We start from the raw sequence: 113,605 nt of genomic DNA on the forward strand, positions 1-113,605 counted from the left end.
TCCACACGGTGATCCGCCCGGTGGCCGGTGCCGTGATCGGTGCGCTGCTGGCCGGGCAGAGTGGCTCGCTCTCCGACATCACCGCCGCCGCGGTCGGCGGCTCCACGGCTCTGGCCAGCCATTTCGTCAAGGCCGGCACCCGAATGGCGATCAATACGTCGCCCGAGCCGTTCACGAACGTGGGGATGAGCATCGCCGAGGACCTCGGCGTGGCCGGTCTCGTCACCTTCGCGATGTTCAACCCGGAGGCCGCGGCGATCATCGCGGCCGTGCTGCTGGCCGTCGGACTCGCGATACTGATCTTCCTCTGGAGCCGGATCCGCCGCTTCCTCCGCCGCCGCGCCCAGCGCCGCGAGGAGAAGCGGCTGGCCGCCGAGGCGCGCGAGACCACCGGGGCCCCACCCCACTGACCACAGGGCCACCACCTGGGTCGATAGGCTCGGCCGCATGGCACGAATTGCGGTGATCGGCGCCGGCATGGGCGCGATGGCGACGGCGGCCCGGCTGGCCGTGGCGGGGCACCTGGTGACGGTGTACGAACGCGGGACGACCTACGGCGGAGCCGTGGGCCGGTACGAGCGCGACGGCTTCGCCTTCGACACCGGCCCCGGACTGCTGCACCTGCCGGCCGTCTACCGCGACCTGTTCGTGAAGACCGGCAAGCGGCCGCTGGAGACGTGCGTCGACATGGTCCAGGTGGACCCGGCCGTCCGGCACGTGCTCCCCCACCACGGAATCGACGTCACCCTCCCCGGGGCCTCGCACGGCGGTGTCGCCGCCGCCCTGGAATCCGCCTTCGGCCCGGGCGCGGGCGAGCGCTGGAACGCCGTCCTGGGACGCGCCCGCGACGCCTGGGACGCCACCCGGCGCCCGCTCCTGGAGGAACCGCTGCGGCCCGGCGCCCGGCAGACCCTCGGCGGCGACCCGTATCCGGCCCTGCGCAGGAGCGGCCTGCTGCGCCGCCGCCCGCCCACCCTCGCCGAGATGGCCGACCGGGAGCTGGGCGGCACCCTCGCCGACGTGCTGACCGGCGTGGTGCGCGGGTACGGGATCGACCCCGCCACCGCACCCGCCTCGGCGGCCGTGCTCCCGTACATGGAGCAGACCTTCGGCAGCTGGTACGTGCGCGGCGGGATGCGGGCCCTGGCCACCGCCGTGTACGAGCGCTGCCTGGAGCGCAAGGTCGCCTTCGTCTTCGGGGCGGAGGTCCGGGAGGTCCTGGTGCAGGGCGGCCGGGCGGCCGGTGTGCTGCTGGCCGACGGCAGCGAGGCGGCCGCCGACTCCGTCGTGTGCGCGATCGACCCGCGGCAGCTGCCGGCCGGTTCGCTGCCGTGGCCGCCGGAGGCGGTTCCCGCCCGCGGGGACGGCGTACCCTCCCGGCTCACGCTCCTGCTGGCGCTGCGCGGCGCACGCCCCGCCGCGGCGGTGCACCGGACCCTGGTCCACTCCCCGGGGGCGCAGGTCACCGTCCTGCGCCCGGACGATCCGGCCACCCGGCCCGACGGGGAGCACGAGGCGGTCACCGTGAGCGCCGTGCACGGGCCCGGGACCTCGGAGCCCGCGGAGCTGCTGAACCTCGCGGAGAAGGCCGTACAGGGCCTGCGGGAGCGGTTGTTGTGGCACGAGGTGCGCACCCCGGCCGACATCGGGGCGGCGACGGGTGCGCTCGGCGGCGCGGTGCCCCCGCCCGCCCTCGCGGGGGCCGGGGGCCGGCTGCTCCATCCGGCCAACTCCACGGCCGTGCCCGGGCTGTACCTGGCGGGCGGCTGGGCCCACCCCGGCGGCGGGCTGCCGCACGCCGGGATGACCGGGGCCCTGGTGGCCGGACTGATCGTGGAGGGCGCGGACTTCCGCGGCTCCCAGTGACCGGCGGCGGAGGCCGTCAGTAGCGGTACTGCTCGTACCCGCCCTGCTGGGGGTACGGGTACTGCTGCGGCTGCTCGCCCTGGTCCTCCATCGGGTAGGCCTGGCCGGCCCCGTCGGTGGACCGCTGCTGCGGGACCCAGACCCCGCCGGGCGGGGTGTCCGTGGAGTACTGCTGCTGCCCGTAGTCGGCGTACGGGGTGTAGTCGTACTGCTGGGGCGGGGCGACGCCACCGCCGGTGCCGATGTACGGGTCCGAGTAGGCGGCGTAGACCTGCTGCTGGTCGCCCGTCCCGTAGCCGCCCGAGTAGTCGTAGCCGCCCTGGTTCGACTGGTCGTAGTACGCCGCGTACTGGTGGGCGTCCTGCTCGGCGGTGGTGAACGGCGAGGCGAAGGCCGCCGTCCGGTCGGCCTCGGGGGCCGACGCGAAACTCTGTATCCCGTAGGACCCGATGTCCTCCGGCACCGGCTCCGGGCTGTAGACCTCTTCGGCCCGGTCCCGGAGCGGGCGCTCCTGCGCGGCCCCGTCACCGTCCTCGTACTCCAGCGCGGTGACCTGGAGCGCCGGCTCCTGCTTCGGCGCGCCACCGGCCCGGCGGCGTCCCGTCTGCCGTACGGGCTCCCCGCCACGGCGCAGCGCCCAGCCGGCGACGAAGCCCTTGCGGAAGGAGAGCGTCACCAGGGTCTGGCCCACGGCGAACGCCAGCGCGCCGGCACCGATGACCGGCACCGACGGCAGGATCACCCCGGCGACCACGCCGAGGAAGCCGGCGAAGGCGAGCAGGCGCCAGCGGAGCCGGGCCTTGTACTGCATCAGGACCTCGGCAAGCAGCCACAGCGCGACGAAACCGAACGCGATGTAGAGGACCGTCATTCCCATGCATGGGCCCCTCTCGGTACGGCCGCCGGCGCGGGAACGGGGGACGGCCGATCAGGCCCGCTGGTGCAGGCCCAGGTTCTCGTAGATTTCGAGAGTCGCCGTGGAATTGTTGAGCGTGATGAAGTGCAGACCCGGGACACCCTCGGACAGCAGTCGCGCGCAGAACTCCGTGGCGAACTCGATGCCAATGGAGCGTACAGCGGCCGGGTCGTCCTTGACGGCGAGCATGCGCTCTTTCACGTCCGCGGGGAAGACCGCGGTGCTGAGCTGGGGCAGTCGGTCGAGCTGCTTGATACCCACAACAGGCATGACCTCGGGGATGATCGGGGTCTCGCAGCCCGCCTTCTCGACGCTGTCGCGCAGCCGCAGATAATTCTCGGGATCGAAGAACATCTGGGTGATCGCATAGTCCGCGCCCGCACGGCACTTGTCCACGAAGTGCCGGATGTCCGTATCCCAGTCGCTCGATCGCGGGTGCATCTCGGGGAAGGCCGCGACGCCGACGCAGAAGTCTCCGGACTCCTTGAGCAGCCGCACCAGATCGGCCGCGTAGTGCACGCCCTCGGGGTGCGCCACCCAGTCGGCCATCGGGTCGCCCGGCGGGTCGCCGCGCAGGGCGAGCATGTTGCGGATCCCGGCGTCGGCGAACTGGCCGATGACGTGGCGCAGCTCGGCGATGGAGTGGTCCACGGCGGTGAGGTGCGCGACCGGGGTCAGCGTGGTGTCCGCCGCGATCTCCTGGGTGGCCTTGACGGTGCCGCCGCGGGTGGAGCCTCCGGCTCCGTAGGTCACGGAGACGAAGCTCGGGGATACCGCCTCGACCCGGCGCAGGGCGTTCCAGAGGTTGCGTTCGCCCTTCTCGGTCTTCGGAGCCCAGAACTCGAACGAGTAGGAGCGCCCGGACGCGAGGAGGTCGCGGACCGTGTGTGCACGATCCGACCAGGTGGAAGCGGTACCAGAAGCCATGGGGGCAGGTTAGACGCGGCCCGGCGGACACCGAAGCCCTGTCCATGCTTTGGACACGTTTTTGGACACCCGGGGGCCAGCTCTGGCCGAAAAGCAGCCCGCGAGGGGCGGTGGGCCGGGCTCAGGCGAGCCGGTCGCGGACCCGCTTGGCGAGCTCGGCGGCGGCCGCGCCGGGGTCGGTGGCCTCGGTGAGTGCGCGGACGACCACGATGCGGGTGGCGCCGGCGTCCAGCACCTCGTCCAGGTTCGAGCCGTCGATGCCGCCGATGGCGAACCAGGGGCGGTCCTGCTCCAGGGAGGCCGCGTACCGGACCAGGTCGAGGCCGGGGGCGTGGCGGCCGGGCTTGGTGGGGGTGGGCCAGCAGGGGCCGGTGCAGAAGTAGTCCACGCCGGCTTCGGCGACGGCCGCGTCGACCTCGTCCTCGGCGTGGCAGGACCGGCCGATCAGCACCCGGTCGCCGAGGACGGCGCGGGCGGCGGGGACGGGGATGTCGCCCTGGCCGAGGTGCAGGACGTCGGAGCCGATGGCGTGGGCGACGTCGGCCCGGTCGTTCACGGCGAGGAGCCTGCCGTGGCGGCGGGCGGCCTCGGCGAAGACCTGGAGGTGTTCGAGCTCCTCGCCCGCCTCCATGCCCTTGTCGCGGAGCTGGACGATGTCCACGCCCGAGGACAGGACGGCGTCGAGGAACTCGGGAAGGTCACCCTGGCGCTTGCGGGCGTCCGTGCAGAGGTAGAGCCGGGCGTCGGACAGCTGCATGGGTGTACCCCCCGTGATGGAGGCGGTGTACGGGCCGGGCCGCGGCCGTGGGCCCGTACACCGCTGTGGAGCGAAGACGATCAGGTCAGAGGGCGAGCGCCTGAGCGCGGCGCTTCACCTCCGTGCCGCGATTCTCGCTCAGCGCCTGCACGGGGGTGCCGGGCAGGGTCGGATCCTCGGTGAAGAGCCACTCCAGGATCTCCTCCTCGGTGAAACGGTCGTCGCGCAGCACGGTCAGCAGACCGACGAGGCCCTTGACGACCTTGTCGCCGTCGATGAAGGGGGCCGGCACCTGCAGGGAGCGGTTCTCGCCCCGGCGGACGGCGATGAGCTGCCCTTCCTTGACCATCTGGCGGACCCGGGTCACCTCGATGTTCAGCATCTCCGCGATGTCGGGGAGGTACAGCCATGAGGGGACAAGGGCATCGATCTTTGCGTCAATCTCGGTCACAGGCACAAGCCTGCCATCTCGGCTCCGCCGCCGGTACCTGAGCGGCCCCGTCCGGGTCGCGGCCCGTGGCGGGGCGGAGCCCGGACGGCGGTCAGGCCACTGCGGACTTCAGCGGGACCGAGGGGTCGCCGGCCTTGGCCGGGTCGAGAGGGACGGCCGTCTCGATGAGCTTGCGGCCCTGCGCCAAGTCGCGGGGGCGTCCCACGGCCAGGACGGCGACCAGGACTCCGTCCCGGAGCCAGCACACCGACCAGGAGGGGCCGGCCGGGTCGCCACGCAGGAGCAGGGTGTCGGCCTCACCGTGGTGTCCGGCGTACTGCACGAAGCGCCCGAACTGCTCCGACCAGAAGTACGGCACCGGGTCGTAGACCTGGGCCTGCTCCCCGGCCAGGATGTTCGCCGCGACCGTCCGCGGCCCCTGGAGCGCGTTGTCCCAGTGGTGCACGAGCAGCCGCTTCCCGTACCGCCCGGACGGGAAGGAGGCGCAGTCGCCGACCGCGTACACCCCGGGCAGGGAGGTACGCAGGTACGCGTCCGTGGTGATCGAGCCGTCGGGTCCGCGCTCCACCGCGGTCCCGGCGAGCCAGCCGGTGGCGGGACGCGCGCCGATGCCCACCACCACCGCGCCGGCGGGCAGGACGCGCCCGTCCGCCAGCAGGACCCGGCCCTCCTCGATCCCGGAGACCTTCGCCCCGGTGATCAGCTCGGCGCCGGCCTCCTCGTACCAGCGCGCCATCGGCCCGGCGACCTCGGCGGGCATCGCCCCCGCCAGCACCCGGTCCGCCGCCTCGACCACGGTGACCTCACAGCCGGCCTCGCGGGCGGCGGTGGCGAACTCGGCGCCGATCCAGCCGGCCCCGACGACCACGGTCCGGGGCGCCGTCGCCAGCACCGGGCGCAGCCGGGCCGCGTCGTCCAGCGTGCGCAGCAGGTGGACGCCCGGGACGCCCTCGGTCCCGGGCAGGGTCAGGGGCTGCGCGCCGGTCGCCAGGACAAGCACGCCGTACGGGACCGGTCCCGCCTCGGTGTCCAGCTCGTGGTCGGCGGCGCGCAGTCCGGTGACCTCGGTGCCGAGCCTGAGGTCGATGTCGAGCCCTTCGAAGTCCACGTCGAAGGCGGAGTCCTCGGCCTTGCCGAGGAGGACCGCCTTGGACAGCGGGGGCCGGTCGTAGGGCTGGTGGGGTTCGGCTCCCAGCAGGGTCACCGGGCCGGTGAAGCCCTGTTCGCGCAGGGCGACCGCGGTCTGCACCCCGGCCATTCCGGCGCCGACGATCACGACGCCGCGCTGATTCTGTTCCGTCTGCTCGCTCACCCGGCCACCCTAATCATCTGACGCTCCGTCAGGAATAGGTGCCGCCTTACCCGCCCTCCACGGCCGGGTTAGTCTGGCCACCGTACCTATCGCGGGAGTCCGGCGCACCGGGCTGAGAGGGAGGCTGGCCGGCCTCCGACCGTACGAACCTGATCCGGGTCATGCCGGCGAAGGGAGGGGCTGGACGCCCATGCACTCATCCCGAACATCCCGAACATCCCGAAACGGATCCGACGTCCTCGTCGTCGGGGGCGGAATCATCGGCCTGGTCACCGCCTGGCGGGCCGCCGCGCGCGGACTGCGCACCGTACTCGCCGACCCCGCGCCCGGCGGCGGCGCCGCCCAGGTCGCGGCCGGCATGCTCGCCCCCGTCACCGAACTGCACTACGGCGAGGAGGCCCTGCTCGGCCTCGGCCTCGCCTCCGCCGCACGCTATCCGCAGTTCGCCGCCGAGCTCGCGGAAGCGAGCGGCGGCATGGACATCGGCTACCGCGCCTGCGGCACCCTCGCCGTCGCCCTCGACGCCGACGACCGCCTCCACCTGCGCGAACTGCACGCACTGCAGCGCCGCTGCGGCCTGGAGTCCGAGTGGCTCACCGGCCGCGAATGCCGCCGCCTGGAGCCCATGCTCGCCCCGGGCGTACGCGGCGGCCTGCGCGTCGACGGCGACCACCAGGTCGACCCCCGCCGGCTCGCGGCCGCCCTGCTGGCCGCCTGCGAACGCTCCGGCGTGACCATCCACCGCGCGGCCGCGGAGCGGCTGCTCACCACCGGCGACCGAGCGACGGGCGCCCTCCTCGACGACGGCACCGAGCTGCTCGCCGACCAGGTGGTCCTGGCCGCGGGCTCGCTCACCGGTCGGCTGGCCGGAGTACCGCCGGAGGTCGTGGCCCCCGTACGGCCGGTCAAGGGCCAGGTCCTGCGGCTCACGGTGCCGGCCGCCTACGCGCCGTTCCTGTCCCGGACCGTACGGGCCGTCGTGCGCGGCAGCCACGTCTACCTCGTGCCGCGCGAGAACGGTGAACTCGTCGTCGGCGCCACCAGCGAGGAACTCGGCTGGGACACCACCGTCACCGCGGGCGGGGTCTACGAACTCCTGCGCGACGCCCACGAACTGGTCCCCGGCATCACCGAACTCCCGCTCACCGAGACCCGGGCGGGACTGCGCCCCGGATCCCCCGACAACGCCCCGCTGCTCGGCCCGACCGACCTGCCGGGCCTGCACCTGGCCACCGGGCACTACCGCAACGGGGTACTGCTGACCCCGCTCACCGGCGAGGTCCTCGCCGAGCTGCTGGCCACCGGCGAACTGCCGGAGATCGCGCGCCCCTTCACCCCCCGCCGGTTCTCCGCCGCACGTCAGGAGTCGTACGCATGACCATCTCCGTCAACGGCGAGCCGCGCGAGGTCGCGGCCGGAGCCACCCTCGACACGGTGGTCGCCGCCCTGACCACGGCCCCCTCCGGGGTCGCCGCCGCGCTCAACGAGACCGTGGTCCCGCGCGGTCAGTGGCCGGCCACCGTCGTGGGCGAGGGCGACCGGATCGAAATCCTGACCGCCGTACAGGGAGGCTGACCGGCATGGCGGACGACCTCTTCACCCTCGGCGGACGGACCTTCTCCTCCCGCCTGATCATGGGCACGGGCGGCGCCCCGAGCCTGGACGTCCTGGAACGCGCACTGGTCGCGTCCGGCACCGAGCTCACCACGGTCGCGATGCGGCGGCTGGACCCCACGGTCCAGGGCTCCGTCCTGTCCGTGCTGACCAAGCTGGGCATCTCGGTCCTCCCCAACACGGCGGGCTGCTTCACGGCGGGCGAGGCCGTCCTCACGGCCCGGCTGGCCCGGGAGGCGCTCGGCACGGACTGGATCAAGCTGGAGGTGGTCGCGGACGAACGGACCCTCCTGCCCGACGGCGTCGAACTGCTCGACGCCGCCGAGATCCTGGTGGACGAGGGCTTCACGGTCCTCCCGTACACCAACGACGACCCGGTGCTCGCCCGGAAGCTGGAGGACGTGGGCTGCGCGGCCATCATGCCGCTCGGGTCCCCCATCGGATCCGGCATGGGCATCCGCAACCCGCACAACTTCGAGCTGATCACGGAGCGCGCGTCGGTCCCGGTCATCCTGGACGCGGGCGCGGGCACGGCGTCCGACGCCGCGCTGGCGATGGAACTGGGCTGCGCGGCGGTGATGCTGGCCTCGGCGGTGACCCGCGCGCAGGAGCCGGTCCTCATGGCGTCGGCCATGCGGGACGCCGTCTCGGCGGGCCGCCTCGCCTTCCGTGCGGGCCGCATCCCCCAACGCCGCTTCGCGGAGGCCTCGTCCCCCACGGAGGGCCGCGCGACCCTGGACCCGGAGCGCCCGGCGTTCTGAGGGGGCGGGGCGAAGGGGAAGGGCGGGGCGGGAGAGCGGGGTCGGTCGGTGGGGCGGGCTTCGGGGGCGGCGGGAGCCGCTGGGGCGGTGGTCTGGGATGTGTATGGGGGTTTCCCGTCAGTCTCATCGTCTCTCCGGTTCGGGCCGGCCCCTCAAGGGCGCTCCTCCTTCGTCGTCGCGTCGCTACGCGATGTCGCTGCGCTCCACCCTTGACCGCCCGTCCCGCCCCGGACATACGAAGACTGCCGGGAAACCCCCAAAGGAACGGGCCGGGGGACAAGAGACAGGAACGGGACGGCCGGAGAAGCCCTGCCCGGTCGGGGGAAGGCACATCCCAGAGGCGGGGCCCATCCCGCACACCGGCCGGGACGGGGGTAGCGCAGCAAATCGCTACGCGCTCCTCATCCTTTAGCGTCTCCAGCCCGTCTTGGGCCGTACATAGGCCGCCCACGGACCTCGGTCCGTCTCACGAGATGCGTCCGACGACCGTCCGGGGCCGTTGAACGGGATTGACGGCTGATTCCCCGGCTATTTCGTCGTGGATCCGGGTCAGGGCAAAAGTGACATCGCGCACCCATCATCAAACAGGGGCAATTGGGGCAAACCACCAGCCTTTTGGGTCGCCGACGCACGCTGACCCGACTCCACCACGGAATGGCCGCTGTCAGGCGTCTTTCCACCCCGGACAGCCCTCGGACGCCCTCCATGAGGAGCATCGGTGCCTCTTGGGCGGCCTATGACCAGCTCCAGACGGTCGTCGGACGCATCTCGTGAGACGAACCGAGGGCGTGGGCCGCCTATGTCCAGCCCCGGACGGTCGTCGGACGCTGAGAGATGAGGAGCGCGTAGCGATGGGAGGCGCTACCCCCGACCCGGCCGGTAGCGCGCATGGGCCCCGCCTCGGGGAAGTGCCCCTTCCTCCGACCGGGCAGGGCATCTCCGACCGCCCCGTCCCTGTCTTGATGGCCCGGCCCGTTCCTTTGGGGGTTTCCCGGCAGTCTTCGTATGTCCGGGGCGGGACGGTCGGTCAAGGGTGGAGCGCAGCGACATCGCGAAGCGACGCGACCGTAGGGAGCGCCCTTGAGGGGCCGGCCCGACACGGAGAGACGATGGGACTGACGGGAAACCCCCATACGCATCTCCGATGCCGGTCGATGAGATCCCGCACACAGAAGCCGCCCCGCCCCTGTCCGGCCCCGCCCTCCGCCACCCCCGCCGCCGAAGCCGCCCCGCGTCCGTCCGGCCCCGGCCCACCAGGGCCCGCCTTCCAGAACCACCCCTCGCCCGGCACCCCGCCCCCACGTCACAGCTGCGCTGCAAGCCGCCCCGCCCAGGACGGCGCCTGCGGCGCGGCTCGTAGAATCGGCGGGTGGATACGACCCTGGATGACCCCCTCGTCGGGCGCGTGCTCGACGGCCGCTACCGCATCGACGCCCGCATCGCGGCCGGCGGCATGGCCACGGTCTACCGGGCCGTCGACACGCGCCTCGACCGGGTGCTCGCCCTGAAGGTGATGCACCCTGCCCTCGCCGCCGATGGCGCCTTCGTCGACCGGTTCATCCGGGAGGCGAAGTCCGTGGCCCGGCTCGCGCACCCCAATGTGGTCGCCGTCTTCGACCAGGGCACGGACGGGCCTTACGTCTACCTCGCCATGGAGTACGTCTCGGGCTGCACCCTGCGCGACGTGCTCCGCGAGCGCGGCGCGCTCCAGCCCCGCGCGGCCCTCGACATCCTCGAACCGGTCCTCGCCGCCCTCGGCGGCGCCCACCGGGCCGGCTTCGTCCACCGCGACATGAAGCCCGAGAACGTCCTGATCGGGGACGACGGCCGGGTGAAGGTCGCCGACTTCGGGCTGGTCCGGTCGGTCGACTCGGTCACCAACACCACGGGCTCCGTCCTCGGCACCGTCTCCTACCTGGCCCCCGAGCAGATCGAGAACGGCACCACCGACACCCGCGTGGACGTCTACGCCTGCGGTGTCGTGCTCTACGAGATGCTCACCGGCTCCAAGCCCCACCTCGGCGGCACCGCCGCGCAGGTGCTCTACCAGCACCTGAACGAGGACGTGCCGCCCCCGTCCGCGGTGGTCCCCGGGCTCCCGGTCGGGCTCGACGAGCTCGTCGCGCACGCCACGGCCCGCAATCCCGAGCTGCGCCCCTACGACGCGGCCGCCCTGCTGGGTCTGGCCCGTGAGGCCCGTGCGCTGCTCAGCGACGCCGAGCTGGACGCCGTACCGCCGCAGGCGCGCGCCGAGGAGCGGTCCTCCGCCGAGGACCGGACCGGTGTGATCCCGCGTCCGGTGGCCGCCGCGCAGCAGCCGGTGCAGCACACTTCCCGCCTGGAGATGCCGCCCGCCCCGCCCGCGCCCCCCGCCCACCGGTCGGCCGCCGCCGCGCGGCGGCCCCGCCGCGGGGTGCTGCTCGTCGTCGCGGGCGTGCTGCTCGCGCTCGGGCTCGGTGTGGGCGTCTGGTACATCAACTCCGGCCAGTTCACCAAGGTCCCGAACCTGCTCGGCAAGACCGAGGAGCAGGCCCGTTCGCAGCTGTCGGCGGCCGGGCTCGGTGTGAAGGGGGTGGACCGGAAGTTCAGCGAGTCATTCGACCGCGGGACGGTGATGAACACCGATCCCCCGGGCGGCCGGCGGATCCGCGGCAACGGCGCGGTGACCATCACCATCTCCCGCGGCCCCGAGGTCGTGGCCGTGCCCAACCTGAAGGGCCGGCCCCTGGAGGAGGCCAATGCCGAGCTGACCCGGTCCGGGCTGGCGCCCGGCATGGTCACGCAGGCCTTCAGCCAGGACATCGCCCAGGGTTCGGTGATCAGCACCAATCCGGCGGGCGGCGAGAAGCGGGCGCCCGACACGGCCGTCTCGCTCGTCGTCAGCAAGGGCCGCCCGGTGCCGGTGCCGAGCGTGACCGGGCTCCCCGTCGACCAGGCGAAGGCCGCCCTGGAGGCTCTGGGCCTCAAGGTCGCGACGGCCCCCGAGCAGGTCAACGCCCCCACCGCCGCCGGTACGGTCGCCAACCAGTCGGTCGGCGCCGGCACCCAGGCCGCGGCCGGGGACACGGTCACGCTGACCGTGTCCAAGGGCCCCCGCCAGCTTCCGGTCCCGAACGTGACCGGTCAGGACGTGGACGCGGCCCGCAAGGCGCTGGAGGCCGCCGGCTTCAAGGTGAAGGTCGACCGGCCGCTGATCTCCTTCAGCAACACGGTGGACACCCAGTCGGTGCCGGCCGGACAGAGCGCCCCCGAGGGCAGCACGATCACCATCAAGACCAAGGGGCTGTAACTCGTGGTGCTGCGCAATCCAGTGGGCGGGCACGTCCCCGTGGCCGGTGGGCTCGCCTCGGTCGGGCTGCCCTACGCCCGGGAGATGGGCGCGGAGGCCGTCCAGGTCTTCGTCGCCAATCCGCGCGGCTGGGCCACCCCGGTCGGCAGTCCCGCGCAGGACGAACGGTTCCGGGCGGAGTGCGCGGCCGAGTCGATCCCGGCGTACGTGCACGCCCCGTACCTGATCAACTTCGGCTCGCACACCGAGGCGACCGTGGAGAAGTCGGTGGAGTCCCTGCGCCACTCGCTGCGCCGCGGCCGTGAGATCGGTGCGCTCGGGGTGGTCGTGCACACCGGGTCGGCGACTGGGGGCCGGCCGCGGGAGGTGGCGTACGCGCAGATCAGGGAGCACCTGCTGCCGCTGCTGGACGAGCTGACGCACGACGACGACCCGTTCCTGCTGCTGGAGTCGACGGCCGGGCAGGGCTCCTCGCTGTGCTCGCTCGCCGAGGACTTCGGCCCGTACTTCGACGCGCTCGACCGCCATCCGAAGCTGGGCATCTGCCTGGACACCTGCCACATCTTCGCGGCGGGTCACGACCTGGCGGAGCCGGGCGGGACGAAGCTGATGCTGGACCTGCTGGTGGACACGGTGGGCGAGGGCCGGCTGAAGCTGGTCCACGCGAACGACTCCAAGGAGGGCGTCGGCGCCCACAAGGACCGGCACGCGAACATCGGCCAGGGGCACATCGGCAGGGACGCCTTCGCCGAGCTGATCACGCATCCCGCGATGGACGGCGTACCGCTGATCATCGAGACGCCGGGGGGCAAGGAAGGGCATGCGGCGGACGTGGCGCTGCTGAAGGAGCTGCGCAGCTCGCAGTGATCCACTGACTCCTTGAGGAATACCCCAGGGGGGTATACGGTTCGGTCATAACGACGGACCGCTACCCGGCGTTCCCACGAGGGGGTTGTCATGGAGCAGAAGCACGAGGGCCACGAAGGTCACGAGGGCCACCAGCACCACGGGCACGAGCAGCACGGGCACGAGCAGCACCAGGGACACGGCCACGCACACGGCGCCGGCGGACCGGTCAGCTGGGGCATGGCCGCCCGGGCCACCCTCCACTGCCTCACCGGATGCGCCATCGGCGAGGTGCTCGGCATGGTCATCGGTACCGCGCTGGGCTGGGGGAACGTCCAGACGATGATCCTGGCGATCATCCTCGCGTTCTTCTTCGGCTACGCGCTCACCCTGCGGGGGGTCCTCGCCGCAGGTGTTGACCTGCGTACGGCCATCCGGGTGGCCCTGGCCGCCGACACCCTCTCGATCGCCGTCATGGAGCTGATCGACAACGGGGTGATCGCCCTGTGGCCCGGCGCGATGGACGCACACCTGTCGGATCCGCTGTTCTGGATCGTCCTGGCGATCGCGCTCGCGGCCGCCTTCGTGATCACGACCCCGGTCAACAAGTGGATGATCGGCCGCGGCAAGGGGCACGCGGTCGTGCACCAGTACCACCACTGAGCGGCCACCACTGAGCGGCAACCACCGGGCGGCCGTCGGGTGAGCGCCGGGGCGCCCCCTACAGTTCGGGGCCCTCCCCGGGCTCCTCCTGGTACGAGTAGCGCTGCTCGCGCCACGGGTCGCCGATGTTGTGGTAGCCGCGCTCCTCCCAGAAGCCCCGGCGGTCGGCGGTCATGTACTCGATGCCGCGGACCCACTTGGGGCCCTTCCAGGCGTACAGGTGCGGAACCACCAGCCGCACCGGGAAACCGTGTTCGGCGGTGAGCAGTTCACCGCCCTCATGGGTGGCGAAAACGGTCCGCTCGGAGGCGAAGTCGGCCAGCCGGAGGTTGGAGCTGAAGCCGTACTCGGCCCACACCATCACGTGCGTGACCTGCGGTGCGGGCGGCGCCAGGGCGAGGACCTCACGGGCGAGCACACCGCCCCATTCGGCGCCCTGCATGCTGAACTTCGTGACGCAGTGCAGATCTGCCACGACGGAGTCGAACGGCAGGGCCGTGAACTCCTCGTGGTTCCAGCAGTGCTTGTCCCCGTCGGCCGTCGCGCCGAAGACGCGGAACTCCCAGCGGTCCGGCTTGAACTTGGGTACGGGCCCGTAATGGGTGACCGGCCAGCCCCTCTGCAACCGCTGCCCCGGTGGAAGCTCCAGCTGCTCTGCTCCCGGAGATTCCCGGCTTTCCGGCTGACCCATGAGTCCATGGTGACAGACTGGGCAGGGTGGTCATGACCAGGTCTGGGCCGATTCGGGCAAGTCACGGCAACTCCCACTAAGGAGGCACTTACTGGACGGCCCTCAGTGGCGGTGCAAGGATGCGCGCATATCCCCCAGTTACGGCTGGGAGGTGCCCCCAGCCCCGTCATTGATGACATTGCCTGGAAGGAGCCTCTGCGATGCAGGGCGACCCCGAGGTCCTTGAGTTTCTGAACGAGCAGCTGACCGGCGAGCTGACGGCCATCAACCAGTACTGGCTGCACTACCGCATCCAGGACAACAAGGGCTGGACCAAGCTCGCCAAGTACACGCGTGAAGAGTCCATCGATGAGATGAAGCACGCGGACAAGATCACCGAGCGCATCCTGATGCTCGACGGCCTTCCGAACTACCAGCGCCTCTTCCACGTGCGCGTCGGGCAGACGCTCACGGAGATGTTCCAGGCGGACCGCCAGGTCGAGGTCGAGGCCATCGACCGGCTCAAGCGGGGCATCGAGGTCATGCGCGGCAAGGGCGACATCACCTCGGCCCGGCTCTTCGAGGAGATCCTGGAGGACGAGGAGCACCACATCGACTACCTCGACACCCAGCTGGAGCTCATTGAGTCCATGGGCGAGCCGCTCTACATCTCGCAGCTGATCGAGCAGCCGAGCTGACCGCTCAGGGCTTCCGGGCCTCGGAACCTCTAGGCCGCTTCCGCCAGCTCCGCCGAACGGCTCGAACCCGGGTCCGCGGCGAGCACGGAGGCCGCCTCGCCCTTCTCCAGCAGCTCCCGGCGCGGGCACGCCCCACGGCCGAGGATGCCCTGGATGGTGCGTACGCAGGAACCGCAGTCGGTGCCGGCCTTCGTGGCCGAGGCGATCTGGCGCGGGGTGCAGGCCCCGGCAGCCGCGTGCTCCTTGACCTGCTTGTCGGTGATCCCGAAGCAAGAGCAGACGTACACGCGGTTCACCTCCCAGGGCGGAATGGTTCTGCGGTTCGGCGAGCCATCCCCATTTCGGTGAGGCTTACCTAACCGTACCCAAAGTTAGGGTGACCTAAAAGCCCTGGATACGACAGTGGGGCGCGGATCACATCGATCCGCGCCCCACTGTCGTACGAAGGTACTGACTGATCCCTACTGGTCGCGGTACATCTCGGCGACCAGGAACGCCAGGTCCAGGGACTGGCTGCGGTTGAGCCGCGGGTCGCAGGCCGTCTCGTAGCGCTGGTGCAGGTCGTCGACGAAGATCTCGTCGCCGCCGCCCACGCACTCGGTGACGTCGTCACCGGTGAGCTCGACGTGGATGCCGCCCGGGTGGGTGCCCAGCGCCTTGTGGACCTCGAAGAAGCCCTTGACCTCGTCGAGCACGTCGTCGAAACGGCGCGTCTTGTGGCCGGAGGCCGCCTCGAAGGTGTTGCCGTGCATCGGGTCGGTGACCCAGGCGACGGTCGCACCGGACGCGGTGACCTTCTCGACCAGCTCGGGGAGCTTGTCGCGGACCTTGTCGGCGCCCATGCGGACGACGAAGGTCAGCCGGCCCGGCTCGCGCTCGGGGTCCAGGCGGTCGATGTAGGTCAGCGCCTCGTCCACCGAGGTGGTGGGGCCGAGCTTGATGCCGATCGGGTTGGCGATCTGCGAGCAGAACTCGATGTGCGCGTGGTCCAGCTGACGGGTGCGCTCACCGACCCAGACCATGTGGCCGGAGGTGTCGTACAGCTTGCCGGTACGCGAGTCGGTGCGGGTCAGTGCGCCTTCGTAGTCGAGCAGCAGCGCCTCGTGGGAGGCGTAGAACTCGACGGCCTTGAACTCGGCCGGGTCGGTGCCGCACGCCTTCATGAAGTTCAGGGCGTTGTCGATCTCCCGGGCGAGCTGCTCGTAGCGCTGGCCGGAGGGGCTCGACTTCACGAAGTCCTGGTTCCAGGCGTGCACCTGGCGCAGGTCGGCGTAACCACCGGTGGTGAAGGCGCGCACCAGGTTGAGGGTCGAGGCGGACGCGTTGTACATCCGCTTCAGCCGCTCGGGGTCCGGGATCCGGGCCTCTTCGGTGAAGGCGAAGCCGTTGACGGAGTCGCCGCGGTAGGTCGGCAGGGTGACGCCGTCGCGGGTCTCGGTGTCCTTGGAGCGCGGCTTGGAGTACTGGCCCGCGATACGGCCGACCTTGACGACGGGCACGGAGGCGGCGTAGGTCAGGACGGCGCTCATCTGGAGCAGCGTCTTCAGCTTGGCGCGGATGTGGTCGGCGGAGACGCCGTCGAAGGCCTCGGCACAGTCGCCGCCCTGAAGGAGGAACGCCTCGCCCTTGGCGACGGCTCCCAGACGGGCGCGCAGCTGGTCGCATTCACCCGCGAAAACGAGCGGGGGATACGACTCGAGGTCCGCGACGACAGCGCGCAGGGCCTCGGCATCGGGGTACGAAGGCTGCTGCGCCGCGGGAAGGTCTCGCCAGGTCGCCTTGGCGGCGGGGGCTTGGGTTTCAGCGTTCACGGTCACCTCGTACACATTACGGCGTCACAGGCCGCGTTCGGCCCCCCGCCCACAACGTGAGACGAACCGGCTCAAAGGTTCCGGGCGCCCAGCGGAACGGAATCCATGGTTCAGCCCACGCCGTGAGACGGATCCTGCGCCGCGGGACCGCCCTGGGCTAAGGTGGCGGCCATGTACGCGCTCTCGCACCAGAACTGGTGGTGGCCCGCTCCCGGCGGTCCACTTCTCGCGCGTACCTGAAGACACGCACGACGCGAAGGCCGCCCCGAGGGGCGGCCTTCCGCGTTTCCGACTGCGATGTCGGATCCCGGGCGGCGGCTCCTCCCCCCGGAAGGACGCTCCGCCCATGGCAACCAGCCCGCTCAGCCCTCTGAGCCGACTGCTCGACCCCTCCTGCCCGCCGTTCGCCCTGCTGCGCCGGCGGACCCCCGGCCGCGACCACGACACCGTCGAGGTGCTGATCGGGCAGGTCGGCGAGGTCGAGCGGCTCGCCGACCTGCCCGTCGGCGAGCTGCCCACCCTCGCCCTCGTCCCCTTCCGGCAGATCCGCGAGCGCGGCTTCGACGTGCGCGACGACGGGACGCCGCTGAGCGTGCTGGCCGCCGAGGAGGCGTACGAGATCCCGCTCGCCGAGGCGCTGGCCGCGCTGCCGCGGCACCCCGTGCGGGTCGACGGCGGGGGCTTCGACGTCCCCGACGAGGAGTACGCGGCCACCGTCCGCCGGGTGATCGAGGACGAGATCGGCCGCGGCGAGGGCGCGAACTTCGTCATCCGGCGCACCTACGAGGGCCGCATCGACGGCTTCGGCCGGGCGGACGCACTCGCGCTGTTCCGGCGTCTGCTGGAGGGCGAGCGGGGGGCGTACTGGACGTACGTCGTGCACACCGGGGAGCGGACGCTGGTCGGGGCCAGCCCCGAGGTGCACGTACGGATGTCCGGCGGGACGGTCGTGATGAACCCGATCAGCGGCACGTACCGCTATCCCGCCGGGGGGCCGACGGCCGAGTCCCTCCTCGATTTCCTCGGCGACCGCAAGGAGACCGAGGAACTGTCGATGGTCGTCGACGAGGAACTGAAGATGATGTGCACGGTCGGCGACATGGGCGGGGTCGTCGTCGGACCGCGGCTGAAGGAGATGTCCCACCTCGCGCACACCGAGTACGAGCTGCGCGGCCGGTCCTCGCTGGACGTGCGGGAGGTGCTGCGCGAAACCATGTTCGCGGCGACGGTGACCGGGTCGCCGGTGCAGAACGCCTGCCGGGTGATCGAGCGGTACGAGACGGGCGGGCGCGGCTACTACGCGGGTGCGCTGGCCCTGCTGGGCCTGGACTCCGCCGGGGCGCAGACCCTCGACTCCCCCATCCTGATCCGTACCGCCGACATCGCGGCGGACGGCGCGCTGCGGGTGCCGGTGGGCGCCACGCTGGTGCGCCACTCCGACCCGGCGGGCGAGGTGGCGGAGACCCACGCGAAGGCGGCGGGGGTGCTGGCGGCGCTCGGGGCACGGCCGGCCGCGCCGCGCCCGGCGTTCGAGGGTGCCGCCCTGGCGGACGACCCCCGGGTCCGGGCGGCCCTGGCGGCGCGCCGCCAGGACCTGGCGCCGTTCTGGCTCCGGATGCAGGAGCGGCCGCCGTCGGTGACCGGGCGCGCGCTGGTGGTGGACGGTGAGGACACCTTCACGGCCATGCTGTCCCACGTCCTGCGGGTCGCCGGGCTGGAGGTGACCGTACGCCGCTACGACGATCCGGGGCTGCGGGCCGCGGCCCTGGCCTGGGAGGGCCCGGTCGTCCTGGGCCCCGGCCCGGGCAATCCGGCCGATGCGGCGGACCCCAGGATGCGGATGCTGCGCGCGCTGGCGGCCGACCTGCTGGCCGGGCACCGCCACGGTCTGGTCGGGGTCTGCCTGGGCCACGAGCTGCTGGCGGCCGAACTGGGCCTGCCGCTGATCCGCAAGGCGGAACCGGCGCAGGGGGCGCAGACCCGGATCGATCTGTTCGGGGCCGAGGAGGTGGCCGGCTTCTACAACACGTACACCGCGCACTGCGACGACGCCCGTGCCGCCCGGCTGGCCGCGGAGGGGGTGGAGGTCGCGCGGGACCCCGCCACGGGCGAGGTCCACGCGCTGCGCTCCCCGGTCCGGGGCTTCGCGGGGGTCCAGTTCCACCCCGAGTCGGTGCTCACCCTGCGGGGCGCGGACCTGCTGCGCGAGCTGCTGACCGGCATCCGGGCGGTGGCCCCGGCCTGAGGCGTGGCGTGCCGGGCGGGCGGGCCGGGCCCCTGGGGTGGTCAGCTCGTCCGGCGCTCGATGCCTTGGGACCCGCCGGAGCGGAGGTGGCGCGCCAGCTGCCAGGTCAGGACCGGCCCCAGCACGGCCAGCCCGCACAGGAGGGCGGTGACGTTGCCGGTCGCCATCGCCACCGACACCGCGGCGCCGACCAGGTGATCGGCGAAGGTCAGCCACGGGTCCACCCGCCGGCCCGGCTCGGCGCGGAGGGCGGGCCGCAGGGCCCGGACGGCGTAAACGAGCTGGATGGCGGCGAAGGCCGGCATGATCCAGCGGAACACGGTAGGGACGTCCACGTGGCCGAATCTAAGCCCCGCCCCGGCCCGCCGGTAATGACCGTATGCCGAAGTCCGGGTGAACTCGCGGATCCGGGAGCCTATGCGGACGGGACGAGGGTGTTCCCGGAGCGGCGGCCGGCGAGGTAGTCCGCCACGTTGGCGACGGTGGTGTCGATGATCTGGCCCACCGCGTCCGTCGTGTAGTAGGCCTGGTGGGAGGTCACGACGACGTTCGGGAAGGTGACCAGCCGGGCCAGGGTGTCGTCCCCGACCGCCTCCAGGGACTTGTCCTGGAAGAAGACGCCGGCCTCCGCCTCGTACACGTCCAGGCCGACGCCCGTGAAGCGGCCCTCCCGGAGCTCGTCGACCAGCGCCTCGGTGTCGATCAGCCCGCCGCGGCTGGTGTTCACCAGGATCGCGTCGTCCCGCATGCGCCGCAGCGCCGCCGCGTCGATGATGCGCCGGGTGGACTCGAGCAGCGGCACGTGCAGGCTGACCAGGTCGCTGGAGGCGAGCAGCTCGTCCATGTCCACGTACGTCATGCCGAGCTCCACGCAGGCCGGGTTCTGCACCGCGTCCCAGCCCAGCAGGCGCATGCCGAATCCGTGCGCGATCCGGGTGAACGCCTCCCCGATCTTGCCGGTGCCCAGTACGCCGGCCGTGCGGCCGTGGAAGTCCCGGCCCATCAGCCCGTTCAGCCGGAAGTCGAAGTCCCGGGTGCGGTTCGACGCCCGGACGATCCGCCGGTTCACTGTCATCGCGAGGGCCCAGGCGAACTCGGCGACCGAGTAGGGCGAGTAGTACGCGACCCGGCTGATCGTCATGCCGAGGCGCCGGGCCTCGTCCAGGTCGATGTTGTTGAAGCCGGTGGAGCGCTGGGCGATCAGTTTCGTGCCGCCCGCCGCCAGGACCCGCAGCACGCGGCCGTTCAGATCGGCGTTCACGCTGGAGGAGACGATCTCGTACCCGGCGGCGATCGGTGCGGTGTCCTCGCCCAGGAAGACGTCCAGGCAGCGGACCTCGTGCTGCCCCGCGAAGGCCCGCTCCAGGAGCGGCTTCTCGTCGGCGGTCACACCGAACGCAAGGATCTCCACGCTTGCTCCCGCACCTCGAACCATGGGCCGTTTGTCACCATACGGCCCATGGTGTCGGGTCGCCGCTCAGCCGAAGAAGACCCCGGCCTCCGTGTAGAGCGCGGGATCGACCGTCTTCAGCTTCGACGTGGCCTCCGCGATCGGCACCCGGACGATGTCCGTCCCCTTGAGCGCGACCATCTTCCCGAAGTCCCCGTCGCGCACCGCGTCGATCGCGTGCAGCCCGAACCGGGTCGCCAGCCACCGGTCGAAGGCGCTCGGCGTGCCGCCCCGCTGGATGTGGCCGAGGACCGTCGTGCGGGCCTCCTTGCCGGTCCGCGCCTCGATCTCCTTGGCCAGCCACTCGCCCACGCCGGAGAGCCGGACGTGACCGAAGGAGTCGAGGGTGCCGTCCTTCAGCACCATCTCCCCGTCCTTGGGCATCGCGCCCTCCGCGACCACCACGATCGGCGCGTAGCTCGCCCGGAACCGGGAGGTCACCCAGGCGCAGACCTCGTCCACGTCGAAGCGCTGCTCCGGGATGAGGATGACGTTGGCGCCGCCGGCGAGTCCCGAGTGCAGGGCGATCCAGCCGGCGTGCCGGCCCATGACCTCGACGACCAGGACCCGCATGTGGGACTCGGCGGTGGTGTGCAGCCGGTCGATGGCCTCGGTCGCGATGCCGACCGCCGTGTCGAAGCCGAAGGTGTAGTCGGTGGCGGACAGGTCGTTGTCGATGGTCTTCGGCACGCCGACGCAGGGGATGCCGTACTCCTCGAACAGCCGGGCCGCGACCCCGAGGGTGTCCTCGCCGCCGATCGCGATGAGCGCGTCCACCTCGTACTTCGCGAGGTTGTCCTTGATGTCCCGCACGCCGTTCTCCGTCTTGAACGGATTGGTGCGCGAGGAGCCGAGGATGGTGCCGCCGCGGGGCAGGATGCCGCGGACGGCGGGGATGTCGAGGGGGACGGTCCGTCCCTCGATCGCACCCCGCCAGCCGTCCTTGAACCCGACGAACCCGCAGCCGTACTCCTGCTCGCCCTTGCGGACGACCGCCCTGATCACCGCGTTGAGCCCGGGGCAGTCGCCGCCGCCGGTCAGCACTCCGACCTTCATGGAATCTCCAATCGCCATGACGGTCACGCTAGTGGTGACCCACGTCACATCAAGGGTGCTGGAGAGGGCAATTCCGGTGGAATCGTGAGGCGTTGCGTACGCCCGTTCACTCGTACGAGGACGTAAGTACGATCGTCGGGCGGTGCGGACCCCCGAACAGGGCTGCGCGTCGGCTAGGTCGTCTCTTTCGGATCTTGCCGGGCCCGCGTCGACCGGCACCGCACCTCGCCGCGTTGTCGGAGCACCGCAGTACATCCAGTACAACGGCGCTCCTCCGCCTTGCGATGCACGGCACCGGACGACGCGGGCCCGACCGACAAGATCCGAAAGAGACGACCTAGGCGTCGTCGAGGCCGCGCTCTATGGCGTACCGGACGAGCTCCACCCGGTTGTGCAACTGCAGCTTGCCCAGGGTGTTCTGGACATGGTTCTGCACGGTGCGGTGGGAGATGACGAGCCGCTCGGCGATCTGCTTGTACGACAGCCCCTTGGCCACCAGCCGCAGCACCTCGGTCTCGCGGTCGGTGAGTTGGGGCGCCTTCGGCTCGTCGGAGGTGGCCGGCAGGGGGTCGGTGGCCAGGCGCCGGTACTCGCCGAGCACCAGCCCGGCCAGGCCCGGGGTGAAGACCGGGTCGCCGGCCGCGGTGCGGCGCACGGCGTCGATCAGCTCCTGGGCTCCGGCGGACTTCAACAGGTAGCCGGTCGCACCGGACTTCACCGCTTCCAGGACGTCCGCGTGCTCACCGCTGGCCGACAGGACCAGGACCCGCAGGGCCGGGTTGGCGCCGACCAGCTCCTTGCAGACCTGCACGCCCGGCATCCCGGGGAGGTTGAGGTCGAGGACCAGCACGTCGGGCGTGACGGCGTGGGCCCGGCGGACCGCCTCGGGGCCGTCGCCGGCGGTGGCGACGACGTCGAAGCCGGCAGCGGCCAGGTCGCGGGCGACCGCGTCCCGCCACATCGGGTGGTCGTCGACGACCATCACCCTGATCTCGTGCAGCTCGTTCGGCCTGTTCGGGTCGTTCACGTCGGTGCGCTCGCTCATCTCTTGTCCGTCCTCCCCCTGGGTACCTTCAGTTCCACTTCGGTGCCCTGCCCGGGAACGGACACCAGATCGGCACTGCCGCCGAGATCGCGCAGCCGGCCGCGGATGGACAGGGCCACCCCCATCCGGCCCTCGCCCGCCGCCTGGTCGAGCCGGCCCGCGGGGATGCCGGGGCCGTCGTCGCGAACCGTCACGATCACTTCGTCGCCCCAGTCCTCGACCAGGATCCAGGCCCGTGCCCCGTCCCCGGCGTGCTTGCGCACGTTGTCCAGGGCGGCGCCGACCGCCGCGGCCAGTTCCTTCGCGGCGGGCGCGGGCAGCGGCACCGGGGTGCCCGGCTCGGCGAAGCTCACGCGGGACCCGGCGTGCGGGGCGAGGAGCGTGCGCAGATCCAGCTCGGCGTCGTCGCCGCCCGGCTCCTCCACCTCGTACGTGTCCACCAGCGCGCCCCGCGATTCGTCGCGGGAGACCCGGGAGGGCTGTGTCAGCCCGCTGGACACCAGCGTGCGCAGCGCCACCTCCTGCTCCCCCGCCATCCGGCCGAGCTCCTCGGCCTCGCCGCCCAGCTCGCTGCCGCGCCGCTGGACCATGGCGAGGACCTGGAGGACCCCGTCGTGGATGTCGCGGGCGAGGCGCTCGCGTTCGCGGGTGGCGGCCTCGATCTCCAGGGCGCGGGCGAGGGTGTTCTCACTGGCCCGGGCGACCTCGACCACGTAGCCGATGGCGACCGAGGCGACCCAGACGAGCAGGACGTTGTGCAGGGTGTCCCGGGTGGGCTGGCCGGTGTGGATGGCCAGGTTGGCGGCCGCGACGAAGGTGGAGGCGAAGCAGGCCCAGCGCCAGCCGCCCTTGATGGCGAAGGCGAGGACCGCCCCCGCCGTCCAGATGGTGGGGAGGGTGCTGCCGCCCTCGGTGATCCGCTCCTGGGTGTCGGCGACCGGCGTGAGCACGATGCCCACGATCGCGACGGTGAGGTCGGCGACGAGGAAGCCCTTGGTGCAGCTGGCGGCGTTCGCCACCTTGCGCGAGGTCGCGAAGGTCCAGATCGCCAGGAAGGCGAGGTAGCCGACCGCGACCCCGGGGTGGGGGAACTCCTTGTACGCGGCGGCGAACAGCAGCACCGCGTAGACCATGGTCAGCAGCCGGTACGCCGTCAGGGCACGCCAGAGCGGCTGCTCGACCGACATGCGTACGACGCGTTCGCGTTTCGCCATCTCCCCCACCCCTCGCGGGCCGTGCCGCCCGCGCCCGGCTAGACCGACGTACCGTCGGCCTTCCCGGTGTTGTCCGGCTTCTCCGCCTTCTCGGCCTTTTCCGCCTTCTCGGCCTTGGCGGCCTTCTCGGCGTCGGCGATCTGGCGCTTGGCCGCCGTCGCGTAGATGTCGACGTACTCCTGGCCGGAGAGCTTCATGATCTCGTACATGACCTCGTCGGTCACCGAGCGGAGGATGAAGCGGTCGTTGTCCATGCCGTGGTAGCGGCTGAAGTCGAGCGGCTTGCCGATCCGGATGCCCGGGCGCATCAGCTTGGGGACCACCTTGCCGGGCGGCTGGATCTTCTCCGTGTCGATCATCGCGACGGGGATCACGGGCGCACCGGTGGCCAGGGCCACGCGGGCCAGGCCTCCCGGCTTGCCGCGGTAGAGGCGTCCGTCGGGTGAACGCGTGCCCTCAGGGTAAATACCGAACAGCTCCCCGCGTTCGATGACGTCGATGCCGCTCTGGATCGCGGCCTCGCCGGCCCCGCGGGCGCCGGAGCGGTCCACCGGGAGCTGGCCGACGCCCTTGAAGAAGGCGGCGGTCAGCTTGCCCTTGACCCCCGGGGAGGTGAAGTACTCCGCCTTCGCGATGAAGGTGACCTTCCGGTCCAGCACCGCCGGCAGGAAGAAGGAGTCGGAGAAGGACAGGTGGTTGCTCGCGAGGATCGCCGGCCCCTCCGCGGGAATGTTCTCGAGGCCCTCCACCCACGGCCTGAAAGCGAGCTTCAGTGAACCGCCGATCGAGAACTTCATTGCGCCGTAGATCAACTCGAAAGCCTTCCTGTGTCTGTCGAACAGACCATATCCCGTGCCTACACCGGCAGCGGCCCGACGACCCTGGCCGGTGCCACCCCGGTCGCGTACGGTGAAGTCACACAGAGCAACGCACCCACCCGACGTACATCATGATCAAGGAGACCCTGGTGCCCGTCCTCCCTGGAGCCGAGCCGTTCCGCCACGAGGGCGGAGAGGTCGGCGTCCTCCTCTGCCACGGCTTCACCGGTTCCCCGCAGTCGCTGCGCCCCTGGGCCGAGTATCTCGCCGGGCGGGGCCTCACGGTGTCGCTCCCGCTGCTGCCCGGACACGGCACGCGCTGGCAGGACATGCAGCTCACGGGCTGGCAGGACTGGTACGCCGAGGTCGACCGCGCCCTGCGGGAGCTGCTGGACCGGTGCGAGCAGGTGTTCGTCTTCGGGCTGTCCATGGGCGGGGCGCTGACCCTGCGGCTGGCGGCCAAGCACGGCGACGCCATCAGCGGCATCGTGCTCGTCAACCCGGCCAACAAGGTGCACGACCCGCTGGCCGTGACCCTGCCGGTGACCAAGCACTTCATCCGGTCCACCCCGGGCATCGCCAGCGACATCGCGAAGCCGGGCTCGGAGGAGGTCGGCTACGACCGGGTCCCGACCCGTGCCGCGCACTCGCTGAAGAAGTTCCTGCAGCTCGTGGACGCCGAGCTGCCGCAGGTGACGCAGCCGTTGCTGCTGCTGCACAGCCCGCAGGACCATGTCGTGCCGCCTGTCGACTCCGCACGGGTACTGGCCCGGGTCTCCTCGACGGATGTCACCGAGACCCTGCTGGAACAGAGCTACCACGTCGCGACGTTGGACCATGACGCGGAGCGGATCTTCGCGGACAGCTATGCGTTCGTCGGCCGCCTGGCGGAGAGCGTGGGCAGGGAGGGGGCGGAGGCCGGTGGCTGAGCACGAGGAGCAGTCGGGCGGGGTGCCGCCGCTGGACGAGGAAGCGGCGTGGGCGGCAATCGTCGCCGGGTACGGGCAGGAGCCGCCGGACCCGCCGGGGGCCCGGCCGTTCAAGCCGATCGAGAACCTGCTCCTGCCGGAGGAGGACGTCAAGCCGCTGCCCGCGGAATCCGGACCGGAGCAGAAGCCGGGCGCGGAGCCCGGCCCGAAGCCGGACGGAAAGTCCGACGCGAAGCCGGACGCGAAGCCCGGGCCGGACGCGGACCCGGAGCCTCCGGCGGCGCTGGGCAGCTCCGTGGTCTTCGCCCCGGGCGTGGGCATGGCGGGCCCCCGGGACCACTCGCTGTCGGAGCCGAAGGACGACGACCTGACTCCGGCGGAGGAGGGTCACTTCGTTCCTCCGGAGCCGGAGCTCCCGGAGGCGGACACGACGTCGAAGTTCGCGTGGCTGGCGGTGGTCGGCGGCCCGGTGCTGCTGCTGCTGGCGGTGCTCCTGCAATGGGAGATGACCTGGTGGCTGACGACGCTGGGCATCGGCGGCTTCCTCGGCGGCTTCGCGACGCTGGTGGCGCGCATGGCGCACGGCGACGAGGACGATGACGACGATCCGGGCCGCGGCGCGGTCGTCTGACCCCGCCGCCTCCCGGGCAGTCGGCGGCGGCGCCGGTTTCGGCTGATACCGGTCGCCCTGCTCCTCGCAGCCCCGCCGGCGATCGAGGTGCGAAGGTCCGGGGGCAGCGCCCCCGGCCACGTCGCCGCACCCGGACCCCTGGACCGCCGGTCTACGGCGCAGCCGCGAGGCGCAGGACCGCCAGCACCGGCAGGTGGTCCGTCGCCGCCCGGAGGTCCCCGGACGAGACGCCCGGCAGGCCCTCCGGGACCCCGCAGGCCAGTACCTCCACCCCCTTCGTGGCGAAGACGGCGTCGATCCGGCGGTCCGGCGCCTCCGCCGGGAAGGTCGCTCCGCCGCCCCACGGGGCCACCGCCCGGCAGTCCTGCAGCTCGGCGGCCAGCCGCCCGTACGCCGGCCCGTCCGGGCCCTCGTTCAGGTCGCCCCCGACGATCGTGTACGGCACGTCCAGCCCGGCGAGGCGCTCCAGCAGCCTCTCCGCGTGGTCCCTGCGCTCCTCGGGCTGGAGCGACAGGTGTACGGAGGCCAGGCCCACCCGGACGCCCCCGACCCGGATCACCGCCGTGGCGAAGCCCCTGCGGTGCAGTCCCGGCGAGCGCGGCAGCAGGACGTCCTCCGTCCGCTCCACGAAGACCCGGAGCGAGCACAGCAGCAGCGGCCCGGCCGCCGTCGCGCCCCCGCCCAGCACCACCAGGTCGCACTTGGCGGCGAGGCGCGCGGCGTGTTTGCGCCACCGGAAGAACCGCGGGGCCTCCTGCACGAGGACGAGGTCGGGCTCGCACGCCCGGATGACCCGGGCCAGCGCCTCCTCGTCGTCGCGCAGCGAGCGGATGTTGTAGCTGAGTACCCGGATCACGGCAGAACCGTCGGGCTCCGTACGGGACTTCGGCAGCTGGTCCATGCTTCGCAAGATACGCAGCCGCCCGCCGCTCCCCCAAGGGGCGCGGCGGGCGGTGAGCGTGGAAAGAAGGGTGAAAGCGATCAGCCCTGGCGGGCGAGGTCGGCCGCGCCGACGAGCCCGGCCTTGCCGCCGAGCTGCGCTGCGAGCACCTGTGCGTGCGGGCGCCAGGCGCCGCCGACCAGCCAGCGCTTGAAGGACTTGCGGATCGGGTCGAGGACGAGGTCGCCCTCGTCCGAGACGCCGCCGCCGACGATGAAGGCGGAGGGGTCGAACAGCGAGGCCAGGTCGGCCAGTCCCGCTCCGGCCCAGCGGGCCAGTTCGCGGAAGGCGTCGATGGCCACGAGGTCGCCCTGCCGGGCGGCCTCGCTGATGTGCTTGCCCTCGATGCCCTCGGCGGTGCCGTCGCCGAGAGCGAGCAGGATGGCCGCGTTCTCGGGGGTGGCGTTGGCTCGCTGCTTCGCGTACCGGACGAGCGCGCGCCCGGAGGCGTACTGCTCCCAGCAGCCCTGGCTTCCGCAGCCGCACAGCAGTCCGTCCGGGACGACCCGGATGTGCCCGAACTCGGCGGCGACGCCGAAGCGTCCGCGGCGCAGCTTGTTGCCGATGATGATGCCGCCGCCCAGGCCGGTGCCGAGCGTGATGCAGATGACGTCCTCGTGGCCCTGGCCGGCGCCGAAGCGGTATTCGCCCCAGGCCGCGCAGTTCGCGTCGTTCTCGACGACGACGGGCAGGCCGATGCGCTGCTCGACCTTGTCCTTGAGCGGCTCGTGCCGCCAGTTGATGTTGGGCGCGAACAGCACGGTCGCGCGCTTGTCGTCCACGTATCCGGCGGCGCCGATGCCGACGGCCTCGATGGTGTGGTTGCTGCTGACCTCGGATACGGCGGCGCAGATGGCCTCCGTCACTCCGTCCGCGGTCGGCGGGGTGGGCACCTTGTACGTCTCAAGGATGGTGCCCTCTTCGTCGACCACGCCGGCCGCGATCTTCGTGCCGCCAATGTCGACGCCGATGGTGAGTCCCATTAGTCCCTCGGTTTCCGGTCAAACCCCGCCACGGCCAACCGTACCCGAGGGGCCGGGGGTGTCCGGTGGATCAGTCGAGATCGATCCGCTCGGGCGGGCCGTCGTCGGGGCCCTCGTCGCGGGGGTCGCGGTCGTGGGACGCCTGCCGGGGGGCGGGGGGTTCGTCGCCCCGCGTCCAGCGGCGTTCGTGGCCCTCGACGGCCGAGCGGTAGGCGGCGAGCAGTTCCGAGCCGGCGGCCGCGAGGTGGTCGAAGACCTCCGGGTTGCGCTCGATGACGGGCTTGGCGGCGGTCTTGGCCTGGTCGACGATCTGGCGCACCGCGCCCTGTGCTGCCACGCCGAACAGCGGGTTGTTCAGTCCGGAGACCTTGTCGGCGACGGCTTCGAAGAGCTTGAACAGCTCCTCGGCGGCGGTGCCGGTGGCGCCGGCTCCGCTCTCGCCCGCTCCGCGCAGGCGCTCCTTCTCCGCGGCGAGGTCCTCGGCGCAGGCCCTGGCCCAGGCGTCGTCGTCGGTGGGACGGTCGGTGGCCTCGCTCATGGCGGACTCTCTCCTGCGGCGGCGGCTGGGCGTGCGGTACTGGCTACCTTCGACGGTACCCGAACGGGGGTACGCGGTTCATCGCGTACGGGGCCACAGCCCCGGGTCGGGGGTGAAGCGGATGCGGAGCTCCCCCTGGGCGAGGGCGGCGCCGGAGACGGTGCAGCGGCGCAGCGCCGAAGGGAGCGGAACGATCCTGCGGTACGGGCCCGCCGTGAGCAGCAGCTCGTCGCCGCGGCGGACGAGGTCGAGGTCGCTCTTGGTGGCGCCGGGCAGCGGTACCACCCAGACGAGCACCCCGTCCTCGGCGAGCCGGTCCTCGACGGCCCAGGCCCGGCGGGGTGCGGGCGCCCCGGGTACGAGCCCGCGGGCGGCGGCGAGCCGTTCCAGGTCGTGCGGGCCCCGCGGGTCGTGGCCGAGGTGGGTGAGGGCCACCACCGGGAGCTCCTCGGCCCACTCGGCGGCGTACTTCTCGTGCTGGGCGGCGAGCCCGGCGAGCCACGGGTCGGCGGAGCCCTGCGGGGCCATGCGGTTGGCGACGACGGCGGAGACGGGCAGCTGCTGGAGGGCGAGCCCGAGCCGGCCGAGGCGCAGCGCGTCGGCGGCGGCGGGGCCGGGTTGGGCGACGAGCCGCAGCTCGGTGGTGTCGGCCTCGACGACGGCCTGGACGGCGGCCAGCTCCTCGTCCCAGCGGGCGGCGGTCTCGTAGAGCCACTGCGCGGGCATGGGTACGCCGGCCAGCTGGGCCAGTACGGGCCTCAGGGCGCGGGCGGCCTGCTTCTCCGCGGGGAGCAGCCGGGCGAGGTAGCGGCGCAGCTGGGCGGGGAGGGCGAGGACGGCGAGGGTCCGGTGCAGCGGCGGCATGTCGACGACGACGAGGTCGGTGCCGGGTGCGGCGGCGGCCCGCCGCAGGGCGCGGAGCAGGGCGAACTCTTCGGCGCCGGGCAGTTCGGTGATCTCCTCGGCGCCCAGGGGCCGGGCCCCGACCATGCCGAGCAGGGCGGATCCGCGCTGCTGGAGGGCGACGAGTTCCTCGCGGAACTCCTCGCCGGAGTCGACCCGGGCCACCCGCAGCCCGGGGACGGCGGTGTCGCCGGCCGGGTCGCCGGCCAGGGCGGCGAGCGGGTCGCCGATGTCGCCGGAGAGCAGCAGCACCCGCCGCCCTTCGCGGGCCGCCGCGAGGGCGGTGGCCGCCGCCACGGTGGTCCGCCCGGCCCCGCCGGGGCCGGTGATCAGCAAGGTGTGCATGTGCGGGTGCTCCGGTGTGCGGGAAGCGGGCTCAGACGGCTTCGACGCGCTTCTTCAGGCCCGCGAGCGCCCGGTCGATGATGACCTTCTCGGCCTTGCGCTTGATCATGCCGAGCATGGGGATCTTGACGTCCACGGTCAGCTGGTAGGTGACCTCGGTGCGCTTGCCTCCGTCGACCGCGGTGAGGCGGTAGGAGCCGTCCAGCTGGCGAAGCATCTGGGACTTGTCCAGGGTCCAGCTGACCTCGTCCGTGCCCTTCCAGGTGTAGGCGAGGGTGTGGTCGTCCTTGATCGCGCCCGCGTCGAGCAGCAGGCGGACCTTCTCGGCGCGCCCGTCGGCGTCGGTGGCCAGCACCTCGGCCTCCTTCACCTCGCCGGTCCACTCGGGGTACCGGGCGAAGTCGGCGATCACGGCCATCACGTCGGTGGGCGCAGCCTCGATCGTGATGCTTGAGCTGGTGTGTTCCGCCATCGCGGTCGCTCCTCCGGGCTGGGGGTACCTCCCAGCGGCAGCTGGGGTGGTTCGAGGATGTGTGCGGCCTGGGGCCGCCGCGTGAAGGCTACCGCGCGTGCGGACGTCGCCACTCCAGTGCCTCCCGGACCCTGCCGGGGCCCGCCGTGATGCGGCTTGATCCCTACCATTCGAGAGCCCAGGGGCGGCCGGTGGCCGCGAAGTGGCCGACGTTCACGCACTCGGTGGCGCCGATGCGCATCCGCCGGGCGAGCGGCTGGTGGACGTGTCCGAAGAGGGCGTAGCGGGGCCGGGTGCGGCGGATCGCGGCGAGCAGGGCCTCGCTGCCGCGTTCGAACCGGCGGGCGACGGTGTCGTAGCAGAGCTCGGGCACTTCCGGCGGGATGTGCGAGCACAGGACGTCGACCTCGCCGAGGGCCTCGACCTTGGCGGCGTACTCCTCCACGTCCACTTCGTAGGGGGTGCGCATGGGCGAGGGCAGTCCGCCGCCGACGAAGCCGAAGACGCGGCCGGCGATCTCGACGCGCTGTCCGTCGAGCACGGTGAGGCCGTGGCGGTCGGCGTACTCCGGCCACAGGCCCGGAATGTCGACGTTGCCGTAGGTGGCGTACGTGGGGGTGGGGAAGGCGGCGAACATCTGCGCGTACTGGCGGCGCACGGCGCCCTCGATCAGGGACTCCCGGTCCAGTCCGGCCCACAGCTGCCGGCCGAAGGCGTGGGCCTCCTCGAAGCGGCGCGCGGTGCGCAGCTCGACGATCCGGTCGGCGTTCTCGACGCCGAACAGGTCGGGGAAGATCCCGCGCGAGTGGTCGGCGTAGTCGAGGAAGAGCACGAGGTCGCCGAGGCAGATGAGGGCGTCGGCGCCCTCCCCCGCCCGGGCGAGGGCCTCGGTGTTGCCGTGCACGTCGCTCACGACGTGGACCCGTGTTCGGCTCGATCCGCTCGTGCCGCCGCCGTTCTCGCCCCGCTTCGTGCCAGCCATGCGGACAACCCTAGGGGGACTCGTGAGGGCCGGGTAGTGGGAGTGTGAAAGGTCGGCCTACCTGCGGTTACTTCCGAGTCGCCAGAGGGGTCGACTACTGTCGGCACGTTGGAGCCGGGCTGTGTGAGTGCAGAATGTGACGCACGGAACATCTGGCCGGTTCCCTCTATCGGGAACCCACTACCGGTGGGTAACGTCCGGTCGGTCCACATGGTGGCGATGGCGCCCAGAGGAGCAGCAGTCTTGCGCGAGTTCAGCCTTCCGGCCCTGTACGAGGTCCCGTCGGACGGGAACCTGACGGATCTCATCCGCCGCAACGCCGCTCAGCACCCAGACACCGCCGTCATGAGCCGCAAGGCCGACGGCCGGTGGCAGGACGTGACGGCGACCGAGTTCCTTGCCGAGGTCCGTGCCACGGCCAAGGGCCTGATCGCGGCCGGCGTCCGTCCCGGCGACCGTGTCGCCCTGATCTCCCGCACCCGCTACGAGTGGGTACTGATCGACTTCGCGATCTGGAGCGCGGGCGGCGTCACCGTCCCCGTGTACGAGACCAGCTCCCCCGAGCAGATCCAGTGGATCCTCGGCGACTCCGGCGCCGTCGCGGTCGTCGTGGAGAGCGCCGGGCACGGCAAGGCCGTGGCCTCGCTGCGCGACCGCCTGCCGGAGCTGCGCGAGGTCTGGGAGATCGAGCAGGGGGCGGTGGAGGCGCTGAAGGCCGCGGGCGCGGCCGTCACCGACGCCGAGGTCGAGGAGCGCAGCAGCCTCGCGAACGCCGACGACCCGGCCACCATCGTCTACACCTCGGGCACCACCGGCCGCCCCAAGGGCTGTGTGCTGACCCACCGCAACTTCTTCGCGGAGTGCGGCAACGCGGTGGAGCGCCTGAGCCCGCTGTTCAAGACCGGCGAATGCTCGGTGCTGCTGTTCCTGCCGGCCGCGCACGTCTTCGGGCGCCTGGTGGAGGTGGCGGCCGTGCTGGCGCCGATCCGCCTGGGCTGCGTACCGGACATCAAGAACCTCACCGACGAGCTGCAGTCCTTCCGTCCCACGCTGATCCTCGGCGTCCCCCGGGTCTTCGAGAAGGTCTACAACTCGGCGCGCGCCAAGGCGCAGGCCGAGGGCAAGGGGAAGATCTTCGACGCGGCGGCCGACACGGCCATCGCCTACAGCCGTGCGCTGGACACCCCGCGCGGCCCGTCGTTCGGGCTGAAGCTCAAGCACAAGATCTTCTCGAAGCTGGTCTACAGCAAGCTGCACGCGGTCCTCGGCGGGCGCGGCGAGTACGCGATCTCCGGCGGCGCGCCGCTGGGCGAGCGGCTCGGGCACTTCTTCCGCGGCATCGGCTTCACGGTCCTGGAGGGCTACGGCCTGACCGAGTCCTGTGCCGCGACCACCTTCAACCCGTGGGACAAGCAGAAGATCGGTACGGTCGGCCAGCCCATGCCGGGCTCCGTGGTGCGCATCGCCGACGACGGCGAGGTGCTGCTGCACGGCGAGCAGATCTTCACGGGGTACTGGAACAACGAGGCGGCGACCGCCGAGGCGCTGACCGACGGCTGGTTCCACACCGGCGACGTCGGCACCCTCGACGAGGACGGCTACCTCACGATCACGGGCCGCAAGAAGGAGCTCATCGTCACGGCGGGCGGCAAGAACGTGGCCCCCGCGGTGATCGAGGACCGGATCCGGGCGCACGCGCTGGTCGCGGAGTGCATGGTGGTCGGCGACGCGAGGCCGTTCGTGGCCGCGCTGGTCACGATCGACGAGGAGTTCCTCGGCCGCTGGGCCGCGGAGAACGGCAAGCCGGCCGGGGTCACGGCGGCGGAGCTGCGCGAGGACGCGGACCTCATCGCCGCCGTCCAGAAGGCGATCGACGACGGCAATGCGGCGGTCTCCAAGGCGGAATCGGTGCGGAAATTCCGCATTCTGCCCTCCCAGTTCACGGAGGAGTCGGGCCACATCACGCCGTCGCTGAAGCTCAAGCGCAACGTGGTGGCGAAGGACTACGCGGACGAGATCGAGGCGCTCTACCGCGGCTAGTCCGCGGCCGGCCTCGCGCTAGCGGGGGTCCTCGGCGAGGATCCGTGCCATGTTCCGCTCCGCGAGGGCGGTGACGGTCACGAACGGGTTCACGCCGAGCGATCCGGGGATCAGGGAGCTGTCGACCACGTACAGCCCCTGATATCCCTTGGCCCGCCCGTACACGTCGGTGGCGTCCCCGAGGACGCAGCCGCCGAGCGGGTGGTAGGTGAAGTTGTCGGCGAAGGCCTTGTTCCCGCCGAAGAGGTCGTAGCGGTAGATGGTGAAGTTCCGCCGGTTGATGCGGTCGAAGAGGTTCTTCGCCGCGTTGACCGAGGGCGTGTTCTGGTCCCGCCGCCAGTTGAGCCGCGCCGAGTCGGTGGCGGCGTCGTAGGTGAAGTGCCCGCGCTCCCGGTTCTTGGTGATGGCCAGGTACATCGAGATCCAGTGCTCGATGCCCATGGGGAGCGGGGCGATCTCGGCGAAGACCGGATTCGCGGCGTTGTCCCAGTCGTCGATGCCCATCGCGGGCATGGTGGCCTGGTTGCAGCCGACCGTGTCCCACAGGTGGTTGGCGCGGGCCGTCATGATGTTGCCGTTGGGGCCCCAGCCGAGCCCGACCCTGTCGCTGAGCGCGGGCAGGGTTCCGCTCTCGCGGGCCCGCAGCAGGATCTCGGTGGTGCCGAGGCTCCCGGCCCCGAGGAAGAGCTGCCTGCAGCCGAGTTCGCGGACCTGGGTGACCCGTCCGGTGACATCGCTGGTCCGCACCGTCAGGACGTACCCGCCGGCCGGATCGGGCCGTACGCCGACCACGCGCTGCATGGTCTCGATGGTGACGTTCCCGGTGCCCAGGGCTGCGGCGAGGTAGGTCTTGTCGACGCTCTTCTTGCCGTGGTTGTTGCCGTAGATGACCTCGCCGGCCAGTGCCGAGCGGGGGGCGGTGCCGGCCGCCTCGCGCTTCATGTGCTCGAAGTCGTAGACGTTGGGGACGAAGACGGTCTTCAGGCCGGTGTTCTGGGCGTGCTTGCGGGAGATCCGGGCGAAGCGGTACCACTCGGTGGACTCGAACCAGGCCGGGTCGATGTCGTTCACCCCGAGCATGGCACGGGCGCGGGGGTAGTACGTGCCGTACATCTCGTCGGCGTCGACCTGGGGCAGCACCTCGGAGAAGTACGAGCGCCGGGGCGTCGGGGCCATCCCGCCGTTGACGAGCGATCCGCCCCCGACCCCGCGCCCCACGTACACGGACATGTCGCCGTAGTTCACGCGGTCGAGGACGCCGGGGTACGGGCTGATGTCGCGGTTGACCACGTCGAGCCAGAGGAACTGGGCGAGCGGGGCCTCGGTGCGGTTGCGGAACCACATGGAGCGCTGGTCGGGCGCGGAGGTGGAGGGGAAGACCTTGCCGTCGGGTCCGGGAGTGTCCCAGAGCCGGCCCATCTCCAGCACGACGGTGCGTACGCCCGCCTGCCCGAGGCGCAGGGCGGCGACGGCGGATCCGTAGCCGGAGCCGACGACGATGGCGGGGGCGTACTGGGCGGCGGCGGGCTCCACGGCCGCGGCGGAGGCCGCCCCGATCCTGGTGAAGCCGAGTGCGGCGGCGGTCGAGAGGGCGCCGAGTCCCAACAGGTGACGGCGCGTCAGATTGGATGTCATGGCCGCATCATGGGCGGAATCCAGCCTTCCGCCCAGCCGCGGTATTGACAGACATCTGAGGAACAGTCAGACGTGGCTGCGCAGATGCTTACCGGCGGCTCCGCCGTCGGGGCTCCGCCCCGAACCCCGCTCCTCAAACGCCGGAGGGGCCGGATATTGCCGGCGCGGGCTGACAGTTTCAGCCCGCGCCAGGCGAACGGCAGCAGCCGAATCCAGCCCCGCCGGCGTTTGAGGAGCGGGGGTCCGGGGGCAGGGCCCCCGGCAGCGGCGCCGCACCCGGCGATCAGAGCAGCTCGCGAAGCCGTTCGGCCAGAAGGTCCCAGCGCCAGCGGTCCTCGACCCATGCACGGCCGGCAGCGCCCATACGCGCCCGCAGCTCCGGATCCTGCAGCAGGGTGACGATCCGGTCCGCCGCCTCCTCGGGGGATCCGCCCCGAACGACCCAGCCCGTCTCACCGTCCAGCACCGCGTCCGGCGCCCCGCCCGAGTCGCCCGCGATCACCGGCAGACCCGTCGCCGAGGCCTCCAGGTAGACGATGCCGAGCCCCTCCACGTCCAGTCCGCCCCGCCGGGTCCGGCACGGCATGGCGAAGACGTCACCCGCGCCGTAGTGGGCCGGGAGCTGCGACCACGGGACGGCTCCGGTGAAGACGACCGAGTCCGCGACCCCCGTCCGGACGGCCAGCTCCCGCAGGTCCGCCTCGTAGGGCCCGCCGCCCACGATCAGCAGCACCGCGTCGGGCACCGCCGCCAGGATCCGCGGCATCGCCTCGATCAGCGTGTCCTGCCCCTTGCGCGGCACCAGCCGGGAGACGCAGACGACCACCGGCCGCTCCGTCAGCCCGAGGCGGGCCCGCACCTCCGCTCCGCCCGATCCCGGGTGGAAGGTCTTCTCGTCCACGCCCGGCGGGAGTTGGACCATCCGGGCCGCCGCCCGGTCCGTCACCGCGGAGGCGATCCGCGAGCGCGTGTACTCCCCCAGGTAGGTCAGCGTGTCGGTGCCCTCGCCGATCCGCCGCAGCAGCTGCCGCGCGGCCGGCAGCTGGGCCCAGCCCGCCTCGTGCCCGTGCGTGGTCGCCACGATCCGCCGCGCACCCGCCCGCCGCAGCGCCGGGCCCATCAGCCCGAGCGGTGCCGCCGCCCCGAACCACACCGACTCGCAGCCGTGTTCGCGCAGCAGGCCCACCGCCCGCCGCGTCACGCGCGGGGTCGGCAGCAGCATCGTCGTACGGTCGCGGACCACCTGGAACGGCTGCTCCGCGTCGAAGGCCGCGGTGGCCTCGCGGCCCTCCGCGCTGTGCTTCCAGGTGGAGGCGTAGACGACGATCCGGTCGGGATCCAGCCGTAGCGCCATGTTGTGCAGGAAGGCCTGAATGCCGCCCGGTCGCGGCGGGAAGTCGTTGGTCACGATCAGCGTCTTGTGCATCGCTGCCAACGTACCGGACGCCCTCAGCGGAACTCCTCCCGCAGGGCTTGGCGCCAGTCCTCCGTCAGCGCCGCCGGATCCACGCCGAGGGCCCCCCGCACCGCCACCGGCCACGGCTCGCGCCCCGCCCTCCCGTACAGGTCCACCAGCGCCGCCTCGCCCCATCGCTCCGCGATCATCCGGCAGGCCAGCCAGGACCCCTCGTAGGCCCGCGCCAGCGCCTCCGGGTCGCCGCCGAAGGCGAAGTCCCGCGCCCCGGGCAGCTCGCCCGGCACGTCGCCCCGCCGCACGGCCCTGGCCAGCGCGGGGGCGGCCTGCTCCGGGGTGGCGGGGCCCGCGCGGTACGCCGCCCAGTCCGCGAAGCCCTCGGAGAGCCACAGCGGGGTGGTCGCGGTGGTCGCCGCCCGGGTGGCCACATGGGTGACCTCGTGGGTCAGGACGACCGCGCGGCCCGCCGGGCTGAGCTCCGCCCACCCCTCCGGGTTGACGACGACGCGGTCGGCGGGGGCCGCAGCCGCACCCACCCGGCCGGTCGTGACGGCCCCCATGCCCCGGTACTCGGCGGCCGGGCGGCCCAGCAGCTGCGCCATCCGGTCCACCGAACCGGGCACCAGGACCACCGCCCGCCCCGCCCAGGGCCCAGGCCAGGCCTTGCTCACCGCCGGCACCGCCCGGTCGGCCTCCGCCGCGATCGCGGACAGCGTCCCGGCGTCCTGCCCGACGCCCAGCACCAGCGAGTGCGCCCCGCGGACCACCGCCACCGGGCCCTGGTCCCAAAGCTGCGGCAGCGCGCCCGGCGCGGCCCGGTCGCCGGTGACCCGCCACCGCCCGCCGTCCCGGGTGAGGCGCACCTCGCGGGCCGAGGCGGCCGCGGCCGCGTCGTAGCCGGCCAGCCGGTAGCGCAGCTCGGCCCGGGCGGTGGCCCCCGCGCCGTCGCGCCCGACCGCGGAGACCTCGTACTCCCATCCCTCCAGCGGGATCCCGGCGAGCTGCGCGGGCGGCGTCCGCGACCAGTCGGCGACGGCCTCCCGGATGTCCCGCTCGGCGCCGTCCCGCGGTGCGGGCGCCCCGCACCCGGCGAGCAGCGCGCTCAGCAGGAGCGGCAGCACGCGTACGAGGGACCGTCGGACGGGGGACATCCGACGATCGTACGCACGGGTGCGGTCAGGGGCGGGTCACCGAAGAGACGGGCATCATCCCGACGGGGTCGTAGCGCACCCGGGCCCCGGGGTACGGCGCGTGCACCACCTGGCCGTTGCCCACGTACATGCCGACGTGGCTGGCGTCCGAGCGGTACGTCACCAGGTCGCCCGGACGGGCCTGCGACAGCGGCACCTGCCGCCCGGCGTGCCGCTGGGCCTGCGAGGTGCGCGGCAGGGAGACCCCCGCCTGCCGGTACGACCAGACCATCAGCCCGGAGCAGTCGAAGCCGGAGGGGCCGGTGGAGCCCCACACGTAAGGCCGGCCGACCGCGGCCCGGGCCGCCATCACGGCGGTCGCGGCGCGCCCCGAGGAGGGGCCGAGGGAGGGGAGGTCGGGCAGCCCCTCGGGGCGGCCCCCTGAGCGCGAGGCGCGCTCGTAGTCGGCCCGCTCCTCGGAGGGCATGGCGTTGAGCAGCCGCCGGGCGGCCGCGAGCTTCGCGGTGACGGAGCGCTTGTGCCGGGCCACGTCGGAGCGCAGGGCGTCGAGTTCGGCGAGCTTGCGGGAGGCCTCCTGGCGCTCCTGGCCCAGTTCGCGCTGCTCCTCGCGGAGTTCGTCGAGCTGCCGGGCCTGGCGGCCGGTCAGCCGGTCGAGGGCGGCGGCCTGCTCCAGGTACGCGTCGGGGTTCTCGGCCAGCATCAGCCCGACGGCGGGGTCGATGCCGCCGCTGCGGTACTGGGCCCCGGCGAAGGTGCCGAGGACGCCCCGCATGGTGTTGATGCGTTCCTGGCCGCGGGCCACCGCGTCCTGGGCCCGGTTGACCTCTGCGCGGAGCCGGTCGGCCTTCTCGCCGGCCTCGTTGAAGCGTTCGGTGGCCTGCTCGGCCTCCTCGAAGAGCCGGTCGACCTGGGCGCTGATGCCGGTTCTCGCCCCGCCGCCGGGTTCGTGCGGGAGTCCGGGGGCCGCACTTGCGGGTACTCCCGTCATGGCGACCGCGGCCGTGGCCGCGGCGGCGGTGAGGACGGTGACCTTCGTGTTCCGGTCGAGGCTGCCGAGCCCGGGCCGGCGATGGGACGCCACGTGAAACCGCTCCCTTCCGCTGTGCGGGGCCCGGGTCCGCCCCCCGTGGACGGCCGTGTGCCGGGTTCCGCGCTGGCAGACAGTAGCGGCGCCACCACACGTCGGCCAACGACCGCCGGAGGGCGCACATGCCGACGCCCCGCAGGAGACGCAGGTCACCGGCGGGGCGTGTGGTCAGACGCGGGCCCGGGAATTCGCCCGGATGGGCGGCGTACGGCGCGTCCCGGACCGCGGGGCGGAGCGGATCAGCCGATCCGGACGCCGAACTGGAACGGCATGTTGTCCATGGACTCGTACTTGATGCCGCTGCGCGGGTTCGAGGCGTGCAGCGTCATGTTGTTGCCGGCGTAGAGGCCGACGTGGTGCAGGTCCCCGTAGAAGAAGACGAGGTCACCGGGCTGGAGCTGGCTGCGGCTGATGCGCGTGCCGTCGTTCACCTGGGTGAAGGTGGTGCGGCTGATGTTGACGCCGGCCTGCTTGTACGCCCACTGGGTCAGGCCCGAGCAGTCGTAGACGTTGGGGCCGGTGCCGCCGGACTGGTAGGTGAAGCCCAGCTTGGTCTTGGCGGCGGCGAGGGCGGCTCCGGCGCGGCCGGAGGCCTTCACGTTGCCGAGGTCGACGCGGGAGCTGTCGGCGCGGCTCGCGCGCGTCTCCTCGTCCTTGAGCGCGGAACGCTCCTGCGCGGTCAGGGTGTTGAGCAGGGCCTGGGCCGCGGCGAGCTTCTCCGTCGAGACCTTCTTCTTCTCGGCGAGTTCCTTGCGGGTCGCGTCGAGGTCGGCGAGCTTGCCGGAGGCCTCCTGACGCTGCTGCGCGAGGGTGCGCTGCTTCGCCTGGATCTTCTGGACCGCTTCGACCTGCTTGCCGCTCAAGTGCTCCAGGGTGGAGGCCTTGTCGAGGTAGCTGTCGGGGTCCTCGGAGAGGAGGAGGGCGAGGGAGGGGTCTATGCCTCCGTTGCGGTACTGGGCGCTGGCCATCGAACCGAGCGTGCTGCGCAGGTCGTTGAGGTCGCCCTGCCCGCGCGCCACCTGGTCCTGGAGCTGCCCGATCTCCTTCTCCAGCTTGTCCTGGCGTTCCTGGGCCCCGTTGTACTTCTCGGTGGCCTGCTCCGCCTCTTCGTAGAGGGCGTCGACCTGGGTCTTGACCTCGTCCTTGCTCGGCTTGGCCGGAGCGGCGGAGGCGCCCTGGGCGGAGAGGGCGACGGCCGCGGCCGCGACCGAGGTGAGCACGGTCACACGAGCGCGGGTCGGCTGCTTGGGTCGACGGTGGGACGCCACGAAGGCGAGCTCCTTCTTCCTCGAGCCGCCGAAGAACGCAACTCGGCAGCACCTTCGCCGCCACTCCGAATGAGTGATCTACCGCACGAAGGTTTGACCAGACCCTAGTGACCCATCTGTGATCAGTTCAAATCCTGCCGGGAAAAAATTCGGTCCCTCACCAGGTTCTTTACCTACAGCGCACGCTCTGTGCAGGGCACTTGACGGTGCGTCCTCCACAGGACCCATCAATTCCGGCATTCGGCACGGGAGTTAGGAAACGCGCGAAAGCCGCTTCAGCAACAAAGCGGACGTTACGGGCCTCGCTCCCGCCTTGGCCACCCCGTCGGCGACCTCCCGGTCCGTGGAGACCACGACCACCGGCCGGCCGGGCGGCTCCGCACGCACCAGCTGGCGGATCAGCTCGTCCGCCGTCACCCCGGCCTTGGAGAACAGCACCCGCACCCCGCGCGGCGGCGCGAGCAGCACCGGGGCCGCCAGCTCCGCCCCGTCGAAGACACAGGTCATCTCCGCGCCCGTCTGCGCGGCCAGCATCGACAGCCCGCCCAGCAGCCGCAGCCGCTGCTTCTCCAGCGGCATCGTCGGATAGCCGGTCTTCGTCACGTTGTAGCCGTCGACCACCAGATGGGCCTGGGGCAACGCCAACAGCTGGTCCAGCAACGCCGGATCCGTCTCCGACAGGGCCCGCGCCGCGATGTCCTTCGGCGTCATCCGGCCCGGCTCCACCGCCTCCACGGTGTCCGCCGGCCGCGTCGACAGGGGCGGCAGGGCGAGCTCCCGGCGCAGCCCCTGGGCCGCGTCCAGCACGGTGTCCAGCAGCAGCCGCAGCCGCATGTCCTCGATGCTGCGCCCCTCGCGCGTGGCCCGGCGCGAGGTCTCCAGCGCCGTCTCCACCTCCGCGAGACGCGACTTGACCCGACGGGACTCGCTCTCGGCGGCGGCCACCCGGGCGGCCGCGTCGCCGCGGATCCCGTCGATCTCCGCATTCACCTTGCGCAGGGCCGCTTCACCCCGCTTGACGTCGCTCAGGGCGCTGCGCAGCTTGCGCTGAAGCGATTCCGCTTCCTTGCGGGCCGCGTCCAGCTCGGCCCGCACCTGATCGCCGCCCGTGCGCTGCAGTTCCCGTACGTGGGCCAGCTCCTCGCGCAGGCGCTCCAGCTCGCGCCGGGTCTCTTCGCCGACCCGCTCGGCGTCGGCGCGCTGCGCCTCCTCGCCCGCGGCGGCCACCAGCTTGACCCAGCCGGCCGGCCGCAGGACGAAGGCGGCGGCCGCGACGTCCAGCGGATCCGCGGCCGCCGGCGGCGCGCCCGCCTCCAGCGCGGCGGCCAGATCGGCCTGCGCCTCGCGCACCTTGTCCGCGACCCTGCTCCGGAACACGGCGTCGGACTCGACCGCCGCGGCCATGGCGTTGCCCGCGAACTTGGCGCGCCGGGTCGGGGTGAACCGGGCATACTGGCGCAGCTGCGCCGGGAGGTCCGCGACCGTCAGTCCGCCGAAGGCGTCCGAGACGAGCGCGACGACCCGGCGCCGCACGCCTTCCGGCAGCGGGTGGTCGAGCGCCTCGGCGGCGTCGCCGGCCGCGTCGGCCGGCTCAGCGCCGCTTGCTGGCTCCACAATCCGTCACCCCTACCGTGATCTTCCTGTGGGTGCGCCTCCGTCAGGAGTCCGCGCCCGGCCTGTCCACGAGCTCGATCTGGTCCACCGCGTTGCACCAGCGGCAGCGGACCGACTCGATGGTCTCATTGACCACCTCGCGTTCCTCGACCTTGGGCTCCCCGGCGAGGTCCAGGTGGACGTACTCCACGACCTTCGACGATCGGGTGACGTCGAAGCGCGTGAGGTTGCCGCACAGGGTGCAGCGCCACCGGGTGGTGTCGGTCGGCAGGGGAACCGTCATCAGGCCGCTCTCTCCTTCGTAGCTGATTCAATTAAAGCTGCCCGCGCCGCCGTATGCGTCGTCCTGCGGACCGCAGCTCGTAACCCTACGGCCTGCCACCGCTTCAGGTGGGTCCCCTTGCGTCATGCTCTGTCACATGATCGTAAGGTGGCGGGCCGTTCGCGAGGCCGCCCGGGGACCGGTGGTCACCCATGCGCTGATGGCGGGCTGCGCCGTGGTGTTCGTCCTCGGTCCGGCCTCGGGACTCAATCCGGTCTACGGGACGGGCGACGAGCTGCTGTCCGCCGGGGCCGCGTACTTCCGGCGCTGGGGCGTCGTCCCGGACGAGCTCTTCACGGGCACCCCGCGCGCCTGGCTGACCCCGCTGACCGCATTGTTCGTCCACGGCAGCTGGCTGCACCTGCTCGGGAACATGCTCTTCCTGCACGTCTTCGGCGCGATGGCGGAGGAACGGATGGGCCGCCCGGCCTTCATCGTCTTCTACCTCTGTACGGGCTACCTGGCGATGGCGGCGTACGCGGCGGCCAACGCGGGGTCCCCGCAGACGCTGGTCGGTGCGTCCGGTGCCATCTCGGCCGTACTGGGCGCCTTCCTCTTCCTGCTCCCGCGGGCGAGGGTGACGAGCCTGTTCCCCTTCCTCTTCTTCCTGCCGCTGCGGTTCCCCGCGTGGATGGTGCTGCTCTTCTGGTTCGCCCTGCAATGGGTGGCGGCGCAGCGGGCCGGCAGCGGGCCGGGGGTCGCCTATCTGGCCCATCTGGTGGGCTTCTCCCTCGGCTTCCTGTACGCGTGGGCCCGCTATCGGGGTGCGACTAGAGTGAGGCGACCAGCGACGGCCACCGAGGGAGACAGCCAGCCGTGATCACCGCGATCGTGCTCATCAAGACCAGCGTGGACCGGATCCCCGAGATCGCCGAGTCCATCGCCGCCCTCGAGAACGTCAGCGAGGTCTACTCCGTCACGGGGACGTACGACCTGATCGCGCTGGTCCGCGTGGCCCGCCACGAGAACCTGGCGGACATCATCCCCGGCCGCATCAGCAAGATCCCGGGCGTCGAGGCGACGGACACGCACGTGGCCTTCCGCACGTACTCGCAGCACGACCTGGAGGCGGCGTTCGCGATCGGCCTGGACGCGTAGCACCCTGCGGGCTGCTCGGCGGTGTGCCCTGCGGTGTGCGGCTCGGCCGCGTCGTGCCTCGGGCCGCGCCTCAATCGCCGGCGGGGCTGGGGTGTGCGGGCTGCTCGGCGCAGGTCGGTCCGTGGTGCCGCACCGGGGTATCTCCTCGGCTCGCGCCTACGGCCGTGGTCGAACTATGCGGCCTGGGTTGCGCGCTCGTCCTGCGGGGACACCCCGCCACGCCCCCTCCCCTCCGCCGACGGCTGGCACGGTCGGAGTCCTGCCGTGGGGTGGGGACACGCAGGAGGGTCCCCGGAGGACGAGCGCGCGACCGCGGCCGCCTGTCCGTGACGGGCCCGCGTGCGCCGAGCCGAGGAGACTCTCGTGCGGGGCACCACCCCACACCACCCAGCCCCGCCGGCGCTTGAGGCGCGGCCCGGGCCGGGACAGCCCGCGCCGCAGGGCATTGGCCGAGGAGACTCTCGTGCGGGGCACCGCCCCACACCACCCAGCCCCGCCGGCGCTTGAGGCGCCCCCCGGGCCGGGACAGGCCCGAGCAGACCGGCACCGCCGAGCCCGCCCGCAGGGCACCGGCCCCGCGCTACGGTCACCGCAGGGTCAGAGCCGCGGCAGGCGGTCCGACGGACCCGCCGGGCGGCCTTCCGCCAGGTGGAAGACGTAGCCGCGCAGGTACTCCTCCAGGCCGTCGTCGATGTACGCCACGTACGCCCCGGCCCCGCCCGCCGCCTCGCGTTCGTCCGGCCGCGCCGACACCGACCAGCTCCGCTCCAGGCCCACGGCCCACTCGCGGACGCGGCCCCGGTCCCGCCACCACTCCCGCACCAGCTCCGGCGTCCACCGCTCGTCCCCGTCGCTCGCGAATCCGGCCATCGGGTCCTGCCAGGCCGCGGCCATGACCCGGTACGTCTCCTCGGGCGTGCGCGGCTGGCGGTAGACGAACTCCTGGCCGGACTCGTCGTCGTAAAGGATGTGGTCCGGCGCGACCTCGCGGCCCACCCAGCAGGTGTCCGTCACGGCTCCGTAGAACGGCCCCGGCACGTTCCGCCAGTTACGGTCCGACCACGCGTCGGGCCAGGCGTCCCACAAGAGGGTGTCGTACACGGGCACCCACTCGGCCAGGCCCGGCAGGGGCTGGCCCTCCACGCAGGCGCGGAGGGTCGGTATCGGATCCCAGTAGCTCATGATCCGTACGGTGTCACACGGCCGGGACGCAGCGGCCTTCCTCCGTGCGGTACTGCCACTTCGCACCGTCCGCGACGAGTTCCTTCACCGCGCGGACGAAGCGGTCCACGTGCTCGTCGGGGGTGCCCGCACCGAAGCTGACGCGGATCGCGTTCAGGGAGCGCTCCCCCGGGGCTGCCTCCGGGGCACCGCATTCGCCCTGGGCCTGCGGCTCGCTGCCGAGCAGGGTGCGGACCAGCGGGTGGGCGCAGAACAGGCCGTCGCGGACGCCGATCCCGTACTCCGCGGACAGGGCCGCCGCGAAGTGGGAGCTGTTCCAGCCGTCCACCACGAAGGAGATGACGCCGACCCGCGGGGCGTCGTCGCCGAAGAGGGAGAGGATCCGCACCGCCGGGACCTCCGCCAGGCCGCTGCGGACCTTCGCGACGAGGTGCTGCTCGCGGGCGACGAGGTTCTCGAAGCCCGCCTCGGTCAGGGCCTTGCAGGCCGAGGCGATGGAGTAGACGCCGATGACGTTCGGGGAGCCGGCCTCGTGGCGGGCGGCCGTGGTGTGCCACTCGACGTCCACGCCGCCGTCCTCGCGCCGGGCGACCTTGCGGGAGGCCCCGCCGCCGGCCAGGTACGGCTGGGCCTGCTGCAGCCAGTCCGCGCGGCCGGCGAGCACGCCCGAGCCGAAGGGCGCGTAGAGCTTGTGCCCGGAGAAGGCGACCCAGTCGACGTCGAGCTCCTGGACGGAGACGGGGTGGTGCGGGGCCAGTTGAGCGGCGTCCAGCACGATGCGCGCGCCGTGGGCGTGCGCGGCGGCGGCGAGTTCCTTGACGGGCCACAGCTCGCCGGTGACGTTGGAGGCGCCGGTGACGCAGACGAGGGCGGGACCGTAGGGGTCGCGGTCGGCGAGGGCCCGCTCCAGAGTGGCGACGGCCTCGGCCGGGGTGCGCGGCGCGTTGAGGTAGGTGACCTGCGCGTCCACCCACGGCAGCAGGGAGGCGTGGTGTTCGGTCTCGAAGACGAACACCTGGCAGTCGGCGGGGAGTACGGCGGCGAGCAGGTTCAGCGAGTCGGTGGTGGACCGGGTGAAGACGACCTGGTCGGTGGGTCGGCAGTCGAGGAACTCGGCGACGGTGACGCGGCTCTGCTCGAAGAGGTCGGTGGAGAGCTGCGAGAGGTACCCGGCGCCGCGGTGCACGCTGCCGTAGTACGGGGCGTACGCGGCCACGTCGTCCCAGACGCGCTGCAGGGCGGGGGCGCTGGCCGCGTAGTCGAGGGCCGCGTAGGTGACCTCGCCGCCGGTGACGAGGGGAACGGTGACGTCCCGGCCGAGGACCGCGAGCGGCTCGGCACAGGCGGGGTCCACGGCGGTGGCGACGGCGGCGACGGCGGGGGCAGCGGTGTTCAGGGATGCGGACATGGCGATATCTCCCGGCAGGCAGGGCTGAATGGCTTCGGTGTGCCCGTACGCACGTGGGTACGGGAAGATCCCCGGAAGGTGAGGAGGCCGCACGGAAGCAGCCCTGGTCCGAGGGTGAAGTGGGGGCGGAGTCGCCCTATCGCATTCGCTTGCTCACGGAAAACGCTCCTCGAGAGACCAGGACCCCTGGTGTCGAGGGATCCGCGCTTGCCGTAGGCCTTGCTGCCTACGACCTGGTCATCACCCGGGGCACCCCGCCACGGAAGGAGGGTTGCCGGACAGCAAGCCGGGGCCTAAACGCTGTCACTCGTGACCTGTTCAGCATCCTGCCACAAGATCACGCGAACGCAAGACCCCGGTCCGCATGGTGGAACGGGGTCATCGCTTTCACGCCGTTCCGGCGCCGCTACGCGTTGCTGGCCGCCACCCAGCGCTCCAGGGCGGCCCGCGCCGCACCCGAGTCGATCGATTCGGCCGCACGGGTGATGCCGGCCGCGATCTGCTCCTCCAGGGTGCCCGTGCCGGGGTCCAGGGCCACCAGGGCCGCCGCCGAGTTCAGCAGCACGGCGTCACGGACCGGGCCGGTCTCGCCGGCCAGCAGGCGGCGGGCCACGTCCGCGTTGTAGGAGGGGTCCCCGCCGGCGAGCGCGGAGACGTCGACCAGGGAGATGCCCACGTCGCGCGGGTCGAAGGTCTGCTCGGTGACCTTGCCGTCGCGGACCCACCAGATCCGCGAGGTCGACGCCGTGGTCAGTTCGTCCAGGCCGTCGTCGCCGCGGAAGACCAGCGCGGAGGAGCCCCGCTCGGCGAGGACGCCCGCCACGATCGGAGCCATCCGGGGGTCGGCCACGCCCGAGGCCTGGGCCCGCACCCGGGCCGGGTTCGTCAGCGGGCCGAGGATGTTGAAGGTGGTGCGGATGCCGAGTTCCTTGCGGGCCGCCGCCACGTGGCGCAGGGCCGGGTGGAACTTCACCGCGAAGCAGAAGGTGATGCCCGCCTCCTCGGCGACCTCGACGACCCGGGCGGTGCTGAGGTTGAGGTTGACCCCGAGCTTCTCCAGCACGTCCGAGGAGCCGCTGGCGGAGGACGCGGCCCGGTTGCCGTGCTTGACGACCTTGGCGCCGGTGCCGGCCACCACGATCGCGGACATCGTGGAGATGTTCACCGTTTTGGCCCCGTCGCCGCCGGTGCCGACGATGTCGACCGTGCGGCCCGGGACCTCGATCAGGTTGGCGTGCTCGTACATCGCCCGTACGAGGCCGTTGATCTCCGCGACCGTCTCGCCCTTGGCCCGCAGCGCGACGGTGAAGCCGGCGATCTGGGCGTCGGTGGCCTCCCCGCGCATGATCCGGTCCATCGCCCAGGCGGTGTCCTCGGCGCGCAGGTCCTGGCCGGTCAGCAGAGCGTCGAGAACGCCCGGCCACCCACGGGCCGCCACGCTGTCGCCGCCTGCCGGGGTCGCAACGTTCATGGTCCGCTCCTGCTGTTGGTGGGCCGTCCCCATATTCTGCCGCCCACGTCGAATCGGTCGGGTTCAGCCTATCCAGCCCCGGTTACGGCAAAGAGCCCCGTCCAGACACTGGACGGGGCTCTCGCCGTGGCGACACCAGGACTGACCGAAATCAGTCCCTCATGCGTTCATGCGGGGATCAGTGGTGGCCGTGGCCGGACTGGATCTCCTTGTATTCCTCCACCGTGGGCTTCGGAATCTGGTTGTTCTCGCCGTAGAAGCCCTTGCTGAGCTTCGCGCGCAGCTTCTCGGTGGCCTTCACCTTGCGCTCGACACCGTTCTCGTCGACCGTCGGGCCGATCTCGATCGGCTTGTACTGCTCGTGCGTGGTGAGAGTGTGCAGCTTGCCCTGCGACAGCGGCTCGTGGACCTCGACGAACTCACCGTGCGGCAGACGCTTGATGATGCCGGTCTCTCGACCGTGCAGCACCTTGTCGTGGTCCCGGCGCTGGAGGCCGAGGCAGATCCGCTTGGTGACGATGAAGGCGAGGACCGGGACGACGAAGAAGCCGATCCGGACGAACCAGGTGATCGAGTTGATCGAGAGGTGGAAGTACTGCGCGAACATGTCGTTTCCACCGCCGATCAGGAGCACGATGTACTCCGCGATCCAGGCGACACCGAAGGCGGTGCGGGTCGGGACGTTGCGCGGGCGGTCCAGGATGTGGTGCTCGCGCTTGTCCCCGGTGACCCAGGACTCGATGAAGGGCCAGACGGCGATCGCGCCCAGGACCAGCGGGAAGAGCAGCAGCGGGATGAACACGCCCAGGACGAGCGTGTGGCCCCACAGGTTGATCTCCCAGCCGGGCATGGCCCGGATCAGGCCTTCCGGCATACCCATGTACCAGTCGGGCTGCGCACCGGTGGACACGTGGTCCGGGCGGTACGGGCCGAGCGCCCAGATCGGGTTGATCGTGGCGATGGCCGCGACGGCCGAGATGACACCGAAGACCAGGAAGAAGAAGCCTCCGGCCTTGGCCATGTAGACCGGCAGCAGCGGCATGCCGACGACGTTGTTGTTCGTCTTGCCGGGGCCCGCGAACTGGGTGTGCTTGTGGTAGAAGACCAGGATCAGGTGGGCCACGAGCAGGCCCATCATGATGCCGGGCAGCAGCAGGATGTGCACCGAGTAGAACCGTGCGACGAAGTCGCCGCCCGGGAACTCCCCGCCGAACAGGAACATCGACAGGTACGTGCCGACGACCGGGACGGACAGGATGGCGCCCTGCATGAAGCGGACACCGGTACCCGAGAGCAGGTCGTCCGGCAGCGAGTAACCGGTGAAGCCGGTGAACATGCCGAGGACCAGCAGCAGGAAGCCGAAGATCCAGTTGACCTCACGGGGCTTGCGGAACGCGCCGGTGAAGAAGACGCGCATCATGTGCACGATCATCGCCGCGACGAAGATCAGCGCCGCCCAGTGGTGGATCTGGCGGATCAGCAGGCCACCGCGGACGTCGAAGCTGATGTCCAGCGTCGAGGCGAAGGCCTCGGACATCATGACGCCCTGCATCGGCACGTACGAGCCGTGGTACACGACCTCGTTCATGCTCGGGTGGAAGAACAGCGTCAGGTACACACCCGTGAGGATGATGATGATGAAGCTGTAGAGGCAGATCTCACCCAGCATGAAGGACCAGTGGTCCGGGAAGATCTTGCGCATGTTGGCCTTGGCTAGGCCGTAGATGCCCAGGCGGCCGTCCGCCCAGTCGGCTACTCGCTCGCCGGCGGGCGCCTTGCGCGCCTTGCCGGCCGGTGACTTGGTAGAGGCAGTGCTCATCCGCGCTCCCAGAATGCAGGACCGACGGGCTCTTCGAAGTCGCCGAGCGCTTCGAGGAAGCCTTCGTCATTCACACCGATCCGCAGCTGCGGAAGCGCGTGACCGGCCGGGCCGAAGATGACACGGGCGCCGTCGGAAAGGTCGAAGGTGGACTGGTGGCACGGGCAGAGCACGTGGTGCGTCTGCTGCTCGTACAGGCTGATCGGGCAGCCGACGTGGGTGCAGATCTTGGAGTAGGCCACGATCCCGTCGTGGGACCACTCCAGTTCCTTCTTGTCCTTGATGTCGTCCGGCTGAATGCGGACGATCATCAGGGCGGCCTTGGCGATCTGGACCTGGAAGTCGTGCTGCTCCTCCTCCAGGCCTTCCGGCCTGGCGAAGGTCAGCGACCCGACGAGCACGTCCTCGGGACGCAGCGGCTCGTTCGTGTTGTCGTTGATGAGCAGCTTGCCCTTGGCCCACAGGGTCTTGCGCAGCTTCTGCTCGGGCAGCGGGCCCAGGTCGCGCAGCAGCATGACACCGGCGAGCGGCACCATGGCCATCGCACCGAGCAGCGTGTTGCGGATCAGGGGACGCCGGCCGATGCCGGACTCGTTGGCGCCGTCGGCGAAGTCCTGCAGGACCTGCGCCTTGACCTCCGGCGGAGCGGCGATCTCGTGGCGCTCGGCGGCGACCTCGACGTCGGACATCAGGGTGCGGGCCCAGTGGACCGCGCCCGCGCCGATGCAGAAGAGGGCCACGCCCAGGGTCATGCCCAGGGAGAAGTTGAGCGCGCTGATCTTCCCGATGGGGAAGATGTAGACGATCTTGTCGACCGGGAAGATCACGTAGGACGCGATGAAGCCGATCGTCGCCAGCATCGACAGCGTGAAGAGCATCGCGACGGTGCGCTCGGAGCGCTTCGCCGCCCGCTCGTCGATGTCCTGGATGCGGGGCTTGTGGACCGGCAGGCCCGGGTCGGCGAACGGGTCGTCCGCGACCGCGACGCCACCGTGGTGGGCGTCTCCCTGCTCGGTCGGCAGGTGCTTCTCTTCGGGAATCTCTTGGTTACTCATGACTTCTTGGCCTTAGCGGTGTGGGCCGCGACCCAGACGGCGACAGCGATCAGCGCACCCAGGGCGAAGATCCAGCCGAACAGACCCTCGGAGACGGGGCCGAGGCCACCGAGCTTCAGGCCACCGGGGCTGGTCGACTTCTCGCCGTTGACGTTCTCGAGGTACGCGATGATGTCCTTCTTCTGCTTCTCCGGCATGGTGCTGTCGGGGAAGGAGGGCATGTTCTGCGGGCCGGTCTGCATGGCCTCGTAGATGTGCTTCGGCGAGACGTCCTCAAGGTTGGGGGCGTACTTGCCGTTCGTCAGCGCGCCGCCTTCGCCGGTGAAGTTGTGGCACTGCGCGCAGTTGTTGCGGAACAGCTCACCACCGTTGGCGATGTCGGCACCCGCCGGGTCGTACTGCTTCTCGGTCGGCGTGATCGGACCGGCGCCGAGCGACGCGATGTACGCGGCCAGCTGGTCGATCTGCGCCTGGTCGTAGATGACGGGCTTCTTCGGCACCTGGGCGCCGGGCTGCTGGGCGGGCATGCGGCCCGTGCTCACCTGGAAGTCGACGGCCGCGGAGCCGACGCCGACCAGGCTCGGGCCGTCAGAGGAACCCTGACCGCCGGTTCCGTGGCAGCTTGCGCAACCCACGGCGTAGAGCTTCTTGCCCTCCTCGATGGCGAGGGACTGGGCGGTTTCATCGGCCTGCGCCTTGCCCGCGGGGGCGAAGGCGGCGTACAGCCCCCCAGTGGCCGCCAGCGCGAGGAGTAGAACGACGACCGCCGCCAGCGGATGGCGTCGTCGTGCGGAGAGCTTTTTCACGGATTACCCCGGTGTCAGGATCTTCTGCGTCGGTGTGTCTGGATGGAGTGCCGGGTCTTGCCCGGTGACGTGTTCGCTACTTGATCAGGTAGATCGTCGCGAAGAGGCCGATCCAGACGACGTCGACGAAGTGCCAGTAGTAGGACACGACGATGGCCGACGTGGCCTGTTCGTGGGTGAACCTCTTGGCCGCGTACGTCCGGCCGAGGACCAGCAGGAAGGCGATGAGACCGCCCGTCACGTGCAGACCGTGGAAACCGGTGGTCAGGTAGAAGACCGAGCCGTACGGACCGGACGAGAGGCTCATGCCCTCGTGCTTGACCAGCTCGGTGTACTCGAACACCTGGCCGCCAATGAAGATCGCACCCATGACGAACGTGATGATGAACCACGTCCGGAGCTTCTTCACGTCACCGCGCTCGGCTGCGAATACGCCGAGCTGGCAGGTGAGCGAGGAAAGCACCAGGATCGTCGTGTTCGTCGCCGAGAAGGGCAGATTCAAGGCCGAGGCCTGCTCTGTCCAGTACTCGGGTCCTGTCACGGATCGCAGGGTGAAGTACATCGCGAAGAGGGCCGCGAAGAACATCAGCTCGGAACTCAACCAGATGATGGTTCCGACGCTGACGAGGTTCGGCCGGTTGACCGTCGGGTGCGCGTGCCCGGTATCTACTGTCGTTGCTGTCGCCACGACCGACATTATGTCGGTCGCTTATCCCGCCCTCACCCCGGGGGGTGCCGTTCGGAGTGTCAGGGGCGTGTGCAAGGCCCGAACGGCCCATCAGATGACCTCTGCGGGATGCCCCGTGCTTCCCTCGGCGAACCGATGTTGGCCGTCCACCGGGAGGAGTAGCATCCCGCGCAACATCAACGTGATTCACGGGCACACGTGGAGGAACGAAATGCGGGCGACTGCGCGGGTTCTGGTCTACAGCGACGACGCGGGCACCCGGGAGCAGGTGCGGCTGGCGGCAGGACGCAGGCCGGCGGCGGATCTGCCGCCGGTGGAGTTCCTGGAGTGCGCGACGCTTCCGGCGGTCCTCTCGGAGCTGGACGCGGGCGGCATCGACGTGTGCGTGCTGGACGGCGAGGCGGTTCCGGCCGGGGGCATGGGGGTGTGCCGGCAGATCAAGGACGAGATCTTCCGGTGTCCGCCGGTGCTGCTGCTGATGGGGCGCCCCCAGGACGCCTGGCTGGCCACGTGGAGCCGCGCCGACGCCGCGGTCACCCTTCCGGTCGACCCGGTGGAGTTCGCGGAGGCCCTGGCGGGCCTCCTGAGGACCCGTCTGTCCCTGGACGCCTAATACGTCCCGCCGGGCCGCATGCGCCCCGCATACGGCCGTACGAGTGATTGAGCCGGTGTTTCTCCCCCCGGACGGGGTCCGGGGGGAGGAGACGGCCTCCGGAGCACCTAGACGGTGGGGCGCAGGCGGGCCTGGTCGACGGCGCTCCGGCCTTCCTGGGTGCCCTTGAGGAGGGCGCTGCCCTGGCGCCAGTCCTTCCAGTCCATGTTCCAGTCGCCGAAGCCGTTGCCGAAGATGTCCATGTCGTCGCCGATGCTGTTGATCACCTGGACGATGTCGCCCTCGGTGATGTTCTCGTAGAACCAGGCGGCGTTGCCGGTGCTCATGCCCGTGCAGCCGTGGCTGACGTTCGCGTAGCCCTGGGAGCCGACGGACCACGGCGCGGCGTGGACGTATTCACCACTCCAGGTGACGCGAGTGGCGTAGTAGACGGGCAGGTTGTAGTACTCGCTGCCGCCGATGCCGACGGTGTCGCCGCGCATCTGTACGAAGTACTGCTTGCCCAGCACCACCTTGATGCCGTTGCGGGTGGAGAAGCCGGGCTTTCCGGTGGTCACCGGAATGGTGTTGATCACTTCTCCGTTGCGCTTGAACGTCAGGTAGTGCGAGGAGGCGTCGGTGGTGACCTCGACCCGGTCCCCGATCTCCAGCTTCAGCGGCTTGGCCGCGGCCCCGTGGAGCTCGTCGGTGATCCTGACGCCCTCCAGGTTGCTCCGTACGGAGACGGCGGAGTTGGCGGGCCAGTAGTCCTTGGGCCGGTAGTGGAGGGTCTTGTCGTCCACCCAGTGCCAGGCGCCCTCGACTCCGGGCGGGGCGTCGACCAGGAGGCCCCGTTCCACGACCGCGCGGGCGGCCTTGTCCTTGACGGGCTCGTTGAGTTCGGCGGTGATGGGCTGCCCGACGCCGTACTTGCCCTCGTCCGGGCCGAATTCCACCTTGAGGATCCCCTTGGACGGGGTGGTGTCGAAGGTGAGCGTGCGCTGCCCGGGCGCGCCCCGCTCGTCCTCGGTGCTCACGGTGACCGTGTAGCGGACGCCTGCGGCCATCGGGACCGTGCTGTGCCAGCGGTCCCCCTTGGCGCTGAGTTCGCCCGCGAGGCGACGGCCGTGGGTGTCCACGGCCAGCACGTCGGTGATCCGGCCGCCGCTGTTCTTGGCGGTGATCTCGAGGGGCCGGTCGGGGTCCACGGGGCGCCTGCCGGCGCTCTGGTTGAAGGCGACCTGCTCGCCCGCGTCGTACGGGCGGGCTGACAGCGGGTTCTTGTCGCCGGACCCGCATGCGGTGGCGCCGGCCCCGAGGGACGCGACCAGCAGGGAGCAGCTGAGTACCGTCCAAAGACGCGGTGAGTGCTTCATGGAGCCAACGCTATGAAGATATGACAATTACGGCGCGCGGGATGACTGCAAACGAGGGGCCCGGGCTCCTCCCAAAGAGGTGCCCGGGCCCCAAGTGCCGCGCGGCGAGGCCGCGAGGGTGCTGCTACTGGTTCTGGTTCTCACCGCGGTAGTACTCGTACACCCAGCCCCACAGACCGATGAGGATCAGCGGAGTGGAGAAGTACATGAGCCACCAGCCGAAGATGACGCCCATGAAGGCGAAGGCGCCACCGATCGCCAGCGAGAGCGGCTGCCAGCTGTGCGGGGAGAAGAACCCCAGCTCGCCCGCCTCGTCGGCGACGTCGGCCTCCAGGTTGTCCTGGGCCATCTCGTCGACACGCTTGGCCGTGAAGGCCAGGTAGTAGCCGATCATGACGCTCAGGCCGAAGGCCAGGAAGAGCGCGGTGGTGCCGACGGGCTCCTTCGACCACACGCCGTACACGACGGCCATGATCAGGATGAAGAAGGAGAGCCAGAGGAACATCTTGCCCTGGATCTTCACTTGCCGGCCTCCTTGCCACCAGTGACGGCCTTGGCGGCGACGCTGTGGTCCTCGAGGTGGTCGAGGGCCGCGATCTCAGGGTGGTGCAGGTCGAACGCCGGGGATTCGGAACGGATCCTCGGCAGGGTGAGGAAGTTGTGCCGCGGCGGCGGGCAGGACGTCGCCCACTCCAGCGAGCGGCCGTAACCCCACGGGTCGTCGACCTCGATCTTCTCGCCGTACTTGGCCGTCTTCCAGACGTTGTACATGAACGGCAGCATCGACAGGCCGAGCACGAACGAGCTGATCGTCGAGATCGTGTTCAGCGCGGTGAAGCCGTCGGCGGCGAGGTAGTCCGCGTAACGACGCGGCATGCCCTCGGCACCGAGCCAGTGCTGCACCAGGAAGGTGCCGTGGAAGCCGATGAACAGCGTCCAGAACGTCATCTTGCCGAGGCGCTCGTCCAGCATCTTGCCCGTGAACTTCGGCCACCAGAAGTGGAAGCCGGCGAACATCGCGAACACCACGGTGCCGAAGACGACGTAGTGGAAGTGCGCGACGACGAAGTACGAGTCGGAGACGTGGAAGTCCATCGGGGGCGAAGCCAGGATGACGCCGGTCAGACCACCGAAGGTGAAGGTGACCAGGAAGCCGATCGTCCAGAGCATCGGGGTCTCGAAGGACAGCGAGCCCTTCCACATGGTGCCGATCCAGTTGAAGAACTTCACACCGGTCGGTACCGCGATCAGGAAGGTCATGAAGGAGAAGAACGGCAACAGCACACCACCGGTGACGTACATGTGGTGGGCCCACACGGTCACCGAGAGGCCGGCGATCGCGATCGTCGCGGCGATCAGGCCGATGTAGCCGAACATCGGCTTGCGGCTGAAGACCGGGATGATCTCGGAGACGATGCCGAAGAACGGCAGGGCGATGATGTACACCTCTGGGTGCCCGAAGAACCAGAAGAGGTGTTGCCACAGCAATGCGCCACCGTTGGCGGCATCGAACACATGCGAACCGAACTTGCGGTCCGCCTCCAGCGCGAAGAGCGCGGCGGCCAGCACCGGGAAGGCGAGCAGGACCAGAACACCGGTCAGCAGCACGTTCCAGGTGAAGATCGGCATGCGGAACATCGTCATGCCGGGTGCGCGCATGCAGATGATCGTGGTGATGAAGTTGACCGAGCCGAGGATGGTGCCGAAGCCGGAGAAGGCCAGACCCATGATCCACATGTCGGCGCCGATGCCCGGCGAACGGACCGCGTCCGACAGCGGGGAGTAGGCGAACCAGCCGAAGTCGGCGGCGCCGTTCGGCGTCACGAAGCCGGCCACCGCGATGGTCGAGCCGAAGAGGTACAGCCAGTACGCGAACATGTTCAGCCGCGGGAACGCCACGTCGGGCGCGCCGATCTGCAGCGGCATGATCCAGTTGGCGAAGCCCGCGAAGAGCGGGGTGGCGAACATCAGCAGCATGATCGTGCCATGCATGGTGAACGCCTGGTTGAACTGCTCGTTCGACATGATCTGCGTGCCCGGACGGGCCAGCTCGGCGCGCATGAAGAGCGCCAGCAGGCCGCCGATGATGAAGAACACGAACGACGTGACCAGGTACATCGTGCCGATGGTCTTGTGGTCGGTCGTGGTCATCCACTTCACGACCACATTGCCCGGCTGCTTGCGCCGTACCGGCAGCTCGTTCTCGTACGAGTCGGCGGCGGCACCCTGGGATTCGTTGAGGATGCTCACAGTTTGTTCACTTCCGCATTCCGGGCCGGGTCGGTCTGCTTGATGCCGGCCGGGAGGTAGCCGGTCTGACCCTTCTCCGCGAGGTCCTTCAGGTACGCCCGGTACTCCTCGGGGGAGACCACCTTGACGTTGAAGAGCATCCGGGAGTGGTCAACGCCGCAGAGTTCGGCGCACTTGCCCATGAAGGTGCCGTTTTGGGACGGGGTGACCTCGAAGACGTTGGTGTGGCCCGGGATGACGTCCTGCTTGAAGAGGAACGGGACCACCCAGAAGGAGTGGATCACGTCGTTCGACGACAGGATGAAACGGACCTTCTCGCCCTTGGGGAGAACCAGGGTCGGACCCGGGTTGCCCGTCTGCGGGTTCCGGTCGCCGGGGACGCCCTTCTGGTAGACGCCCTCGGCGCCCGCCGGGAAGTCCTTGGTGAAGCGGTCCGGGATGGAGGCCAGCTCCTTGGGAACCGCACCCGCCTTCGGGGTCGCCGGGTCGCCGTCGACGTCCTCGATGTAGTTGAAGCCCCAGCTCCACTGGAAGCCGATCACGTTGATCGTGTGCGTCGGCTTCGAGAGGGCGAGCAGCTTCGACTCGTCACGAGCGGTGAAGTAGAAGAGCACCGAGACGATGATGAGCGGGACCACGGTGTACAGCGCCTCGATGGGCATGTTGTACCGGGTCTGCGCGGGGACCTCGATCTTCGTCCGGCTGCGCCGGTGGAAGATGACGCTCCAGATGATCAGGCCCCATACGAGGATGCCCGTGACGAGCGCGGCCGCCCAGGATCCCTGCCACAGGGAGAGGATGCGCGGCGCCTCCTCGGTTACCGGAGTCGGCATTCCGAGGCGGGGGAAGTCTTTCCATGTATACGAGCAACCAGTGGCGGTCGCCAGGACCACGCCCGCAGTCAGCGCCTGCAGCAGCTTCCGCCGCATCGGGCGCCGCGGCGAGCGGTCGGAGCCGTAGGGACTCACGTAGCGCCTTCCCGAGAGTCTCGGCCCGCGCGGCCGGCCGCGGCCGTGTTCGGGTCGGTCGCCGGCCCTGACGCAGGCAGGGGTTTGGATGTTTATGCGGACCAAACCCTACTGGACGCTATTTGGGGTCGCGCGGGGAGGGTGCCCAACGCGCCGCTACTGCCCCCGAAGGGATGGATCCGCCGTCCGGGGGACGGCGCGAATGGCCCTGAATGGCGGGCTCCGGAGCACATCTGACGCCCCCTGACCTCGAACGCCGCGGGGCCCGGGTTAGCGTGACCGGATGCCGTACTTCGACAGCGCGTCCGCCGCTCCCCTGCACCCCGTGGCCCGGCAGGCGTTGCAGGCTTCCCTGGACGAGGGCTGGGCCGATCCGGCCCGGCTGTACCGGGAGGGCAGGCGGGCCCGGCTGTTGCTGGACGCGGCGCGGGAGGCCGCCGCGGAGGCGGTGGGATGCCGCGGCGACGAGCTCGTGTTCACTCCTTCGGGGACGCACGCGGTTCACACCGGGGTGGCGGGGGTCCTCGCGGGGCGCCGGCGCGTCGGAAACCATCTGGTCGTATCGGCGGTCGAACACAGTTCGGTATTGCACGCGGCCGAGGTGCACGAGGCACACGGCGGAACCTCGACGCAGGTCCCGGTCGACCGGTGGGGCGCGGTGACGCCCGCCGGGTACGCGGACGCGCTGGCCACCGGGACCGCCCTGGCCTGCCTCCAGTCGGCCAACCACGAGGTGGGCACGGTCCAGCCGGTCGCGGAGGTGGCCGAGGTCTGCGCGGCAGCCGGGGTGCCGCTGCTGGTGGACGCGGCCCAGTCGCTGGGCTGGGGCCCGGTGGAGGGCGCCTGGTCCGTCCTGGCCGCGAGCGCGCACAAATGGGGCGGCCCGCCCGGGGTCGGACTGCTGGCGGTCCGCAAGGGCGTGCGCTTCTCCCCCCAAGGCCCCGCGGACGAAAGGGAGTCGGGGCGCTCCCCCGGCTTCGTCAACCTGCCCGCGATCGTGGCGGCGGCGGCGTCCCTGCGGGCCGTACGGGCCGAGGCGGACGCGGAGGCGGCCCGGCTGCGGGTCCTGGTGGACCGTATCCGGCGGCGGGTGGTGCGGCTGGTCCCGGACGTGGAGGTGGTGGGCGATCCGGAGCGGCGGCTGCCGCACCTGGTCACCTTCTCCTGCCTGTACGTCGACGGGGAGACGCTGCTGCACGAGCTGGACCGGGCCGGCTTCTCGGTCTCCTCGGGCTCCTCGTGCACGAGCTCCACGCTGACCCCCAGTCACGTGCTGCGGGCGATGGGCGTGCTGTCGGAGGGGAACGTACGGGTGTCCCTGCCACCGGGGACCCCGGCGGAGGAGGTCAACGCGTTCCTGGAGGTGCTGCCGCGCGCGGTGGCCGGCGTACGGGAACGGCTCGGCGTGTCCGAACCCCCGGCGGTGGCTCCGGTGGCGGACTCCCTGGAGCTCGACGCGCTGGGGCTGCGCTGCCCCCAGCCGGTGATCGAACTGGCCCGGGCGATCGTGACCGTCCCGGTGGGCGGCACCGTCACGGTCGTTTCCGACGACGAGGTGGCCCGGCTGGACATCCCGGCGTGGTGCGCGATGCGGGGGCACGCGTACGTGGGCGAAGCCCCGCGCGAGGCCGGCACCGCCTACACGGTCCGCCGCGCGATCTGATCCCTCCGGCAAATCCGGCCTCGCCGGCGTTTGAGGCGCGGGTCCGGGCGGAGCCCGGTGCCCGGCGGAGCCGGGTTTCCCGGGGCGCCGCCCCGGACCCTGCTCCTCAAACGCCGGAGGGCTGGGATTGCCCGGCCGAGTCCCGGTGGCGGCGGGGGCGGGCCCCCGCCGCCAGGGCGAAGCGGTGGCTACGCCAGGTGGGCGCGGACCTCGGACGCCGCGTCCTCGCCGTAGGCCTTGGTGAAGCGCTCCATGAAGTGGGCGCGGGCCAGGGTGTACTCCTGGGTGCCCAGCGTCTCGATGACCAGGGTCGCGAGCATGCAGCCCAGCTGCGCCGAGCGCTCCAGGCCGACGCCCCAGCCCAGACCGGTCAGGAACCCGGCGCGGAACGCGTCGCCGACGCCCGTCGGGTCGACCTTGGCGGTCTCCTCGGGGCAGCCGACGACGATCGGGGCCTCGCCGACTCGCTCGATCTTGACGCCGTTGGAGCCCAGCGTGGTGACGCGGGTGCCGACCTTGGCCAGGATCTCCTCGTCGGTCCAGCCGGACTTCGACTCGATGAGGCCCTTCTCGTACTCGTTCGAGAAGAGGAAGGTCGCGCCCTCCATCAGGGTGCGGATGTTCTCGCCGTCCATGCGGGCGATCTGCTGCGAGAAGTCGGCGGCGAAGGGGATCCCGCGCGTGCGGCACTCCTCCGTGTGGCGCAGCATCGCCTCCGGGTCGTCCGCGCCGATCAGGACGAGGTCGAGCCCGCCGACCCGGTCGGCGACGGACTTCAGCTCGATCAGCCGGGCTTCGCTCATCGCGCCCGTGTAGAAGGAGCCGATCTGGTTGTGGTCGGCGTCCGTGGTGCACACGAAGCGCGCGGTGTGCAGCACCTCGGAGATCCGGACGGACTCGGTGTCGACGCCGTGCCGGTCGAGCCAGGCGCGGTACTCGTCGAAGTCGGAGCCGGCGGCTCCGACGAGGATCGGGCGGGTGCCGAGCTGCCCCATGCCGAAGCAGATGTTCGGGCCGACCCCTCCCCGACGTACGTCGAGGTTGTCGACGAGGAAGGAGAGGGAGACCGTGTGCAGCTGGTCGGCGACCAGCTGGTCGGCGAAACGGCCGGGGAAGGTCATGAGGTGGTCGGTGGCGATGGAGCCGGTGACTGCGATGCGCACGGCGAGGACGCTCCTGCTGAGGACGGCAAGGGACAGTCAAAACTACCCGGTCGGCGGCCCCAGGCCGAACCCCAGAAACTACCCCTTAGTAGGTCTTTCTTCGCGTGAGCTCCGATGCCTACGGTGCCTCCATGACCTATACCGACGGTTTCGGCTACTCCGAGTACACCGCCGACAGGCGCGCCGCGGAAGCCCCCCGGCAGCCCGGCTTCGCCCGTCTGCTGGGTGACTGCGCGCGGATGGCCCCGCACTGGGCCGTCCCGGCAGGTCCCCGGCCGGTCCGCGTGGCCCCTTCGCAGATCCACGGGATCAGCGTTCCGCCCGCCTCGGCGCGGCTGATCGCGGCCACGTCCGTGTACGGGGACCAGTAGGAGGGAACCGGTTTCGCTCCTGCTCCGTCACACCCGCATCAGGTACGACGGACCGGAGAAGGAGCGATGCGGTGACCAGCGAACAACCCGACACATCACGCGGCACACGGCGGCGGCCCGCCTGGGCCGTCGGCTCGATCGCAGCTGCCGTCCTGCTCGCGGGCGGCGGCACCGCGTACTGGGCCTCGACCGCGCACGGCGACGGCGGGTCGGGCCACCGTACGGGCGACAGCGCGGCCTCCGCGCCCCGTGAGGCGGGAGACCCCTCGGGGCCGGGCATCGCGCCCGGGGAGCCCGACCCGTCCGGCGGCGGGGTGGTCTACCGGGCCGATGTGAAGCTTCCGGAGGCTCCGGCCACCGCGCCGGCCTTCGCGCTGTCCGGTGAGGTCACCTCGGCGGAGGTGGCCCGGCTCGCGGCGGCTCTCGGCCTGCCGGGCGAGCCGCGCCTGAGCGGGGACGTCTGGCTGGCCGGGGAGGCCGCCGACGGCTCGGGGCCCCGGCTCACGGTGAGCCGTACGGCGCCGGGGACGTGGAACTTCGCCCGGTTCCAGGCGCCGGGCAGCGGCACCGGGAGCGGCGGGGACGACTGCGTGCGCGGCAAGGACACCTGCGGCCCGGCCACCCTCCCGCGGGACGCGAGCGGGGCCGAGGCGGGCGGTGGGGCGCCTGCGGGCAAGCCGGTGTCCGAGGATGCCGCCAGGGCGGCGGCGGCGCCCGTGCTGGCCGCCGCGGGGATCGAGGGGGCCAAGCCGGACGCCAGGCTCACGCAGGGTTCGGTCCGGGTGGTCTCGGCCGACCCGGCGGTCGGCGGGCTGCCCACGCAGGGCTGGTCGACGAAGGTGAGCATCGGCGGCGACGGCTCGGTCGTGGGGGGCAACGGGGAGCTGAAGCAGCCCGTACGGGCTGCGGAGCAGCCGGTGGTCGGGGCCGTGGAGGCATTGGCCAGGCTGAACGCGAAGTCGGGCGGGCGGGAGGGGAACCCGGAGCCCAGCGGCTGCGCGAGCGCGGTCCCGCTGGCCGGGGACAACGCGGTGGCGGCGGGCACGGACACGGTGCCCTGCAACCCGGAGCCGCGGCCCATGAAGCCCCCGCGGACCGAGACGGTGAAGGGTGCGGTGCTCGGGCTGACTCCCGGCACGGTGAACGGGGCGCAGGGGCTGGTTCCGGCCTGGCTCTTCGAGGTGGCGGGCCGGGACGGCGGGTCCGGCCACACGGTGGCCCAGCCGGCCGCGGCCGAGCAGAGCACTCCCGGCCCGAAGGACGGTCGTACCGTGCCCGGGTTCTCCTACGCGGAGGCGGACCGGAAGCTGACCGTGAACTTCTGGGGCAGCCCCTGCAGCACCTACGCCGTGGAGGCGCGGGAGCAGGCGGAATCGGTCATGGTGAAGATCACTGACACCCCGAAGAAGCCGGGTCAGGCCTGCATCATGGTGGCCGAGGAGATGTCCTCGACGGTGACGCTGCAGCAGCCGCTGGGCGACCGGAAGGTGCTCGACGCCACGACGGGCAAGCCGATCCCCCGGCAGTAGCCGGCGGGCGCCCCGGCGCCCCGGCACCTCTTGGGTCATGCGCGAGGGCCCGCCTCCCGGTCGGATTCGACCGGAGGCGGGCCCTCGCGTCATGCCGTGCTGTGCGTCGTCCGGACCGAGCCGGTGCGGGCTTAGCTGAACGAGTCGCCGCAGGCGCAGGAGCCCGTGGCGTTGGGGTTGTCGATCGTGAAGCCCTGCTTCTCGATGGTGTCGACGAAGTCGATCGAGGCACCGTGGAGGTACGGGGAGCTCATCCGGTCCGTGACGACCTTCACACCGTCGAAGTCCTTCACGACGTCGCCGTCGAGGGAGCGCTCGTCGAAGAAGAGCTGGTAGCGCAGGCCGGAGCAGCCACCGGGCTGGACGGCGACGCGGAGCGCCAGGTCATCGCGGCCTTCCTGCTCCAGCAGGGTCCTGACCTTCTCGGCGGCGGCGTCGGACAGGAGGATGCCGTCGCTCACAGTGGTCTTGTCGTCCTGTACGGACATCTGCATTCACTCCCGAAGTGGGCGGCTCCCCGCCGGGGGCGGGGAAACGTCGGACTCTTGCCGTCGGTGGCAACGAGCGGGACCGCGGATTCATTCCGGGACCCGACGCTTGTTTCAGATAATCCATGCTCGCACACCGCGCGCGGGGGTGGGCCCGATGAATCGTGAGCTGATGCGTCACATTGACACTATCGGCATCGTCAAACTGACGTGAAGCGGTTATGATAGATAACGTCAAGTAGACGAGAAGTCGAAGCGATGATCCAGAAGTCCCTAGTCGCAGAACAGAAAGGGTGCGTGTCGTGACCACCGCCCAGCCTTTGGACGTCCAGCCGACGCCCCTTGCCCTGCTGCTGCTCGGCCGTGAGGCCGACCCCAAGAGCGAGCGCGGGGTGGAGTGCCCCGGCGACCTGCCCTCGCCGTCGGACCCGAACCTCGTGGAGCGTGCCCGCGCGGCCAAGGAGAAGCTCGGGGACAAGGTCTTCATCCTGGGCCACCACTACCAGCGTGACGAGGTCATCGAGTTCGCGGACGTCACCGGCGACTCCTTCAAGCTGGCCAAGGACGCGGCCGCCAAGCCGGAGGCCGAGTACATCGTCTTCTGCGGCGTGCACTTCATGGCCGAGTCCGCGGACATCCTGACCTCGGACGACCAGAAGGTGGTCCTGCCGGACCTGGCCGCCGGCTGCTCGATGGCCGACATGGCCACCGCCGAGCAGGTCGCGGAGTGCTGGGACGTACTGACCGAGGCCGGCATCGCCGACGCCACGGTGCCCGTCTCGTACATGAACTCCTCCGCCGACATCAAGGCCTTCACCGGCAAGCACGGCGGCACGATCTGTACGTCGTCCAACGCGAAGAAGGCCCTGGAGTGGGCGTTCGAGCAGGGCGAGAAGATTCTCTTCCTCCCGGACCAGCACCTGGGCCGCAACACCGCCGTCCGCGACATGGGCATGTCCCTGGACGACTGCGTGCTCTACAACCCGCACAAGCCGAACGGCGGCCTGACCGTCGAGCAGCTGCGGAACGCCAAGATGATCCTGTGGCGCGGGCACTGCTCGGTGCACGGCCGGTTCTCGGTCGACTCGGTCAACGACGTCCGCGCCCGGATCCCCGGCGTGAACGTCCTCGTCCACCCCGAGTGCAAGCACGAGGTCGTGGCGGCCGCGGACTACGTCGGTTCGACGGAGTACATCATCAAGGCGCTGGAGGCGGCCCCGGCCGGCTCCAAGTGGGCGATCGGCACCGAGCTGAACCTCGTCCGCCGCCTGGCGAACCGTTTCGCCGCGGAGGACAAGGAGGTCGTCTTCCTCGACAAGACGGTCTGCTTCTGCTCGACGATGAACCGCATCGACCTCCCGCACCTGGTGTGGACGCTGGAGTCGCTGGCCGAGGGCAACCTCGTCAACCAGATCCAGGTCGACAAGGAGACGGAGAGCTTCGCGAAGCTCGCGCTGGAGCGGATGCTGGCGCTCCCGTAGCCGCCGCCCCCGGTACGCGCGAAGGGCCGCCCCTCGATACGAGGGGCGGCCCTTCGGCCTTGGTGCGAGGGGTCAGACCGTGGCCGGGGACTCCTCGTCCTCCGCCGCCGAGGGAGCCGGGACCACCGTCAGGCGGGCCGTCTTCTTCGCACGGCGGCGCTCCTTGCGGAGCTCCACCATCGTGTAGAGGGTCGGCACCAGCAGCAGCGTCAGCAGGGTCGAGCTGACCAGGCCGCCGATCACCACGACCGCGAGCGGCTGCGAGATGAAGCCGCCCTCGCCGGTGACGCCCAGCGCCATCGGGAGCAGCGCGAAGATCGTCGCCAGGGCCGTCATCAGGATCGGGCGCAGCCGGTGCCGGCCGCCCTCGATGACCGCCTCGACGACGCCCAGGCCCTGGGCGCGGTACTGGTTGACCAGGTCGATCAGGACGATCGCGTTGGTCACCACGATGCCGATGAGCATCAGCATGCCGATCATCGCCGGGACACCCATCGGGGTGCCGGTGATCAGCAGCAGGCCGAGTGCGCCGGTCGCCGCGAACGGGATCGAGACCAGCAGGATCAGCGGCTGGATCAGCGAGCGGAAGGTCGAGACCAGCAGCATGAACACGATCGCGATGGCCGCGAGCATGGCCAGGCCGAGCGAGCCGAAGGCCTCGTCCTGGTCCTCGGAGACGCCGCCGATGGAGGCCGAGGCGCCGTCCGGCAGGTCCAGGGCCTTGAGCTTGGTCTGGAGCTCGGCGCTGACCGCGCCGGTGTTGTCGCCGAGCGGCCGTGCGGTGACGGTGGCGGCGCGGGCGCCGTCGATCCGGGTCATCGCGACCGGGCCGGGGACCTCCTTGACCTCGGCGATGTCACCGAGCCTGACCGGGCCGACCGGGAGCGCCTGCAGTTCGGCCAGGGTGGTGGCCGGCCGCGCGGACTTGATGACGATGTCCCGCTCGGTGTCGTCGAGGACGGCCTTGCCCGCCGGGTTGCCCCGGACGGCCTGCGCGACGATGACGCCGAGCGTGGCCTGGTCGAGGCCCGCGTCCGCCGCCTTGGCGGTGGCGGTCACGGAGATGCGGGGCACGGACTGGGACAGATCGCTCTGCACGTCGGCGACGTTCTCGAGCTTCGCCACCTCCGCGCGGACCTGCTCGGCGGCCTCGCCGAGGACCTTGGCGTCACCGGCCTTGACGACCACGCTGAGGTTCTGGCTGCCGAAGCCGTCGCCGGCCACGATGCGGGTCTCGCCGATGCCGTCGAGCGCGGCCAGCTTCTCCTCGATCCGCTTCTTGACGGCGTCGCCCTCGCCCGCGTCCTTCAGGGAGACCTGGTACGAGGCCTGGTTGGAGCCCGTACCGCCGCCGAAGGCCGCGAGGAAGCCGGAGGAGCCGACGGTGACCTGGTAGCTCTTGACGCCCTCGACCGAGGACAGCACCTTCTCGACCTTGCGGCTCGCCTCGTCGGAGGCGGCCAGCGAGGTGCCCGGGGCGAGCTCCTGCTTGACCGTCAGGACTTCCTGCTCGCCGGCGTCGAAGAAGTTGGTCTTCAGCATCGGAGTCATGCCGAGGGTGCCGATGAGGACGACCACGGCGATGGCCACGCTGGTCAGCCGGCGCCGGGTGGCGAAGCCGAGCACGCGGACGTAGATGAGCTGGAGGCGGCTGCGCGCCTCCTTCTCCTCGGCCTCGCGGCGGGCCTTCGCGGCGCTCTCGGCGTTCCCGGGCTCAACGCCCTTGGGCGCGCTGAGGAACCAGTACGAGAGCACCGGCACGACCGTCAGGGAGACGAGCAGCGAGGCCAGCAGCGCCGCGGTGACGGTGAGCGAGAACGAGCCGAAGAGCTCGCCGATCATGCCGCCGGTGAGACCGATCGGCAGGAAGACGGCGACGGTGGTGAGCGTGGACGCGGTGACCGCGCCGGCGACCTCCTTGACCGCGGCGATGATCGCGGCCTCGCGCTCCTCGCCGTAGCCGAGGTGGCGCTTGATGTTCTCCAGGACCACGATCGAGTCGTCGACGACACGGCCGATGGCGATGGTGAGGGCGCCCAGGGTCAGCATGTTGAGCGACAGGTCGCGGGTCCACAGCACGATGAGCGCGAGGACGACGGACAGCGGGATGGAGACCGCGGTGACCAGCGTCGAGCGCAGCGAGGCCAGGAAGACCAGGATCACGATCACCGCGAAGAGCAGGCCCAGCAGGCCCTCGGTGGTGAGGCTGGAAATGGACTTGGCGACGGCCGGGCCCTGATCGCTGACGACGGTCAGGTCGGCGCCGGCGCCGAGCGTGGAGCGCAGCTCGGGGAGCTTGTCCTTGACCGCGTCGGAGATGGCGACGGCGCTGCCGTCCTTGTCCATGGTGAGGACGAGGGCGAGGCTCGGCTTTCCGTTCGTCCGGGTGAGGGAGACGGCCTTGGCCGGCTCCTGCTTCACGGCGGCGACGTCGCCGAGGCGGACGGCCGGCTTGCCCGCACCGGGGCTCAGGCGCAGCTCCTCCAGCTGGGAGAGGGAGGTGAAGCCGGAGCCCACGCGCACGGTGCGGTTCTTGCCCGCCTCGTCGAAGGAGCCGGCGGGGACGGCCGCGCCGCCCGCCTGGAGGCCCTTGGCGAGGGCGCCGCCGTCGAGGCCGGCGGCCGCGAGCTTGGCGTTGTCGGGGGTGATGGTGACCTGGAGGTCCTGGACGCCGTCGACGGTGACCTGGCCGACGCCCTCGATGTCCGACAGGACGGGGACGACGGAACGTTCCAGCTGGTCGGCCAGCGCCTGCTGGTCCTTGTCGGAGGTGACGGCGAGGATGACCGTCGGGATGTCGTCGGTGGAACCGGCCACCACCTGCGGGTCCACCTCGGCGGGCAGCCGGACGCGGGCCCGGTTGACGGCCTGCTGGACGTCGGCGACGAGCTGCTTGGTGCCGCTGTCGCCGTAGTCGAAGGTGGCCATGATGAGGGCGTTGCCCTCGCTGGCGGTGGAGGTGATGCCGGTGATGCCGTCGACGCCCTTGAGCATGGCCTCGATCGGTTCGACGACCTGCTTCTCCACCACGTCGGGCGAGGCGCCCTGGTACGGCGCGAGCACGGACACCATCGGCAGTTCGATGGAGGGCAGCAGCTGCTGCTTGAGCTGCGGGATGGCTATGGCGCCGAAGAGGAGCGCAACGATCGACACGAGGCCGACCAGAGCCCTTTGGGCAAGGCTGAAGCGGGACAGCCAGGACATGGGTATGGGATCTCTCTGCAGTGACGAACGCGAGGGCAGTCCCACCTTGTCCCATCGCGGTGGCGCATTTCGTCGCTCGCAGGTGCCGTCCTTATGTGCGGCATACCGCGTCCGCAGTACGCGTACTGCTCCGTCGCTACTCCGCCCGCGGTCGGACCAGTCCCGATTCGTAGGCGATGACCACCAATTGCGCACGGTCGCGGGCACCGAGCTTGGCCATGGCCCGGTTCACATGGGTCTTGACGGTCAGCGGGCTGACCTCCAGCCGTCCCGCGATCCCGTCGTTGGACAGCCCCGCCGCCACGTGTACGAGGACCTCGCGCTCCCGGACGGTCAGCGCGGCGAGCCGCTGCGCGTGCGCCCCGGCCGAGGCCCCGGCTGCGGGGTCGGCGCCGCCGCCCTGGGCGAGGAAGGTGGCGATGAGGCCTTTGGTGGCGGCCGGGGAGAGCAGCGCCTCGCCGGCCGCGGCGACGCGGATGGCGTTGAGCAGTTCGTCGGGCTCGGCGCCCTTGCCGAGGAAGCCGGAGGCGCCGGCCCGAAGGGCCGAGACCACGTACTCGTCGACCTCGAAGGTGGTCAGCATGACCACGCGCACGGCGGCGAGTTCCGGGTCCGCGCTGATCATGCGGGTGGCGGCGAGTCCGTCGGTACCGGGCATCCGGATGTCCATCAGGACGACGTCGGGCCGTGTCCGGCGGGCGAGTTCGACGGCCTGCGCCCCGTCGGAGGCCTCCCCGACGACTTCCATGTCGGGTTCGGAGTCCACGAGCACCTTGAAGGCGCTGCGCAGGAGCGCCTGGTCGTCGGCGAGCAGCACCCTGACGGGCGCGGCGGAGGGCTGGTCCGTCGCAGTGTGATCCACGGTGCGAGGGTACGCGGGCCCGTGGGCCGCGCGCTCAGCCCAGGGCGAGGACGATCAGGGCGGTGGTCGCCGCGATCTCGGCCAGGGCGCCGAAGACATCGCCGGTGACCCCGTCGAAGCGGCGTACGCAGCGGCGCAGCAGCAGTTCCGCGGTGAGCAGGGCGGCCAGAACCGCCGCCGCGCTCCGGCCTGCGGCGGGCAGGCCCATCGGGAGGGCGGCGGCCGCGGCGGCCACGACCACCAGCGCGGTGACCGCGGCGGCGACGCGGCGCGGGACCACCCCGGCGACCGCGGCGCCGAGGCCTTCGGGCCGGGCGGCGGGGACGCCGTCGCGGGAGGCCAGGGTCATGGCGAGGCGGGCCGTCACGGCGGCGACGACGGCGGCGAGGGCGCCGCGGATCCAGCTGTCGGCGTAGATCTCGGACAGGGCGGCCACCTGCACCAGCAGTACGAGCACCAGGGTCACGACGCCGAAGGGGCCGATGTCGGACTGCTTCATGATGCGCAGCGCCTCGCCGGCGGGTTTGGCGCTCCCGAGGCCGTCCGCGGTGTCGGCGAGCCCGTCCAGGTGCAGTCCCCGGGTCAGCGCCGCCGGTACGGCGACGGTGAGGGCCGCGGCGAGCAGCGGGCCCGCACCGAGCAGCAGCAGGAGCACTCCGGGGACGGCCGCGAGCAGGCCCACGGCGAGCCCGGCGAGCGGGGCGCAGGCCATTCCGGTGCGGGCGGCGGGGCGGTCCCATCGGGTGATGCGGGCGGGCAGCACGGTGAGGGTGCCGAACGCGAAGCGGACGCCGTCGGGGAACGAGGCGCGTTCCGGGGGCGGCGTCTGGGGCGGGCTGTCGAACGAATCTGTCATCGGCGGGAACGGTACCCGCTCGGCGCGGACGGTAAATTACCCATTACGTTCCAAATAGGGAGTCAGTGGGATGGGTCACTGGTGGTATCGGAACATCGTCGAACCGGGGAAGCTGCCCCTCCTGCTCGCCCTGCTCGCCTTCGTGATGTCCTTCCTGGTCACCCGCGTGATCACCAGGATGATCCGGGCCGGCCGGGGCCCCTTCAAGAACGTCACGCCGGGCGGTCTGCACATCCACCACGTGGTGCCGGGCGTGATCCTCGTGATCATCGGCGGGTTCGGCGCGGTCGGCAGCGGCCGGTACGGCTTCGGCGCGTGGGCCTCGGCCGTGATCTTCGGCCTCGGCGCGGGCCTGGTCCTGGACGAGTTCGCGCTGATCCTGCACCTCGACGACGTCTACTGGAGCGAGCAGGGCCGCAAGAGCGTGGAGCTCGTGGTCGTCACGGCCGCCGTCGTGGCCCTGGTCATCGGCGGGTTCGTGCCCTTCGGGGTGAACGACCTGTCCAGCGAGGAGCGCCAGAGCCGCGGCCTGGTCGTCATGAACGGGGCCACCAACTTCTTCCTGGCCCTGATCGCCCTGTGGAAGGGCAAGGCGCGCACCGCGCTCTTCGGCCTCGTCGTCCCCCTGGTGGCCCTGGTCGGCGCGATCCGGCTGGCCCGGCCCGGATCCCCGTACGCGAAGAAGTTCTACGCGAACCGTCCGCGCGCCCGGGCCAGGACCGAGCTGCGCGCCTTCCACCACGACCGGCGCTGGGCGAGCCCGCGGCGCAGGTTCGAGAACTTCATCGGCGGGACCCCCGACCCCGAGCACCCCGTGTCCCTGGAGAAACCTCCCCCGCACTGAGACACCAAGGCACGGCACGACAGCACGGAAACGACGGCGGGCCCTCCCCGGGAAGGGGAGGGCCCGCCGTCGTGTCGGTGCCGGAAGGGCCGCAGAAAAGGCGCGGGCGCCGGCGCAGAGGGTCGGAATCAGGCCGAATTCAGCCCGGGATCAGGCCGTCGTCGCTGAGCATCTCCCGGACCTCGTCGAGCGTCGCGTCGGGTGCCGGCAGGATCAGCTCGGACGGCTCCAGCGCGTCGTCGGGCAGCGGCTCGCCGAGCCGCCGCACGGCTTCGAGCAGTGCTCCCAGCGTGCGCCGGAAGCCCCCCTCGTCGCCGCCCTCGATCTCCGCGAGCAGTTCGTCGTCCAGCTTGTTGAGCTCGGTGAAGTGGCTGTCCGCCAGCTCCACCTGGCCTTCCCCCATGATGCGGACAATCATGACGGGCCCCGTCCTACTGCTTGTCGAACCGGTGCGGGGTCTGCGACTGCTGGCCGTTGCCCTGGGCGCCGCCCTCGATGGCCTGCTGCTGGGCGGACGAGCCACCCGCCAGCTCGGCCTTCATGCGCTGGAGCTCCAGCTCCACGTCCGTACCGCCCGAGAGGCGGTCCAGCTCGGCCTGGATGTCGTCCTTGGAGCCCAGCCCGCTCTGGTCGTCGAGCGCGCCGGAGGCCAGCAGCTCGTCGATCGCACCGGCGCGGGCCTGCAGCTGGGCGGTCTTGTCCTCGGCCCGCTGGATGGCCAGGCCGACGTCGCTCATCTCCTCGGAGATGCCGGAGAAGGACTCCGCGATCCGGGTCTGCGCCTGGGCCGCCGTGTAGGTGGCCTTGATGGTCTCCTTCTTCGTGCGGAAGGCGTCCACCTTGGCCTGCAGCCGCTGGGCGGCGAGCGTCAGCTTCTCCTCCTCGCCCTGCAGGGTCTGGTGCTGCACCTCCAGGTCGCTGACCTGCTGCTGGAGCGAGGCGCGGCGGGACAGGGCCTCACGGGCCAGGTCCTCGCGGCCGAGGGCGAGGGCCTTGCGCCCCTGGTCCTCCAGCTTGGCGGACTGCCCCTGGAGCTGGTTCAGCTGCAGCTCCAGGCGCTTGCGGGAGGTCGCGACGTCGGCGACTCCGCGGCGCACCTTCTGCAGCAGCTCCAGCTGCTTCTGGTACGAGTAGTCGAGGGTTTCGCGCGGGTCCTCGGCCCGGTCAAGGGCCTTGTTCGCCTTCGCGCGGAAGATCATCCCCATACGCTTCATGACACCGCTCATGGGCTTCGCGCGCCCCCTTCTAGACGGACTGTGCTCCAGGTCACCGACAGGACCCACAGTACGGGCCCTGTCTCCATTACCGCACTGTTCGAGTACGGATGCGCTCCTCCTCCAGGACGACTACGCCAGCGCCCCATCAGGCGTAAGGAGTAGGTGATCCCAGGAGAACGGGCCCACCGAACACACCGTGCAATGGGAAGACGCCCGCCGTTGCCGGATCGTTCCCCAGCAGGGTGGGGCCCATGCCCGCAACCACGTACGCTTGGGTTTTGTGTTTGGTAGCCGCTCCTCCAAGGAAGAGAAGGCCGCCGCCACCGACAAGGTGAGCGCCGACCTCTCGCAGCCCCGTGACCCGCAGGCCCCGAAGGGCCGCCCTACGCCGAAGCGTGCTGTGGCCCAGTCGCAGCGCAAGGCCGTGGTGGCCTCGACCGGCAACCGCAAGGAGGATGCCAAGCGAGCCCGTGAGCGTCGCCGTACCGAGATGGCCAAGCAGCGCGAGGCGCTGGCCAATGGCGACGAGCGTTATCTGCCCACCCGCGACAAGGGCCCCGTCCGCCGCTTCGTCCGCGACTACGTGGACTCCCGCTACTCGGTCGCCGAGATGTTCCTGCCCCTGGCAGTGATCATCCTGGTGCTCAGCATGGTGCGGCAGCCCGCGATCCAGAGCGTCGCGCTGATGCTGTGGCTCGGTGTGATCGCCCTGATCCTCCTCGACTCCATCGGCCTGGTCTTCCGCCTCCGCAAGACCCTCGTCGAGCGCTTCCCGAACGAGCCCCGCCGCGGCGCCATCGCCTACGGCCTCATGCGCACCCTCCAGATGCGCCGGCTCCGGCTGCCGAAGCCGCAGGTCAAGCGCGGGGAACGGCCCTGAGCCGAGCGACGCCCGGCGCGTCGGGGGAAGGCTTCGCGGAAGGCGCCCGGCTCTGGCTCGAAGGCCTGGGCGGGCTGCGCAACGCGGTCCGGCAGGAACTCGTGGGCCGTCAGGTCGACGAGCAGATCGCGCAGCGCTTCCCCGTCGGGCAGCGGCTGCGCGTCCTCGACGTCGGCATGGGCCAGGGCACGCAGGCACTGCGGCTCGCCCGCGCCGGGCACAAGGTGACGGGCCTGGAGCAGGACCCCGGCATGCTGGCCGTCGCCCGTGACGCGCTGGCCGCGGAACCCGCCGGGATCCGCGACCGGGTCAGCCTCATGGAGGGCGACGGCCGCGAGACCGGCGCCCACTTCCTGCCGGGCAGCTTCGACGTGGTCCTGTGCCACGGGGTGCTGATGTACGTGCCCGAGCCGGACGCCATGCTGGCCGGGCTCGCCCGGATGCTGGCCCCGGGCGGACTGCTGTCCCTGCTGGTGCGCAACGGCGACGCGCTCGCCATGCGGCCCGGCCTGGACGGCGACTGGAAGACGGCGCTCGCCGCGTTCGACTCCACCGAGTACACGAACCGGCTGGGCCTGGACGTCCGCGCGGACCGGCTGTCCGGGCTGACGGCCACCCTGTCGGGGATCGGCGCGCCACTGCAGTCCTGGTACGGCGTACGCGTCTTCACCGACGGCACCGAGGCGGGCGAGGTCCTGCCGCCCGACGAGGAGCTGGAGCGGCTGCTGGCCGCCGAGGACCGCGCCGGCCGGATCGACCCCTACCGGGGTGTGGCCGCGCTGCTGCACCTGTGCGGTGTGCGGGGCTGACCCGCTGCCCGGACGACGGAGCCGCCGGGTCGCTGCCGACCCGGCGGCCCGGTCGTTCCCGGGCCTACCGAAGCGCTACGCGTCCAGCGCGGCGCGCAGGCTCATCGTGTAGAGCTCGGTCCCGGCGTCGTCGGACAGCTTCACCTGCTCGACGCCCCCTTCCAGCAGGTCCTTCCAGTACTCGCCGACCCAGGACTCCGCGTCGCCCTGCGTGGTGAACTCCTCCGGCACCACCGACGGGCTCGTCTCGGTACCGTCGGCCGTCTCGAACCGCCACGTCCACGCCATGTCCGCCTCCGTTGCTCGCACGCTTCGTGTCCTGAGTCTGCCCGCAGAGTAACCGGGCGCGCAGCAGTCTCGGCGACGCGGGAGGATCATCCTGTGGAACTCACTCTGCTCGGCACCGGAACTCCCGAGGGCCTGCCCCGCCCCGGCTGCCCCTGCGCGGCCTGTGCGGTCTCCGTCGGCTCGCGCTCACGCGCCGCCACGGCCCTCCTCGTCGACGGGGCGCTGCTGCTGGACCTGACCCCCGGGGCGGTGCTGGCCGGTGCCCGGGCCGGGCATTCGCTGGCCGGTGTGCGGCAGGTGCTGCTGACCCACCCGCACGACGGGCCCGCGGTCGAGCTGCCGCCCGGGTTGCCGGCCGCCGGGCGGGTGCCGGACGGGCGGGAGCTCGCGGTGATCTCCGGGCACCGGGTGCGGGCCGTACCGATGGACGCGCCGGGCACCGGGTACGAGGTGACCGGCCCGGACGGCAGCAGGCTGCTGTACCTGCCCCCCGGCGGGGCTCCGGCCGGGGCCGCCGACCGGGCCGGGGGGCGCCCGTACGACATGGTCCTCGCCGATGTGCTGGGCCGGCCCGAGGCGCTGGCGCGGCTGCGGGCGAGCGGCGCCGTCGGCCCGGCCACGGACGTGATCGCCGTCCATCTGGACCACGACACCCCGCCGGGCCGGGAGCTGGACCGCCGGTGCGCGGCGGCCGGGGCCCGGGCGGTGCCGGACGGGACGACCGTGATCGTCGGCGACTACCGCGCGGTGCCGGACCTGCCGCGCCGGACCCTGGTGCTGGGCGGTGCCCGCTCCGGCAAGTCGGTGGAGGCGGAGCGGCGGCTGGAGTCCTTCCCCGAGGTGGTCTACGTGGCCACCGGCGGCACCCGCGACGGGGACGCGGAATGGGCGCAGCGCGTCGGCCTGCACCGGGAGCGCCGGCCCGGGGGCTGGCGGACGGTGGAGACGTGCGACCTGGTCCCGCTGCTGGCCGCCGAGGGTCCGCCGCTGTTGATCGACTGCCTGGCGCTGTGGCTGACGGACGCGATGGACGAGGCCGGGGCCTGGGACGACTCCGTGTGGGCGGGCGGCGGGCAGCACCGGCTCGGCAGGCGGACTGCCGAGCTGGCGGCGGCCGTGCGCGCAACGCGCCGTCCGGTGGTGCTGGTCAGCAACGAGGTCGGCTCGGGGGTCGTCCCTGCGACCGCCTCGGGCCGCCGCTTCCGCGACGAGCTGGGCCGGCTGAACGCGACGGTCGCGCGCGAGTGCGAGCAGGTGCTCCTCGTCGTCGCGGGCCTGGTGTCCGTACTCAAGGAGTAGCCCGGCCACGCCCGGCGACGAGGAGCTGACGGCCCGTCTTCCGGTGGCCGCCGCGCTCGCCTTGCGGGGGTCCGCACCGGTGCTCCGCGACCGGGCCGGAACCCTGCGCCCAAGGCCTGAGGGAGGGCCTCACCGGCTGTACTCTCTGGCAGATGAGCACGCTGAATCTCGACGACTTCTCCGATCTGATCGAGCGCCCCGACGGGGGCGTCCGGCGTGATGCCGAGGAACGCCGTGAGCGCCTCGCCGTCCCGCCCGGCGCGCTGGGCCGGCTCGACGAACTCGCCGAGTGGCTCGCCGCCGCGCAGGGTCGGGTTCCGGTCAAACCGATCGAGCGCCCCCGCGTGGTGCTGTTCGCCGCCGACCACGGGATCGCCGCCGAGGGCGTCTCCGCCCGGGCCGCGTCCACCGGCCACGAACTGGTGCGTGCCGTGCTCGACGGGACCAGCCCCGTGGCCATCCTCGCCGGCCGGCTCGGCGCCACCATACGGATCGTCGACGCCGGGCTCGACTGCGAACCCGGGCTGCTCCCCGCGGACGTGTCCGCGCACCGCGTCCGGCGCGGCAGCGGCCGGATCGACGTGGAGGACGCGCTGACGGCCGAGGAGGCCGAGGCCGCGGTGCGGCTCGGGATGCGCATCGCCGACGAGGAGGCGGACTCCGGAACGGACCTGGTCGTCCTCGGTGACCTCAGCGTCGGCGGGACGACCGTCGCCGCGACCCTCGTCGCCGCCCTGTGCGGAACCGACGCCTCGGTGGTCACCGGCCGTGGCGGAGTGCCGATCGACGACCTGGCCTGGATGCGCAAGTGCGCGGCGATCCGCGACGCGCTGCGCCGGGCCCGCCCGGTCCTGGGCGACCAGGTGGCGCTGCTGGCCGCGGTCGGCGGCGCGGACGTCGCCGCCATCACCGGATTCCTCCTCCAGTGCGCGGTGCGCCGTACTCCGGTCATCCTCGACGGTGTGGTTTCGGCCGCGTGCGGACTGGTGGCGCAGCGGGCGGCGTTCCGGGCTCCCGACTGGTGGCTGGCCGGTCAGGCCAGCGGCGAGCCGGGTCAGGCCAAGGCACTTGACCGAATGGCGCTCAACCCCGTGCTCGATCACGGCGTCACAGTAGGTGAAGGTACCGGGGCACTGCTGGCTCTCCCCCTCGTCCAGGCGGCCGCCGCACTCGCGGCGGAACTCCCGGAGCGGGCGGCGGAGGAGCCGACGGAATGAGCCGCCGGGGCCCCCGGTCCTGACCAGACCGTGGCCCCCGACCGCGCAATCACGGACAGCTGCGCCCCATATGATCGCTTTTTATGGGAGAGGTCCGTTTGACCAGCGCAGAGACCGACCGCACCGCCTCACCGGCGACCGGTCCGTCAGCCGGCAGGAAAGAGACCGGCGGCGACCCCGCCGGCAGGGCGGCGGGTGGCGGCCGGGAGACCGGCCGGGGGAGCACCCGCTCACGGCGCGGCGCCGCGTTCGCGGTGTGGTACCTGCGCGCCGTCACCTTCCTCAACTTCCTCAGCGCGGTGTGGGTTTCGCTCGGGCAGGACGTGCGGCGCCACAACACCGAGGACTTCTACACCCCGTACATGCTCACCGCGGGCTTCGCCTCCGGGCTGTTCACACTGCTGCTCGCCGTCACCCTCGGCCGCCGCAAGCGGGCCTCCTGGATCCTCAGCCTCGTCCTGAGCGGCCTCCTGGCCCTGCTGCTCGCCTACGCGCTCTCCACGCACGAGGAGATCCGCCAGCACCCGCAGAACTGGGTCTCCCTGGCCCTGACCGCCGCCTTCACCGGCGCCCTGCTGCTGGGCCGTCACGAGTTCTACGCCAGGGGCGACCGCTCCAACCCGGCGCTCGCCACCGCCGTGGCCGCCGTCGGCCTGCTGGTCACCTCGCTGGTCGCGGCCCTGCTCGTCGGCGCCACCAACACCTCCGCGCTCAGCTCCGAGGCCTCCTTCCCGGAACGCTGGAAGTACGGCGTGATGCGGCTGATCACCCTGGCCCCCGACGACCGGGCCTCCGAGGCGATCGCCCCGCCCGGCTGGGTGGACGTCTCCATCAACGTCATGTCGATGCTGCTGCTGCTCGCCGTGCTGTTCGCCGCCTTCCGCTCGCGCCGCGCCGTCGACCCGATCAGCGAGGAGGACGAGGAGCGGCTTCGGGCACTGCTCGCCAGGCAGGGCGACCGCGACTCGCTCGGCTACTTCGCACTGCGCCGCGAGAAGTCCGTCATCTGGTCCCCCACCGGCAAGGCCGCCGTCACCTACCGCGTCGTCGGCGGGGTCTCGCTGGCCTCCGGCGACCCCATCGGCGACCCCGAGGCCTGGCCCGGCGCCATCGACCCGTGGCTGGCCGAGGCCCGCGAGCACGGCTGGGTGCCGGCCGTGATGGGCGCGAGCGAGGAGGCCGGGCAGATCTACGCCCGGCACGGCCTGGACGCCCTCGAACTCGGTGACGAGGCGATCGTCGAGACCGCCGAGTTCACCCTGGAGGGCCGCGCCATGCGGACCGTCCGGCAGGCCTTCAACCGCGTCAAGCGGGCCGGGTACACCGTCCGCATCCGCCGCCACGCCGACATTCCGGCCGACGAGATGGCCGAGCTGGTGCGCCGGGCCGACGACTGGCGCGACGGCGCCACCGAGCGCGGGTTCTCCATGGCGCTGGGCCGGCTGGGTGATCCCTCCGACGGCCAGTGCGTGATGCTGGAGTGCACCGACGGCAACGGCGATCTGCGGGCCGTGCTGTCCTTCGTACCGTGGGGCCCCAAGGGCCTTTCGCTGGACCTGATGCGCCGTGACCGGGACTCCGAGAACGGCCTGATGGAGTTCATGGTCATCGAACTCCTGGAACGCTCCAAGGAGATCGGGGTGACCCAGGTCTCCCTCAACTTCGCGATGTTCCGGTCCGTCTTCGAGCGCGGGTCCCGGCTCGGCGCCGGTCCGGTGCTGCGGATGTGGCGCTCGCTGCTCAGCTTCTTCTCCCGCTGGTGGCAGATCGAGTCCCTCTACCGGGCCAACGCCAAATACCGGCCGATCTGGGAACCGCGGTTCATGCTCTTCGAGAAGAGTTCGGACCTGCTGCGGATCGGTGTCGCGGCCGGCCGGGCCGAGGGCTTCCTGGAGGCCCCCGGCCTTCCGAAGTGGCTGCACCGCAGACACCTGGAGACCCGCCGTTGACAGCGTGGAACGCCTCCTCACTCCGGCGGATCGCCCGCCGTGAGTGGGGACCCATGTTCTGGACCGTCCGGGACGCGCTCGTCCGCGACAAGTGGCGGGCGATCCCGATGACCGTCGGCGCGGTCTGCCTCACCTCGGTCTTCCAGATCGTGCAGAACACCTCCTGGGGCTTCCAGCCGGTCCAGGACCTCGGCTCGGTCAAGGCCGTCGACCCCTTCTGGCTGGCTCTCCTGCGCACCCCCCTGTCCCTGTTCGTCCCGGCCCTGGACCTGCCGGTGTGGGGGGCGCTCGCGCAGATCCTGCTCGTCTTCGGCATCGCCGAGATCTGCATCGGCTGGTGGCGCACATTGCTGGTCGGCTACGTCGCCACGCTCGCCGGGACCACGTTCGCGCGGATCGGGCTCGCGCTGGGACCCGACCATCCCCTCGGCCTGCCGGTGTCCGACCGGATCGTCAACGACACCGGGCCCTCGGCGGCGGTGGTCGGGCTCGCCATCTACGTCTGCTGGCGCTACCGGGCGTACCCGACCGCCGCCCTGGTGGTCCTGGCGATGATCGTCGAGGTGCTGATCAAGGACAATCTGGCGGGCAAGGAGCACCTCGCGGCCATCGCCGCGGTCATGGCGGTGTGCGTGGTGCGGGCACAGTGGGGTGGCCGCGTGCGCTCCCGCGTGACGGTGGGGCACCAGCCGCCGTAGGGGACGCCGCCGGATCAGGCCGTACCGTATCCGGGTGACGACAGACCTCGGGCGGTTCGCCCCCACCCGGCAGTGGATGCGGGCCCATCCGCTCGCCACCGATGCCGTGCTGGCGTTCGGGGCGTTCGTGGCCATGGTCGTCGGCTCCTTCGCCGATCCGCACGGGCCCCACGGGCCCACCTTCGGGACCCGCACCCCCGAACCCTTCTCACTGCTGCTGATGCTGCTCGGCGCGGCCGCCCTGGTGTTCCGGCGCCGGCAGCCGCGCACCGTGCTCGCCGTGACCTGCGGACTGTCCCTTCTGGAGCTGACCACCGGGGAGCCCCGGGCGCCCGTCGCCATGTGCACGGTGATCGCCCTGTACACAGTGGCCGCCCACACCGACCGGCCGACGACCTGGCGGATCGGGCTGCTCACCATGGCGGGGCTGACGGGCGTGGCCATGCTCGCCGGGCCGCTGCCCTGGTACGCGCAGGAGAACCTCGGGATCTTCGCCTGGACCGGGATGGCCGCGGCCGCCGGGGACGCCGTGCGCAGCCGGCGGGCCTTCGTCGACGCCATCCGGGAACGGGCCGAGCGCGCCGAGCGGACCCGGGACGAGGAGGCCAGGCGGCGGGTCGCCGAGGAGCGGCTGCGGATCGCCCGGGACCTGCACGACGTGGTCGCCCATCACATCGCCCTGGTCAACGTGCAGGCGGGAGTCGCCGCGCACGTCATGGACAAGCGCCCGGACCAGGCGAAGGAGGCGCTGGCGCACGTACGGGACGCCAGCCGGTCGGCGCTGAACGAACTGCGGGCCACGGTCGGGCTTCTGCGGCAGTCCGGCGACCCGGAGGCGCCGACGGAGCCCGCGCCGGGGCTCGGTGTCCTGGGCGAGCTGGTGGACACCTTCCGGCACGCCGGGCTACCGGTGGAGGTCATCGTCCAGGTGGACGGGGAGCCGGGACCGCTGCCGGCGGCCGTGGACCTGGCTGCGTACCGGGTGATCCAGGAGGCGCTGACCAACGTACGCAAGCACGCGGGCCCGGGGGCGAAGGCCGAGGTCAGCGTGGTCCGGGTCGGGCCCTCGGTGGAGGTGACGGTCCTGGACGACGGCGGCCAGGCGGCCGACGGGGCGGCGGAGCCCGCCGATCCGGGGGGCGGGCACGGTCTCCTCGGCATGCGCGAACGCACGGGCGCCCTGGGCGGCTCCTGCTTCGCGGGCCCCCGCTACGGCGGCGGCTACCGCGTCCACGCCATCCTTCCTCTGGCCTAGCCACCGTCATGTTTCAGCCCCGGCGGGGCTCAGAGGCGGCCGGGCTAGCGGCAGACCTGGCGCCAGGCGTCCAGGTCGTAGCGCTTCTGCAGGGAGCTGAGCTTCGCCTCGCGCGCCGCCGGGCACCACCGGCTCAGCCGGCCCTCGTACTCGACGTGGAAGACGGCTTTGCCCGCGTCGATGAACGGGGCGTACCGCTCGCACTCCTCGTACTCCATGCACTGCTCGTTCACCGCGAAGTCGAAGTCGGCCACCAGCTGCGGGATCTGGTCCAGGTCGTTCTTCAGCCCGACCGACATGCCCCGGTCGTGCGCGAGCCGGGCGACCAGACGGTTGTACTTCAGCTGGTCGTCGGCGGTCAGCGGGAAGCCGGACCGGTTGGCGTAGCCGTCCATGTTGTCGGGCTCCACCGCGTCGAAGCCCTTCTCCCTGCACATGTCGAACCGTTTCCCCATCAGCGGTTCCAGCTCGGCGGTGCGCCGGATGTCGAGCCAGCGCTCGCCCTCCCAGCCGTTGCCCTCCCCCAGCAGCGCCTTCGGGAAGGCGTCGGCGTCCGGCCGGAAGTCCTCCCAGGCGCCGGTGGAGATGTAGCAGATGGTCTTGCGGCCGGCCTTCTTCAGGGTGGCGATCTGTTCCTTGGTGGTGTTGAACCCGTCGACGTCGTACACGGCCGCCTTCACCGTGGTGTCGAGCTTCCCGGTGAGCTGCCACTGCCAGCCGACTCCCGGCTTCGGCTGCCACCGCTGGCCCGGCGCCGGGTCGGACGACAGTTCCTCCCGTTCCGGTTCCGGCTGCGACGTACAGGCGGCGAGCAGCAGCAGGGGGACGGCCAGCAGGAGTCCGAGCCTTCTCATCCCGCCGCCTCCAGCTCGTACGGGAGGGTGCCCCAGGGGTGCGCGCCGCTGCCGGGGACGGCGCAGTGCACCCCGGCCCCGCGTTCGGCGGCGAGTTCCTCGGCGAGCCGGGCGGCGAGCGCGCCCGGCGGGACGGCGTACACGAGGTGGCAGAACCGCTGGGCCGGGTGGTCCGCCGTCCAGGACGGCGCGGCGTCCGCGTTCCGGTAGGCGTCCCAGGGTCCCTCGAAGGTGACGAGGAGGTCGGCGAGTTCGGCGTAGCCGGGGTGCGGGTGGACCCCGTGGTTGAGGACGAGGGTGCGGGCGCCCGCGGCACGGGCGGCGACCGCCAGGCGCCCGTAGTGCGGGAGCAGCTCCGGGTCGGCGGAGGCCTGGTCGAGGAAGGCCCCGTCGGCGGCGTACCAGTCGCGGTGGCGCAGCAGGTCCTGCACCACCTCGGCGTGCGGGCGCCTCCCGTAGTCGGTGTCGGCGTACCCGAGGACGGGTACGCCGGCCTCGCGCAGCCGCTCGGCGACGAGGGCGAACCGCTCGTCGCGGGCGGCACCCGGCCCGCTGTCGGGGTTGAGCACCACCGAGTGCAGCCGGCCCGCGGAGCGGATGAGCCGCTCCCAGGCCTCCGGCCTGTCGGCGGGATGCTCGTACAGGGGCACCAGCAGCATGGGGTCCTTCTCCTCGGGCGTGGCGTACGGATCGTGCGTCATCGGTGGGCGGTCGCGCGGCCGAGGAGCAGGCAGACCAGGGCGGTCAGTACGGCGGCGGCCGCGCCCGCGACCACCAGCTGGACCGCCCGGGGCTGGCCCAGTCCGGTCAGCAGGGCCAGGCTCTGGGCGACGGCGGCGGAGGCGCAGACCACGGCCGCGGGCCGGACCGCCCCGAAGGACTGCAGGAGCAGCCCGGTCCACATGACGGCCCCGAGCAGCAGCAGGGTCGCGATGCGGACTCCGGTGAGGACGGGGGCGTCCGGCCAGAGCAGGGTGCCGGTCAGCCCGAGGGCCAGCAGGACCGTCAGGTAGAGGGCGAGGCACCGGCCGAGGGTGGCGAGCATCCGCCGCCGGAAGGCCCGGGGCGAGCGGGCCCCCTGGAGCCCGGAGAGGCTGCCGCTGCGGAACCGGTGGAGCAGCCATTCGGCAGGGCCCATGCTGAGGGTGAGGGCAACCGCGGAGGGGGCGGCGACCGCCTCGGCGGGTCCGCCGGCGAGCACCTCCCCGAGGGCGGCGTACAGCACGAGCAGTCCGGTGCCGAGGCCGAAGACCCCGTACGGGACCGAGTCCCCGAGCCGGGGCCCGCGGTGTGCGAACTCCTCCTCGGCTCCGCGCAGCATCTGCCAGCGCACGGGGCCGTCCTTGCCGGGCCGGCGGTCCGCCCAGCCGCGGATCCGGTGGGCGGCGGCCCGTAGCCCGTCGGCCAGCGGGAGCTGCCGTACGGCCATGGTGCAGGCGGCCAGCAGGGACACCACGAGGAGGGACACCCTTACGGGCACGGGCAGGTCGACGAAGAGCACGAGCAGCGCTCCGGCGGCCATCGGGGCGAGTGCGGCGAGCAGGACCCGTTCCCGGCCGAGGACGAGCAGGACGGTGGCGGCCCCGACGTAGAGGGCCTGTCCGGCGGCGAAGGCGTAGGAGAAGGGCGGCCCGCCGGGCACGGCCAGTGCGGCGGCGGTGCCCAGCAGGGATCCGACGGGCGCGCCGACGAGCAGGGTCCGCCCGGCGGCGCCGCGGTCGCCGAGGCCGAGCCAGGAGTAGGCCCGGTGGGAGAGGGTCTGGTCCCAGACCCAGCCGATGAGCGCACCGGCGAGCAGGGTGAGCGTTCCGGCGGGCAGGCCGAGGCGGTCCTGCGGGCCTTCGAGCAGGGGCGCGCCGAGCAGGTAGGCCAGGCCGGGCAGGGCGAAGATCACCCCGCGCAGGAGACAGGCGGTGAGGGAGACCTTCCAGGGGTCGGGGGCGGCGCCCGGCTCCGGGAAGGAGCGGGGCACCCGGGCGAAGAGTTCCTCGGCGAGTCCGAAGGAGTCGTGCCGGCCGTAGGTGAGCCGGATGTACTCGTCCGTCATGCCGTCGGACTCGAGGATGGCGGCGATCTCGTCGGGGTGGACGGCGGAGGCGATGAACGCGTCGAGGCGCTCGGCGAGTTCGTCCATCGGGTCGGCGGCGGTGGCGCCGGGGCCGTCGCGCCGCGGCCGGGGGATGGCCGGGAGCGTGTCGGCGGCGGGGCCGGTGCCCGTGCCCGGACCGGGCGGTTTCAGCCAGAGGGATCCGCTCACCACAGGCTCCCGTCGGCGGCGAGTTCGCGATACCAGGGATCGGCGAGCCGCTGGGTCCATTCGTCGCCCGCGTGGACGGGCAGGACGGGCTGGCCGGCGAGTTCGCGGTAGATGTGCCGGAAGCCGTCCACGGACTGGTGGAGGGTGAACTTCTCCACCACCCGCTTGCGGGACATCCGGCCCAGCTCGGCCCGGCGTTCGTCGTCGCGGAGCAGGGCGAGGGTGGCGCGGGCCATGGTCTCGGGCTCGCGCGGCGGTACGACGAGGCCGGTGTCGCCGACGGCCTCGCGGACTCCGCCGACGTCGGTGGAGACGGTGGTGCGGCCGCAGGACATGGCCTCGATGATGCTGAAGGGGAAGCCCTCGCTGATGGAGGAGAGCATGACGACGCTGCCGGCCGCGTAGGCCCGGGCCACCTGCTCGATGCGGCCCTCGTAGGTGATCCCGTCGCTCACGCCGAGTTCGGCGGCGAGCTTCTCCAGGCGGAGCTTGTACTCCTCGCAGCCGGGCGGGACGGGGCCGAAGAGGCGCAGCCTCAGGGCGGGCAGCTCCTCGCGCATGAAGGCGTAGGCCCGGATGAGGGTTTCGAGGTCCTTGATCGGGTCGACGCGGCCGCACCAGCTGAGGGTGGGCACGTCCGGTTCGGGGCCGGCCTCGGGGAAGGCGTGCGGGTCGACGCCGTTGTAGACGGTGCGGATACGTTCCGACTCGGCGCCTCCGCGCTCCTCCCAGCGGCGGTTGTACTGGTTGCAGGGGGTGATCAGGTCGGCCTGCCGGTAGCCCTCGGTGTTGAGCTCGCGGTAGAAGCCGAGCATGAGCGCCTTGACGGGCCAGCGCTGGGCGGCGCTGCGGTAGCCGAGGTAGCGCTCGCGGAGGTAGATGCCGTGCTCGGTGAGCAGGAAGGGAACCCCGTCGAGGTATTTGGCGGCGAGGGCCGGGAGGGTGGCCAGGCCGCTGCTGACGGCGTGCGCGACGCTGTCGGGCGGGATCCGGACGCTCAGCGGGCGCAGCGCGTGTTCCAGCAGGTCGGTGGCGGTGAGCGCGTCGTGGATGGTGGGCTCGGCCTCGGCGGTGGCGAGACCGGGGCGGGTCCATACGTTCATCAGCAGGCGCAGAACCGATTCGGAACGCAGGGCCGGTGCGAGTTTCCCGGCCCGGGCGAGGATGGTCAGTTCGCGCAGGGCCTCGGAGAAGGTGTGCCGGGCGGGATCGCCCGCGGGGTCGAGGAGGGAGAGCAGGAAGCTCTCGTAGACCTCGGTGAAGCGGCGCTGCGCCCTGCCGCGCAGGCCCGACCGGCGGATGCGCGAGGGGAGCGGTCCCCAGAGCGGGAAGGACGTGTGCCGGTAGACGTTGCGGGGCAGTTCCCAGGTGACCGGCTCGCGTCCGGAGCCGGTCAGGGCTATGACGTTGAAGTCGACCTCCGGCATGCCTCGCACCAGTTGGTCGCACCAGGTGCTGACGCCCCCGTGGACGTGCGGATAGGTGCCTTCGGTGAGCATGGTGACGTGACGCCCATGACTCATGCGGTGTGTCCCCCCAGGACGGAAAAGGGGCCGGCGCCCGTGGGTTCGCGGAGCGCCGGCGCTAGGTGGTACTGGTGTTGGCTTGCGGGTCGGTCAGCTGGGCAGCTTGAGCGTGACGGCGCTCTGGAGCAGCTCGGGACCGGTCCAGGTGGAGCGGTTGCCGGCGTACGCGGTGCCGAAGTCGGCGGTGCCGAGCAGCATTTGCTTCTTGGTGCCGTTGGGAGCGGTGACCGGGGCGACGACTCCGGAGGGCGCCTTGATGGTGACGTCGTTGCCGATGCGGTAGGCGGTGACCTTGCCGTCCGCGAGTGCCTTGTCCCAGGCGGCGCGGCGCTGGAACTCGACGCCGGTGTCCTTCATGCTCTGGTTGACGATCGGAGCGCTGGGGGCGTAGAGGGCGCGGTAGGTGTCGAGGACCTGGTTGAGCACGGGGTAGAGGGTGCGGTCCTCGGCGAGGTTGGACTGGTGGACGTAGTGCGGCCGCGGGTCGTTGGCCAGGACGTGGCGCAGGGCGGTGCGGGCCTCGGCCGGGACGATGGTGCTGAGGTAGCCGGTGTTGACGTCCAGCGGGGCCGGCAGGCAGGTGGAGGTGCCCGGGTTGTCCTCGCAGATGCCGCTGCCGCCGTGGGCGCGGCTGGTGTAGATCCAGTTGTACTCGTCGGCCATCTCGGCGTTGGTGCCCGTGTTGTAGTACACGTTCATCGGGTGCCGGGGGACCGTGAGGGCGGAGCCGACCGCTCGCTGCGCGGGTTCGCGGGAGTTGTCGCTGCCGGCCCACTTGACCCCGTTGTCGGCGAGGGCGCCGGCCAGGTTGGGGTTGTCCGCGGGCTGCTGCGGCCCGGTCTTGAGCCCGGAGTGCTCGCCGGTGACCAGCTCGGTCCGGTCGAGGGTGATCCCCTTGGACGCGGCCCAGTTGTTGTTGTCGCGGATCTGGGCGGAGATCTCGGCGCGGCTCATGTACTGGATCGCGCCGGCGGCGTTCTTCGTACAGGTCCACGGGGTGACGGCGGTGTTCTGGATGCAGCCGAGGAACGGGTGGGTGTAGGTGTGGTTCATCCAGCGGTACTTGGCGCGGTCGGCGACGAGCTGGGCGGTCATCGCGTCGACGCCGCCGTTCTCGGCCTTCCACTCCTCGCCGGCTCCGCCGTTGAAGAGCATGTCGAGCTTGAAGCTCTTGGAGGTCTGCCACTGCGCCGCGTACACGGCGTCGGCGGCGGACATCCGGATGGTGCTCTCCTTGCCCTCGCCGCCCGCGCAGGCGTAGTCGCCCGGCGTGCAGTTCAGGTCCTTGTTCCAGCGGGCGTCGGGGGCGAAGACGTCGTCGACGTGGACCGCGAAGTAGTTGCGGCTCTGGCCGAGGTGCACCCCCTGGGTCAGCCAGTCGACGATGCCGCGGGCGAGCAGCCGGAACTGCTGCTGGTACTGGTTGTAGCCGAAGGTGACGACCAGTTCGCTGCGTCCGTCGTGGGTGTACTCGCCGACGAGCGAGGCGCGTCCGGTACCGACCGGGGCGTCCAGGTAGCTGGTGTAGCCGGGCCGGGGCTTGCCCATGAACCCGAAGCTCTCGGGGACGAGCGCGGAGTTGTCCTCGAAGGTGACCTGGCCGCCGAGGTAGGCGAACGGGCCGGCCTTGCCCGCGGTGGTGACGGCGGCCTGGGTGCCGTCGAGCTGGCCGCTGTAGCCCCCGTTGTCGGTGTATTCCAGCCCGACTCCCGGGTGGGACCAGGTGTAGGCGTCGACCTGGCGGATCCCGTACGTCGTCTCGTAGGCGGCGAGCGCGGCCATCTCGGCCGAGCCCTCGCCGAACGGGTTCTCGTTCGGCAGGACGACACCCTGGTACTTGGCGCGCGGACGGCCGTCCACGGTGTCGCTGAGGAAGCCCGCGTTGATGACCGGGCGGCCGCTGCTGCCCAGCTGGACGCGGGTGTAGGGCACCCCCGTGTCGCGGAGTTCCGCGGTGATCGCCTCGACCGAGCTGCCGCCGTCGTCGACGACCAGCACCTTCAGGTCGATGCGCGGTGTCACGGCCGCCGTGGCGGTCGCGGCGGGTACTGCCACGGACACCAGGGCGGCTGCGGCCATCATCGCCGCGACCCTGTTCATCCGATTCTTGTTGACCATTTCGGCCTTTCCCCCCGCAGGCGTCCCTCGACTCGGCCCTGGCGGAGCGCCGGGCCTGGGAGGCTCTGTGGAAATCATGCAAAGGAACCCCGCGTCCCCTTGCGAGAGTGGACCGAGTCTCTCGGACCTCGTCAGGTCTACGAGGCAAACCTGGAGCAGAGTCCACAGATGGGTGAACCTGATGGCGTCTTGATCGAACAACTTGCCAAACCTTCGAGTGACGTACGGACGAGCGCGTGCGCGTAGGCTCATTTCTGGCGGCCGTCGGGCCCGAATACGATCGCTACGGATGGCCGTCCACCCACTCGGCCCACATACACAAACGGAAGCGAGACTTCACCACCGTGACTGCTCTGACTCTCAGCACTGCCGGCGCGGCGACGCTCCGCGCCGACGCCCTCGTCGTCGGCGTGGCGAAGGGCCCCAAGGGGCCGATCGTCGCCGCGGGCGCCGAGGCCGTGGACAAGGCTTACGACGGTAAGCTCGCCGGCGTCCTCGACGCGCTCGGCGCCTCGGGGGCCGAAGGCGAGATCACCAAGCTGCCGGCCCCGGCAGGCCTCAAGGTCCCGGTCGTGCTGGCGGTGGGGCTCGGCTCCGTCCCCGAGAAGGACGAGTCGTTCGACGAGGAGGTGCTGCGCCGCGCCGCCGGCGCCGCCGCCCGCGCGCTGCACGGCAGCAAGAAGGCCGCCTTCGCGCTCCCGCTCGAGGACGCCTCGGCCGTCACCGCCGTCGCCGAGGGCGCACTGCTGGGCGCGTACGCCTTCACCGCCTACCAGGGCGGCGAGAACAAGGTCCGCAAGGAGGCCAAGGGCGCGGCCCCGAAGGCCCCGCTGGCCGAGGTGGCCCTGCTGGGCGCCAAGCCCCGCGACAAGGAGCACAAGGCCGCCGTCGAGCGCGCCGCGGTCGTGGCCACCGAGGTCAACATCGCCCGCGACCTGGTGAACACCCCGCCGAACGACCTGACCCCCGAGGCCTTCGCCGCGGTCGCCTCCGCGGCCGCGAAGGAGAACGGCATCAAGGTCCAGGTCCTGGACGAGAAGGCCCTGGTCAAGGGTGGCTTCGGCGGCATCATGGGCGTCGGCAAGGGCTCCGAGAACCCGCCGCGCCTGGTGAAGCTCACCTACACCCACCCCAAGGCGGAGAAGACCCTGGCCTTCGTCGGCAAGGGCATCACCTACGACTCGGGCGGCATCTCCCTGAAGCCGGCCGGCCACAACGAGACGATGAAGTGCGACATGGCCGGCGCCGCCGCCGTCTTCGCCTCCGTCGTCGCGGCCGCGAAGCTGGGCCTGCGGGTCAACGTCACCGGCTGGCTCGCGCTCGCCGAGAACATGCCGTCCGGCTCCGCCACCAAGCCCGGTGACGTGCTGCGCATGTACAGCGGCAAGACCGTCGAGGTCCTCAACACGGACGCCGAGGGCCGCCTGGTCCTCGGTGACGCCCTGACCAAGGCCTCCGAGGACAACCCGGACGCGATCGTCGACGTCGCGACCCTGACCGGCGCGATGGTGCTCGCCCTCGGCGACCGCACCTTCGGGATCATGGCGAACGACGACGCCTTCCGCACCTCGATCCACGAGATCGCCGAGGAGGTCGGCGAGTCCTCCTGGCCGATGCCGCTCCCCGCCGAGCTGCGCAAGACCATGGACTCCCCCACCGCCGACATCGCGAACATGGGTGTCCGCATGGGCGGCGGCCTGGTGGCCGGCCTCTTCCTGCAGGAGTTCGTCGGCGAGGGCATCACCTGGGCCCACCTCGACATCGCCGGCCCGGCCTTCCACGAGGGCGCGCCGCACGGCTACACCCCCAAGGGCGGCACCGGCTCCGCCGTGCGCACCCTGGTGCGGCTGGCCGAGCGCACGGCCACGGGCGACCTGGGCTGACGTACCACGAGTGATGTGACGTGACGCACCCCGGGCCGGGTCAGGGCCCGGGGTGCGTCCGTCCGTGTGCCGTGCGCGTCCGTCTCACGGCGAAACCTCAAGGAATCGGTAGGTATCTCCGTAGGTACCTACGCATCGGTAACCCTCGGTCCGGGTGGATCGCCCGATCACATCGTGGGCCCGGCGTCCCGCGTTCCCCCGACAAATGCGAAGATGGGTTCTCGGCAGGACAGGGCCCCCACCACAGGGCCGAAGAAACAAGCGGCCGATTACCAGCCGCCGCCCGGTCACAGAGGACCGGTGCCCGGCGCACATGCATGGAGGACGTGACGTGGCGAACGACGCCAGCACCGTTTTCGACCTAGTGATCCTCGGCGGTGGCAGTGGCGGTTACGCCGCGGCGCTGCGCGCATCCCAGCTGGGTCTGGACGTTGCCCTGATCGAGAAGAACAAGCTCGGCGGCACCTGCCTGCACAACGGCTGCATCCCCACGAAGGCTCTGCTGCACGCGGGCGAGATCGCGGACCAGGCTCGTGAAGCCGCCCAGTTCGGTGTCAAGACCTCTTTCGAGGGGATCGACATCGCGGGTGTCCACAAGTACAAGGACGAGGTCATCTCGGGCCTGTACAAGGGTCTGCAGGGCCTGGTCGCCTCCCGCAAGGTGACCTACATCGAGGGAGAGGGCCGCCTCTCCTCCCCGACTTCCGTCGACGTGAACGGCCGGAGCATCCAGGGCCGCCACATCCTGCTGGCGACCGGCTCCGTGCCGAAGTCGCTGCCGGGCCTGAACATCGACGGCAACCGCATCATCTCCTCGGACCACGCCCTGGTCCTGGACCGCGTCCCCGAGTCGGCGATCGTCCTGGGCGGCGGCGTCATCGGCGTCGAGTTCGCCTCGGCGTGGAAGTCCTTCGGCTCCGACATCACCGTCATCGAGGGCCTCAAGCACCTCGTGCCGGTCGAGGACGAGAACAGCTCGAAGCTGCTGGAGCGCGCGTTCCGCAAGCGCGGCATCAAGTTCAACCTGGGCACCTTCTTCGACAAGGCCGAGTACACCGAGAACGGCGTCCGCGTGACGCTGGTCGACGGCAAGACCTTCGAGGCCGAGGTGCTGCTGGTGGCCGTGGGCCGCGGCCCCGTCTCGCAGGGTCTGGGCTACGAGGAGCAGGGCGTCGCGATGGACCGCGGCTACGTCCTGGTCGACGAGTACATGCAGACCAACGTGCCGACCATCTCGGCCGTCGGTGACCTCGTCCCGACCCTCCAGCTCGCGCACGTCGGCTTCGCCGAGGGCATCCTGGTGGCGGAGCGTCTGGCCGGCCTCAAGGCCGTCCCGATCGACTACGACGGTGTCCCGCGCGTCACCTACTGCCACCCCGAGGTCGCTTCCGTCGGCATCACCGAGGCCAAGGCCAAGGAGATCTACGGCGCGGACAAGGTCGTGGCCCTGAAGTACAACCTGGCTGGCAACGGCAAGAGCAAGATCCTCAAGACCGCGGGCGAGATCAAGCTCGTCCAGGTCAAGGACGGTGCCGTGGTCGGCGTCCACATGGTCGGTGACCGGATGGGCGAGCAGGTCGGCGAGGCCCAGCTGATCTACAACTGGGAAGCTCTTCCGGCCGAGGTCGCGCAGCTCATCCACGCGCACCCGACCCAGAACGAAGCGATGGGCGAGGCCCACCTGGCCCTGGCCGGCAAGCCGCTTCACTCCCACGACTAATTCGTCACGGGCGCGACGACCACTTCCGCACTTTCGTTAGGAGCAACTGAAACCATGTCGGTTTCCGTAACCCTTCCGGCGCTCGGTGAGAGCGTCACCGAGGGCACTGTCACCCGCTGGCTGAAGGCCGAGGGCGAGCGCGTCGAGGCCGACGAGCCGCTGCTCGAGGTCTCGACCGACAAGGTCGACACCGAGATCCCCTCCCCCGTGTCGGGCATCCTGGCCTCCATCAAGGTCGCCGAGGACGAGACCGTCGAGGTCGGCGCCGAGCTGGCCGTCATCGACGACGGCTCCGGCGCTCCGGCCGCTGCCGCGGCTCCCGCCGCCGAGCCGGCCGCCGCCCCGGCCGCCGAGGCCGCTCCGGCTCCGGTCGCCGAGGCCCCCGCGGCCCCGGCTCCCGCTGCCGAGGCTCCCGCCGCCGCTGCCGCTCCGGCCGCGTCCGGCACCGATGTCGTGCTCCCCGCGCTGGGCGAGTCCGTCACCGAGGGCACCGTCACCCGCTGGCTGAAGCAGGTCGGCGAGTCCATCGAGGCCGACGAGCCGCTGCTCGAGGTCTCCACGGACAAGGTCGACACCGAGATCCCCGCGCCGGTCTCCGGCACCCTGCTGGAGATCCGGATCAACGAGGACGAGACCGCCGAGGTCGGCACCGTCCTGGCCGTCATCGGCGCCGCCGGTGCCGCTCCGGCCGCCCCGGCTCCGGCTGCCGCCCCGGCCCCCGCGGCCGCTCCGGCTCCCGCCGCCCCCGTCGCCGCGCCGGCTCCGGTCCAGGCCGCCGCTCCGGTCGCCGCTCCGGCTCCGGTCGCCCCGGCCGCTCCGGTCGCCGCCCCGGCTCCGGTCCAGGCCGCCGCCCCGGTGGCCGCTCCGGCTCCGGTCACCCCCGCTGCCCCGGCTCCGGCCGCCGCCCCGGCGTCCGCCGGTGACGAGGCCGCGTACGTGACCCCGCTGGTGCGCAAGCTCGCCTCGGAGTCCGGCGTCAACCTGTCCACGGTCTCGGGCACCGGTGTCGGTGGCCGTATCCGCAAGCAGGACGTCCTGGCCGCCGCCGAGGCCGCCAAGGCCGCTGCCGCCGCCCCGGCTCCGGCCGCCGCTCCGGCCGCGAAGGCTCCGGCCGCCGCGGTCTCCGAGCTGCGCGGTCAGACGGTCAAGATGACCCGCATGCGCAAGGTCATCGGCGACAACATGATGAAGGCCCTGCACTCGCAGGCTCAGCTCAGCTCCGTGGTCGAGGTGGACATCACCAAGATCATGAAGCTGCGCGAGAAGGCCAAGGGCGCGTTCCTGGCCCGTGAGGGCGTCAAGCTCTCGCCGATGCCGTTCTTCGTCAAGGCCGCGGCCCAGGCGCTGAAGGCCCACGCGGTCGTCAACGCCCGGATCAACGAGGACGAGGGCACCATCACCTACTTCGACTCGGAGAACATCGGCATCGCCGTGGACTCCGAGAAGGGCCTGATGACCCCGGTCATCAAGGGTGCCGGTGACCTCAACCTGGCGGGCATCTCCAAGGCGACCGCCGACCTGGCCGCCAAGGTCCGCGGCAACAAGATCACGCCGGACGAGCTGTCGGGCGCGACCTTCACCATCAGCAACACCGGCTCGCGCGGTGCGCTGTTCGACACGGTCATCGTGCCCCCGAACCAGGTCGCCATCCTGGGCATCGGTGCCACGGTGAAGCGCCCGGTGGTCCTGGAGACCGCCGAGGGCACCGTCATCGGCGCCCGCGACATGACGTACCTGACCCTGTCCTACGACCACCGCCTGGTGGACGGCGCGGACGCGGCCCGGTACCTCTCGGCCGTCAAGGCGATCCTCGAGGCCGGCGAGTTCGAGGTCGAGCTCGGCCTGTAGGGCTCACGCCCCCGCGGCAGCCACTCGATACGGCGCCCTCGCCCGGAACACCCTCCGGGCGGGGGCGCCGTCGTCATACGCTGACTGGTCCAGCAACGAGTCGGCGGGGGCACGCATGTCACGCGCACGGGTGAACGATCTTGTAGTGGTACTGCCGGGCATCATGGGCAGCCGACTGGCGAACGCCGACGGCAAACCGGTCTGGGACCTGTCCGGCGGCGCCCTGGCGCGAGCACTGCGGACCGTCGGCGGCTCGGTGAAGGGGCTGCGCCTCCCGAGGGACATCGGAAACGACCACCCCGGCGACGGTGTCGTCCCCATCGGCGTCATGTCCGACGTGCACGCCCTCCCCGGACTCTGGCAGCCGGTCGACGGCTACACGGACCTGCTGGGCTGGCTGGAGCGGTCCTTCACGCTCACGCGCGGGGAGAACCTGGTCCCCTTCGCGTACGACTGGCGTTTGTCCTGCCGCTACAACGCGGAGCGGCTCAAGGAGGTCGTCGACCGCGCCCTGGAGCGCTGGCAGGACTCGGCGGCCGAGCGCCGGGACGCCCGCGTCGTCTTCATCTGCCATTCCATGGGCGGGCTGATCGCCCGCCAGTACGTGGAGCTGCTCGGCGGACACGAGACCACCCGCCGTCTGATCACCCTGGGCACCCCGCACCGCGGCTCGCTGGACGCCCTGGCCCACCTGGTGAACGGCCTCCGCAAGGGGTGGGGCCCGCTCGGCGTCGACCTCAGCGCCTTCGCCCGCAGCCTGCCCTCCCTGCACCAGCTGGCCCCCGACTACGCGTGCGTCACGGCTCCCGGAGGTCTCGTGTACGCCCGTGAGCTGACCGGTCTGCCGGGCGTCGACCCCGGGCTGCTGGCGGACGCGGCACTCTTCCACGCGGACCTGCGCCGCGCGGCGGCCGGCCGGCCCGAGCCGACCCCGCTGCACGCGATCACCGGTATCCGCCAGCCGACGCTCACCACGGCGGAGCTCTCCGGCGACGCCCTGACCCCGCTGTGGGACATCGACGGCGTCTACGAGCACGGTGACGGCACGGTCCCCCGCCTCTCGGCCCGCCCCGCGAACGCCGACTACACGGGCTACGCCGTGCCCGAGGCCCACACCCCGTGCGAGCAGCACGGCTCCCTGCAGAACAACAGGGGCGTACGGGACGCCCTGTGCGGCCTGCTCGGCCACGAGCGGCCGTTCCACCGGGGCGGGGAGGACGGCGACATCACGCTGGGCGTCCTGGCCCCCTCGCTGCCGGCCCCGGGCGATCCGTACGAGGTCACGGTCACGGTCCCGCCGGAGGTCCCCGACCACGACGCACTCCACCTCACGGCGGAACTCCGCCCGGCCGACGGCACCCCGCCGCTCTCCCGCACGGTGCGCCCCCTGGGCGAGGGCCGCTACACCGCAGCCTTCCCGGCCCCGGAGCCGGGCGCGTACCGGCTGGCCGTACGGGTGACCGCGCGCGCGGAGACGACCGTGACGGCGCTGACGGTGGTGGGGGAAGCCGGTGAGTGAGGCATCCGAGGGCATCCGGGGCACGGCCCTGGGGGTCGTGGTCGAGCGGTACGAGAAGCCGAGGTTCCGGCGGCTGACCGGGGCGACCGAGCAGATGCGGGAGCTGTGCGAGCTGCTGGAGGGGCACGGGTACACGGCGACGGTGCTGGCCGATCCGCAGTGGAACGCGATCGGTGCGCCCGTCCGGGAGTGGGCAGTGGACTGGGGGCGGGGCGGCCGCAACGGACCCGCCGTCGTGATGTGGTCCGGGCACGGCGTGCTGGACGACGGGGAGCTGCGGCTGGCGCTGTGCGACACCGAGAACGCCGAGTACGAGGGCGAGACGTTCTCGGCAACGGAGCTCACCGCGGCCGCCCTGCTCGGCAGGGCGGACCAGGTCTTACTCCTCATCGACACGTGCCATGCCGGCGCGGGCGTCTGGGAGTCCCTGCAGAAGGCCCTGAACAAGCTGTCGGCGAAGAACCTCCCCCCGGGCAGGTCCGCCTGGCTCGGAGTGATCGCCAGCTGCCGCCCCCAGGAGGAGGCGGAGGCCGCCGGCATCCTCCTCGATTCCTTCGGCCGCCTGCTGCGCGACGGGCCGCAGACGGATGCGTACCGCCACGAGTGGAGCCGCCGCAACGAGCAGATCAGCGGGAGCACGGTCATCAAGACCCTGCTCACGCAGTGGCCCGAGGAGGTCGGCCACCGTCCGCTCGAGGCCATGACCGGCCGGGACCTCCCGATGTTCGCCAATCCGCTCCGCAGGGCCGCTCCGGAGCCGGAGCTGGTGGAGCACCTGGTCCAGGCGGCTCGCGGGGCTGCCGCGACCGACGAGGGGTGGTTCTTCAGCGGCCGGCGCCGCGTGCTCGGGGACATCGTGGAGTGGATGGGAGCGGGTCGGCCCGGCCTGTTCCTGGTGACGGGGAGTGCCGGCAGCGGTAAATCGGCTGTCCTCGGGCGGATCGCCACGCTGTCCGACCGGGAACACCGAGCGAGCATCGTGGCGCACAGGCCGCTCACGAAGGACGATCCGGACCCGGGTGAGGGGTCGGTGCACGTCTCGCTGCACCTGCGGGGCTTCACCGTGCAGCAGCTGGCCGAGGCCATCGCCCGCCGGCTGAACGTGGACCCGCCACAGACCCCCGCCGCCCTGATCGACGAGGTGGAACGGGGCTGGCCCGGCTCACCGCAGCGCCTGGTCCTGGTCCTGGACGGCCTGGACGAGGCAGCACCGGAGCAGGACTTCGCGATCATCGAACAGCTTCTGGCGCCCCTGAGCCGGCTGGCGTGCGTACTGCTGGGCTCCCGGGGACGGTCCTTCCGGCCGCAGGGGGATCTCCGGGAACCGCTGGACCAAGTGGTGAACCGCCTGGTCGACGCCCGGGCCCGGACGACCGACCTGGACGACGAGGCCGGGACGGAGCGCGACATCGAGGAGTACTGCCGACGACGGCTGGCGCGCGAGCTGCCGCCCGGGGACGCCGCGACCGTCGCGGCGGGCATCGCGCAGCGAGCGGCTCCTCATGACGGCAGTTTCCTCTTCGCCAGGATGGCGACGGACTCGGTGATCAGGCATCTCACCGCATCAGGCAACGAGGAGCGGGATTGGGAGGCGGCCATTCCGTTGTCCATCAGCGCCGCCTTCACGGAGGACCTCAGGGGCGGGCCGCAACGGAAACGAGACGGCGAACTCCTGCCGTCCGCAGCCGAGGACCTGCTGATGGCGCTCGCGTGGAGCGTCGGGAACGGCATGCCGGCGCGGGGCGTCTGGGAGACGGTGGCCTCGGCGCTCGGCCCGGACGGGGTCACGTACGGTCCGGAGGACGTGGACTGGCTGCTCAACACCTACGGCCGGTACGTCGTGGAGGACAGCGACGGCGTGCAGGCGGTCTACCGGCTCTACCACCGGGAATTCGTGGCCCACCTTCGGCAGAGGAGCGAGCCGTCCGATCAGGCGGCGTATCGCGTGGCCCGTGCGCTGGTCGATCTCCTCAGGGCGCAGTCCGAGGCTTTCACGGCCCTCGAGAACGCAAACCCTTACCTCCGCAGGACATTGTCCGCCCATGCGGCCGAAGCCGGGAACGAGGGAGTGACCCTGATCCGCGAGCTCGTCGATGTCGCGGGTGAGGCGTTCCAGCCCGATCTCGCCGATGCGCTCAGGGAGGTGGCCGTCATGCTGAGCAGCGCCGGCCGACGGGAGGAGGCCCTGGCATCGTCACAGGAAGCGGCCGACCTCTACCGCGCCCTCGCCCAAGCCAACCCCGCCGATCACCTCCCCGCCCTCGCCGGCTCCCTCAACAACCTCGCCAACCACCAGGCCGAGACCGGAGACCGAAACAGCGCACTCACCACCATCACCGAAGCCGTCACCATCCGCCGCGCCCTGGCCCAAGCCAGCCCCGCCGCCTACCTCCCCAGCCTCGCCATGTCCCTCAACAACCTCGCCAACCGCCAGGCCGAGACCGGAGACCGGAACAGCGCACTCACCACCATCACCGAAGCCACCAACCTCTACCGCGCCCTCGCCCAAGCCAGCCCCGCCGCCTACCTCCCCAACCTCGCCACCTCCCTCAACAACCTCGCCAACCACCAGGCCGAGACCGGAGACCGGAACAGCGCACTCACCACCATCACCGAAGCCACCAACCTCTACCGCGCCCTCGCCCAAGCCAGCCCCGCCGCCCACCTCCCCGACCTCGCCATGTCCCTCAACAACCTCGCCAACCACCAGGCCGAGACCGGGGACCGAAACAGCGCACTCACCACCATCACCGAAGCCACCAACCTCTACCGCGCCCTCGCCCAAGCCAGCCCCGCCGCCCACCTCCCCAGCCTCGCCGGCTCCCTCAACAACCTCGCCGTCCGCCAGGCCGAGACCGGGGACCGAAACAGCGCACTCACCACCATCACCGAAGCCGTCACCATCCGCCGCGCCCTCGCCCAAGCCAGCCCCGCCGCCTACCTCCCCGACCTCGCCGGCTCCCTCAACAACCTCGCCGTCCGCCAGGCCGAGACCGGGGACCGAAACAGCGCACTCACCACCATCACCGAAGCCACCGACCTCTACCGCGCCCTCGCGCAAGCCAGCCCCGCCGCCTACCTCCCCGACCTCGCCGGCTCCCTCAACAACCTCGCCAACCGCCAGGCCGAGACCGGGGACCGGAACAGCGCACTCACCACCATCACCGAAGCCGTCACCATCCGCCGCGCCCTCGCCCAAGCCAGCCCCGCCGCCTACCTCCCCAGCCTCGCCGGCTCCCTCAACAACCTCGCCGTCCGCCAGGCCGAGACCGGGGACCGGAACAGCGCACTCACCACCATCACCGAAGCCGTCACCATCCGCCGCGCCCTCGCCCAAGAGAGCCCCGCCGCCTACCTCCCCAACCTCGCCACCTCCCTCAACAACCTCGCCGTCCGCCAGGCCGAGACCGGGGACCGAAACAGCGCACTCACCACCATCACCGAAGCCACCAACCTCTACCGCGCCCTCGCCCAAGCCAGCCCCGCCGCCTACCTCCCCAACCTCGCCGGCTCCCTCAACAACCTCGCCGTCCGCCAGGCCGAGACCGGAGACCGAAACAGCGCACTCACCACCATCACCGAAGCCACCAACCTCTACCGCGCCCTCGCCCAAGCCAGCCCCGCCGCCCACCTCCCCAACCTCGCCGGCTCCCTCAACAACCTCGCCGTCCGCCAGGCCGAGACCGGAGACCGAAACAGCGCACTCACCACCATCACCGAAGCCACCAACCTCTACCGCGCCCTCGCCCAAGCCAGCCCCGCCGCCCACCTCCCCGACCTCGCCACCTCCCTCAACAACCTCGCCGTCCGCCAGGCCGAGACCGGGGACCGGAACAGCGCACTCACCACCATCACCGAAGCCGTCACCATCCGCCGCGCCCTCGCCCAAGCCAGCCCCGCCGCCCACCTCCCCAACCTCGCCACCTCCCTCAGCACCCTCGCCAGGCTGGCCCCCACTCGCGATGCCGTTGCCGCCTACTCCACAGCAGAAAGATCACTTTCCGCGCATCCGCAAGCGTCCCGGCACCTCGCCGTCCAGCGCGCCGGCCTGGAGCTCGCGAGCATCGATGCAGAACTCGGCATCCGCAGCCTCATAGCCCTGGCGGCAGCGCCTCAGGTCTCTGGAACAACCGATCCGCCAGCCTTCGAAGCCATCCTCCGACTCCGCGCCTACCATCAGGCCGACGAGGTACAAGCGGCCCAGGTCATGGCCTTGTGGCGTGACGAAACCGGCGCTGAGCCCCCACCCTGGCTCGCCCTCCCCCAAGCCGCACTCGATCTCGCCACCGCCTGGATCAGGTGCCCCACCTGGGCGGACTCCCGCGCGTTCTGGAACGATCACGCGGATGACCTCGGCTCGGCCGAGACCACCTTGGCCCTGCAGACACTTGCCCTGGTCACACCGGTCGCCGACCAGCATCTCCGGATCACCCGCGAGGCCGCCGCCACCGGCCCGGACACCGCCTTCCGCCCCTTCCTCACGGTCGAACTCCTCGATTCCTGGATCAAGCTCCCGAACTGGCAGGAGTCCCAGGCCTACCTCGCCGACCACGAGGCGGCGCTCCTGCATGATCAGGCCCTCGCACTCCTGGGGTCCGACATCCAAACGGCCGACTCCGCCGTGCACTTCGCGCTGATCACCCTCGCGCGGGCGGACGGGATCCCCACCGCCTACGAGTACGCCGAGAGTCGTTCCGCGCTGCACGACCGGCTCCAGCAGCTCCTGAGGGCACCCGCCGCCGAGCCCGACCTCGTGCAGGCCATCGCCCTGCTGGAGTTCTTCGTCTACCAGGAGCCATTCACCGCGCTCGTCCACCTCGCCGTCGCCGGCGCCCTCAAAGGCACCTCGCCGGATCTCACCACCGCCTGGCCCCCTGCCGAACCCGCCGACCGGGACCGGGTGATCGCCGAGATCGCCACCCTCATCGGGATCCAGCCCCGGCACGCCCCGGCCCTGAGCGCCCTCATCCCGAGCATCCTGGCGGCGAGCGCTGCCCCATGACCGGCGGACCCTCCCGGATCCTCGTCGTCCAGGCGGCCTCGCCCCACGTGCACGGCTCCCCCGACACCGGCGCCGAGTTCCGGGAGATCCAGCGCAGCATCGACGGCTCCCAGTACCGGGACGCCGTCACCCTGGACAGCCTCCAGGCCGCCCGGCTCGTCGACCTGAGCGACCGGCTCATCAAGGAGGTGCCCGCCGTGCTGCACTTCTCCGGTCGCGGCACCCCCGACCGCGGCGGGCTGCGGTTCCTGACCGACGACGGTGCGGACGCCCCGGTGTGCGACCGGGGGCTGGGCAATCTGCTGGCCCAGTTCGTCGACGAGGGGCTCCGGATCGTCGTGCTCAACGCCTGCTGGACCTCGGAGCTGGCCGATCTCATGGCCGTGGCCGTCCCGTGCGTGATCGGCACCGCCGGGCCCATCGGCGATCAGGACTGCCGTACGTACTCCCGTACGCTCTACAGCTCGCTCGCGCACGGGCGTTCCGTCGGCCAGTCGCACGCCATCGCCCACGCCACGGCCGAGGCTTCCGGGGCCCACCCGGACCATCTGCCCGGCTTGCGCAGCTCGCCCGGAACCATCGCCGAAGCGGTGCACCTCATCGGCTCCGAGTTCCGTGCCCCGCCGCCCCGCGACTCCGTCAAACCACGTGGCGGGGCGCCCAGCTGGCTGGGGATCGCCAAAAAGTGGCGCTTGTAACCAGCCTCACCCAGCGTCCACGACCGGGAACGCATCCGGTGGCGCTACTCGGCCGTATTGTCTACGCATCGAAGCGATGCCTGCCCCTATCAGGAGATGAAGCCCCGATGATCACCCCACCCGTCGTGCACTCGCTGCGCGAGCAGATCCGCGAGCACATCGTGGAGGGGATCGTCAGCGGGCGCTGGAAGCCCGGTGAGCGGATCGTCGAGCGGCGGATCGCCGTCGAGCTGGAGGTCAGCCAGACCCCCGTGCGGGAGGCCCTGCGCGAGCTGGAGACCCTGCGGCTGATCGAGTCCGCGCCGAACAAGGGCGTGCGCGTGCGGAACCTGTCCGCGGCCGACCTGGAGGAGATCTATCCGGTCCGGGCCGGCCTGGAGCAGATCGCGGCCGAGCTGGCCGCGCCGCGGCTCGCGACCGACTGCTCGGCCCTGGAGCCGCACGTGGCGGCGTTGTGGGAGGCCGACCGGACCGAGGACGGGACCGCCCAGGTGCGGCACACCGTCGGGTTCCACCGGGAGATGGTGCGGGCGGCCGGGAACAGCGTGCTGCTGCACACCTGGGAGAGCCTGGGCATCGAGGTCTTCACGGCCCTGTCGATCCGCTGGCTGGGTACCGTCCAGAAGTCGTACGCCGAGGAGCACGAGGCGCTCGTCGAGGCCTTCCGCCGTCAGGATCCGGAGATCGGGCTGCTCGTGAAGCGGCATGTCCTGGGGTGCGCCCCGCGCGCTTGATCGACTGAGAGCGGGCTTGTTTGCCCCGGTTTGCCCGGCACCGCGTGCCTTTTTCTCTGGCACGCGGTGCCGACTTTCGCCGGATGGACGTTTCTTCGTCACTTTCATTTGATCGATCATCGATCAGCGATTTACAGTCGTCGCGGACCTCAACCAGGTCCACCGACCCTGTCCTGCCCGTCAGGGATTTTTTCACCACCTCTCCTTTGTCCGGAAGGCGGCGCACAGCAATGTCCGACCCCGTAGGAAAGCTTCCGAGCGAGCTCGACCAGCTCCCGGATCGCGACACCGAGGAGACCGCCGAATGGGCGGCCTCCCTCGACGCCGTCGCACAGGCCGCCGGTACGCGCCGCGCCGAATACCTGCTCCGCCGCACGCTCCAGCACGCCGAGGCCGCCGGCCTCGCCCTGCCCAAGCTGCTGGAGACGGACTACGTCAACACCATCCCGACCGCCGCGGAGCCCGAGTTCCCCGGTGACGAGGCGATGGAAGCCAGGATCACCGCGTGGAACCGCTGGAACGCGGCCGCCATGGTGACCCGCGGTTCCAAGTACGGCGTCGGCGGCCACATCGCCACCTTCGCCTCCGCCGCGTGGCTCTACGAGACCGGCTTCCAGCACTTCTTCCGCGGGAAGGAGGCCGACGGATCGGGCGACCAGCTCTACATCCAGGGCCACGCCTCCCCCGGCATCTACGCCCGCGCCTTCCTCGACGGCCGGGTCTCCGAGCAGCAGCTCGACAACTTCCGCCAGGAGTCCGGCGGCAACGGCCTGCCGTCCTACCCGCACCCCCGGCGCCTGCCGTGGCTGTGGGAGTTCCCGACGGTGTCCATGGGCCTCGGCCCGCTGTCCGCGATCTACCAGGCGCGTTTCAACCGCTACCTGCAGAACCGCAGCATCAAGGACACCGCCAACTCGCACGTCTGGGCCTTCCTGGGCGACGGCGAGATGGACGAGCCCGAGTCGACCGCCGCCCTGGCCCTCGCCTCCCGCGAGCAGCTCGACAACCTGACCTTCGTCATCAACTGCAACCTGCAGCGCCTCGACGGTCCGGTCCGCGCCAACTTCCGCGTGGTCCAGGAGCTGGAGGCCCAGTTCCGCGGCGCCGGCTGGAACGTCATCAAGTCGCTGTGGGGCTCCGCCTGGGACGAGCTGTTCCAGCTCGACACCACGGGCGCCCTCGTACGCCGCCTGCGCGAGGTACCGGACGCGCAGTTCCAGACGTACGCGACCCGCGACGTGGCCTACATCCGCCAGCACTTCTTCGGCGCCAACGCCGACCTGGTGCAGCTGGCCGGCGTGCTCACCGACGCGAAGATCGCCGAGTGCTTCCACAGCTCCCGCGGCGGCCACGAGCCCCGCAAGGTCTACGCCGCGTACAAGGCCGCCCTGGAGCACAAGGGTGCGCCGACGGTCATCCTCGCGCAGACCGTCAAGGGCTACACGCTGGGTGCCGGGTTCGAGTCGAAGAACGCGAACCACCAGATGAAGAAGCTGACGATCGACGAGTTCAAGGACATGCGTGACCTCCTTGGCCTCCCGATCCCGGACAGCGCCTTCGCCGACGGCCAGGTCCCGTACGGCCACCCGGGCGCGAACAGCCCCGAGGTCCAGTACCTGAACGAGCGCCGCGCGGCGCTCGGCGGCCCCGCCCCGGCCCGCAAGGTCAAGCACGTGGCCCTGCCCGCCCCCGCGGACCGTTCCTTCGCCCCGCTGCTCAAGGGTTCCGGCAAGCAGGAGATGGCCACCACCATGGCCTTCGTCCGGCTCGTCAAGGACCTGATGCGGGACAAGGAGACCGGCAAGCGCTGGGTGCCGATCGTCCCCGACGAGGCCCGTACCTTCGGTATGGAGTCCCTCTTCCCGTCGGCCGGCATCTACTCGCCGCTGGGCCAGACGTACGAACCGGTCGACCGCGACCAGCTCATGTACTACAAGGAAGCCAAGGACGGCCAGATCCTCAACGAGGGGATCACCGAGGCCGGCGCCATGGCCGACTTCATCGCCGCCTGCACGTCGTACGCGACGCACGGCGAGCCGATGATCCCGTTCTACATCTTCTACTCGATGTTCGGCTGGCAGCGCACCGCCGACCAGATGTGGCAGCTCGCCGACCAGCTCGGCAAGGGCTTCATCGTCGGCGCCACCGCCGGTCGTACGACCCTGACCGGTGAGGGCCTGCAGCACGCGGACGGCCACTCGCACCTGATCGCGTCCACGAACCCGGCGTCGCTCAACTACGACCCGGCCTTCGCGTACGAGATCGCGGTGATCGTCAAGGACGGTCTGCGCCGGATGTACGGCCAGACGCCGGAAGACGTCTTCTACTACCTGACGGTCTACAACGAGCCGAAGGTGCAGCCCGCCATGCCGGAGGGCGTGGAAGAGGGCATCCTCAAGGGCCTCTACCGCTTCAACACGGCGGCGGACCTGGCGGAGGCGGCCCCGGCCGCCGACGCCCCCAAGGTCCAGCTGATGGCCTCGGGCACGGCGATCCACTGGATCCTGGAGGCCCAGAAGCTGCTGGCCGCCGAGTGGAACGTGGCCGCCGACGTCTGGTCCGCCACCTCCTGGGGCGAGCTGCGGCGCGACGCGCTGGAGTGCGACGAGGCGCTGCTGCGCGGCGAGGTGCGCACCCCGTTCGTCACCCGCGCGCTGGAGGGTGCCGCCGGCCCCGTCCTCGCGGTGTCCGACTGGATGCGCCAGGTCCCGGACCAGATCAGCCAGTGGGTGGAGCAGGACTACACCTCGCTCGGTACGGACGGCTTCGGCCTGTCCGACACCCGTGAGGGCGCCCGCCGCCACTTCGGTGTCGACCCCCAGTCGATCGTGGTGGCCGCGCTGGCCCAGCTCGCCCGCCGCGGCGAGGTACCCGCGTCCTCCGTCAAGGAGGCCCGGGAGCGCTACGGCCTGTAAGGTCCCGCGCCCGCGCACAGCACGGTGAAGGCCGGTGCCCACCCCCGTCGAGGGGGTCGGACACCGGCCTTTGGCCGTATGCGCGGTGGCGGCGCCGGGGTGAACCCGTGATGCTGGAGCGGTGATGGACGAGACGGAGTTCTGGGAGATCATCGACCGTACCCGCGAGGCCGCCGACGGCGACCCCGAGGAACACGCCGAGCTGCTCGTGGAACGGCTCGCACAGCTCGACCCGGACTCCGTCCTGGACTTCGCCCGGCACTTCGAGTCCCGGTACAACCGGGCGTACACCTGGGACCTGTGGGGGGCCTCTTGGGTGCTGCTCGACGGGGCGAGCGACGACGCCTTCGACTACTTCCGCTGCTGGCTCATCGGGCAGGGGCGGGAGGTGTTCGAGGGCGGGGTGCACGATCCGGACCAGCTGGCGGAACTCCTGGGCGAGTTCGACGAGGAGATCGACGGGGACGGCGAGGAGCTGGGGTACGCGGCGGACGAGGCGTACGAGCAGCTGACCGGGGCGGTGGCGCCGGACCTGGGGATCCCGCTGCAGGCGGCGGAGCCGGAGGGCGCCCCGCTGGACTTCGAGAACGAAGCCGTGCTCGCGGAGCGCTACCCCCGGCTGTGGGACCGGTTCCGTGCTTGATCACATCACGTGAGCAGCCTGAGCAGCCTGAACTTGGGGCCTGCGCCTGAGCCTGAGCAGCCTGGACAGGCTGCTCAGTAGTGCGTGCCGCCGTCGATGCGGATCTCCGTGCCGGTGATGAAGGCCCCGTCCTCGGAGCCCAGCATGGCGACGACGCCGGCGACCGTCTGCGGGCCGGCGAAGCCCTGGCCGAGGGCCGGGGCGAGCTTGGTGAAGAGCGACCAGTCGGTGTCCTCCGGCAGGCCGGGGCCGCTGCCGGTGGTCATGCCGCTTTCGATGGAGCCGGGTGCGACGCTGACGAAGCGCAGGCCCTGCTTGCTGTACTCGGCGGCCAGCGCGTGGGTCATGGACTGGATGCCGCCCTTGCTGGCCGCGTAGGCGGACATGTAGGGGTGGGCGAAGGACGCCGAGGTGGAGCTGAAGTTCACGACGGCCGGCCGGTCGCCCGCGAGCAGCGCCGGCAGGGCCTCGCGGATCATCAGGAAGGTGCCGGTCAGGTTGACCCCGATGACCTGGTTCCAGAGGTCGAGCGTGGTCCGGTGGGTGTGCGCCGAGCGCAGGATGCCGGCGGCGTTGACCAGTACGTCGATCCCGCCGAGGGCAGCGACCGCGGTGGCCACGCCCTCCTTGACGGCGTTCTCGTCGGATATGTCGAGGAGCGCGGTGGTGAGCCGGGCCGCGTGCCCGTCGGCGGCGGCGCGGTCGGCGGTGGCCTTCAGGCCGGCCTCGCTGACGTCCACGGTGTGGACCCGGCCGCCCTCGGCGAGGATGCGGTGAACGGTGGCCTGTCCGATGCCGGAGCCACCGCCGGTGATGAGGACGCGACGTCCTTCGTAACGGTTCATGGCGCGAGCGTACCGAAGTCATGTCACGTTTTGCCATGGCGACAAAGGATGTAATTGTCGAGGTTCGCGGAGGGTACGCTTCACTCGTGAGATCCCCACGTCCGTACGCTCCCCAGGCCGGCCCCGGAACCCAGTCGCTGACCGAGCGCCGCAAGGCCGCCACCCAGCTCGACATCGCCCGCGCGGCCTGCGAGCTGTTCGCCGAACACGGCCCGGACGGCACCACCGCCGAGGACATCGCCCACCGCGCCGGGGTGGCACTGCGCACCTTCTACCGCTACTTCCGCAACAAGCAGGAGGCGGTGGCCCCGCTGCTGGCGGGCGGCGGCGACGCGTGGCGCGCCCTGCTCGCCGAGGAGCACCCCGGGACCCCGCTGGCCGAGGCGCTGGAGCGCGCGGTGACCCGGTCGCTGAGCGGACAGCAGGCGGTCGAGGAGGGCCTGGAGGTGACCCGCGGGCTGCTGCGCGCGGCGGTGGACGACCAGGCCCTGCGCGCGGTCTGGTACCGCGTGAACCAGGACTCCGAGGAGCATCTGGTCCCGGTGATCACCCGGCTGGTGGGCCCGGAGGCCGACCCGCTGGAAGTACGTCTGCTCGCCGCGGCGGCCACGGACGCGATCCGCGTCACGCTGGAGCTGTGGTCGACGACGGACGCCCCGGTCTCCGGTCCGGGCTCTCCCGCGGAACTCGCGGTCCGCTGCCTGCGCGACCTCACAGGAGCGATGCCCCTGCTCCTCCGGTAGGCCCGGAGGAGCAGGGGCATCGCATCGCATCGATCGGTTCGGGGTACGGGATCGGACCCGTGGGCCCTAGGCGTCCCGGTGGGGCTCAGCGACCACCCCAGCCGCCTCCGCCGCCTCCGCCACCCCCTCCACCGCCGCCGCCACCCCAGCTGCCGTTGCCGCCGTCGCCACCGCGACCGCCGCCGCCACCCCAGCTGCCGCCGCCGTCACCACCGCGACCGCCGCCGCCACCCCAGTTGCCGCCGCCGTCGCCGCCGTTACCGCCACGGCCGTTGCCCCAGTCGCCGTTGCCACCGCGACCGTTGCCCCAGTCACCGTTGCCATTGCCGCCACGGCCGTTGCCCCAGTCGTCGTGGTTGCGCCAGTCACCGTTGCCACCACGGCCGGAGTCGTTCCAGTTCGACCAGTCGCGCCAGTTGTGGTTGTCGCGCCAGTTGTCGTTGTATCCGCCGACGCCGCCCTGGTCCCAGCACCAGCTGGGCCGGTTGCGCCAGTCGTGGTTGCAGCAGGCGTCCCACCGGGCGTCGGAGCGGTTCGAGGGGTAGCGCCAGCAGTCGTAGCCGCCGTTCCCTCCGCCGCCACCACTGCCGGTGACGACCGAAGCCGAGGCGCTGGCGACGGGCAGCAGACCTATCGCGATTCCCGCGGCGCCCGCCATGGCTGCCGCAACGATCTTACGGCGCATTCTCATGCACCTCCGCACATGTCTCGCTTATGAGCTTTTTAGGTCATTTCCACCCTCACTCGCCCATGCGGCCCTGTCAAAGCGGAAAGGCCCCCCGCCGCTCTCCGAAGAGAGTGGCGGGGGGCCTCCCATCAGGCATTTTTAGAGGTCGAAGTACAGCTCGAACTCGTGCGGGTGCGGACGCTGCGCGATCGGGGCGATCTCGTGCGTGCGCTTGTAGTCGATCCAGGTCTCGATCAGGTCGGGGGTGAAGACACCGCCGGCCAGGAGGTACTCGTGGTCCTCCTCCAGGGCCTTGAGGACGTCCTCGAGGCTGGTCGGGACCTGCGGGACGCTCGCGTGCTCGTCGGGCGAGAGCTCGTAGAGGTCCTTGTCGATCGGCTCCATCGGCTCGATCTTGTTCTTCACGCCGTCGAGGCCCGCGAGCAGCAGCGCCGCGAAGGCGAGGTACGGGTTGGACGACGGGTCCGGGGCGCGGAACTCGACGCGCTTGGCCTTCGGGTTCGAGCCCGTGATCGGGATGCGCATCGCGGCGGAGCGGTTGCGCTGCGAGTACACCATGTTGACCGGCGCCTCGAAGCCCGGAACCAGGCGGTGGTAGGAGTTCACCGTCGGGTTGGTGAACGCCAGCAGCGACGGGGCGTGCTTGAGAATGCCGCCGATGTAGTAGCGCGCGGTGTCCGACAGGCCCGCGTAGCCGGCCTCGTCGTAGAACAGCGGGTCGCCGTTCGCCCACAGCGACTGGTGCACGTGCATGCCCGAGCCGTTGTCACCGAAGATCGGCTTCGGCATGAAGGTCGCGGTCTTGCCGTTGCGCCAGGCGACGTTCTTCACGATGTACTTGAAGAGCATCAGGTCGTCGGCCGCGGCGAGCAGCGTGTTGAACTTGTAGTTGATCTCGGCCTGGCCACCGGTGCCGACCTCGTGGTGCTGACGCTCGACCTGGAGGCCCTGGGCGTCCAGCTCGAGGGAGATCTCGGCGCGCAGGTCGGCGAAGTGGTCGACCGGGGCTACGGGGAAGTAACCACCCTTGTAGCGGACCTTGTAACCACGGTTGTTCTCCTCGGAGCCGGTGTTCCACGCTCCGGCCTCGGAGTCGATGTGGTAGAAGCTCTCGTTCGCGGTGGTCGCGAAGCGCACGCTGTCGAACACGTAGAACTCGGCCTCGGGGCCGAAGTACGCGGTGTCGGCGATGCCGGTGGAGGCGAGGTACGCCTCGGCCTTCTTCGCGATGTTGCGCGGGTCGCGGCTGTAGGCCTCGCCCGTGATCGGGTCGTGGATGAAGAAGTTGATGTTGAGCGTCTTGTCCTTGCGGAACGGGTCCAGACGCGCGGTGCTGATGTCGGCACGCAGCGCCATGTCGGACTCGTGGATCGCCTGGAAGCCGCGGATCGAGGAGCCGTCGAAGGCGAGCTCCTCGTTCGGGTCGAACGCGCGCCCCGGGATGGTGAAGTGCTGCATCACACCAGGCAGGTCGCAGAAGCGGACGTCAACGAACTTGACGTCGTTCTCCTCGATGTACTGCTTCACTTCGTCGGCGTTCTGGAACATCCAACTCCTCCTACTCCCGGCCCCGGGGCAGGGACGGGTTTTTTTAGCTCGTGGTGCGTCAGTGCGGTGCCGCACGCTGACCCGACCATAAGCAGACGGGATTTCCCAAGCATGACCCATTTGTTTCGCACAAGTTAACCAGGGTCCCGGCACAGGGCCGTGCGACGCCACGGGTACCGTGTTCGGGTGGACAACAGACAGGCAATCGGATCCTGGCTCTCCGGCCCCCGCGCGGCCGCCGAGGAGATGGGCGTCGACTTCGGCTATCCGGGCCAGCGGCTCGGCCTGCCGCAGCAGGGGCCCGGCTCGGTGGCACGGTTCGGGCGTCGGCTCGGAGCCGTCGCAATCGACTGGATCGGCTGCCAGCTGATTGCCTACGGGCTGATCACCGGCGGCAACCTGGCCGCGACGGGCGACTGGACCCTCGGGCTCTTCCTGGTTCTCACGATCCTGACGGTCGGCACCGTGGGCTTCACCCCCGGCAAGCGGATCCTGGGCCTCCGGGTGATTTCGGAGTCCGGCGGCCGCCTCGGCATCCTCCGCGTGGTCCTGCGCACGCTGCTGCTCGCCCTGGTCATCCCGGCGCTGATCTGGGACCGCGACGGCCGCGGCCTGCACGACCGGCTCGCCCGCGCCGTCCAGGTCCGCATCTAGGAACCGCATCCGGACTCCGGCAGCACGCGTACGACACAGGGGTGCCCCCCGAGCCTGCGGGCTCGGGGGGCACCCCTGTGTCGTATACGAAAATCAGGTGACCGGGTCAGCGCATCTTTCCGCCGCGCGGCATCTTCATGCCCTTCGGCATGGGGCCCTTCGGCAGCGGCATGTTGCTCATGAGGTCACCCATGGCGCGCAGCTTGTCGTTGACCTGGGTGATCTGCGGGCCGGCCAGCACGCGCGGCAGCTTGAGCAGGGTGGTGCGCACCTTCTTGAGCGGCACCTCGCCCTCGCCCGTGCCCACGATGAAGTCGTGCACCGGCACGTCCGGCATGATCCGGGCCAGCTTCTTCTTCTCGTTCGCGAGCAGCGGCTTCACGCGGTTCGGGTTGCCCTCGGCGATCAGCACGACGCCGGCCTTGCCGACGGCCCGGTGGACGATGTCCTGCTGTCGGGTCATCGCGACGGCCGGGGTGGTCGTCCAGCCCCGTCCCACGTTGTCCAGTACGGCCGCGGCCGCTCCCGGCTGTCCCTCCATCTGCCCGAAGGCAGCACGCTCGGCCCGCCGCCCGAAGACGATCGCCATCGCGAGGAAAGCCACCAGGAAGCCCAGGGCCCCCAGGTAGATCTCGTGGTCGATCAGGAAGCCGATCGCAAGAAAGACACCGAAGGTGATGATTCCCACGCCCGCGACGATCAGACCGACCTTCGGGTCCGCCTTGCGCGTCATCTTGTACGTCAGGGCGATCTGCTTCAGTCGCCCGGGGTTCGCAGCAGTCTCTGCGTTTGACTTCCTCGCCATACAGCGAAGTTTACGTGGCCTGCGGGGTTCGGGTAGCCGCAGCCTCAAGTACGTGTTCGGTTTCGACCCGGTCCTTGGCCCTCTTGCGGTCCTCCAGGACCGCCGTCCAGGCGTTGCGACGGGCCCCGCTCATCAACAGGGACTCGATGCCCCGGAAGGCGTCGGAGAAGGTCGGGATGGCAATGGCGCGTACGGGCGCGGCCTGCATGATGTCGATCCCTTTCACGATGCTCGCCCTCTGTGTGATGCGAGCGGTGTGTGCGGTGCGTGGACCAATCGTCACTGACTGGTGTTACCAGGGCATGACCGGTCGGTCAAATGTGATGTACACGTTGCAAACACTGACGCGGCCCGCCGGACTCTTCCTCGGGAAGAGCCTAGGGGCCGCGTCGGCGCGGTGTTACTCGGTAGTAACGCTTTGTGCTCGACTTCACACGTTCGCCGCAGGGACGATCACGCGGGCGGTCGGGCGATCAGACGCTCGCGCGCTTCTTCGTGCCTGCGGTCGGGCTCCGCCTCGTACCGCTCCGGCCGAGCACCCGCCCTCGTACCTCGGGCGGACCCTCAACCTGCACTCAGACTCGGCTGCGCTTCTCCATCGCCTGCTGGTAGAGGCGACCCGCACGATACGAAGACCGGACCAGCGGGCCGGACATCACGCCGGAGTAGCCGATCTCCTCGGCCTCCTTCGCCAGCTCCACGAACTCGGCCGGCTTCACCCAGCGCTCGACGGGGTGGTGGCGCGGCGAGGGGCGCAGGTACTGGGTGATGGTGATGAGCTCGCAGCCGGCCTCGTGCAGGTCCTTCAGGGCCTGCGAGACCTCCTCGCGCTCCTCGCCCATGCCGAGGATCAGGTTCGACTTGGTCACCAGGCCGTAGGCACGGGCCTTGGTGATCACCTCGAGCGAGCGCTCGTAGCGGAAGCCGGGGCGGATCCGCTTGAAGATCCGCGGCACCGTCTCGACGTTGTGCGCGAAGACCTCGGGGCGGGAGGCGAAGACCTCCTCCAGCAGCTCCGGCACCGCGTTGAAGTCGGGGGCCAGCAGCTCGACCTTGGTGTGGCCGGCCTCACGGCCCGCCGTCTGCTGGTGGATCTGGCGCACGGTCTCCGCGTACAGCCAGGCACCGCCGTCGGCCAGGTCGTCGCGCGCGACGCCCGTGATGGTGGCGTAGTTCAGGTCCATCGTGACCACGGACTCGCCGACGCGCCGCGGCTCGTCACGGTCCAGCGCCTCGGGCTTGCCCGTGTCGATCTGGCAGAAGTCACAGCGCCGGGTGCACTGGTCACCACCGATGAGGAAGGTGGCCTCGCGGTCCTCCCAGCATTCGTAGATGTTCGGACAACCGGCTTCCTGGCACACCGTGTGCAGTCCTTCGCCCTTCACCAGGGCCTGCATCTTGGTGTACTCGGGACCCATCTTCGCCCGGGTCTTGATCCACTCGGGCTTGCGCTCGATGGGCGTCTGGGCGTTACGGACCTCCAGGCGCAGCATCTTGCGTCCGTCGGGTGCGACTGCGGACACGACCGGCTCCCTGTGACTTCGATTGTTCGGCGCCCACCAGGGTACGCCCGTAATTTCATACGCTCTTACGTCGGCCAACCTATGGACGGCCGAGTGCATTCCCGAGGGCTAGGCGCCCACGGCAGGCTCTATTTCGCGGGGCCGCAGCTCCGCGTGCTCCAGTACGTCCTTCAGGTGCCGTTCGGCGACCGGCAGGACCTCGGCGATGGTGATCTCGCGGCCCAGTTCGTACGAGAGCGAGGTCACACCGGCGTCCCGGATCCCGCAGGGGATGATCCGGTCGAACCAGGTGCTGTCCGGGTTCACGTTGATCGCGAAGCCGTGCATCGTGACGCCCTTGGCGACCCGGATGCCGATGGCGGCGAGCTTGCGGTCCTCGCGGCGCTGGCCGGCGTTGGACGGAGCGTACTCGGGGCCGTTCAGACGGGCGTCGAACTCCTCGTCGTGCAGCCGCGGGTCGAACTCCAGCGACAGCCCGCCGAGCCTGGGACGCTCCTCGACCGGGTCCCCGAGCACCCACACCCCGGAGCGGCCCTCGACCCGGGTGGTCTCCAGGCCGAACTCGGCGGCGGTGCGGATCAGGGCGTCCTCCAGGCGGCGGACGTGCGCGACCACGTCCACCGGGCGGGGCAGCTTCATGATCGGGTAGCCGACCAGCTGGCCCGGGCCGTGCCAGGTGATCTTGCCGCCGCGGTCCACGTCCACGACGGGGGTTCCGTCGAGCGGGCGCTCGCTGGGGTCGGTGCGCCGGCCCGCCGTGTAGACCGGCAGGTGTTCCAGCAGCAGGCAGGTGTCCTCGATCTCGTCCGCGAAGCGGGCCGCGTGCACCCTGCGCTGTTCTTCCCAGGCCACGGTGTACTCGACGGAATCCGGGCCGAAGCCCAGATGGACAAACCCCAGCTCAGCCACCGCAGCGCCTCCTCATTGAACCTGCTGTGTGCACGTACCTCACTGAGCAAGAGTACGGCGACCCGTGCCGGCCCCTTCAGGGCCCCGGCGCAGGCTCCACGAGCGGCCACGGCAGCTGCTTCGGCCGGCGCCGTCCCTTGGGCGGCCGGTCCGGGTCCTCGTCGGCGCGCGGCAGCCGCCGGTGGCCCTCCGAGTGGTCGTTCACCCAGCCGCACACCCCGCACGCGTACCGGCCGTCGAGCCCCGCGATGTAGGTGCCGCAGCGGCGGCACTCCGCCTCGGTCAGTTCGGGCGGGGGCAGGGGTGCGGTGGATTCGGTTCGCTCCTCGGGGAGGTGCGCCCCGTGGGGCCGAGGGGTCATGGGCCGCAGCGTACGCGGGCGGAGGGGGCCGGTCCGTAAAGGGCCCTACGCATTCTGCACACGATCGGATGAATGTGGGGCAGAGAGGGCGGCATCGGCGAAGTTCGCCGCTACATTCACGCCGTTCACAGGGCCGGGACTCCGGTCCGTCACGTCAGGAAACCGTGGAGCCGATGACGGAACGACCTGCCCAGCGCGTCCCCAACCGGCAGCTCGCGGCGCTGATCGCGGAAGCCGGGTTCTCCAACGCCGGGCTCGCCCGCCGCGTCGACCAGCTCGGCCTGGAGCACGGTCTCGATCTGCGGTACGACAAGACCTCGGTCACGCGGTGGCTGCGCGGGCAGCAGCCCCGCGGAACCACCCCCGCGCTGATCGCCGAGGTCTTCACCCGCCGCCTCGGACGGCGGCTGTCCGCCCAGGACCTGGGCCTGGACGCCTGCGCGCCCGTGTACGCGGGGCTGGAGTTCGCGGCCACCCCCGAGGAGGCCGTCGACATCGCGAGCGGACTGTGGCGCAAGGACTCCGGCTCCCACGCCGAGCTCCGGAAGATCGCCTTCACCCCGGCCGGGCTGGTGGTGCCCAGCCGGGACTGGCTGATCGGGCGGGCCGACGAACGGGTCGGCCGCGGCGCCGAGCCCGCCGCGGCCCGCGTCCCGCTGCAGGGGCGGGCCTCGGTGCCCCGGCAGCGGCAGATCGACCGCGGCCCCGGGCAGCGCGTGACGAGCGGGGACATCGCCGCGCTGAGATCGGTGAGCGAGCTGTTCCGGACCCTGGACCAGGCCTACGGCGGCGGGCACGCCCGCCAGGCCCTGGTGCGCTACCTGGAGCACGAGGCCGAGCCGATGCTCCGCGGGACCTACGGGGAGACCACGGGGCGGCGGCTGTTCTCGGCCGCCGCCGATCTGACCCGGCTCGCGGGCTGGACCTCGTACGACATCGCCGCGCACGGGCTCGCCCAGCGGTACTTCGTGCAGGCCCTGCGGCTCGCGCAGGCGGCCGCGGACCGCCCCTACGGCTCGTACGTGCTGGTCACCATGAGCCGCCAGGCGGTCTACCTCGGCCACGGGCGCGAGGCCGTGCAGCTGGCCCGGGTGGCCCAGCAGGGCGTGGGCTCCGGCCCGCCGCCGGTGGTGCAGGCGCTGCTCCACTCGGCGGAGGCGCGCGGGCACGCGGTCCTCGGCGAGGTCCGCGCGTCGACCGCGTCCCTGGTGCGGGCCGAGCGGGCGCTGGGCGCGGCCCGGCCGGGGGACGACGTACCGCACTGGGCCCGGTTCTTCGACGAGGCGCAGCTGGCGGACGAGTTCGGGCACTGCCACCGGGACCTCCAGCAGTACCGGGCCTCGGCACAGCACGCGGAGCGGTCCCTGCAGCTGAGGTCGCCGGGGTACGCGCGGTCCCGGCTGTTCTGCCGGGTGGTGCTGGCCACGGCCCGGCTGGGGCTGGGCGAGCTGGACCAGGCGTGCGCGCTGGGCGCGGAGGCGGCGCAGCAGGCGATGGAGATGCGGTCGGTGCGCGCGGTCGAGTACGTAAGGGACTTCGAGCGGCGGCTGGAGCCGTACCGGGACGCCTCGGCCGTGCGGACCTACCGGGACCGGGTGGCCGCCCTGTCGTGAACCGGCGGGTCCGCTGCCCGGTCCCCGGGCCCCGAACCCCGAACGCCGGCGGGGCCGCATCACGGCCCCGCCGGCGTCGTCGAGTGGTTCTCAGGCCGCCACCGGGAGTGCGGGCTCCGGGGCGACCGGGAGCGGGATGCCGAAGTCGCGCAGGACGGCGCCGGCCGCCCGGCGGGCCGAGTGCAGGGCTCCCTGGACGGTGTTGGTGTCGCGGTGGTCACCGCACACGTACAGCCCGGCCAGCACCCGTACCGGACGCCGCAGGTCGTACGGCGGGGGCATCGCGGGGACCGCCTCCGAGGTGTGGTGGACGGCCAGCAGCTCCCACTCGCGGGTGGGGGTGTCGTAGAGCCGGGCGAGCCGCGCGGCGACCGTGCGCGCGGGCGGCGGCGGGCCGAGCACGGTAGTGGTGACCAGGCTCCGGCCGGCGGGGGCCCGGGTCGGGTCGACCGCACTCATCACGGCTGTGTGGGAGACGGGCCAGTTGGGGTCGCCGTCCACGAGCAGCGAGCCGTCCCTGGGCAGGGGTGTGGTGGTGGCGTGGTGCAGGACGGTGACCTCGTGGAAGGCGGGCACGCGCAGGCCGGGCAGGAGTTCGGCGGCGGCGCGGGCCCCGGTGGCCAGGAGGACGGACCGGCAGCGGAAGTCGCCGTGCTCCTCGGTGGTGACCAGGTTGGTCGCCACCGACCGGACCCGCACTCCGGTTCGTACGGTGCCGGGCGGCAGGGCGGCGGCGAGCAGGTCCGGCAGGACCGCCGCGCCGCCCTCGGGCACGGCGAGCCGGCCACGGGCGAAGGTGCGCAGGGCGAGGTCGGCGACCCGGCTGGAGGTGGTGAGCTCCGGGTCGCGCAGCAGGGTGGCGAGCAGGGGGCGGAGCACCCCGTTCAGGGTGCGTGCCGGCAGAGCGCGGGAGCGCAGGGCGGCGTGCGCGGTGCGTTCGGGACGGGCGAGGAGCTTCTCCTCGGACAGGGTGGCGAACCGGCCGAGGGCGGCGCTGATCCGGGCCTGGTCGAGGGAGCGGCTGGCCAGGGCCCGGGCCGGAGTGAGGACCCCGACCCGGAGCTGTTTCCCGTCGGTGTGGACGAGGACGCCCGGTGTGAAGGGGCGCAGGGTCAGGGCCCGCAGGCCCGGGGTGCGTTCGAGCTCCGTGTACGTGGTGTTGAGCAGTTGGCCGATCCGGTCGAGCCGGAACCCGTCGGCGGACTCGGTGGCCATCCGCCCGCCGGGGTCGTCCGCGGCTTCGAGGACGGTGACCGTGACTCCGGCGGCGATCAGGTGCTGCGCTGCCGCGAGTCCTGAGACTCCGGCTCCTACGATGACGACGTCCGCATGGTGTGCGGCATGGTGTGCGCTGCTGAGCACGTGCCCCTCCCCGAGGTCGGCGCGGCTGTGTGGGGATCCTCCTTCCCCCAACCGGTTAAAGGGGAACCCGAGTTCGGTGTGGTATTGCGGTCAACTCCGGTCGCACAGCGGTCGCATACGGGTCACAAACGGTCGCACGGCGGTCGCACACACAGCTCAGAGCGCGGCGCGGATCTCGGAGTGCGGCACGCATCCCGGAGCGTGGCGCGGAGCTCAGAGCGCGGCGCGGATCGCCTGCTCGATGCCCGGGTCCGTGAAGACGAAGCCGGACTCCAGCAGCCGGACGGGCCGGGCCCGCTGACTGCCCAGCACGTCCTCGGAGAACTCCCCGAGCGCGACGCGCAGGGCCACGGCCGGTACGGGCAGCACGGCCGGCCGGTGCAGCACC

At 71.4% G+C, this 113,605-nt stretch carries 101 protein-coding genes and 2 riboswitches (2 of these 103 only partly in view); of the genes, 40 read left to right on the forward strand and 61 right to left on the reverse strand.

The window, feature by feature from the left end; translation table 11 throughout:
- Positions 1 to 410 carry the 3' portion of a DUF4126 domain-containing protein gene (locus OG753_RS13695; RefSeq protein WP_383200914.1) on the forward strand. The gene continues 217 nt to the left of window position 1, outside the view, so 410 of the gene's 627 nt are visible here — the last part of the coding sequence; its start codon lies beyond the left edge, outside the window; its stop codon occupies positions 408 to 410.
- 37 nt (positions 411 to 447) lie between these two features.
- On the forward strand, positions 448 to 1,866 hold the full coding sequence (locus OG753_RS13700) for a phytoene desaturase family protein (protein WP_405788593.1): 1,419 nt from the start codon (positions 448 to 450) through the stop codon (positions 1,864 to 1,866).
- A gap of 16 nt (positions 1,867 to 1,882) precedes the next feature.
- Here the strand turns inward: OG753_RS13700 and OG753_RS13705 are convergent, their stop codons facing one another.
- From OG753_RS13705 to OG753_RS13725, 5 genes are all read right to left on the reverse strand, one after another.
- Positions 1,883 to 2,743, reverse strand: coding sequence for a hypothetical protein (locus OG753_RS13705; RefSeq protein WP_405788595.1), 861 nt, complete (start codon positions 2,741 to 2,743; stop codon positions 1,883 to 1,885).
- A 51-nt stretch (positions 2,744 to 2,794) separates the two neighbouring features.
- Positions 2,795 to 3,709 carry a methylenetetrahydrofolate reductase [NAD(P)H] gene (gene metF, locus OG753_RS13710; protein ID WP_327262075.1) on the reverse strand — a complete coding sequence of 305 codons (915 nt, stop codon included), beginning with the start codon at positions 3,707 to 3,709 and terminating at the stop codon, positions 2,795 to 2,797.
- Between the two features lie 121 nt (positions 3,710 to 3,830).
- Positions 3,831 to 4,466 carry a thiamine phosphate synthase gene (gene thiE, locus OG753_RS13715; RefSeq protein ID WP_401281262.1) on the reverse strand — a complete coding sequence of 212 codons (636 nt, stop codon included), beginning with the start codon at positions 4,464 to 4,466 and terminating at the stop codon, positions 3,831 to 3,833.
- An 85-nt stretch (positions 4,467 to 4,551) separates the two neighbouring features.
- Positions 4,552 to 4,917 (reverse strand): Rv2175c family DNA-binding protein, encoded by a 366-nt coding sequence (locus tag OG753_RS13720; protein ID WP_030724382.1) that lies wholly within the window; start codon positions 4,915 to 4,917, stop codon positions 4,552 to 4,554.
- 91 nt (positions 4,918 to 5,008) lie between these two features.
- Positions 5,009 to 6,229: an NAD(P)/FAD-dependent oxidoreductase gene (locus OG753_RS13725; protein ID WP_405788596.1), complete on the reverse strand. Its 1,221-nt coding sequence runs from the start codon at positions 6,227 to 6,229 to the stop codon at positions 5,009 to 5,011.
- Positions 6,230 to 6,310: 81 nt separating this feature from the next.
- Positions 6,311 to 6,422: riboswitch (TPP riboswitch) on the forward strand.
- On the opposite strand from OG753_RS13725, the gene thiO reads away from it, so the two are divergent.
- The 6 genes from thiO to OG753_RS13755 all read left to right on the forward strand — a co-directional run bounded on the left by thiO (position 6,420) and on the right by OG753_RS13755 (position 13,402).
- Positions 6,420 to 7,607: a glycine oxidase ThiO gene (thiO, locus tag OG753_RS13730; protein WP_405788597.1), complete on the forward strand. Its 1,188-nt coding sequence runs from the start codon at positions 6,420 to 6,422 to the stop codon at positions 7,605 to 7,607. It overlaps the preceding riboswitch by 3 nt.
- Complete coding sequence (gene thiS, locus OG753_RS13735) at positions 7,604 to 7,804, forward strand: sulfur carrier protein ThiS (RefSeq protein WP_327262079.1); 201 nt, start codon at positions 7,604 to 7,606, stop codon at positions 7,802 to 7,804. Before thiO ends, thiS begins: the two co-directional genes overlap by 4 nt.
- Positions 7,805 to 7,809: 5 nt before the next feature.
- Complete coding sequence (locus OG753_RS13740) at positions 7,810 to 8,604, forward strand: thiazole synthase (protein WP_327262080.1); 795 nt, start codon at positions 7,810 to 7,812, stop codon at positions 8,602 to 8,604.
- Positions 8,605 to 9,973: 1,369 nt separating this feature from the next.
- Positions 9,974 to 11,893 (forward strand): Stk1 family PASTA domain-containing Ser/Thr kinase, encoded by a 1,920-nt coding sequence (pknB, locus tag OG753_RS13745; protein ID WP_327262081.1) that lies wholly within the window; start codon positions 9,974 to 9,976, stop codon positions 11,891 to 11,893.
- Between the two features lie 9 nt (positions 11,894 to 11,902).
- Positions 11,903 to 12,760 carry a deoxyribonuclease IV gene (locus tag OG753_RS13750; RefSeq protein WP_405792660.1) on the forward strand — a complete coding sequence of 286 codons (858 nt, stop codon included), beginning with the start codon at positions 11,903 to 11,905 and terminating at the stop codon, positions 12,758 to 12,760.
- 90 nt (positions 12,761 to 12,850) lie between these two features.
- Positions 12,851 to 13,402, forward strand: coding sequence for a DUF4396 domain-containing protein (locus OG753_RS13755; protein ID WP_405788598.1), 552 nt, complete (start codon positions 12,851 to 12,853; stop codon positions 13,400 to 13,402).
- 58 nt (positions 13,403 to 13,460) lie between these two features.
- On the opposite strand, the gene OG753_RS13760 is transcribed toward OG753_RS13755, so the two are convergent.
- Positions 13,461 to 14,093, reverse strand: a complete 633-nt coding sequence (locus OG753_RS13760; RefSeq protein WP_327262083.1) for a sulfite oxidase-like oxidoreductase — start codon at positions 14,091 to 14,093, stop codon at positions 13,461 to 13,463.
- A 200-nt stretch (positions 14,094 to 14,293) separates the two neighbouring features.
- Here OG753_RS13760 and bfr point away from each other — a divergent pair, with 200 nt between their 5' ends.
- Positions 14,294 to 14,770 carry a bacterioferritin gene (bfr, locus tag OG753_RS13765; protein ID WP_327262084.1) on the forward strand — a complete coding sequence of 159 codons (477 nt, stop codon included), beginning with the start codon at positions 14,294 to 14,296 and terminating at the stop codon, positions 14,768 to 14,770.
- Positions 14,771 to 14,799: 29 nt separating this feature from the next.
- Here bfr and OG753_RS13770 read toward each other — a convergent pair whose 3' ends face one another.
- Together OG753_RS13770 and OG753_RS13775 are read right to left on the reverse strand one after the other, a co-directional pair.
- Complete coding sequence (locus tag OG753_RS13770; protein WP_405788600.1) at positions 14,800 to 15,066, reverse strand: bacterioferritin-associated ferredoxin; 267 nt, start codon at positions 15,064 to 15,066, stop codon at positions 14,800 to 14,802.
- Positions 15,067 to 15,231: 165 nt separating this feature from the next.
- Positions 15,232 to 16,587: a class II 3-deoxy-7-phosphoheptulonate synthase gene (locus OG753_RS13775; RefSeq protein WP_327262086.1), complete on the reverse strand. Its 1,356-nt coding sequence runs from the start codon at positions 16,585 to 16,587 to the stop codon at positions 15,232 to 15,234.
- 340 nt (positions 16,588 to 16,927) lie between these two features.
- Between OG753_RS13775 and OG753_RS13780 the strand changes: the two genes are divergently transcribed.
- Complete coding sequence (locus tag OG753_RS13780) at positions 16,928 to 18,826, forward strand: anthranilate synthase family protein (RefSeq protein WP_327262087.1); 1,899 nt, start codon at positions 16,928 to 16,930, stop codon at positions 18,824 to 18,826.
- Between the two features lie 41 nt (positions 18,827 to 18,867).
- On the opposite strand, the gene OG753_RS13785 is transcribed toward OG753_RS13780, so the two are convergent.
- The 6 genes from OG753_RS13785 to OG753_RS13810 form a co-directional block, all read right to left on the reverse strand.
- Entirely contained in the window at positions 18,868 to 19,161 is a 294-nt protein-coding gene (locus OG753_RS13785; RefSeq protein ID WP_327262088.1) for a hypothetical protein, read from the reverse strand.
- An 80-nt stretch (positions 19,162 to 19,241) separates the two neighbouring features.
- Positions 19,242 to 20,237 carry a 2-hydroxyacid dehydrogenase gene (locus OG753_RS13790; protein WP_327262089.1) on the reverse strand — a complete coding sequence of 332 codons (996 nt, stop codon included), beginning with the start codon at positions 20,235 to 20,237 and terminating at the stop codon, positions 19,242 to 19,244.
- Between the two features lie 66 nt (positions 20,238 to 20,303).
- Positions 20,304 to 21,332: a 6-phosphofructokinase gene (locus OG753_RS13795; RefSeq protein WP_405792662.1), complete on the reverse strand. Its 1,029-nt coding sequence runs from the start codon at positions 21,330 to 21,332 to the stop codon at positions 20,304 to 20,306.
- Between the two features lie 337 nt (positions 21,333 to 21,669).
- Positions 21,670 to 22,377, reverse strand: coding sequence for a response regulator transcription factor (locus OG753_RS13800; protein WP_030010354.1), 708 nt, complete (start codon positions 22,375 to 22,377; stop codon positions 21,670 to 21,672).
- Complete coding sequence (gene macS, locus OG753_RS13805; protein ID WP_405788601.1) at positions 22,374 to 23,591, reverse strand: MacS family sensor histidine kinase; 1,218 nt, start codon at positions 23,589 to 23,591, stop codon at positions 22,374 to 22,376. Before macS ends, OG753_RS13800 begins: the two co-directional genes overlap by 4 nt.
- Positions 23,592 to 23,629: 38 nt before the next feature.
- A complete protein-coding gene (locus OG753_RS13810; RefSeq protein WP_327266747.1) occupies positions 23,630 to 24,388 on the reverse strand; it encodes a lysophospholipid acyltransferase family protein in 759 nt (252 codons plus the stop codon).
- A gap of 170 nt (positions 24,389 to 24,558) precedes the next feature.
- On the opposite strand from OG753_RS13810, the gene OG753_RS13815 reads away from it, so the two are divergent.
- Both OG753_RS13815 and OG753_RS13820 read left to right on the forward strand, forming a co-directional pair.
- Positions 24,559 to 25,338: an alpha/beta fold hydrolase gene (locus OG753_RS13815; protein ID WP_327262092.1), complete on the forward strand. Its 780-nt coding sequence runs from the start codon at positions 24,559 to 24,561 to the stop codon at positions 25,336 to 25,338.
- Complete coding sequence (locus tag OG753_RS13820) at positions 25,331 to 25,969, forward strand: hypothetical protein (protein ID WP_327262093.1); 639 nt, start codon at positions 25,331 to 25,333, stop codon at positions 25,967 to 25,969. The genes OG753_RS13815 and OG753_RS13820 overlap by 8 nt, the downstream gene beginning before the upstream one ends.
- A 151-nt stretch (positions 25,970 to 26,120) precedes the next feature.
- On the opposite strand, the gene OG753_RS13825 is transcribed toward OG753_RS13820, so the two are convergent.
- The 6 genes from OG753_RS13825 to OG753_RS13850 all read right to left on the reverse strand — a co-directional run bounded on the left by OG753_RS13825 (position 26,121) and on the right by OG753_RS13850 (position 31,132).
- Positions 26,121 to 26,870 carry an endonuclease/exonuclease/phosphatase family protein gene (locus OG753_RS13825; protein ID WP_405788603.1) on the reverse strand — a complete coding sequence of 250 codons (750 nt, stop codon included), beginning with the start codon at positions 26,868 to 26,870 and terminating at the stop codon, positions 26,121 to 26,123.
- A gap of 80 nt (positions 26,871 to 26,950) precedes the next feature.
- The gene (locus tag OG753_RS13830) at positions 26,951 to 27,892 is read right to left on the reverse strand and encodes an ROK family glucokinase (protein WP_327262095.1); all 942 of its coding nucleotides are present in this window, start codon (positions 27,890 to 27,892) and stop codon (positions 26,951 to 26,953) included.
- A gap of 70 nt (positions 27,893 to 27,962) precedes the next feature.
- Complete coding sequence (locus OG753_RS13835) at positions 27,963 to 28,430, reverse strand: DUF5304 domain-containing protein (RefSeq protein ID WP_327262096.1); 468 nt, start codon at positions 28,428 to 28,430, stop codon at positions 27,963 to 27,965.
- A gap of 78 nt (positions 28,431 to 28,508) precedes the next feature.
- Positions 28,509 to 29,678, reverse strand: coding sequence for an ArsA-related P-loop ATPase (locus tag OG753_RS13840; RefSeq protein WP_327262097.1), 1,170 nt, complete (start codon positions 29,676 to 29,678; stop codon positions 28,509 to 28,511).
- A gap of 31 nt (positions 29,679 to 29,709) precedes the next feature.
- Entirely contained in the window at positions 29,710 to 30,150 is a 441-nt protein-coding gene (locus OG753_RS13845; protein WP_327262098.1) for an SRPBCC family protein, read from the reverse strand.
- Between the two features lie 163 nt (positions 30,151 to 30,313).
- Positions 30,314 to 31,132: a metallophosphoesterase gene (locus OG753_RS13850; protein ID WP_327262099.1), complete on the reverse strand. Its 819-nt coding sequence runs from the start codon at positions 31,130 to 31,132 to the stop codon at positions 30,314 to 30,316.
- 243 nt (positions 31,133 to 31,375) lie between these two features.
- Between OG753_RS13850 and OG753_RS13855 the strand changes: the two genes are divergently transcribed.
- Positions 31,376 to 33,172, forward strand: coding sequence for an AMP-dependent synthetase/ligase (locus OG753_RS13855; RefSeq protein WP_405788607.1), 1,797 nt, complete (start codon positions 31,376 to 31,378; stop codon positions 33,170 to 33,172).
- An 18-nt stretch (positions 33,173 to 33,190) separates the two neighbouring features.
- Here the strand turns inward: OG753_RS13855 and OG753_RS13860 are convergent, their stop codons facing one another.
- The 7 genes from OG753_RS13860 to OG753_RS13890 form a co-directional block, all read right to left on the reverse strand.
- The gene (locus OG753_RS13860; protein WP_401703185.1) at positions 33,191 to 34,807 is read right to left on the reverse strand and encodes a GMC oxidoreductase; all 1,617 of its coding nucleotides are present in this window, start codon (positions 34,805 to 34,807) and stop codon (positions 33,191 to 33,193) included.
- A gap of 283 nt (positions 34,808 to 35,090) precedes the next feature.
- Positions 35,091 to 36,233, reverse strand: coding sequence for a glycosyltransferase family 4 protein (locus OG753_RS13865; RefSeq protein WP_327262102.1), 1,143 nt, complete (start codon positions 36,231 to 36,233; stop codon positions 35,091 to 35,093).
- 23 nt (positions 36,234 to 36,256) lie between these two features.
- A complete protein-coding gene (locus OG753_RS13870; protein ID WP_327262103.1) occupies positions 36,257 to 37,372 on the reverse strand; it encodes a hypothetical protein in 1,116 nt (371 codons plus the stop codon).
- Positions 37,373 to 37,397: 25 nt separating this feature from the next.
- Positions 37,398 to 38,453 carry an NlpC/P60 family protein gene (locus OG753_RS13875; protein ID WP_405788609.1) on the reverse strand — a complete coding sequence of 352 codons (1,056 nt, stop codon included), beginning with the start codon at positions 38,451 to 38,453 and terminating at the stop codon, positions 37,398 to 37,400.
- A gap of 245 nt (positions 38,454 to 38,698) precedes the next feature.
- Complete coding sequence (locus tag OG753_RS13880) at positions 38,699 to 39,727, reverse strand: NlpC/P60 family protein (protein WP_327262105.1); 1,029 nt, start codon at positions 39,725 to 39,727, stop codon at positions 38,699 to 38,701.
- 252 nt (positions 39,728 to 39,979) lie between these two features.
- Positions 39,980 to 41,344 (reverse strand): NYN domain-containing protein, encoded by a 1,365-nt coding sequence (locus tag OG753_RS13885; protein WP_327266748.1) that lies wholly within the window; start codon positions 41,342 to 41,344, stop codon positions 39,980 to 39,982.
- A gap of 40 nt (positions 41,345 to 41,384) precedes the next feature.
- Positions 41,385 to 41,624 carry a hypothetical protein gene (locus tag OG753_RS13890; protein ID WP_008738811.1) on the reverse strand — a complete coding sequence of 80 codons (240 nt, stop codon included), beginning with the start codon at positions 41,622 to 41,624 and terminating at the stop codon, positions 41,385 to 41,387.
- Between the two features lie 136 nt (positions 41,625 to 41,760).
- Here OG753_RS13890 and OG753_RS13895 point away from each other — a divergent pair, with 136 nt between their 5' ends.
- A complete protein-coding gene (locus tag OG753_RS13895) occupies positions 41,761 to 42,483 on the forward strand; it encodes a rhomboid family intramembrane serine protease (RefSeq protein ID WP_405788611.1) in 723 nt (240 codons plus the stop codon).
- Positions 42,480 to 42,761, forward strand: a complete 282-nt coding sequence (locus tag OG753_RS13900; protein WP_030013053.1) for an Lrp/AsnC family transcriptional regulator — start codon at positions 42,480 to 42,482, stop codon at positions 42,759 to 42,761. Before OG753_RS13895 ends, OG753_RS13900 begins: the two co-directional genes overlap by 4 nt.
- 597 nt (positions 42,762 to 43,358) lie before the next feature.
- On the opposite strand, the gene OG753_RS13905 is transcribed toward OG753_RS13900, so the two are convergent.
- The 7 genes from OG753_RS13905 to OG753_RS13935 all read right to left on the reverse strand — a co-directional run bounded on the left by OG753_RS13905 (position 43,359) and on the right by OG753_RS13935 (position 51,199).
- The gene (locus OG753_RS13905; protein ID WP_405788613.1) at positions 43,359 to 43,943 is read right to left on the reverse strand and encodes a ferredoxin; all 585 of its coding nucleotides are present in this window, start codon (positions 43,941 to 43,943) and stop codon (positions 43,359 to 43,361) included.
- Positions 43,944 to 43,956: 13 nt separating this feature from the next.
- A complete protein-coding gene (locus OG753_RS13910; RefSeq protein WP_405788614.1) occupies positions 43,957 to 45,351 on the reverse strand; it encodes an aminotransferase class V-fold PLP-dependent enzyme in 1,395 nt (464 codons plus the stop codon).
- A 198-nt stretch (positions 45,352 to 45,549) separates the two neighbouring features.
- Positions 45,550 to 45,666, reverse strand: a riboswitch (SAM riboswitch).
- Between the two features lie 91 nt (positions 45,667 to 45,757).
- A complete protein-coding gene (gene trpD, locus OG753_RS13915) occupies positions 45,758 to 46,822 on the reverse strand; it encodes an anthranilate phosphoribosyltransferase (RefSeq protein WP_327262109.1) in 1,065 nt (354 codons plus the stop codon).
- 178 nt (positions 46,823 to 47,000) lie between these two features.
- Positions 47,001 to 48,641: a ubiquinol-cytochrome c reductase cytochrome b subunit gene (locus tag OG753_RS13920; protein WP_327262110.1), complete on the reverse strand. Its 1,641-nt coding sequence runs from the start codon at positions 48,639 to 48,641 to the stop codon at positions 47,001 to 47,003.
- Entirely contained in the window at positions 48,638 to 49,696 is a 1,059-nt protein-coding gene (locus OG753_RS13925; RefSeq protein ID WP_327262111.1) for a Rieske 2Fe-2S domain-containing protein, read from the reverse strand. Before OG753_RS13925 ends, OG753_RS13920 begins: the two co-directional genes overlap by 4 nt.
- The gene (locus tag OG753_RS13930) at positions 49,693 to 50,502 is read right to left on the reverse strand and encodes a c-type cytochrome (protein WP_327262112.1); all 810 of its coding nucleotides are present in this window, start codon (positions 50,500 to 50,502) and stop codon (positions 49,693 to 49,695) included. The genes OG753_RS13925 and OG753_RS13930 overlap by 4 nt, the downstream gene beginning before the upstream one ends.
- A gap of 76 nt (positions 50,503 to 50,578) precedes the next feature.
- Positions 50,579 to 51,199 carry a heme-copper oxidase subunit III gene (locus OG753_RS13935; protein WP_030036314.1) on the reverse strand — a complete coding sequence of 207 codons (621 nt, stop codon included), beginning with the start codon at positions 51,197 to 51,199 and terminating at the stop codon, positions 50,579 to 50,581.
- A 202-nt stretch (positions 51,200 to 51,401) separates the two neighbouring features.
- Between OG753_RS13935 and OG753_RS13940 the strand changes: the two genes are divergently transcribed.
- Positions 51,402 to 51,803 carry a hypothetical protein gene (locus OG753_RS13940; RefSeq protein ID WP_327262113.1) on the forward strand — a complete coding sequence of 134 codons (402 nt, stop codon included), beginning with the start codon at positions 51,402 to 51,404 and terminating at the stop codon, positions 51,801 to 51,803.
- A gap of 107 nt (positions 51,804 to 51,910) precedes the next feature.
- Here the strand turns inward: OG753_RS13940 and OG753_RS13945 are convergent, their stop codons facing one another.
- From OG753_RS13945 to coxB, 4 genes are all read right to left on the reverse strand, one after another.
- A complete protein-coding gene (locus OG753_RS13945; RefSeq protein ID WP_327262114.1) occupies positions 51,911 to 53,158 on the reverse strand; it encodes an Ig-like domain-containing protein in 1,248 nt (415 codons plus the stop codon).
- 124 nt (positions 53,159 to 53,282) lie between these two features.
- On the reverse strand, positions 53,283 to 53,681 hold the full coding sequence (locus tag OG753_RS13950) for a cytochrome c oxidase subunit 4 (RefSeq protein WP_327262115.1): 399 nt from the start codon (positions 53,679 to 53,681) through the stop codon (positions 53,283 to 53,285).
- A complete protein-coding gene (ctaD, locus tag OG753_RS13955; protein ID WP_327262116.1) occupies positions 53,678 to 55,408 on the reverse strand; it encodes a cytochrome c oxidase subunit I in 1,731 nt (576 codons plus the stop codon). Before ctaD ends, OG753_RS13950 begins: the two co-directional genes overlap by 4 nt.
- On the reverse strand, positions 55,405 to 56,376 hold the full coding sequence (coxB, locus tag OG753_RS13960; protein ID WP_327262117.1) for a cytochrome c oxidase subunit II: 972 nt from the start codon (positions 56,374 to 56,376) through the stop codon (positions 55,405 to 55,407). Before coxB ends, ctaD begins: the two co-directional genes overlap by 4 nt.
- Before the next feature lie 283 nt (positions 56,377 to 56,659).
- On the opposite strand from coxB, the gene OG753_RS13965 reads away from it, so the two are divergent.
- Positions 56,660 to 58,039 (forward strand): cysteine desulfurase/sulfurtransferase TusA family protein, encoded by a 1,380-nt coding sequence (locus tag OG753_RS13965; RefSeq protein ID WP_401681141.1) that lies wholly within the window; start codon positions 56,660 to 56,662, stop codon positions 58,037 to 58,039.
- A 188-nt stretch (positions 58,040 to 58,227) separates the two neighbouring features.
- On the opposite strand, the gene OG753_RS13970 is transcribed toward OG753_RS13965, so the two are convergent.
- Positions 58,228 to 59,202 (reverse strand): carbohydrate kinase family protein, encoded by a 975-nt coding sequence (locus OG753_RS13970; RefSeq protein WP_327262119.1) that lies wholly within the window; start codon positions 59,200 to 59,202, stop codon positions 58,228 to 58,230.
- Between the two features lie 131 nt (positions 59,203 to 59,333).
- Between OG753_RS13970 and OG753_RS13975 the strand changes: the two genes are divergently transcribed.
- Positions 59,334 to 59,573 carry a hypothetical protein gene (locus OG753_RS13975; protein WP_383199714.1) on the forward strand — a complete coding sequence of 80 codons (240 nt, stop codon included), beginning with the start codon at positions 59,334 to 59,336 and terminating at the stop codon, positions 59,571 to 59,573.
- Between the two features lie 71 nt (positions 59,574 to 59,644).
- Positions 59,645 to 61,102: a hypothetical protein gene (locus OG753_RS13980; RefSeq protein ID WP_405788616.1), complete on the forward strand. Its 1,458-nt coding sequence runs from the start codon at positions 59,645 to 59,647 to the stop codon at positions 61,100 to 61,102.
- 131 nt (positions 61,103 to 61,233) lie between these two features.
- Here OG753_RS13980 and erpA read toward each other — a convergent pair whose 3' ends face one another.
- Positions 61,234 to 61,590, reverse strand: a complete 357-nt coding sequence (erpA, locus tag OG753_RS13985; RefSeq protein ID WP_030010511.1) for an iron-sulfur cluster insertion protein ErpA — start codon at positions 61,588 to 61,590, stop codon at positions 61,234 to 61,236.
- Positions 61,591 to 61,883: 293 nt separating this feature from the next.
- On the opposite strand from erpA, the gene nadA reads away from it, so the two are divergent.
- Positions 61,884 to 63,071: a quinolinate synthase NadA gene (nadA, locus tag OG753_RS13990; protein ID WP_109778567.1), complete on the forward strand. Its 1,188-nt coding sequence runs from the start codon at positions 61,884 to 61,886 to the stop codon at positions 63,069 to 63,071.
- Between the two features lie 72 nt (positions 63,072 to 63,143).
- Here nadA and OG753_RS13995 read toward each other — a convergent pair whose 3' ends face one another.
- From OG753_RS13995 to cobS, 3 genes are all read right to left on the reverse strand, one after another.
- Positions 63,144 to 66,275, reverse strand: coding sequence for an efflux RND transporter permease subunit (locus OG753_RS13995; protein ID WP_405788617.1), 3,132 nt, complete (start codon positions 66,273 to 66,275; stop codon positions 63,144 to 63,146).
- A gap of 136 nt (positions 66,276 to 66,411) precedes the next feature.
- Positions 66,412 to 67,137 carry a response regulator transcription factor gene (locus OG753_RS14000; protein ID WP_327262123.1) on the reverse strand — a complete coding sequence of 242 codons (726 nt, stop codon included), beginning with the start codon at positions 67,135 to 67,137 and terminating at the stop codon, positions 66,412 to 66,414.
- Positions 67,138 to 67,171: 34 nt separating this feature from the next.
- Positions 67,172 to 67,993: an adenosylcobinamide-GDP ribazoletransferase gene (cobS, locus tag OG753_RS14005; RefSeq protein WP_405788618.1), complete on the reverse strand. Its 822-nt coding sequence runs from the start codon at positions 67,991 to 67,993 to the stop codon at positions 67,172 to 67,174.
- 70 nt (positions 67,994 to 68,063) lie between these two features.
- Between cobS and OG753_RS14010 the strand changes: the two genes are divergently transcribed.
- Positions 68,064 to 68,837 (forward strand): hypothetical protein, encoded by a 774-nt coding sequence (locus OG753_RS14010; protein WP_327262125.1) that lies wholly within the window; start codon positions 68,064 to 68,066, stop codon positions 68,835 to 68,837.
- A 139-nt stretch (positions 68,838 to 68,976) separates the two neighbouring features.
- On the opposite strand, the gene OG753_RS14015 is transcribed toward OG753_RS14010, so the two are convergent.
- Both OG753_RS14015 and OG753_RS14020 read right to left on the reverse strand, forming a co-directional pair.
- Complete coding sequence (locus OG753_RS14015) at positions 68,977 to 69,255, reverse strand: hypothetical protein (protein WP_405788619.1); 279 nt, start codon at positions 69,253 to 69,255, stop codon at positions 68,977 to 68,979.
- Between the two features lie 13 nt (positions 69,256 to 69,268).
- The gene (locus tag OG753_RS14020) at positions 69,269 to 70,063 is read right to left on the reverse strand and encodes a PspA/IM30 family protein (protein ID WP_327262127.1); all 795 of its coding nucleotides are present in this window, start codon (positions 70,061 to 70,063) and stop codon (positions 69,269 to 69,271) included.
- A gap of 262 nt (positions 70,064 to 70,325) precedes the next feature.
- On the opposite strand from OG753_RS14020, the gene OG753_RS14025 reads away from it, so the two are divergent.
- Together OG753_RS14025 and OG753_RS14030 are read left to right on the forward strand one after the other, a co-directional pair.
- Complete coding sequence (locus OG753_RS14025) at positions 70,326 to 70,934, forward strand: DUF3043 domain-containing protein (RefSeq protein WP_327262128.1); 609 nt, start codon at positions 70,326 to 70,328, stop codon at positions 70,932 to 70,934.
- Between the two features lie 65 nt (positions 70,935 to 70,999).
- Positions 71,000 to 71,743 carry a class I SAM-dependent methyltransferase gene (locus OG753_RS14030; RefSeq protein WP_327266749.1) on the forward strand — a complete coding sequence of 248 codons (744 nt, stop codon included), beginning with the start codon at positions 71,000 to 71,002 and terminating at the stop codon, positions 71,741 to 71,743.
- A gap of 75 nt (positions 71,744 to 71,818) precedes the next feature.
- Here the strand turns inward: OG753_RS14030 and OG753_RS14035 are convergent, their stop codons facing one another.
- Complete coding sequence (locus tag OG753_RS14035; protein WP_150257135.1) at positions 71,819 to 72,031, reverse strand: hypothetical protein; 213 nt, start codon at positions 72,029 to 72,031, stop codon at positions 71,819 to 71,821.
- A gap of 93 nt (positions 72,032 to 72,124) precedes the next feature.
- On the opposite strand from OG753_RS14035, the gene OG753_RS14040 reads away from it, so the two are divergent.
- The 5 genes from OG753_RS14040 (at position 72,125) to OG753_RS14060 (ending at position 78,449) form a co-directional block, all read left to right on the forward strand.
- Positions 72,125 to 73,330, forward strand: coding sequence for a bifunctional adenosylcobinamide kinase/adenosylcobinamide-phosphate guanylyltransferase (locus tag OG753_RS14040; RefSeq protein ID WP_327262129.1), 1,206 nt, complete (start codon positions 72,125 to 72,127; stop codon positions 73,328 to 73,330).
- A 152-nt stretch (positions 73,331 to 73,482) separates the two neighbouring features.
- Positions 73,483 to 74,547, forward strand: a complete 1,065-nt coding sequence (cobT, locus tag OG753_RS14045) for a nicotinate-nucleotide--dimethylbenzimidazole phosphoribosyltransferase (protein ID WP_405788621.1) — start codon at positions 73,483 to 73,485, stop codon at positions 74,545 to 74,547.
- A gap of 83 nt (positions 74,548 to 74,630) precedes the next feature.
- Complete coding sequence (locus tag OG753_RS14050; protein WP_327262131.1) at positions 74,631 to 76,496, forward strand: phosphatidylglycerol lysyltransferase domain-containing protein; 1,866 nt, start codon at positions 74,631 to 74,633, stop codon at positions 76,494 to 76,496.
- Between the two features lie 53 nt (positions 76,497 to 76,549).
- Positions 76,550 to 77,194 carry a hypothetical protein gene (locus OG753_RS14055; RefSeq protein ID WP_327262132.1) on the forward strand — a complete coding sequence of 215 codons (645 nt, stop codon included), beginning with the start codon at positions 76,550 to 76,552 and terminating at the stop codon, positions 77,192 to 77,194.
- Between the two features lie 76 nt (positions 77,195 to 77,270).
- A complete protein-coding gene (locus OG753_RS14060; protein WP_327266750.1) occupies positions 77,271 to 78,449 on the forward strand; it encodes a sensor histidine kinase in 1,179 nt (392 codons plus the stop codon).
- A gap of 44 nt (positions 78,450 to 78,493) precedes the next feature.
- On the opposite strand, the gene OG753_RS14065 is transcribed toward OG753_RS14060, so the two are convergent.
- The 5 genes from OG753_RS14065 to OG753_RS14085 form a co-directional block, all read right to left on the reverse strand.
- On the reverse strand, positions 78,494 to 79,303 hold the full coding sequence (locus OG753_RS14065; protein ID WP_405788622.1) for an endo alpha-1,4 polygalactosaminidase: 810 nt from the start codon (positions 79,301 to 79,303) through the stop codon (positions 78,494 to 78,496).
- A complete protein-coding gene (locus tag OG753_RS14070) occupies positions 79,300 to 80,004 on the reverse strand; it encodes a spherulation-specific family 4 protein (RefSeq protein ID WP_327262134.1) in 705 nt (234 codons plus the stop codon). The genes OG753_RS14065 and OG753_RS14070 overlap by 4 nt, the downstream gene beginning before the upstream one ends.
- On the reverse strand, positions 80,001 to 81,560 hold the full coding sequence (locus tag OG753_RS14075) for a hypothetical protein (protein ID WP_405788623.1): 1,560 nt from the start codon (positions 81,558 to 81,560) through the stop codon (positions 80,001 to 80,003). Before OG753_RS14075 ends, OG753_RS14070 begins: the two co-directional genes overlap by 4 nt.
- Positions 81,557 to 83,083 (reverse strand): GT4 family glycosyltransferase PelF, encoded by a 1,527-nt coding sequence (gene pelF / locus OG753_RS14080; RefSeq protein ID WP_405788624.1) that lies wholly within the window; start codon positions 83,081 to 83,083, stop codon positions 81,557 to 81,559. The genes OG753_RS14075 and pelF overlap by 4 nt, the downstream gene beginning before the upstream one ends.
- A gap of 93 nt (positions 83,084 to 83,176) precedes the next feature.
- Positions 83,177 to 85,204: a hypothetical protein gene (locus tag OG753_RS14085; protein WP_327262137.1), complete on the reverse strand. Its 2,028-nt coding sequence runs from the start codon at positions 85,202 to 85,204 to the stop codon at positions 83,177 to 83,179.
- Positions 85,205 to 85,548: 344 nt separating this feature from the next.
- On the opposite strand from OG753_RS14085, the gene OG753_RS14090 reads away from it, so the two are divergent.
- The 9 genes from OG753_RS14090 (at position 85,549) to OG753_RS14130 (ending at position 102,166) form a co-directional block, all read left to right on the forward strand.
- The gene (locus OG753_RS14090) at positions 85,549 to 87,087 is read left to right on the forward strand and encodes a leucyl aminopeptidase (protein WP_327262138.1); all 1,539 of its coding nucleotides are present in this window, start codon (positions 85,549 to 85,551) and stop codon (positions 87,085 to 87,087) included.
- A gap of 331 nt (positions 87,088 to 87,418) precedes the next feature.
- Positions 87,419 to 88,807, forward strand: a complete 1,389-nt coding sequence (gene lpdA / locus OG753_RS14095) for a dihydrolipoyl dehydrogenase (protein ID WP_327262139.1) — start codon at positions 87,419 to 87,421, stop codon at positions 88,805 to 88,807.
- Positions 88,808 to 88,861: 54 nt separating this feature from the next.
- Positions 88,862 to 90,655 (forward strand): 2-oxoglutarate dehydrogenase, E2 component, dihydrolipoamide succinyltransferase, encoded by a 1,794-nt coding sequence (sucB, locus tag OG753_RS14100; protein ID WP_405788627.1) that lies wholly within the window; start codon positions 88,862 to 88,864, stop codon positions 90,653 to 90,655.
- Between the two features lie 115 nt (positions 90,656 to 90,770).
- On the forward strand, positions 90,771 to 92,174 hold the full coding sequence (locus OG753_RS14105) for a lipase/acyltransferase domain-containing protein (protein WP_405788629.1): 1,404 nt from the start codon (positions 90,771 to 90,773) through the stop codon (positions 92,172 to 92,174).
- Positions 92,167 to 97,176: an AAA family ATPase gene (locus tag OG753_RS14110; protein ID WP_405788630.1), complete on the forward strand. Its 5,010-nt coding sequence runs from the start codon at positions 92,167 to 92,169 to the stop codon at positions 97,174 to 97,176. The genes OG753_RS14105 and OG753_RS14110 overlap by 8 nt, the downstream gene beginning before the upstream one ends.
- A complete protein-coding gene (locus OG753_RS14115; RefSeq protein ID WP_401703222.1) occupies positions 97,173 to 97,874 on the forward strand; it encodes a CHAT domain-containing protein in 702 nt (233 codons plus the stop codon). Before OG753_RS14110 ends, OG753_RS14115 begins: the two co-directional genes overlap by 4 nt.
- Before the next feature lie 110 nt (positions 97,875 to 97,984).
- Positions 97,985 to 98,608 (forward strand): GntR family transcriptional regulator, encoded by a 624-nt coding sequence (locus tag OG753_RS14120; RefSeq protein WP_327266751.1) that lies wholly within the window; start codon positions 97,985 to 97,987, stop codon positions 98,606 to 98,608.
- Between the two features lie 230 nt (positions 98,609 to 98,838).
- The gene (aceE, locus tag OG753_RS14125; RefSeq protein WP_405788631.1) at positions 98,839 to 101,523 is read left to right on the forward strand and encodes a pyruvate dehydrogenase (acetyl-transferring), homodimeric type; all 2,685 of its coding nucleotides are present in this window, start codon (positions 98,839 to 98,841) and stop codon (positions 101,521 to 101,523) included.
- A 124-nt stretch (positions 101,524 to 101,647) separates the two neighbouring features.
- Positions 101,648 to 102,166: a DUF4240 domain-containing protein gene (locus OG753_RS14130; protein ID WP_327262145.1), complete on the forward strand. Its 519-nt coding sequence runs from the start codon at positions 101,648 to 101,650 to the stop codon at positions 102,164 to 102,166.
- A gap of 74 nt (positions 102,167 to 102,240) precedes the next feature.
- Here the strand turns inward: OG753_RS14130 and OG753_RS14135 are convergent, their stop codons facing one another.
- Positions 102,241 to 103,011, reverse strand: coding sequence for an SDR family NAD(P)-dependent oxidoreductase (locus OG753_RS14135; protein WP_405788632.1), 771 nt, complete (start codon positions 103,009 to 103,011; stop codon positions 102,241 to 102,243).
- An 86-nt stretch (positions 103,012 to 103,097) separates the two neighbouring features.
- Between OG753_RS14135 and OG753_RS14140 the strand changes: the two genes are divergently transcribed.
- Positions 103,098 to 103,754: a TetR family transcriptional regulator gene (locus OG753_RS14140; protein WP_327262147.1), complete on the forward strand. Its 657-nt coding sequence runs from the start codon at positions 103,098 to 103,100 to the stop codon at positions 103,752 to 103,754.
- Between the two features lie 85 nt (positions 103,755 to 103,839).
- Here OG753_RS14140 and OG753_RS14145 read toward each other — a convergent pair whose 3' ends face one another.
- Together OG753_RS14145 and glnA are read right to left on the reverse strand one after the other, a co-directional pair.
- Positions 103,840 to 104,439: a hypothetical protein gene (locus tag OG753_RS14145; protein WP_327262148.1), complete on the reverse strand. Its 600-nt coding sequence runs from the start codon at positions 104,437 to 104,439 to the stop codon at positions 103,840 to 103,842.
- 141 nt (positions 104,440 to 104,580) lie between these two features.
- Positions 104,581 to 105,990, reverse strand: a complete 1,410-nt coding sequence (gene glnA, locus OG753_RS14150; RefSeq protein WP_031148608.1) for a type I glutamate--ammonia ligase — start codon at positions 105,988 to 105,990, stop codon at positions 104,581 to 104,583.
- A 186-nt stretch (positions 105,991 to 106,176) separates the two neighbouring features.
- Here glnA and OG753_RS14155 point away from each other — a divergent pair, with 186 nt between their 5' ends.
- A complete protein-coding gene (locus OG753_RS14155; protein WP_327262149.1) occupies positions 106,177 to 106,644 on the forward strand; it encodes an RDD family protein in 468 nt (155 codons plus the stop codon).
- Between the two features lie 106 nt (positions 106,645 to 106,750).
- On the opposite strand, the gene OG753_RS14160 is transcribed toward OG753_RS14155, so the two are convergent.
- From OG753_RS14160 to OG753_RS14180, 5 genes are all read right to left on the reverse strand, one after another.
- Entirely contained in the window at positions 106,751 to 107,449 is a 699-nt protein-coding gene (locus OG753_RS14160) for a DUF4191 domain-containing protein (RefSeq protein WP_327262150.1), read from the reverse strand.
- Positions 107,450 to 107,459: 10 nt separating this feature from the next.
- Entirely contained in the window at positions 107,460 to 107,657 is a 198-nt protein-coding gene (locus OG753_RS14165) for a hypothetical protein (protein WP_030389055.1), read from the reverse strand.
- 367 nt (positions 107,658 to 108,024) lie between these two features.
- Positions 108,025 to 108,972, reverse strand: coding sequence for a lipoyl synthase (gene lipA / locus OG753_RS14170; RefSeq protein ID WP_079404752.1), 948 nt, complete (start codon positions 108,970 to 108,972; stop codon positions 108,025 to 108,027).
- A 108-nt stretch (positions 108,973 to 109,080) separates the two neighbouring features.
- A complete protein-coding gene (gene lipB / locus OG753_RS14175) occupies positions 109,081 to 109,881 on the reverse strand; it encodes a lipoyl(octanoyl) transferase LipB (RefSeq protein ID WP_327262151.1) in 801 nt (266 codons plus the stop codon).
- Between the two features lie 76 nt (positions 109,882 to 109,957).
- The gene (locus OG753_RS14180; RefSeq protein ID WP_327262152.1) at positions 109,958 to 110,242 is read right to left on the reverse strand and encodes a hypothetical protein; all 285 of its coding nucleotides are present in this window, start codon (positions 110,240 to 110,242) and stop codon (positions 109,958 to 109,960) included.
- A gap of 173 nt (positions 110,243 to 110,415) precedes the next feature.
- Here OG753_RS14180 and OG753_RS14185 point away from each other — a divergent pair, with 173 nt between their 5' ends.
- On the forward strand, positions 110,416 to 111,855 hold the full coding sequence (locus OG753_RS14185) for a regulator (protein WP_383205131.1): 1,440 nt from the start codon (positions 110,416 to 110,418) through the stop codon (positions 111,853 to 111,855).
- 90 nt (positions 111,856 to 111,945) lie between these two features.
- Here the strand turns inward: OG753_RS14185 and OG753_RS14190 are convergent, their stop codons facing one another.
- Complete coding sequence (locus tag OG753_RS14190; RefSeq protein ID WP_405788635.1) at positions 111,946 to 113,217, reverse strand: NAD(P)/FAD-dependent oxidoreductase; 1,272 nt, start codon at positions 113,215 to 113,217, stop codon at positions 111,946 to 111,948.
- Positions 113,218 to 113,430: 213 nt separating this feature from the next.
- A protein-coding gene (locus OG753_RS14195) for a TIGR01777 family oxidoreductase (protein WP_327262155.1) crosses the window boundary here: on the reverse strand, positions 113,431 to 113,605 show its 3' portion. It continues 713 nt past the right edge of the window; 175 of the gene's 888 nt are visible here — the last part of the coding sequence; its start codon lies off the right edge, out of view — the gene reads right to left on this strand; the stop codon is at positions 113,431 to 113,433.

The sequence above is a fragment of the Streptomyces sp. NBC_00029 genome, from assembly GCF_045160505.1.
Taxonomy (GTDB): Bacteria; Actinomycetota; Actinomycetes; order Streptomycetales; family Streptomycetaceae; genus Streptomyces.

What these genes read in the sequence shown, in the direction of transcription:
- OG753_RS13705 (WP_405788595.1), bottom strand. Translation starts at nt 2,743, where the DNA reads ATGGGAATGACGGTCCTCTACATCGCGTTCGGTTTCGTCGCGCTGTGG.
- OG753_RS14015 (WP_405788619.1), bottom strand. Translation starts at nt 69,255, where the DNA reads ATGATTGTCCGCATCATGGGGGAAGGCCAGGTGGAGCTGGCGGACAGC.
- OG753_RS13800 (WP_030010354.1), bottom strand. Translation starts at nt 22,377, where the DNA reads ATGAGCGAGCGCACCGACGTGAACGACCCGAACAGGCCGAACGAGCTG.
- OG753_RS14085 (WP_327262137.1), bottom strand. Translation starts at nt 85,204, where the DNA reads ATGGTCAACAAGAATCGGATGAACAGGGTCGCGGCGATGATGGCCGCA.
- OG753_RS14115 (WP_401703222.1), top strand. Translation starts at nt 97,173, where the DNA reads ATGACCGGCGGACCCTCCCGGATCCTCGTCGTCCAGGCGGCCTCGCCC.
- pelF (WP_405788624.1), bottom strand. Translation starts at nt 83,083, where the DNA reads ATGAGTCATGGGCGTCACGTCACCATGCTCACCGAAGGCACCTATCCG.
- OG753_RS13965 (WP_401681141.1), top strand. Translation starts at nt 56,660, where the DNA reads ATGCCGTACTTCGACAGCGCGTCCGCCGCTCCCCTGCACCCCGTGGCC.
- thiS (WP_327262079.1), top strand. Translation starts at nt 7,604, where the DNA reads ATGACCATCTCCGTCAACGGCGAGCCGCGCGAGGTCGCGGCCGGAGCC.
- OG753_RS14180 (WP_327262152.1), bottom strand. Translation starts at nt 110,242, where the DNA reads ATGACCCCTCGGCCCCACGGGGCGCACCTCCCCGAGGAGCGAACCGAA.
- OG753_RS13865 (WP_327262102.1), bottom strand. Translation starts at nt 36,233, where the DNA reads ATGCACAAGACGCTGATCGTGACCAACGACTTCCCGCCGCGACCGGGC.
- OG753_RS14010 (WP_327262125.1), top strand. Translation starts at nt 68,064, where the DNA reads ATGGGTCACTGGTGGTATCGGAACATCGTCGAACCGGGGAAGCTGCCC.
- OG753_RS13995 (WP_405788617.1), bottom strand. Translation starts at nt 66,275, where the DNA reads ATGTCCTGGCTGTCCCGCTTCAGCCTTGCCCAAAGGGCTCTGGTCGGC.
- erpA (WP_030010511.1), bottom strand. Translation starts at nt 61,590, where the DNA reads ATGTCCGTACAGGACGACAAGACCACTGTGAGCGACGGCATCCTCCTG.
- OG753_RS13920 (WP_327262110.1), bottom strand. Translation starts at nt 48,641, where the DNA reads ATGAGCACTGCCTCTACCAAGTCACCGGCCGGCAAGGCGCGCAAGGCG.
- OG753_RS13740 (WP_327262080.1), top strand. Translation starts at nt 7,810, where the DNA reads ATGGCGGACGACCTCTTCACCCTCGGCGGACGGACCTTCTCCTCCCGC.
- OG753_RS13845 (WP_327262098.1), bottom strand. Translation starts at nt 30,150, where the DNA reads ATGGCGGAACACACCAGCTCAAGCATCACGATCGAGGCTGCGCCCACC.
- OG753_RS13890 (WP_008738811.1), bottom strand. Translation starts at nt 41,624, where the DNA reads ATGACGGTTCCCCTGCCGACCGACACCACCCGGTGGCGCTGCACCCTG.
- OG753_RS13795 (WP_405792662.1), bottom strand. Translation starts at nt 21,332, where the DNA reads ATGAAGGTCGGAGTGCTGACCGGCGGCGGCGACTGCCCCGGGCTCAAC.
- OG753_RS13910 (WP_405788614.1), bottom strand. Translation starts at nt 45,351, where the DNA reads ATGTCCGCATCCCTGAACACCGCTGCCCCCGCCGTCGCCGCCGTCGCC.
- OG753_RS14160 (WP_327262150.1), bottom strand. Translation starts at nt 107,449, where the DNA reads ATGGCGAGGAAGTCAAACGCAGAGACTGCTGCGAACCCCGGGCGACTG.
- trpD (WP_327262109.1), bottom strand. Translation starts at nt 46,822, where the DNA reads ATGAACGTTGCGACCCCGGCAGGCGGCGACAGCGTGGCGGCCCGTGGG.
- OG753_RS13830 (WP_327262095.1), bottom strand. Translation starts at nt 27,892, where the DNA reads ATGGGACTCACCATCGGCGTCGACATTGGCGGCACGAAGATCGCGGCC.
- OG753_RS13925 (WP_327262111.1), bottom strand. Translation starts at nt 49,696, where the DNA reads ATGAGTAACCAAGAGATTCCCGAAGAGAAGCACCTGCCGACCGAGCAG.
- OG753_RS14050 (WP_327262131.1), top strand. Translation starts at nt 74,631, where the DNA reads ATGGGAGAGGTCCGTTTGACCAGCGCAGAGACCGACCGCACCGCCTCA.
- OG753_RS14055 (WP_327262132.1), top strand. Translation starts at nt 76,550, where the DNA reads ATGTTCTGGACCGTCCGGGACGCGCTCGTCCGCGACAAGTGGCGGGCG.
- OG753_RS14070 (WP_327262134.1), bottom strand. Translation starts at nt 80,004, where the DNA reads ATGACGCACGATCCGTACGCCACGCCCGAGGAGAAGGACCCCATGCTG.
- OG753_RS13810 (WP_327266747.1), bottom strand. Translation starts at nt 24,388, where the DNA reads ATGAAGTTCTCGATCGGCGGTTCACTGAAGCTCGCTTTCAGGCCGTGG.
- OG753_RS13825 (WP_405788603.1), bottom strand. Translation starts at nt 26,870, where the DNA reads ATGGACCAGCTGCCGAAGTCCCGTACGGAGCCCGACGGTTCTGCCGTG.
- glnA (WP_031148608.1), bottom strand. Translation starts at nt 105,990, where the DNA reads ATGTTCCAGAACGCCGACGAAGTGAAGCAGTACATCGAGGAGAACGAC.
- OG753_RS13760 (WP_327262083.1), bottom strand. Translation starts at nt 14,093, where the DNA reads ATGGGTCAGCCGGAAAGCCGGGAATCTCCGGGAGCAGAGCAGCTGGAG.
- sucB (WP_405788627.1), top strand. Translation starts at nt 88,862, where the DNA reads ATGTCGGTTTCCGTAACCCTTCCGGCGCTCGGTGAGAGCGTCACCGAG.
- OG753_RS13870 (WP_327262103.1), bottom strand. Translation starts at nt 37,372, where the DNA reads ATGTCCCCCGTCCGACGGTCCCTCGTACGCGTGCTGCCGCTCCTGCTG.
- OG753_RS13835 (WP_327262096.1), bottom strand. Translation starts at nt 28,430, where the DNA reads ATGAGCGAGGCCACCGACCGTCCCACCGACGACGACGCCTGGGCCAGG.
- OG753_RS14135 (WP_405788632.1), bottom strand. Translation starts at nt 103,011, where the DNA reads ATGAACCGTTACGAAGGACGTCGCGTCCTCATCACCGGCGGTGGCTCC.
- cobS (WP_405788618.1), bottom strand. Translation starts at nt 67,993, where the DNA reads ATGACAGATTCGTTCGACAGCCCGCCCCAGACGCCGCCCCCGGAACGC.
- thiE (WP_401281262.1), bottom strand. Translation starts at nt 4,466, where the DNA reads ATGCAGCTGTCCGACGCCCGGCTCTACCTCTGCACGGACGCCCGCAAG.
- thiO (WP_405788597.1), top strand. Translation starts at nt 6,420, where the DNA reads ATGCACTCATCCCGAACATCCCGAACATCCCGAAACGGATCCGACGTC.
- OG753_RS14185 (WP_383205131.1), top strand. Translation starts at nt 110,416, where the DNA reads ATGACGGAACGACCTGCCCAGCGCGTCCCCAACCGGCAGCTCGCGGCG.
- metF (WP_327262075.1), bottom strand. Translation starts at nt 3,709, where the DNA reads ATGGCTTCTGGTACCGCTTCCACCTGGTCGGATCGTGCACACACGGTC.
- OG753_RS13850 (WP_327262099.1), bottom strand. Translation starts at nt 31,132, where the DNA reads ATGGCTGGCACGAAGCGGGGCGAGAACGGCGGCGGCACGAGCGGATCG.
- OG753_RS14130 (WP_327262145.1), top strand. Translation starts at nt 101,648, where the DNA reads ATGGACGAGACGGAGTTCTGGGAGATCATCGACCGTACCCGCGAGGCC.
- OG753_RS13940 (WP_327262113.1), top strand. Translation starts at nt 51,402, where the DNA reads ATGCGGGCGACTGCGCGGGTTCTGGTCTACAGCGACGACGCGGGCACC.
- aceE (WP_405788631.1), top strand. Translation starts at nt 98,839, where the DNA reads ATGTCCGACCCCGTAGGAAAGCTTCCGAGCGAGCTCGACCAGCTCCCG.
- OG753_RS13975 (WP_383199714.1), top strand. Translation starts at nt 59,334, where the DNA reads ATGACCTATACCGACGGTTTCGGCTACTCCGAGTACACCGCCGACAGG.
- OG753_RS13860 (WP_401703185.1), bottom strand. Translation starts at nt 34,807, where the DNA reads ATGACATCCAATCTGACGCGCCGTCACCTGTTGGGACTCGGCGCCCTC.
- macS (WP_405788601.1), bottom strand. Translation starts at nt 23,591, where the DNA reads ATGGCGAAACGCGAACGCGTCGTACGCATGTCGGTCGAGCAGCCGCTC.
- OG753_RS14145 (WP_327262148.1), bottom strand. Translation starts at nt 104,439, where the DNA reads ATGCGCCGTAAGATCGTTGCGGCAGCCATGGCGGGCGCCGCGGGAATC.
- OG753_RS13755 (WP_405788598.1), top strand. Translation starts at nt 12,851, where the DNA reads ATGGAGCAGAAGCACGAGGGCCACGAAGGTCACGAGGGCCACCAGCAC.
- OG753_RS13780 (WP_327262087.1), top strand. Translation starts at nt 16,928, where the DNA reads ATGGCAACCAGCCCGCTCAGCCCTCTGAGCCGACTGCTCGACCCCTCC.
- OG753_RS13935 (WP_030036314.1), bottom strand. Translation starts at nt 51,199, where the DNA reads ATGTCGGTCGTGGCGACAGCAACGACAGTAGATACCGGGCACGCGCAC.
- OG753_RS14165 (WP_030389055.1), bottom strand. Translation starts at nt 107,657, where the DNA reads ATGCAGGCCGCGCCCGTACGCGCCATTGCCATCCCGACCTTCTCCGAC.
- cobT (WP_405788621.1), top strand. Translation starts at nt 73,483, where the DNA reads ATGAGCACGCTGAATCTCGACGACTTCTCCGATCTGATCGAGCGCCCC.
- bfr (WP_327262084.1), top strand. Translation starts at nt 14,294, where the DNA reads ATGCAGGGCGACCCCGAGGTCCTTGAGTTTCTGAACGAGCAGCTGACC.
- OG753_RS13840 (WP_327262097.1), bottom strand. Translation starts at nt 29,678, where the DNA reads ATGCACACCTTGCTGATCACCGGCCCCGGCGGGGCCGGGCGGACCACC.
- OG753_RS14105 (WP_405788629.1), top strand. Translation starts at nt 90,771, where the DNA reads ATGTCACGCGCACGGGTGAACGATCTTGTAGTGGTACTGCCGGGCATC.
- OG753_RS13905 (WP_405788613.1), bottom strand. Translation starts at nt 43,943, where the DNA reads ATGAGCTACTGGGATCCGATACCGACCCTCCGCGCCTGCGTGGAGGGC.
- OG753_RS14060 (WP_327266750.1), top strand. Translation starts at nt 77,271, where the DNA reads ATGCGGGCCCATCCGCTCGCCACCGATGCCGTGCTGGCGTTCGGGGCG.
- OG753_RS13945 (WP_327262114.1), bottom strand. Translation starts at nt 53,158, where the DNA reads ATGAAGCACTCACCGCGTCTTTGGACGGTACTCAGCTGCTCCCTGCTG.
- OG753_RS13700 (WP_405788593.1), top strand. Translation starts at nt 448, where the DNA reads ATGGCACGAATTGCGGTGATCGGCGCCGGCATGGGCGCGATGGCGACG.
- OG753_RS14035 (WP_150257135.1), bottom strand. Translation starts at nt 72,031, where the DNA reads ATGGCGTGGACGTGGCGGTTCGAGACGGCCGACGGTACCGAGACGAGC.
- OG753_RS14065 (WP_405788622.1), bottom strand. Translation starts at nt 79,303, where the DNA reads ATGAGAAGGCTCGGACTCCTGCTGGCCGTCCCCCTGCTGCTGCTCGCC.
- OG753_RS14020 (WP_327262127.1), bottom strand. Translation starts at nt 70,063, where the DNA reads ATGAGCGGTGTCATGAAGCGTATGGGGATGATCTTCCGCGCGAAGGCG.
- OG753_RS13895 (WP_405788611.1), top strand. Translation starts at nt 41,761, where the DNA reads ATGATCGTAAGGTGGCGGGCCGTTCGCGAGGCCGCCCGGGGACCGGTG.